Origin of the sequence: Myxococcus sp. CA005, assembly GCF_006518205.1 — a bacterium.
Classification (GTDB): Bacteria; Myxococcota; Myxococcia; order Myxococcales; family Myxococcaceae; genus Myxococcus; species Myxococcus xanthus.
In genome coordinates this window covers 1-81,156 of the sequence record NZ_SRLV01000034.1, presented here as the reverse complement: position 1 = coordinate 81,156, position 81,156 = coordinate 1, and the positions used below count along the sequence as shown (strand labels likewise).

At 68.1% G+C, this 81,156-nt stretch carries 59 protein-coding genes and 4 pseudogenes; 37 read left to right on the top strand and 26 right to left on the bottom strand.

What is annotated here, in order from left to right; genetic code table 11:
- Positions 1-187 precede the first annotated feature (187 nt).
- Positions 188-1,213 carry a serine protease gene (locus FMQ63_RS17295; RefSeq protein WP_011555395.1) on the bottom strand — a complete coding sequence of 342 codons (1,026 nt, stop codon included), beginning with the start codon at positions 1,211-1,213 and terminating at the stop codon, positions 188-190.
- 223 nt (positions 1,214-1,436) lie between these two features.
- On the opposite strand from FMQ63_RS17295, the pseudogene FMQ63_RS17290 reads away from it, so the two are divergent.
- From FMQ63_RS17290 to FMQ63_RS17255, 8 genes and pseudogenes are all read left to right on the top strand, one after another.
- Positions 1,437-1,949, top strand: a pseudogene (locus tag FMQ63_RS17290) (IS3 family transposase); the annotation flags it as partial.
- Between the two features lie 157 nt (positions 1,950-2,106).
- Positions 2,107-3,104 (top strand): annotated as a pseudogene (locus tag FMQ63_RS17285) (IS30 family transposase).
- Positions 3,088-3,321: a hypothetical protein gene (locus FMQ63_RS17280; RefSeq protein ID WP_020477827.1), complete on the top strand. Its 234-nt coding sequence runs from the start codon at positions 3,088-3,090 to the stop codon at positions 3,319-3,321. The pseudogene FMQ63_RS17285 and the gene FMQ63_RS17280 overlap by 17 nt, the downstream one beginning before the upstream one ends.
- Positions 3,322-3,631: 310 nt before the next feature.
- Positions 3,632-4,474 carry a Hint domain-containing protein gene (locus FMQ63_RS17275; protein ID WP_225909441.1) on the top strand — a complete coding sequence of 281 codons (843 nt, stop codon included), beginning with the start codon at positions 3,632-3,634 and terminating at the stop codon, positions 4,472-4,474.
- A gap of 148 nt (positions 4,475-4,622) precedes the next feature.
- Positions 4,623-6,323, top strand: coding sequence for a M1 family aminopeptidase (locus FMQ63_RS17270; RefSeq protein ID WP_228556443.1), 1,701 nt, complete (start codon positions 4,623-4,625; stop codon positions 6,321-6,323).
- 18 nt (positions 6,324-6,341) lie between these two features.
- Positions 6,342-7,181: a hypothetical protein gene (locus tag FMQ63_RS17265; RefSeq protein ID WP_011555399.1), complete on the top strand. Its 840-nt coding sequence runs from the start codon at positions 6,342-6,344 to the stop codon at positions 7,179-7,181.
- A gap of 169 nt (positions 7,182-7,350) precedes the next feature.
- Positions 7,351-8,904 (top strand): M4 family metallopeptidase, encoded by a 1,554-nt coding sequence (locus FMQ63_RS17260; RefSeq protein ID WP_100248067.1) that lies wholly within the window; start codon positions 7,351-7,353, stop codon positions 8,902-8,904.
- Between the two features lie 44 nt (positions 8,905-8,948).
- Positions 8,949-9,788, top strand: a complete 840-nt coding sequence (locus FMQ63_RS17255) for a hypothetical protein (protein WP_225909442.1) — start codon at positions 8,949-8,951, stop codon at positions 9,786-9,788.
- A 61-nt stretch (positions 9,789-9,849) separates the two neighbouring features.
- Here FMQ63_RS17255 and FMQ63_RS17250 read toward each other — a convergent pair whose 3' ends face one another.
- Together FMQ63_RS17250 and FMQ63_RS17245 are read right to left on the bottom strand one after the other, a co-directional pair.
- Positions 9,850-10,743 (bottom strand): hypothetical protein, encoded by an 894-nt coding sequence (locus FMQ63_RS17250; RefSeq protein WP_141276668.1) that lies wholly within the window; start codon positions 10,741-10,743, stop codon positions 9,850-9,852.
- 78 nt (positions 10,744-10,821) lie between these two features.
- Positions 10,822-11,106 (bottom strand): hypothetical protein, encoded by a 285-nt coding sequence (locus tag FMQ63_RS17245; RefSeq protein ID WP_225909443.1) that lies wholly within the window; start codon positions 11,104-11,106, stop codon positions 10,822-10,824.
- Between the two features lie 136 nt (positions 11,107-11,242).
- Here FMQ63_RS17245 and FMQ63_RS37460 point away from each other — a divergent pair, with 136 nt between their 5' ends.
- Positions 11,243-11,383 (top strand): hypothetical protein, encoded by a 141-nt coding sequence (locus tag FMQ63_RS37460; RefSeq protein WP_020477834.1) that lies wholly within the window; start codon positions 11,243-11,245, stop codon positions 11,381-11,383.
- A 3-nt stretch (positions 11,384-11,386) separates the two neighbouring features.
- Here FMQ63_RS37460 and FMQ63_RS17240 read toward each other — a convergent pair whose 3' ends face one another.
- Together FMQ63_RS17240 and FMQ63_RS37995 are read right to left on the bottom strand one after the other, a co-directional pair.
- Entirely contained in the window at positions 11,387-11,764 is a 378-nt protein-coding gene (locus tag FMQ63_RS17240; RefSeq protein WP_225909444.1) for a hypothetical protein, read from the bottom strand.
- A 741-nt stretch (positions 11,765-12,505) separates the two neighbouring features.
- Positions 12,506-12,634: pseudogene (locus tag FMQ63_RS37995) on the bottom strand (transposase); the annotation flags it as partial.
- Between the two features lie 137 nt (positions 12,635-12,771).
- On the opposite strand from FMQ63_RS37995, the gene FMQ63_RS17225 reads away from it, so the two are divergent.
- A complete protein-coding gene (locus tag FMQ63_RS17225; RefSeq protein ID WP_020477836.1) occupies positions 12,772-14,439 on the top strand; it encodes a hypothetical protein in 1,668 nt (555 codons plus the stop codon).
- A gap of 109 nt (positions 14,440-14,548) precedes the next feature.
- Here the strand turns inward: FMQ63_RS17225 and FMQ63_RS17220 are convergent, their stop codons facing one another.
- The 3 genes from FMQ63_RS17220 to FMQ63_RS17210 all read right to left on the bottom strand — a co-directional run bounded on the left by FMQ63_RS17220 (position 14,549) and on the right by FMQ63_RS17210 (position 17,659).
- Positions 14,549-15,298, bottom strand: a complete 750-nt coding sequence (locus FMQ63_RS17220) for a ferredoxin--NADP reductase (RefSeq protein ID WP_011555407.1) — start codon at positions 15,296-15,298, stop codon at positions 14,549-14,551.
- A gap of 257 nt (positions 15,299-15,555) precedes the next feature.
- Positions 15,556-16,746 (bottom strand): hypothetical protein, encoded by a 1,191-nt coding sequence (locus FMQ63_RS17215; protein WP_011555408.1) that lies wholly within the window; start codon positions 16,744-16,746, stop codon positions 15,556-15,558.
- Positions 16,747-17,167: 421 nt separating this feature from the next.
- On the bottom strand, positions 17,168-17,659 hold the full coding sequence (locus FMQ63_RS17210; RefSeq protein WP_141276666.1) for a hypothetical protein: 492 nt from the start codon (positions 17,657-17,659) through the stop codon (positions 17,168-17,170).
- 360 nt (positions 17,660-18,019) lie between these two features.
- On the opposite strand from FMQ63_RS17210, the gene FMQ63_RS17205 reads away from it, so the two are divergent.
- Positions 18,020-19,702, top strand: a complete 1,683-nt coding sequence (locus FMQ63_RS17205; RefSeq protein WP_020477838.1) for an MXAN_5453 family MXYO-CTERM-anchored protein — start codon at positions 18,020-18,022, stop codon at positions 19,700-19,702.
- A gap of 130 nt (positions 19,703-19,832) precedes the next feature.
- Complete coding sequence (locus tag FMQ63_RS17200; RefSeq protein WP_011555412.1) at positions 19,833-24,743, top strand: myxosortase-dependent M36 family metallopeptidase; 4,911 nt, start codon at positions 19,833-19,835, stop codon at positions 24,741-24,743.
- A 130-nt stretch (positions 24,744-24,873) separates the two neighbouring features.
- Here FMQ63_RS17200 and FMQ63_RS17195 read toward each other — a convergent pair whose 3' ends face one another.
- The 4 genes from FMQ63_RS17195 to FMQ63_RS17180 form a co-directional block, all read right to left on the bottom strand.
- The gene (locus FMQ63_RS17195; RefSeq protein ID WP_020477839.1) at positions 24,874-27,105 is read right to left on the bottom strand and encodes an Ig-like domain-containing protein; all 2,232 of its coding nucleotides are present in this window, start codon (positions 27,103-27,105) and stop codon (positions 24,874-24,876) included.
- A 458-nt stretch (positions 27,106-27,563) separates the two neighbouring features.
- Positions 27,564-32,576 carry a hypothetical protein gene (locus tag FMQ63_RS17190; RefSeq protein WP_011555414.1) on the bottom strand — a complete coding sequence of 1,671 codons (5,013 nt, stop codon included), beginning with the start codon at positions 32,574-32,576 and terminating at the stop codon, positions 27,564-27,566.
- Positions 32,577-32,594: 18 nt separating this feature from the next.
- Complete coding sequence (locus FMQ63_RS17185) at positions 32,595-33,572, bottom strand: peptidoglycan-binding protein (protein ID WP_011555415.1); 978 nt, start codon at positions 33,570-33,572, stop codon at positions 32,595-32,597.
- 24 nt (positions 33,573-33,596) lie between these two features.
- On the bottom strand, positions 33,597-33,983 hold the full coding sequence (locus FMQ63_RS17180) for a hypothetical protein (RefSeq protein WP_225888024.1): 387 nt from the start codon (positions 33,981-33,983) through the stop codon (positions 33,597-33,599).
- Between the two features lie 269 nt (positions 33,984-34,252).
- On the opposite strand from FMQ63_RS17180, the gene FMQ63_RS17175 reads away from it, so the two are divergent.
- The 5 genes from FMQ63_RS17175 to FMQ63_RS17155 all read left to right on the top strand — a co-directional run bounded on the left by FMQ63_RS17175 (position 34,253) and on the right by FMQ63_RS17155 (position 39,765).
- Positions 34,253-36,331 (top strand): prolyl oligopeptidase family protein, encoded by a 2,079-nt coding sequence (locus FMQ63_RS17175; RefSeq protein ID WP_011555418.1) that lies wholly within the window; start codon positions 34,253-34,255, stop codon positions 36,329-36,331.
- Between the two features lie 253 nt (positions 36,332-36,584).
- Entirely contained in the window at positions 36,585-37,598 is a 1,014-nt protein-coding gene (locus FMQ63_RS17170; RefSeq protein ID WP_228556442.1) for a fatty acid desaturase, read from the top strand.
- Between the two features lie 2 nt (positions 37,599-37,600).
- The gene (locus tag FMQ63_RS17165) at positions 37,601-38,323 is read left to right on the top strand and encodes a hypothetical protein (protein ID WP_011555420.1); all 723 of its coding nucleotides are present in this window, start codon (positions 37,601-37,603) and stop codon (positions 38,321-38,323) included.
- Positions 38,316-39,392, top strand: coding sequence for a YheT family hydrolase (locus tag FMQ63_RS17160; RefSeq protein ID WP_011555421.1), 1,077 nt, complete (start codon positions 38,316-38,318; stop codon positions 39,390-39,392). The genes FMQ63_RS17165 and FMQ63_RS17160 overlap by 8 nt, the downstream gene beginning before the upstream one ends.
- Positions 39,313-39,765, top strand: coding sequence for an acyl-CoA thioesterase (locus FMQ63_RS17155; RefSeq protein WP_225888026.1), 453 nt, complete (start codon positions 39,313-39,315; stop codon positions 39,763-39,765). The genes FMQ63_RS17160 and FMQ63_RS17155 overlap by 80 nt, the downstream gene beginning before the upstream one ends.
- A 51-nt stretch (positions 39,766-39,816) precedes the next feature.
- On the opposite strand, the gene FMQ63_RS17150 is transcribed toward FMQ63_RS17155, so the two are convergent.
- Complete coding sequence (locus tag FMQ63_RS17150; RefSeq protein ID WP_011555423.1) at positions 39,817-40,314, bottom strand: GNAT family N-acetyltransferase; 498 nt, start codon at positions 40,312-40,314, stop codon at positions 39,817-39,819.
- A gap of 434 nt (positions 40,315-40,748) precedes the next feature.
- On the opposite strand from FMQ63_RS17150, the gene FMQ63_RS17145 reads away from it, so the two are divergent.
- The 3 genes from FMQ63_RS17145 (at position 40,749) to FMQ63_RS17135 (ending at position 44,101) form a co-directional block, all read left to right on the top strand.
- Positions 40,749-42,275 carry a ricin-type beta-trefoil lectin domain protein gene (locus tag FMQ63_RS17145; protein WP_225909446.1) on the top strand — a complete coding sequence of 509 codons (1,527 nt, stop codon included), beginning with the start codon at positions 40,749-40,751 and terminating at the stop codon, positions 42,273-42,275.
- Positions 42,276-42,410: 135 nt separating this feature from the next.
- Positions 42,411-43,430, top strand: a complete 1,020-nt coding sequence (locus tag FMQ63_RS17140) for a metallophosphoesterase (protein WP_011555425.1) — start codon at positions 42,411-42,413, stop codon at positions 43,428-43,430.
- Positions 43,431-43,558: 128 nt separating this feature from the next.
- Positions 43,559-44,101: a hypothetical protein gene (locus tag FMQ63_RS17135; protein ID WP_020477844.1), complete on the top strand. Its 543-nt coding sequence runs from the start codon at positions 43,559-43,561 to the stop codon at positions 44,099-44,101.
- A gap of 3 nt (positions 44,102-44,104) precedes the next feature.
- Here FMQ63_RS17135 and FMQ63_RS17130 read toward each other — a convergent pair whose 3' ends face one another.
- Positions 44,105-45,001: an NAD-dependent epimerase/dehydratase family protein gene (locus FMQ63_RS17130; protein WP_011555427.1), complete on the bottom strand. Its 897-nt coding sequence runs from the start codon at positions 44,999-45,001 to the stop codon at positions 44,105-44,107.
- 289 nt (positions 45,002-45,290) lie between these two features.
- Between FMQ63_RS17130 and FMQ63_RS17125 the strand changes: the two genes are divergently transcribed.
- The 3 genes from FMQ63_RS17125 (at position 45,291) to FMQ63_RS17115 (ending at position 48,862) form a co-directional block, all read left to right on the top strand.
- On the top strand, positions 45,291-47,807 hold the full coding sequence (locus tag FMQ63_RS17125; RefSeq protein WP_011555428.1) for a carboxypeptidase-like regulatory domain-containing protein: 2,517 nt from the start codon (positions 45,291-45,293) through the stop codon (positions 47,805-47,807).
- A gap of 130 nt (positions 47,808-47,937) precedes the next feature.
- Positions 47,938-48,564 carry a glutathione S-transferase family protein gene (locus FMQ63_RS17120; RefSeq protein ID WP_011555429.1) on the top strand — a complete coding sequence of 209 codons (627 nt, stop codon included), beginning with the start codon at positions 47,938-47,940 and terminating at the stop codon, positions 48,562-48,564.
- A 94-nt stretch (positions 48,565-48,658) separates the two neighbouring features.
- Entirely contained in the window at positions 48,659-48,862 is a 204-nt protein-coding gene (locus FMQ63_RS17115) for a hypothetical protein (protein ID WP_011555430.1), read from the top strand.
- A 25-nt stretch (positions 48,863-48,887) separates the two neighbouring features.
- Here FMQ63_RS17115 and FMQ63_RS17110 read toward each other — a convergent pair whose 3' ends face one another.
- Positions 48,888-49,076: a hypothetical protein gene (locus FMQ63_RS17110; RefSeq protein WP_011555432.1), complete on the bottom strand. Its 189-nt coding sequence runs from the start codon at positions 49,074-49,076 to the stop codon at positions 48,888-48,890.
- Between the two features lie 60 nt (positions 49,077-49,136).
- On the opposite strand from FMQ63_RS17110, the gene FMQ63_RS17105 reads away from it, so the two are divergent.
- From FMQ63_RS17105 to FMQ63_RS37985, 3 genes and pseudogenes are all read left to right on the top strand, one after another.
- A complete protein-coding gene (locus FMQ63_RS17105; RefSeq protein WP_020477846.1) occupies positions 49,137-49,514 on the top strand; it encodes a hypothetical protein in 378 nt (125 codons plus the stop codon).
- 314 nt (positions 49,515-49,828) lie between these two features.
- A pseudogene (locus tag FMQ63_RS37990) lies at positions 49,829-50,338 on the top strand (cation transporter); the annotation flags it as partial.
- Between the two features lie 98 nt (positions 50,339-50,436).
- On the top strand, positions 50,437-50,643 hold the full coding sequence (locus tag FMQ63_RS37985) for a hypothetical protein (RefSeq protein ID WP_020477849.1): 207 nt from the start codon (positions 50,437-50,439) through the stop codon (positions 50,641-50,643).
- 153 nt (positions 50,644-50,796) lie between these two features.
- On the opposite strand, the gene FMQ63_RS17095 is transcribed toward FMQ63_RS37985, so the two are convergent.
- Positions 50,797-53,547, bottom strand: a complete 2,751-nt coding sequence (locus FMQ63_RS17095; RefSeq protein WP_011555434.1) for a pitrilysin family protein — start codon at positions 53,545-53,547, stop codon at positions 50,797-50,799.
- A 272-nt stretch (positions 53,548-53,819) separates the two neighbouring features.
- Between FMQ63_RS17095 and FMQ63_RS17090 the strand changes: the two genes are divergently transcribed.
- Together FMQ63_RS17090 and FMQ63_RS17085 are read left to right on the top strand one after the other, a co-directional pair.
- On the top strand, positions 53,820-54,071 hold the full coding sequence (locus FMQ63_RS17090; RefSeq protein ID WP_011555435.1) for a hypothetical protein: 252 nt from the start codon (positions 53,820-53,822) through the stop codon (positions 54,069-54,071).
- A 223-nt stretch (positions 54,072-54,294) separates the two neighbouring features.
- Entirely contained in the window at positions 54,295-54,687 is a 393-nt protein-coding gene (locus tag FMQ63_RS17085) for a LysM peptidoglycan-binding domain-containing protein (RefSeq protein ID WP_020477851.1), read from the top strand.
- Between the two features lie 47 nt (positions 54,688-54,734).
- Here the strand turns inward: FMQ63_RS17085 and FMQ63_RS17080 are convergent, their stop codons facing one another.
- Positions 54,735-55,295, bottom strand: a complete 561-nt coding sequence (locus FMQ63_RS17080) for a sugar O-acetyltransferase (protein ID WP_011555437.1) — start codon at positions 55,293-55,295, stop codon at positions 54,735-54,737.
- Positions 55,296-55,493: 198 nt separating this feature from the next.
- Between FMQ63_RS17080 and FMQ63_RS17075 the strand changes: the two genes are divergently transcribed.
- The gene (locus tag FMQ63_RS17075; protein ID WP_011555438.1) at positions 55,494-56,429 is read left to right on the top strand and encodes a LysR family transcriptional regulator; all 936 of its coding nucleotides are present in this window, start codon (positions 55,494-55,496) and stop codon (positions 56,427-56,429) included.
- 46 nt (positions 56,430-56,475) lie between these two features.
- On the opposite strand, the gene FMQ63_RS17070 is transcribed toward FMQ63_RS17075, so the two are convergent.
- Positions 56,476-57,390 (bottom strand): spermidine synthase, encoded by a 915-nt coding sequence (locus FMQ63_RS17070; protein ID WP_011555439.1) that lies wholly within the window; start codon positions 57,388-57,390, stop codon positions 56,476-56,478.
- A gap of 92 nt (positions 57,391-57,482) precedes the next feature.
- Between FMQ63_RS17070 and FMQ63_RS17065 the strand changes: the two genes are divergently transcribed.
- On the top strand, positions 57,483-59,603 hold the full coding sequence (locus FMQ63_RS17065; RefSeq protein ID WP_011555440.1) for an ATP-binding domain-containing protein: 2,121 nt from the start codon (positions 57,483-57,485) through the stop codon (positions 59,601-59,603).
- Here the strand turns inward: FMQ63_RS17065 and FMQ63_RS17060 are convergent.
- On the bottom strand, positions 59,572-61,245 hold the full coding sequence (locus FMQ63_RS17060) for a PAS domain-containing sensor histidine kinase (protein WP_228556441.1): 1,674 nt from the start codon (positions 61,243-61,245) through the stop codon (positions 59,572-59,574). The two genes, FMQ63_RS17065 and FMQ63_RS17060, sit on opposite strands and share 32 nt — an antisense overlap.
- 209 nt (positions 61,246-61,454) lie before the next feature.
- Positions 61,455-62,084 carry a hypothetical protein gene (locus tag FMQ63_RS17055; RefSeq protein WP_228556440.1) on the bottom strand — a complete coding sequence of 210 codons (630 nt, stop codon included), beginning with the start codon at positions 62,082-62,084 and terminating at the stop codon, positions 61,455-61,457.
- A gap of 256 nt (positions 62,085-62,340) precedes the next feature.
- Between FMQ63_RS17055 and FMQ63_RS17050 the strand changes: the two genes are divergently transcribed.
- Both FMQ63_RS17050 and FMQ63_RS17045 read left to right on the top strand, forming a co-directional pair.
- The gene (locus tag FMQ63_RS17050; RefSeq protein WP_011555443.1) at positions 62,341-63,651 is read left to right on the top strand and encodes a pectin acetylesterase-family hydrolase; all 1,311 of its coding nucleotides are present in this window, start codon (positions 62,341-62,343) and stop codon (positions 63,649-63,651) included.
- A 156-nt stretch (positions 63,652-63,807) separates the two neighbouring features.
- The gene (locus tag FMQ63_RS17045; protein ID WP_011555444.1) at positions 63,808-64,818 is read left to right on the top strand and encodes a metal-dependent hydrolase; all 1,011 of its coding nucleotides are present in this window, start codon (positions 63,808-63,810) and stop codon (positions 64,816-64,818) included.
- Positions 64,819-64,887: 69 nt separating this feature from the next.
- Here FMQ63_RS17045 and FMQ63_RS17040 read toward each other — a convergent pair whose 3' ends face one another.
- The 5 genes from FMQ63_RS17040 to FMQ63_RS17020 form a co-directional block, all read right to left on the bottom strand.
- Positions 64,888-66,324 (bottom strand): DUF1552 domain-containing protein, encoded by a 1,437-nt coding sequence (locus FMQ63_RS17040; protein ID WP_011555445.1) that lies wholly within the window; start codon positions 66,322-66,324, stop codon positions 64,888-64,890.
- A 5-nt stretch (positions 66,325-66,329) separates the two neighbouring features.
- Positions 66,330-67,820, bottom strand: a complete 1,491-nt coding sequence (locus FMQ63_RS17035) for a DUF1592 domain-containing protein (RefSeq protein WP_228556439.1) — start codon at positions 67,818-67,820, stop codon at positions 66,330-66,332.
- A gap of 412 nt (positions 67,821-68,232) precedes the next feature.
- Positions 68,233-68,943: a ribose-5-phosphate isomerase RpiA gene (gene rpiA, locus FMQ63_RS17030; protein ID WP_011555447.1), complete on the bottom strand. Its 711-nt coding sequence runs from the start codon at positions 68,941-68,943 to the stop codon at positions 68,233-68,235.
- Positions 68,944-69,019: 76 nt separating this feature from the next.
- Positions 69,020-70,387 (bottom strand): SBBP repeat-containing protein, encoded by a 1,368-nt coding sequence (locus FMQ63_RS17025; RefSeq protein ID WP_225909450.1) that lies wholly within the window; start codon positions 70,385-70,387, stop codon positions 69,020-69,022.
- Positions 70,388-70,548: 161 nt separating this feature from the next.
- Positions 70,549-71,304, bottom strand: a complete 756-nt coding sequence (locus FMQ63_RS17020; RefSeq protein WP_011555449.1) for an outer membrane beta-barrel protein — start codon at positions 71,302-71,304, stop codon at positions 70,549-70,551.
- 182 nt (positions 71,305-71,486) lie between these two features.
- Here FMQ63_RS17020 and FMQ63_RS17015 point away from each other — a divergent pair, with 182 nt between their 5' ends.
- The 3 genes from FMQ63_RS17015 to FMQ63_RS17005 are packed head-to-tail and all read left to right on the top strand — an operon-like array spanning position 71,487 to position 78,217.
- Positions 71,487-72,374, top strand: coding sequence for a LysR family transcriptional regulator (locus tag FMQ63_RS17015; RefSeq protein WP_225909451.1), 888 nt, complete (start codon positions 71,487-71,489; stop codon positions 72,372-72,374).
- 48 nt (positions 72,375-72,422) lie between these two features.
- Positions 72,423-77,138, top strand: a complete 4,716-nt coding sequence (locus tag FMQ63_RS17010; protein ID WP_216609061.1) for a trypsin-like peptidase domain-containing protein — start codon at positions 72,423-72,425, stop codon at positions 77,136-77,138.
- A 14-nt stretch (positions 77,139-77,152) separates the two neighbouring features.
- Positions 77,153-78,217 (top strand): serine protease, encoded by a 1,065-nt coding sequence (locus FMQ63_RS17005; protein ID WP_020477853.1) that lies wholly within the window; start codon positions 77,153-77,155, stop codon positions 78,215-78,217.
- A gap of 6 nt (positions 78,218-78,223) precedes the next feature.
- On the opposite strand, the gene FMQ63_RS17000 is transcribed toward FMQ63_RS17005, so the two are convergent.
- On the bottom strand, positions 78,224-79,540 hold the full coding sequence (locus FMQ63_RS17000) for a right-handed parallel beta-helix repeat-containing protein (protein ID WP_011555453.1): 1,317 nt from the start codon (positions 79,538-79,540) through the stop codon (positions 78,224-78,226).
- A 105-nt stretch (positions 79,541-79,645) separates the two neighbouring features.
- Between FMQ63_RS17000 and FMQ63_RS16995 the strand changes: the two genes are divergently transcribed.
- Entirely contained in the window at positions 79,646-80,014 is a 369-nt protein-coding gene (locus FMQ63_RS16995; protein ID WP_011555454.1) for an arsenate reductase family protein, read from the top strand.
- Between the two features lie 89 nt (positions 80,015-80,103).
- On the top strand, positions 80,104-80,964 hold the full coding sequence (locus FMQ63_RS16990) for a general secretion pathway protein GspE (RefSeq protein WP_216609060.1): 861 nt from the start codon (positions 80,104-80,106) through the stop codon (positions 80,962-80,964).
- Positions 80,965-81,156: the final 192 nt, after the last annotated feature.

Below are 81,156 nucleotides of genomic sequence, written 5' to 3'. Positions count from 1 at the left end.
GGGCCGCCCGAGTGATGCTCCAGGCCGGTGGACAGGCCGCGCAGGACCTGGACAGCCAGATGTTCCTGCACGACGGCCCGGAGAAGGAGCGGTTCCTCGCGGATCCGCTCATCACCCACGAGAAGCTGCCCGCGCGCTCCGCCAAGGCGTTCATCGCCCCCTTAAACCGCCCAACCCCAGCGCATCATCAGTACCGCGAGCGGCTGTTGTCTTTGACCTGCGTATTGATCCAGGAACGGAACTCAGAGACCCGGGCATAGACACCAGGGAAGCCCGGCCTCGCGCAGCCCACGCCGAAGCTCGTGATTCCGTAGAGCACGTATCGGCCACCGACCTGAGCGACCAACGGCCCTCCGCTGTCCCCCTGGCAGCTATCCTTCCCCCCTGACATGTACCCAGCCCCGAGCATTACATTGGGATCGATGGTGATGCCTTCTTTCTTGTACGCAGTCTTCAGGGTCTCAGAGTTCACGGTGGGAACCCACACCTGCATCAAGATGGAGGATGTATCGTATCCCCCCTCCCTGATAAGACCCCATCCTGCGGTCACCATCATCGTACCATCCGGGACATCCGCACCCACCGACGAGAGCCCCACAGGGCTGAGCGACGTTTCAGCCAACGGGGACTTCGCGACCAGGTTGGGGCGCATGACAACACTGCTCTTGCCGCACGAAGCACCGCTCACCGAGAACGAATCCTCCGGGAGACACACAGGCTGTACCGTGGAGGTGAACTTGATGGGCTTGTCGAGCACGACAACCGCGACATCGTTCGCCGTCGTATCCGGGTTGTACTCTGGATGGTAGACAGTCTTTCTCGCGACGACAGCCTGCTGCGAGGACGACGGGCGATTGAAATCATGAGCCCCAGCGACGACAGTCAATCCGGATGTTCCGTCGTAGACGCAATGGGCAGCCGTGACCACGATATCGCTCTCCTCCTTGTTGCCAACCCTGATGAGAGAACCACCGCAGAAGTGATCGTTGTATTGCTGCAGGCTGACAATCCACGGATGACTCCCAGGACGTGCCTCGACCCCTCCCACAATCGCCTGGTCCATGCGACCCGTCGCTTCGACGTCCTGCCTCTCCAGCTCCGGACCACCACATCCCAACAGACTGACCGCGACAATCACTCCACTCACGAAGCGCAATGCGCCCTCCTTGCTCATGAGACACATGCCAACAGCAAGCCACATGCCATGCCTCAACCAAAGGAATCCCTAGCGCATTCGACTCACGGCGCGCCGTTGACACGTCAGCGAGCTCTCGCAGAGATGGGATGACGCGTCAGCCGTCCCCCTCTCTGCCAACGTGAGTGAGACAGTTCGTACCCAGCAGTTTAGTGCGCAGGGCGACCCAGGCAGGAACGATGAGCCTGCCCCGGCTCCGTGGACACCCGAGATGTGGTGGAAAGGGTGTCCGATGTCGGCAAGTGACGCGAGCTACTACGCGTGGGCCAGCCGGCCGGAGTCCGCGCGCGAGGCGAAAGACGATTCGTTGACGAAGGTCGTCGCCACCGTCCACGAGGCGAGTCGACGCCGCTACGGCAGCCCGCGCGTGTTCCAGGAGTTGAAGGCCCGAGGCTCCCGCCTCAGCAGGAAGCGGGTGGCCCGTCTGATGCGGCAGAAGCGGCTGCGCGCCCGGCCTCGACGCCGCTTCGTGAAAACGACGGACTCGGCTCATCCGCACCCCATCGCCCCCAACGTGCTTGCGCGCGACTTCTTCGCCGACAAGCCCAACAGCAAATGGGTGGGCGATATCACCTATGTCTGGACGGCAGAGGGATGGCTGTACCTGGCCGTCGTGCTGGACCTCTTCAGCCGCAAGGTGGTGGGCTGGGCGATGAGCGACCCCATCGACCGTCAGCTCGTGCTGGCCGCACTGAGCATGGCACTGCTCAACCGCCCCGCGCAGGACCTCCACCACTCGGACCGAGGCAGCCAGGGTGGATTCAACGGGTCGTCGCAACACTCGACGTTGAGGAGTTGCGATGGGGAACAACAAGAGTCGACGGGCTGACCGTGCTGGACGCCCGCCTATGTCGTCGCCTGGGCGTCCGCCGGTGGGACGGCGTGAGCACCGACAATGATTCTGGGAAGCAATCGCCCGCGGACTTTCGAGCGAAGATGCTGGAAGGGTGGCCGGCGTATCTCCAGTGGTGGGATGCAGGTGGTTCCGAGAGAGTGGAGGCATGCCGTCACGAAGTCTGGCCCCGTTGTCGGGGCGGTACCTGTCGTTTGCCGAGCGAGAAGAAGTCGCGATTTTGCACGCCCAGCACGTTGGGATTCGCGCGATAGCTCGCCGGCTCCGTCGTTCACCCTCGACCATCTCGAGGGAGTTGCGTCGTAATGCGGCAACTCGTGGCGGTGCCCTGGAGTATCGCGCTACGACCGCCCAGTGGCACGCGGACCGACGTGCACAACGCCCAAAGGTCGCGAAGCTGGCCGCGAACGGCGCGCTGCGAAGGTACGTGCAGGAGCGACTGGCCGGAGTACTTACCGCTACTGACGGGACGGCAGTGCCCGGCCCAGAAGTGCGATGGAAGGGGCGGCGCCACGGGCCACGAAAAGACCGACGTTGGGCGACCGCCTGGAGTCCAGAGCAGATTGCCAACAGGCTTCGAGTGGACTTCCCCGTGGATGCGTCGATGAGGGTCTCCCACGAGGCCATCTACCAGGCTCTCTACGTACAAAACCGCGGCGCACTGCGACGGCAGGACATGGTTCCGAAGCGGTCCGAGGTGCCATCACCTCCTCGCTCACAACGTTGCCGGAGCGGATGCGCCGGACACTCACGTGGGACCAAGGGGCCGAGATGGCTCAGCATGCCCTCCTGCGCGCCGACACGGGCTTGGCCATCTACTTCTGTGACCCGCACAGTCCATGGCAGCGAGGCACGAACGAGAACACCAACGGACTGCTCCGTCAGTACTTCCCGAAAGGGACGGACCTGTCCCGCTACTCTCGTGCGGAGTTGGCCACTGTCGCCCTTGCCCTCAACAGCCGGCCACGCAAGACGCTTGGCTGGAAAACACCTGCCGAGGCTCTCAGTTCTTATCTATACTTACTTCAACCAAACGGCGTTGCGACGACCGCTTGAATCCGAGCAGTACGCGAGCGATGACTACCGCGAGCTGCTGAAGCAGCAGGGCATTACGTGCAGCATGTCAAGGAAGGAGTGGCCCAAGACCCTGCGCCCCCGTGTCCCGCCCATTCTGTTCGCCCCGTGGCGGCTGGGCGTGAAGTGGGCCCTGAACTTCCCCAAGCTGCGCAAGGTGCTCGAAGAGGACGTGTACCCGCACTTCCCGCGCAGGTGAGGCGGGTGTGAGCGCCCCGCCTCACCTCGCTTCGCGCGCAACGCCTCGACGAGGGGCTGAGAAGGCACCACAGCGTTGCCGCCCGCGGCACGACGGCCAGCCAGCCATTGGACCAGGCCATCCAAACAAAGACAGCCGATCTAAGTACCATCCCTGATGGGCTTTTCTGAAAATTTCCAAACAAACAACATACAACAACACCAGCGCATGAGCGGACACTCCCAGGCACAATTCCTATTTACTCCCAGTGAAGTTCGGGATTATAGGATGTGCCGGTGCTTCGGCACCTAAACAAAGGGGTGATGCTCACGTGAGAATCAAATTCGCGCATCTGGTGTTCGTCGCTCTCCTATCAGCGTCTTCGTCCGCTCTCGCGCAAGTCGAGACCCGATGCTTCAACGACGACCAGATCATCAATCCAGTCGACGCCCAGGGCCGCAACGCCTGGGCGCGAAAGTGCGGCTATATCGATACCCGGCGTGAAGCGGGCTACAACTCATTTGGCGACTACGTCATCTTTGCCAATGGTTGCCACATGTACCCCAATCACCCGACCGGGACTGCATGTACCTTCCGCGTCCCTCTCACCGAGTCGGCGCCTTGCCTCACCTTCACGCCAGCGCTCCTCGGAACCTGCGTGGTGGGATGCTATACCGCCCGCGAAGAGCTTCGGTTCGACGATAGGTATTGGCCCATTGAGGATGCACCCCAAGGGGGCGTCACGTCCGTTACGGCCCTCACCCAGAATGCAACCCTATTGCGGCCGGAGTTCGCCGAGCAGCCCATCCAATCCTATGTGGCGGGCGACACCGTGGAAGACATCTTCGTCCTCCAGACGGCGGATGGCCACAAGGTGGAGGTAACGTCCGAACACCCCATGGTGAACGGCGATGGCGTCATGGTCCGCGCCAACACGCTCAAGGTGGGCGACACCCTGCTCCGGGTCGACGGCCGCAAGGTCGATCTGACCCAGGTGTCTGTCTTCCGCTACACGGGCAAGGTCTGGAACGTCAAGCCCCAGAGCAAGGTCAAGATGGAGAACGTTCTGGACGTGGAGGGGCTGATGACCGGCTCCGTCCGTTTCCAGAATGAGTGGGCCAATGACTACTTCCGGTTGACGGTTCGCGAAGCGCTCGACGTCGACGGACTCTGACCCATTCCCTTCTCATCGCATGCTGTCCGCCGTCAGCGCCGCCTGACGGCGAGACGGTTGCATGCATGCGTTCCGCGCCGGCGTGGCGCACGCCACCCGGCGCATTTCCTGGAGTACACCTGTGCCTCAGACGCTCTTCCCTTCCTGCATGACTCGCGGATTGCGTGTCACCCTGGTGGTAGCCCCGCTCTTCATGAATGTGGTGGGCTGCGATAGCGATAGGAACGCCCTCGTCCCGATCCAGGATTCAGGGGGCAGCATCGTCCTGCCTGGCGACATTCCAACGGACGTTCAGGAGTACCACTACGCCTTCAACCTCGGCACGCGCGAGGCGCACTCCAAGCTCAATCTCAACGTCGCGCCCCCGGGCGGGGATTGCGTCACCCTGCATGCCCCCACGGGAATCAGCGACCTCCGCTGGAACGGGGCAGCGCCCGTCGATGCCGAGCAGGATGGCGGCTCGCTCCGCATCTGTGGCCCCTCGCTTTATGCGGGACAAATCATTCTCGAAGGCCGATTCCTCGTCCCGGAGCAAACCTACGACTTCACACCGGTAGGCTTCACCCGGACGCAAGCTCGCGACAACACGGTGTTCTCGTACCTGCTGGGCTGGGTCGAGCAGTGTGATCGTTTCGGGTTGTGCGACGACTCCCCCGCGAGCCAGGCGAGATTCGTGCTCGACGTGACCCACGCCCGCGGCGAGCTCACGCTGTGCCCGGGACAACGGACGCAGGTGAGCCAAACCCATACGCGGTGTGAGCTCTTACAGACGCCGGCGCCCACCTACTCGGCCTTCGCCATCGCCTCGAACCCTGGTTGGAACCGCACCGAGTGGCTCAATGTCGATGGAACGAAGCTCATCTTCTTCGAAACCCAGAGTGGGCGGCTCGCCCGGTCACTCTCCAAGCCGGAAATGACCGACTTTCTGAGGTGGGCCAAGAATCTCCTGGGACCGCTTCCGTATGGCCAGGAGCTGCGCATCGCAGGCGCGCCGACGCATTGGCTGGGAATGGAACACCCCGCCAACATCATTCTGCGTGACACCCTGCCCGACCTCCCCAACAGGGAGTACGCAAACATGACGCGTCACGTCCTCATGCATGAGATCATCCATCAGTGGGCGGGCAACCGCATCACCATGGCGCATGCCACGGACTTCTCCTGGAAGGAAGGCATCGCCGAGTACCTCACCTACGTCTACGAGCTGTCGAAGTGGCCTGCGGATGCCGCCAAGACACGCGCGCACTGGGATCGCCTGGCGCGCACCGCGATGTACTACCCGGGGACGTCTGACAATCCGGTGCCGTTCCTGACGTTCGCGGGAGAGACGTATGGCACCGGCTCCATGATCTTCTTCGTTCAGCTCGAGGACCTGCTGCCAGGCGGTCAGGAGACCATCGTCCGCGCCATCACGGACTTCTTGTCCGGGCCCCCCCGTGCACGCAGCGTGGCAGAGCTGCAAGGCGCGCTGGAGCAGGCCTCCGGAGAAGACCTGGGCGACTACTTCCAGGCCTGGGTCTACGGAACGGGAGACGCCGATTGGCCCACCTTCCAGACGGATGCAGTTCGAGCCAACGGAGAGCTGAGCCTGACCGTGACGCAGTCCGCCCTGCAACCTGGGAAGCTCTACCCGGCGAAGGTGGTGATCCGGCTGAAGGGCGACACCCAGGAGCTGGACGTGCCCATCGACTTTGGTCTGCACCCCACGACGGGCACCATCACCGTGTCCGTGCCGTTCGAGGAAGACGTCAAATCGATTGGCGTCGACCCTGAGAACCGGGTCGTGAGCTGGAACGCCAATGCCAGCCTGTCTCCCCTTGAAGCCCCCCCTCAACACTGGATCTTCTAGGCCATCCGAGGAGCCTTCATGCAAAGCAATGCTCAGCCCCACCGCAAGGCGTTTGCTGGCCGATGGGCGGCGCCCGCCGTGGCTCTCGTCATCCTTTCCGCGGCAGCGCTCTACACCGCGCTGATGCGAGGACGGCCAGGAACACCGCCTCCCGATGATGGCATGCCGCCGCGCCCCGGCGCCTCCAGCGGCGCCCTGGCCGGGGAGCCGGCTCGAATCACCGCCAAGGCCACGGTGCCCACCAGCGCGCCGCCAGGCCGCGAGCTGCGTCCCCTCACGCGACCGCTTCCAGGTGAGGCGGCGCCACCACCTGCGCCCGATACCGGTATCGAGGAGACGCGCCGGGATGCCATCCAGAAGGCCGCGCGCAGCTATCGGGAGGGCCGCTTCAACGTCTTCTTCCGAGAGGAAGCCTTCATCCAGGAGCTGGCGAATCACGGGGTGGAAAATGTCGCGGCGCTACAGGACGCGCTCGCCGACACCCGCAGCCTCTCCGCGCTTCCTGATGACACCCGTTTCACCGAGCAACGTCCGGAGACAGTGCTGGATCGCATGGCCATGATCGATCTGCTCCACACGCTCGCACCGGAGGACGACTCGGCCCGTGCGGCAATGCTTGCCCTCGCGACCTCGCCCATCGACCCTTCCTTGTCGGACGTCGCCAAGAAGGGGCTCGTGGGTGAGAAGTACGACCTCTTCTTCAAACTGGCCCAGATCGACCGGCAGGCCGCGGTCGACGCCTTCGGGCGGCTGGACAACCCGAAGCTTCGAAGCCTGCTACGCGAAGCGCTGCTCGCGGGGCTTCATGAGTCGGGCGCTTCGTATGAAGAGGTCCAGCGACTGACGCGGCACCTCTGAGCAGGACCGGTTACGAGCGTTGTCCGCTCGCGCAGCAGCCGCCCGTTGTGTCCGGGCGGCATCCCCACTCAGGCCAGGTGGTGTCTTCCGTCTCGGACGGCACGCCCTTCGTGTGTCCTGGCCTCGAGCCGTAGCAGAGCAGTCCCCACCTGAAGCAAGGGAGAACATCGTGACGACAAACTGGACTCGCAGTCTGGCGGGAGTGTGCCTCGTTGCCCTCGGTTCCGCGTGCGGTGAGTTGCCCGACGCGGGGAGCCCGGGCTCCGCGGATGTGTCGGAAATGGGGCAGGCGAACATGGAGCTGGGCAATGGCTCCGCCATCATCCGGGGACGGCTCGGGGCCATCTCCGCACCGCAGTCCCTCTCCGGGCTGCGCGGCCAGGACCTCACCCTCGCCGCGGACCAGGCGCTCAAGCCCGTGCTCGGAGGCGTTGCCTCGCGGTTCGGACTGAGCCCCAAGGAGCTACGCGTCCGCTCCGCTCGCGTGGATGAGGTGGGGCTGACTCACGTCAGGTATGACCAGGTGCGCGAGGGACTGCGCGTGGTGGGTGGAGAGCTCATCGTCCACGTCGACACGTCCGGCCAGATCTTCGCGGTGAACGGCTCCGCCAGGGGCGCCCAGGCTCCGAGCTCGCTTTCGCGCGTCTCTCCCGACGCGGCGATGGCGGCGGCCGTCAATGGATTGCCTGACATGAAGTCGATGGGAACCACCCAGTTGGTGTACTTCCTGGATGCCCAGGGCTCACTCTTCCTGGCCTACGAGCTCGTCCGCGAGGGCGAGCGTGACGACGCCCCCGCGCGCGACACCGTCTATGTGGACGCCGCAACGGGGAGCGTCCTGGACGTTCATCCGCAGTACCACGCCGCGCAGAACCGGCGGATCCACTCGGCGGGCAACGGCAGCAACCTCCCCGGTACGCTGCGACGCCAGGAGGGCGGCGCCGCCACCGGTGATGGCCACATCGACGACAACTACGACCACGTCGGCACCACGTACCGCTGCTACTCGACCATCTTCGGGCGGGATTCCTTCGATGACGCTGGCGCGACCATCACCAGCACCGTCCACTACGGCAGCCGCTACGTCAACGCCTTCTGGGATGGCCGGCAGATCGTCTTCGGCGACGGGGACAACTTCAACTCGGGCGAGCTGGGGCGCGATCTGGACGTCGTCTCCCACGAGTTCACGCACGCGGTCACGCAGTACGACTCCGGGCTCGTGTACCGCAATGAGTCCGGCGCCCTCAACGAGAGCCTGTCCGACATCGCCGCGGCCATCTGCGAGAGCTGGGCGCGCGGCACCGTGGACGCGGACGTCTGGAAGATTGGCGAGGACATCTGGACCCCGGGCACGTCGGGCGACGCCCTCCGCTACATGGACAACCCCACCCGGGATGGCTCCTCCCGGGACTTCTACCCAGAGCGCTACGTCGGGACTGCCGACAACGGCGGCGTGCACTGGAACTCCGGCATCCCCAATCTCGCGTTCAAGCTGCTCGTGACGGGCGGCACGCACCCTCGGAGCAAGACGTCCATCAACGTGTCAGGCGTGGGGATGAACCGCGCAGCGCAGACCTTCTACTACGCGAACCAGTTCTACTTCACGGCCAACACCACCATGGCCCAGGCCCGAGCCCTGACCATCCAGGCCGCCGCGGACCGCTACCCCACTGACACGGTCAACGCCGTGCGCGATGCCTGGAGCGCCGTGGGCGTGCAGTGAGCGCCGCGCCCCATCATTCCCAGAGGCCGAACAAAGGACCGACCATGAAAAAGAACCTTCTGATTGCGATTGCAGTCACCGCCGCAGCCTTGTCCAGCACCGCCTTCGCACAGCTCGAAACCCGCTGCTTCCAGGACGACCAGCTCCTCACGCGGGAACTGGCAGCCGGGCGCAACGCGTGGGCTCGCAAGTGCGGCCTCATCACCGCCGAGCGAGAGGTCTACCTGAACGAGTACGCCGAGTATCAGGTGTTCACCAACGGCTGCTACTCGTACCCGGCCGTCCCGGCGGGCTCGTCGTGCAGGTTCCACGTCCCCGCCAACGAATCCGCCAACTGCATCGCCGGGCTGACGCGACTGGGGACGTGCGTGGCGGGGTGCTTCACGCCCTCGCAGCGCGTGGACTTCGGTGGCCGGCAACTCCCGGTGCCCGACGCCTACGCCGCGGGCACGACGCACGTGACGGCGCTTACCGCGGACGCGCAGCTCGGCGCGCTGACCTTCGGGGACCAGGCCATCCGCTCGTTCGTGGCGGGAGACACGCAGGAGGACATCTTCCTGTTGCAGTCCTCGGACGGCCGCAACCTCGAAGTGACGTCCGAGCACCCGATGCTCCTCGCCGACGGCACCATGGTGAAGGCCCATACCCTCCAGGAGGGAGACATGCTCCTGGGCTCGAACGGCCTCACCCTCTTCCTGTCTCGCGTTACCGTCTTCAACTTCAAGGGCCAGGTGTGGAACGTGCGGCCCGCGAGCCTCAACAAGACCGAGAACGTGATGAGCGCGGAAGGCTTCCTGACGGGGTCCGTGCGCTTCCAGAATGAGTGGGCGGCGGACGCCTATCGTCTGTCCATCCGCGAGGACGTGGACGTCAGCGGTCTATAGGCCGAGTGTCCCGGCCGGCCCACGCAACGCATCCGTGGGCCGGCCGGGACGTGTCCTCAGCCTACAGCGGAATCTCCGGCACTGGACAGATCTTCCCAACGCAAGGCCGCCCACAATCGCTCGGGCAACTCCAGCGGTCTTCGCCCAAGCCACAGATGCCATCGCCACAGAAGCTTCCGCAGTCCAGGTAGCATGTATAGGCGTCCTCACCGCCATTGCAGACGCCATCTCCGCAGAGGGTGCCGCAGTCGGCGGGACAGGTAGAGGGGGTCTCGTTGTTGTTGCAGACGCCATTTCCACACTGCGCGGGACAGCCACAATCCATCGGGCAGCGGTCAACGCTCTCGTCGCCGCTGCAGATGCCGTCTCCGCACTGGCAGTCCGCCGGACACGTTGCTTCATTCTCCCAGAGGCCACACCAACCATTCCCGCAGTACTCCGCAACTCCACAATCCTCGGGACACGTGAGGAAGTCTTCCCCCACGCCGCAGATGAAGTCCCCGCAGACGCCCAGCTCAACAGGCCATTTCACGAGGCCCGGCCCCTGAGCCGTCTCGCCGGCGGCTTGCGCGTGAGGGTCCGGCGGACCGCAGGCCTGCCCAGCCTCAGCTCGCGCTAGCGTCAGCGCCTCCGCGTAGCAGGTCCCGATCTTGATGAGGCCAGCGACACAGGGAGAGAACGCCGAAGCCGGGACGAAGTTCGCGCAGTTTGAATTGCGGCCCGCGCAAGGATATTTGAAGCACCCGTTGCTGAAGATTTGATAGGAGCTCATGGAGTTCAGCATCGATTCGCGCGCGGCGTCGATGTATCCGCATTTGCGAGCCCATGCATTCCTGCCAACCACCTGATCCGGCAGAAGCTTGTCATCGTCTCCACAGCGTGTGGCGACCTGCGCATCGGTCCTGATGGGTATGAAGATCAGGATGCCCATCAACACCCATATCGTTCTCTTCATCGTCTCCTCCTCGAGGCACGTCGAAGCGGATTCACGATGGGCGAACACAACCATCACTTCAAGAAAACGATTGCATTCTCAGGCGTCGCCGAAGGCTTGCTGAATGACTGCGTCGACGATCTTGGCGGAGCACAGCACCGCGGGCAGTCCTGCTCCGAGGTGCGTCCCCGCCCCGACCAGGTAGAGGTGGTCGACGTCTTCGCTCCGCGCTTGCGCCCGGAGGAACGTGGTCTGCATCAACGTGGGCGCGAAGCTGAAAGCCGCCCCTCTGAACGAGCGCAGCTCGTCGCGGAAGTACTCGGGCGTCACCATCCGGGATGTCGCCAACTGCGCGCGCAAGCCCGGCAGCACGGTCCGACGCATAAGAGAGATGGGGGCCCTGTTGAGGGGGAGGGAGGGTGCAGAGGGGCCAACCTCGCACATCCCGTGGGCATGCCCAGGTGCTCCAGAATTGCCCGCACCCCGGGGGCCCCCTTCACGTACGCCAAGACCCTTAAGCATGCCTCCACACCTCACGCAGGCGAACACCTCGAAGTCGAACGTCCTCCTGAGCAACTCTGCCCGCCAGGACATCCAGGCCACGCCCGCCATCTCCCTGCGGCCCAGGCCTGGCGTCTGGGTCACGGCCACCCGGCGCTGAGGCTCAATCGTTGCAGCAGACACGGTAGGCGCCCTGATAGGGCGGCCCGTCCGTCGCCATGCAGTCATCGCCAATGGACTTCACGCCGCCACGCTCCGCACAGAACCGCGGCGCCTGCTGACGCGACATCGCACAGGCCTCCTCCCGCGAGTTGTACGTCCCCCGAGCCTCGACGTAGGGGCATGGCTTCGCCGGCGGCTGTGCCGGAACCTGCTCCGATGGCTGTTCAGACGCCGACGGCTGTGCCAGAGCCTGCTCAGGCGGCTGCGCAGACACCGGCGCCGACGTCGGCTCGGGCTTGACCTCGGGGGCGACGCTTCCGCACGCCATCATCAGCAGTCCCACGGCCACGCCCCCGAATACCCTGATGCCCAGCTTCATGTGCCAGCCCTCCCTGTGCTCACGGTGGTGGAAACGTCGGAGCATACACGGGATTCATCGCCGGTCCTGTGCTCCTGGAAACGCTGGTGCCCAGTATCCGTGCGCATGAGTGCGGCTTGGCAGCCCCGTCCGCCCGAATGCAAGACAAGCAGGCCCGGTGTGCTTCGCGCCATTCGAGTTGCATCCCCCTACCCTGTCCGGAACATCGCTCGCGGGGTAAGCGAAGACACCGTGGAACCTCGTGAGGTTTGCCCGAGGCGAGGCGGAGGCACCAGGGACGCCAAGCGACGCAGCAACTCCAACCCGGTGAAGAGCAGGTGCGTGGTGCCGTCCGGCTGCGAGTGCTTCATCCGCTAGGCGATGCGGCCGTCCTCCACTCGTCCGTGAGCGGGCAGGGGCACAGACCGGCCAGGCCGCTGCACTGCGCTCTCCCGCTGCCACTTCCCAGCACCCTGCCGGTCCGTAACGAGCCCGGCCTCCATCATCCACCGCCCACAGCAACACCAAGAGGCCTGCATGTGGTGGCCCCGCAGGTGCGGGGTGCTCCTGCTGTCGATACTGCCGATGACGAGAGCGGCCACGGAACCGCCCGTCCCCGAGGCCCCCCCCTGGCGGCCTCATGCAGCGGAAGTGACGGGGGCTGATTTCAGCAGAGACATGTCGAGATGCACGGTGCAGCGCTGCAACCACGCCTCCGACAGGGCATGGAGGGCGGCGCCAACAGTCCCTCCTTCCCGTCGGGCGACGCGTGTAGCGGCCCAGCACTCCCCCCGCGCTGCCACTGCGCCTCGTGCGTGGAACCACCACGTCCACAGCCCCCGCTGTCGTCACCAACGTGCGCAGGTAGTTGCCATTGCGCACGCCCACGCGCCCCACCATCGGCTGGTCGGATTGCACCGCTTCGTGCGCGGGGGGACTCACTTATCGGGACCCGATCGCGCCACGAGGCTGGCCTCGCGAGTAGGTTGTGTGCGTTGGTACTCCTAGACCCAAGCTCCGAGACAGACATGCACCGAAGTCCTGGCTCCATCCTCCCGTCCCGGGGGGCCTCTCCGCGTCCTTTCCTCCCCGTCAACGTCCTGCTGGTGTCCGTACTGCTGGCCCTTGGCTCCGGCTGTGGCGACTCCGAACCCGACAAGACGAACGACTGTCCGAACCCGTCCGTCGGCTGCGGCCAGCAAGACTCCGGGACGCCCGACGCGGGCGCCCCCGACGCCGGCAATCCGGACGCGGGCATCCCCGACGCGGGCGACCCCGACGCCGGCAATCCGGACGCGGGGCATCCCGACGCTTGCAACCCCGACGCGGGCAATCCTGATGGCGGAGGCCCCCTGCCCACCGTCCCCACCCTCATCGAAAGCTCGCAGTCCGCCCACCAGGTATCGGCCGGGCAGACGGTCACCTTCCACGTCACCGGAAGGGATGACCTGGCGTGCCCGCTTCAGTTCTCCTGGGACGCCAGCTCGGGCACCCTGGGGAGTCCGGAGACCTCCGCCGCGACGAGTGATGTGACGTGGACAGCTCCGCACTGCGTGCTCTGGAGCTCCGAGGTCACCATCACCCTGACCGTCACGAACAACGCCCGGCTCTCCACCTCCAAGTCCTTCACGGTGTCCGCCCCGCGATGCCCGGGCCCCGTGGTCTCGGGTGGTGTCTCACACTCGCTGGCCATTCGTGGCAATGGCACCCTATGGAGCTGGGGGCACAACTCCTTCGGCCAGCTCGGCGATGAGACGAACGCCACGCGCCACGCCCCTGTGCAGGTGCCGGGGTTGACCGACGCTACGGCCGTGGCAGGGGGCCACGCCCACTCGCTGGCCTCACGCGCCGACGGCACCGTCTGGGCCTGGGGGCTCAACGGCGGCGCGCTCGGTGATGGGACGACCTCCACCCAGTACGCCCCTGTGCAGGTATCCGGGTTGACCGGCGCCATCTCCGTTGCCGCGGGCTCCAGCTTCTCGCTGGCCCTGGACGCCGACGGCACCGTCTGGGCCTGGGGGATGAACGGGAGCGGCGAGCTCGGCGACGGGACGACCACCGATCGCCTGACCCCGGTGCGGGTGTCTGGCTTGAGCAACATCACCGCGCTCGCCGCGGGCACCGGCCATTCACTGGCCCTCGGCGCCGACGGCACCGTCTGGGCCTGGGGACTCAACTTCCATGGCGAGCTCGGCGACGGAACGACCGTCAGCCGCCCCCTCCCCGTGCAGGTGCCCGGGCTGACCGGCGTCATCGCCGTGGCCGCGGGCATGTACCATTCGGTGGCCTTGCGCAACGACGGCACCGTCTGGGCCTGGGGGTGGAACCTGAAAGGTGAGCTCGGTGATGGGACGACCACCCAGCGAGAGAGCCCCGTGCAGGTGCCCGGAGTCACAGGTGCCATCGCCGTGGCCGCGGGTGGCTACCATTCGCTGGCCCTGCTGAGCGACAACACCCTCCGGGCCTGGGGCAAGAACGAAGATCGCCAACTCGGCGACGGGACGAATACCGACCGACATACCGCCGTGCAGGTCTCCGGGCTGACCGGCGTCACGTCCGTCTTCGCGGGCGGCGGCCATTCACTCATCCTGCGTAACGACCAGGCAGTGTGGGCCTTTGGCTCCGATGTTTCCGGCCAGCTCGGAGACGGGAACACGCCGTCCGGCCACGGTCCCGTCCAGGTCTCCCTACCGTGACACCGTGAGGGAAGCCGGTGCCCGGCGGTGGAACCGCGAGTCCGCCGCCGGTGCCCCTCCGGCGCGAGGTGGCGCACCGCATCGTCATTCGATGAGGCGTGGCGGGGGCTCAACGACTGGCGAAGGCCTTCTCGATGAGGAAGTCGCCGCGCTCGTGTGAGTCGCCTTCCTCGAAGCCGAAGCCTTCGAGAATGGTCGCGGTCTCCTTGATCATCTCGTGGCTGCCGCAGATGACGACGCGATCGTGCTCGGGTGAGAGCGGCTTCGCGCGAAGCAGGTCGGTGATACGGCCCTGATTGCGGAACGGCTCACGCGTGACCGTCGGAAAGTACGTCAGCCTCTCGCGCACGAGATCACCCAGGTACGGGTCGTTCGGCAGTACCTCTTCGAAGAACTTCGAGTACGAGAGGTCGCTCACGTGGCGACAGCCGTGCACCACGGTGACGCGCTCGAAGCGCTCCCAGGTCTCGGGGTCTTTCACCATGCTCAGGAACGGCGCGAGGCCGGTGCCGGTGGCGAGCATCCACAGGTGACGACCCGGCCTGAGGTTCGCGACGGTGAGCGTGCCCACCGCCTTCGTGCCCACGAGCACTTGATCGCCCGGAGCGACCTTCTGCAATCGCGAGGTGAGCGGGCCGTCCTGGAGCTTGATGGAGTAGAACTCGAGCGTGTCGTCGTAGTTCGCGCTCGCCATCGAGTACGCGCGCATGAGCGGGCGACCTTCGACCTCGAGGCCCATCATCACGAACTGACCGTTCTGGAATCGGAAGCCGCTGTCGCGCGTGCAGACGATGGAGAAGAGACGGTCAGACCAGTGTTGCACCGAGAGCACACGCTCGGTCGTAAAACCAGTGGCCATGGTTCAGCCTAGCTCCTTGTGAGTGGTGTCCCCATTGCCACGTGCCCGCCAGACTGTCGTCCTTTTTGCCAATGCATTGGCACAAGGCCAACAAGATGGCACACGGGTCATTCGCGGCGCCGTGACTCCGCGGAAGTCAGCCCGCGTCCCAGCTCGACTGCCTCCAGCAACAGTGTGGCCAGATTCCCCCTCATGGCGCCGCCCTGGAAGGCACCACTGCCCGGCCCACGTGAGGGACCGGGCAATGGCGGAGAAGGCTAGAGGCCGTCGTGGTAGCAGAAGCCGTGGCCGCGGTCGAAGCCGCCACCGGAGAGCGCGTAGTTCATGTAACCCAGCTCATCGCCCGGGCCACACTCGGAGCGGGCGCGGTGGTAGGGGTAGCACTCGCCCTTGCCGTCGCGGTTCAGGTCGGCACACACACCACGCGCGCCCTCGGTGCCACAGTAATGCGCGAATTCCAGGCTGCAGATCTCACCAGTCAGCGCGGGGTCGAACGTGAAGCCGTTCTGCTCGAGGACGGACTGCTCGGTGCACAGGCCGTACACGCCGCACATGGTGCCGGAGGGGCAGCCGGGGTTGGGCGCCATGAAGTCACACGTCTTGAGGCACTGGGCGTTCTCCGACAGCAGGTCGGTGCAGGCGAAGCCCTGCTCGCAATCCGTCGAGGCCAGTTCGGACTCGCTCGCCGCCGCGGTCTTCGTGCAGGCCTCTCCCTGGACCTGGGTCCCCAGCGCGCGCTCCAGCGTGCCGTCGGAGGCGACGTAGTCATTCGGGACGCAGGTGGTGTCCGGCAGGTTCGCCGTCAGCGAGCCCTGGCGAGGGTCGCACCCGTCCTGGCGCACCGTGTTCCACGTCGCGAAGCGAATCCACCGGCACTCGCCGCCCGGAACCACCGCGCTGCCCCAGTACGGCGCGTTGAGGGGCGGGGCATCCACCGACTCACGCAGCGTCACGTTCGTCAGCGCGCCAAGGGTCTGCTGCGGCGACACCTTCACGGCGAGCAGGAGCGTGCCCGCGTCGGCGACGAAGAACTTCTCCGCGGGCGAGCCCTCATCCTGGTAGCCGAAGACGCAGCGATCACAGGTGAAGGTGTTGCCTCCACCCACGGACAGGTCATACACGCCGGGCGCCGTGTTCACGTCCAGGCGGATGCGCGCCGGGTCCGGGAACGCCGGGTCGCCAAAGTTGTTGAAGTTGCCGCGGTACGTCGGCTGCGGTGAGTACATCGTCGGCGTCAGCCCGATGCCGTTGGCCAGTTCCCCCATCGTGATTTCGGTGCAGCCCGCGGGAGGTTGGAGCTGCTGCGCCTGCGCCTTCACGGCCTCGATGGCTTCCTGTTCGGGCGCCGGCTTCCGCGCCTCCTGTCCACAGCCAACCAGACCGGCCAGCAGCACCGCGCTCCACCCCATTCCCTTCACGTTCGCTGCCTTGACAACAGGGAACGACATATCGTGTCTCCGATTCCCCTCAGACGATGTCTGAGTTTCTCTGCCCGGACGCGCCGGGACCTGGTGAACGCCAATTCACGTGATGTAGGTGAAGCAGCGCTTTGGCCGTCAACGGGCGAGATGGACGTTCGAAAAGCAGGGATGCCGGCCTGGGCAATAGATTAGCGAACCCCCTTCACAAGTCGAAAACCATACGAAGCGCAAGGAGGCGGACTGTTGCAACGGGATTAAAAAAGACCACTGAAGGATGACATGCGGGCTGTGCGCCGGGCCGGACGCCTCTTCGCCTCCGCCGCGGTGGGAGCGGCGGTGGGGGCGTTGCCGAGCTCGCATACGTCCGTTGTCAGCAACGCCCGTACGTCCGTGCGCAGAACGTTGCGCCCGCGCTTGAGCCGCGAGGCGTCCTTCACCAGCAGCTCCTTCAGCCTGCGCTCACCATCCGCGACTTGGCGACCTGGTCATGGGCGAGGAGGCGTTCGGGAGCATCCGGCAGCGTGATTCGCAGCGCCAGCATGCGGCCCACTGGCGGCGCGCGGTGCGGATGGGAATGTCGCTCCCTGTTCCAGGAGGATGTCTCGGAGCAAGTCGAGGCGCCGTTGCTGCTCGGCACTCGGGGCCTGAAGCCGCTGCGCCCCACGAGGGCGGTGTACGCCTTGGGGGTGCGTGCGCCCGCCGTACCCAGGAGCCGACCACGCTGGAGAACGGCCACGTTCTCGTCCTCCCAATGCCATTTCAAGACATAGCGGATCTTTAGAGCTAGCCGCCCATGTCCACGCTTCCACGATTCAATCAAGAACCACGCCTGAACGTTGAATACACGACGCAGCGCGCCGCCCCTGATGCGGCGGAGGCGGGACACGTCGCGCAGGCGCCAGACACCTCGAAGCAGCCACATGTGCAACTGGCGATACATTTGCAACGCGCATTCGCCACACAAACAGTGCGGGCCATCCGTCGGAGCAGCAGTTCCGGTTTCTCACCGCTCCGTGGCGTGTATCGGCCCGGATTCCCGTTGAAATGCCCGTTCCAGCACGAGTCAGACACCTCGGGCCCGCTGCCGCGCCGCACGCTGCGAGTGAATCAGTTTGTAATCAACGACGCTCCTGCTAATCGTGTGTAGCAACTTTGCGAACAGGCCGTGACGAATGCGGCCCTCGTGACGGGCGCGGCGCGCCCGGAGCGACGGTCCCATGGGGGGACGGGGTCCTGCGCGGGAAACCGGCAGTACAGCCCTCCATGGTGGTGGGCTACCTGCCTTGGAAAGGTGGCACGCATGATTCGTGGTGCATCGCTGAAGAGCAGTCGTCGGACCGTCGCCCCCACTCACGACCGGAAGCGTGGCGTGATGCTGGGTGCGTTCCTGCTGGCGGGAGCAGCCTCGGCCGAGCTACCGGACTACACGTTCCAGTTGCAAGCGCGCACCAACCTGGCCGTCAACACGGAGGAGGGCTCCTACAACGTCGAATTGGGCAGCCTCACCTCCGCCGGCAGCTTCTTCATTCCCGTCACCGCGGACCGGCAGGTGGCCTTCCAGCTCGCCATCACGCGGGAGGGACGTCCGGGCGTCTGGTACGGCCAGAACGGCCAGGGCGGCCGCATCTACCTGCTCCCTGACGGCCTGGGAGCGGATGCACGCCTTGGCGAGGTCAGCCTCAACTCGCACCGGCAGTTGGTCTTCGCCGTCACCGGGACGAATGACGCGTCGAAGAACGGCATCTACGTGCTGAACGCGGACGAACCAGACGCGCCGCCGCAGATCGTCCGCTCGCCGCTGGGCTCCTCCAGTTGGTCCAGCCTGGTCATGAACGAGGCGGGGCAGATGGCCGCCCGAGTCACGCTGAGCACGGGCTACGCCTACGTGCTGTACACGCCCAATACGACGGGTGGCTTCGACGCGAAGGTTCTCGCTGCGGAGAAGTACGTCGACCCGGGCTACCCCTACACGTTCCTCTACTCCCCGGGCGCGAACGACCTGGGGCAGATCGCCGCGGCGGTGGACCTGCAAGCGCCCACCTCCAGCGCCTGGTACCAGGAGCTGCGCATCTTCAACCCGGATGGGACGTCGCAGGTCATCGCGGACACGCGCGGGCACAACCCGGACTCCAACATCTTCCGCTTCGCCGCCGTGCAGCCCGCCATCAACAACCTGGGCCAGGTGGCCATCCAGGCCACGCTGCTGGAGGCGGCTGGGCGGCAGAGCACCGCCATCCTCCTGTGGGATGGCAACGAGCTGAAGGTGGTCGCGCAGAACGGAATGGACGTGCCGGGCGAGCCCGGCGAAGCCATCGGGACGGTGGAGGTATTCCCGCCCGACATCAACGACCGCGGACACGTGGTCTTCCGGGCCACGCGCAAGTCGGACGGGTTCCGCGCGGTGTGGGTGAGTGACGGCGAGAACTTGAAGCGCGTGGTCACCGAGCACGACATCCTCCCCTCGGACAAGGGTGACGCCCGGGTGGATCAGGAGACCCCCTCCAACCCGGTGTTCTCCGGCATGCCGAGCATCAACCGCCACAGCGACATCAGCTTCGGCGTGGGCCTGGCCCCGCCGGAGACGGACCAGGTGGAATGGGGCACCGCCCTCTACATCGCCCAGTCCTCGCTCTGGACGCCGGACGCCCCGGACGCGGGCACCGACCCCGAGCCCGACGCGGGCACCGAGCCCGACGCGGGCACCGAGCCCGATGCGGGCACCGACCCCGAGCCCGACGCGGGCACCGACCCCGAGCCCGACGCGGGCACCGAGCCCGATGCGGGCACCACGCCCGATGCGGGCACCACCCCGCCGGACGCGGGCCCGGGCACCCCCGAGCCGCAGCCCAACCCGGAGTCGGACAGCGGCTGCGGCTGCCAGTCCACCTCGGCCGCCGGCCTCTGGCCCTTCGCGCTCGCGGGCCTGGCGGGCCTGACGCGCCGCCGCTCGCTGAAGCGCCGCGAGCAGCCCCCGCGCGACTGACGCCCTCTCCCTCCCTTTCGCAGGGGCGCGCCCGAAGGCGGCGCGACCCCGCAACCGCTTCGCAACGTCGGGGGCGCGGCCTGTCTGGGTCGCGCCCCCCGTTGTCTCTCCCCTCCTCTCCGGAAGAACGATGCATCTCAGGAAGCAGTGGCTTACCCATGTCCTGCTGGCGTCATGTCTTGGCACCAGCGCTTCGGCCGCTCCACGGTCGAACTTCGACGCATTCCTCGCGCGGCCTGGCAGCACGCCACTCGCCGTGGCCGATGAGCAGGCCCATGCCCGCGGCCTGCGAGTCGAGCACACGGAGACACGGCTCGGCGTCCCCTCCGTCCTCTGGTCCATGCAGTCCGGCCCGGGCCTGCAGACCGCGGCCCGCGCTGGCACCCGTCCCGAGGACGCGGCGCGCGCCTACCTGGGCCAGGTCGCGGACCTCTACCGGCTGAAGCGAGAAGACGTCTCCGCCGCGCCGTTGCAGTCCGTACACCAGACGGGCAAGGGCGCCGTCATCGTGACCTTCCGCCAGGCGGTGGAAGGCGTGGAGGTGTTCCGCAGCGAGGTGAAGGTGGTGATGACGCAGGCGCTCTCGCCCGTGGCCGTCACTGGCTACCTGGCGCCGAGCGAGCTCACCCTCGCGGCCCGGCAGCGCACCGGCGCGAACGCCTTCCAGCGCTCCGCGGCGGACGCCGTGGCGGCGGCGTACTCGGACCAGAGCGGCACCCCGCTGGGGCCGCACGCATTCATCGCCGTGGACTCCCGCGGCGGCTACACGCTGTTCGACTTCGAGCCCGGCGTGCGCACCGTGATGCCCGGCCAGCTCGTCGTTCCCGCGCGCGCGAAGAAGGTCTTCTTCACCCTGCCCGACGGCCTGCGGCCCGCCTGGTACGTGGAGGTCAACGCGGGCCCCAAGAGCAGCAAGGACTCAGACTACACCTCCTACGTCATCTCGGCCGTGGACGGCGCGGTCCTCTTCCGCAATGACCTGCGTGCCCACGCCGCGGAGCAGACGTACCGGTACACTGTATGGGCGGAGACGGCCGCGCCGTACCGCCCGTTCGACGGCCCCCAGGGGTCCGCCGGCTCGCCCTTCCCCCGGCAGGAGCTGGACGGCTACGACGCCCCGCTGGACGTTCCGCCCAACGTCGTGGAGCTGCAGAACAGCCCCTTCTCGCGGAACGACCCGTGGCTGCCCGCCAACGCCACGCAGACCGTGGGCAACAACGTGGACGCCTACGTGGACCTGGTGGCGCCGGACGGCTACCAGCCAGGCGCGGACCTGCGCGCGGACATCACCGGTGAGCGCGCCTTCGACTACGTCTACGACCCCCACCGCGCCCCGGGCTCCAGCATCGAGCAGATGAAGGCCTCGGTGGTGAACCTCTTCTTCATCAATAACTTCCTGCACGACTGGTACTACGACGCGGGCTTCGACGAGGCCTCCGGCAACGCGCAGATGCAGAACTTCGGCCGTGGCGGCATCGAGGGTGACCCGCTGCGCGTCGAGGGGCAGGACTACAACGGCCGCAACAACGCCAACATGGCCACGCCGGCGGACGGCATCTCGCCCCGCATGCAGATGTATGTCTTCGACGGCATGCCCCTCCTCCAGGTGACGGCCCCCGCATCGCTGGCCCGCGCCTACGTGAACGGGGATAGCCGCTTCGGGGCCCAGGAGTACACGCTGGACGGTCCGGTGCAGGTGCTCGCGCCCACGGGACGGACACTCGGCTGCACGCCCTTCGAGGCGGGCACGTTCGCCGGCCACGTGGCGCTGCTCGACCGCGGCGCCTGCGACTTCGTCACCAAGGCGCTGAACGCGCAGGACGCCGGCGCCATCGCGGTCCTCGTGGCCAACACCAATGCCGGTGAGGGCCCTCTCTCCATGAGCGGAGACGACGCACGCGTCACGGTGCCCGTGGCCTCCATCTCCCGGGAGACGGCGGACCTCTGGAAGGCGGAGGTGGCCGCCAACGCGAGCACCGTCCAGGTGCGCCTGCACCGCTCCAAGGACCTGGACCGTGACGGCACGCTCGACAACACCATCATCGCCCACGAGTGGGGCCACTACATCAGCAACCGCCTCATCGGTAACGCCAGCGGCCTCACCAACAACCAGGGCCGCTCCATGGGCGAAGGCTGGGCGGACGTGCACGCGCTGCTGATGGTGGTGCGTGAAGGGGACGACTACGCGCGCGGAGCCTACGCCGTCGGCGGCTACGTTTCGGGCGGTGGCGGCGGCGACGGCTACTACTACGGCGTGCGCCGCGCGCCTTACGCCACCGCACCGACGCTGGCGTCGAGCCGCAACGCGCTGACCTTCCGGCACATCGAGAACGGCAATCCCCTTCCGACGAGCCACCCGCTCGCCTACGGTCAGGCGGGCCTCGGCAACTCCGCCGTGCACAGCAGCGGCGAGGTGTGGGCCTCCATGCTCTGGGAGTGCTACGTGTCGCTCCTCCAGGCCCACCCCTTCCAGGAGGCCCAGGACCGCATGAAGCACTACCTGGTCGCCGGGTACAAGGCCACGCCCGTCTCCCCCACCTTCCTCGAGGCGCGCGACGCGCTGCTCGCGGTCACCGCCGCGAGCGACCCGGCCGACTACCAGCGCTTCCTCCAGGCCTTCGCCAAGCGCGGTGCCGGCATGGGCGCGAAGGCGCCGGACCGTGACTCCATGGACCACGTGGGCGTGGTGGAGAGCTTCGCGGCGGGCAACTTCATCGAGGTCACCTCCCTGCGGCTCGATGACGCCCTGGAGGGCTGCGACAAGGACGGCGTGCTCGACGTGGGCGAGACGGGCCTGCTGCGCGTGAGCGTGCGCAACGTGGGCAGCGGTTCGCTGGGCGCCTTCTCCGGCACCGTCTCCACCACCAGCAGCACGGCCACGCTGGAGTTCCCCTCGGGCAACACCCTGACCTTCAGCTCGATGGGCCGCGGCGGCACGGCCACCGCCACCCTCCCGGTGAGGTTGGCCGCCGCGCAGCCGAACGCACACGCCGGCCTGCGCATCACCTTCGACGAGCCCTCGCTCCCCGCCAGCGCGAGCAGCACGACGTTTGACCCTCGGGTGAACTACGACGAAGTGCCCGGCGCGGCGGCGGAGGACGACTTCGAGGGCGCCCTGTCGTCATGGACCTCGTCCACGTGGCTCAACCCCTACGGCGAGGCGGACTGGAAGGTCCAGGGTCCGGAGGGCGGGCGCTACATGCACGCGCCCAACCCGGCAGTACAGGCGGACCTCTTCCTCATCTCCCCCTGGATGAAGGTGAATGAGACCGGCGCCTTCTCGTTCAGCTTCCGCTACCGCCACTCGTTCGAGTCCGACATCTACCCCGGCGGCTCCATCTTCCCGTACTACGACGGCGCCGTCCTCGAGTTCACCCACGACGGCCTGCAGTGGTACGACATCGCCGCGATGGGCGTGGCCTCCATCTACTCCATCGACCCGACGGACGGCTCCCCGGGCTACATCGAGCAGGGGCCCAACCCGCTGATGTACCGCAACGCGTGGGTGGGCCAGAACGTCACGCAGGAGAACGGCAAGACGGTGCGCTTCCCGGAGTGGTCCACCGCCGAGCTGCGGCTGGCGGACATGTTCGCCGGCAAGAACGTCCAGTTCCGCTTCCGCATTGGTACCGACACCGCGGTGGGCGCGTACGGCTTCGACCTGGACGACGTGCGCTTCACCAACGTGGAGCGCATGCCCTTCAGCGGCCGGGTGGACGAGCAGGGCGACGGCGCCACCTGCAACCAGCGGCCGGTGGCCAACGCCGGGCGCGACGTCGGCAGCCCCAGCGCCCCGGTGTATGAGCGCGTGAGGAACCCCGAGACGGGGGCACTGGAGCTCGTGCGCCACACGCTGGACGGCACCGCCAGCTATGACCCGGAGGGCCAGCCCCTCACCTACCACTGGACGCAGGTGAGCGGGCCGGCGGTCACCCTGGTGAACGCGGACACGGCCACCCCGTCGTTCACGGCGGATGTGCCCGACGACTCCATCCTGACGTTCCAGCTCGTGGTGCGCGATGGCCTGGAGACCAGCGCGGCACACCAGGTCCGGGCCTGGGTCCTCAACGTCAACCGCGCCCCCACGGCGGTGGTGACCGCGCCGGCGGAGGTGGCGGAGTTCTCCTCGGAGCCCGTGACGCTGGACGCCCGCGCCTCGAGCGACCCGGACGGGGAGCTCATCTCCTACAAGTGGGCGCAGACGTCCGGTCCCGCCGTCGCGCTCAAGGCGGGCTCCAGCGCCACGCCGAGCTTCAAGGTGCCCGAGGTGGCCGCCGATACTCAGCTCACCTTCACGCTGGTGGTGAACGACGGCAGGGCCCAGAGCAAGACGGCCACCGTGACGGTGATGGTGCGCAACGTCGACCGGGCGCCCGTGGCGGATGCGGGCTCGGAGCAGGTGGTGGACCCGCTGGCCACCGCGAGCCTCAGCGCGACGGCGGTGGACCCGGACGGGGATGCCCTCACCTGGACGTGGCGTCAGGTGGAGGGCCCCGCGGTGGAGCTGCAGGGAGCCGACACGGCCACCCCGTCGTTCACCGCCCCCGAGGTGCGGGCGGAGACGGTGCTGCGCTTCGAGGCCATCGCCAGCGCGAACGGGCTGTCCAGCGCCCCGATGACGGCGACGGTGACGGTGCGGCACGCCAACAAGGCGCCCCAGGCCCTTCCGCGGCTGGTGGGTGACGCTCGGTCGGGGGCGCAGGTGACGCTCGACGCGTCCGCGTCCAGCGACCCGGATGGCGACGCCCTCACCTTCGGGTGGAAGCAGGTGGCGGGACCGTCCGTCACCCTCTCCGCGTCCGAGGGTGCGCAGGTGACGTTCCGCGCGCCCGAGGTGAAGCAGGCCGTGACGCTGCACTTCGAGCTCACCGCGACGGACGCCCGCGGCGGCGCCAGCACGGCGGTGCTCGGGGTGACGGTGCAGCCGTCCTCTAGCGGCTCCTCGGGTGGCTGCTCCAGCACGGGCGGCTCATCGCCTGGGCTGCTGCTCTCCCTGTTCGGGCTGCTCGTGGGAGCCGTTCGCACCCGGCGACGCGCGTAGCGGCATCCGTCCCCCTGTCGCGGTGGAGGGATTCGCTCCTCCGCACAGGGTGCACCGATGAAAAAAGAGGGCCGCGCCCCCTGCACGGGAGCGCGGCCCTCGCTACTTCAGGGGAGCGTCGCCAGCCGGACTACGGCCGGGCCGGGTTCTCCTCGCCGAAGCTGGACGTCTCCGAGAAGGCCCAGTCCACCATCGAGTGGGTGTCGGCCCCCTGATAGCGGGACACGCTCTGGGTGTTCTCCTCCACCACGCCCCAGTCCACCGAGACGTCGAGCGCCGTCAGCGGAGCGCTGTCGTAGGCGCACGGCACCGGGGTGGCCGTCTCACCGCGGCAGTCCACCGGACTCCAGTGGCCCTCCTCCTGGGCGGCCCGGAGGACGACGGGGTAGTTGGGCGGACGGGCGGCGGTCATGCTCTTGTGGGAGAAGGCCACCACGTCCTGCGTGTCGCCCTGCGGATTCGCGAGGCGCAGCAGGCGGTCATTGAAGGTCGGATGGCTGCTGGTCCCCGTCACGACGTCCCACGCCCCCGGGTAGAACGTCTCGTACGTCTTCTCGTCCTTGGACAGGGTGTCATTGCCCGCAGCGAGCTCGGCCGAGTTCGGACGGAAGTGGATGACGATGAGGTCCCCCGCGGCCACCGTCACGTCCGGCAGGGTCGCCAGCCGGGACACGCTGGTGGCCTCCTCGGTGAGCGTGATGCCCTCGATGGCCCCTGCCGTCACGGCCTTGAGCTCGATGAGGTCGCGGTTGTTCGTCGCGGAGACGCCCGTGGTGATGTTCGGGTTCACCTCGTTGATGACGAGCAGCGCCGGCACCCGGTAGCCCTTGAAGGTGGCCGTCCCACTCACGCTGACGCCGGTGTAGCTCTTCACCGACGGGTCCACCGACAGCGTGTACTGCGTGCCGGGCTCCTGCGCGGTCGTGGTGAGCACCAGGGTCTTCTCGTCGAGGGTGTAGGCCGAGGCGGTCAGCCCGCTGTCACCGAAGGTGAACTGGGTCGCCACGTCCGCGAGGGTGCCCGGGTCGATGCCGGGCTCGAAGGTCACCCGCAACTGCGTGGGCGACAGCGGGACCACGGTCTGCACCTTCAGGGTGATCGCCGTTCCCGAGCAATCCACCGAGAAATCCGACAGCGAGAAGGCCGTCACCAGGGGCATGGGGTAGTACGGCGTCTGGGGATTGGGGGTGTTGGTCGCATCGTCGTAGCGCCACATCACGCCCGCCTCGACGGAGACCCGGCAGTTCAGCCCGACGCCGACGAGGTCGGCCAGCCCGGTGGGCATGCGCAGCCGCGGCCCCAACCCGCCCGTGAGCGGGGTCCCGTCCATCGCGAACTGCGCGATCTTATAGCCGGTACCCGCCTGCTTGCCGGCGCCCGCCGTGGTGGTCACCCTGCCGGTCACCCGGACGAGCCGGCTCTCGTAGGTGTCGAGGTTCACCACCGCGTCGTCGGTGACGTGCGTCACCAGGCCGCCGTCCGCCGCGAGCTTCCGCACGGGGTGGCCCGAGCTCAGCTTCTGGAAGTCGGAGATGACGCTCGCGGTGTCCAGCTTGTAATCCGCCGCGGCGTTGCCGGACTGGAGGATCTTCGTGACCACCTTGAAGGAGACCCGGTCCCCCACGGCCACCTGCACCGCGTCGGAGTGGCTGACGAACAATGCGGGGCCTTCCGCCGTGGCCTGCACGAAGAAGCCGCGGGGCTCAGCGGTATCCGGAGTGATGGCGGTGACGAAGGCGCCCTGGAGGGACAGCGGCTCGGGCAGGTCGCCCGTGGGGGCCGCGTGGAAGGCGGCAATCTGCGCGTTCGCCTCGTCGAGCCCCGTCAACGTCTCGCACCTTCCAGCTGCGTTGCAGCTCTGCCGCGCGGTGCACTGGCCGTTGTCGATACACTCCACGCACTCGCCCTGCCCGTTGTCCCGAGCGGTGTCGCACAGTGGCGTCTCACCACCGCACTGCGCGCTCTCGGTGCAGCCGCACACGTTGTTGTCGCTGCACACCGGCTGGGCGCCGTTGGCGCAGTGGCTGTTCTCCAGGCACTCCACGCACACGCCCGGGGTCCCGGGCTTGCACTGCGGCGTGCCCTCGGCACACTCGGCGTTGCTGCCGCAGCCCTCGCACACGCCGAGACCGCCGTTGCCGCCAGCGTTGCAGACCTGTCCCGTCAGACAGCCCTGGGCGCTGCCATCGGCGCCCTCGAGACACGTCTTGCAGCTCTTGCTGGTGATGTCACAGACAGGCGTATCACCGCCGCACTGCGCGTCGCTCAGGCACTGGACGCACACGCCACGTCCGTTGTCCGCCGCTTCGTCGCACACCGTGCCGCTGCCACATCCTGCCGCGCAGGGCGAGTCGTCGGGCACGCATTTCTCCTCGACGCACACGTACGGGGTCGCCCCCGTCGACGCACAGTCCGATGAGGTCTCGCACTCGGGCGAGCAACCCGTCACCCCGAGGGCAACGGCCAGCACGCCGAGTGCAGCCAAGACACTTCGTTGTCTGCTCATGTTGGGTATCTCCAGGTTGGCTGCGCAATTCTCATACGCGCCGCCGCAGCAAGCGTCCATGCACTTGGCCTCCAACGCGGGCCAGTGGACGTGTCACGCGCCGGAGTCACACCGCTTGTGCATCAGGAACCGTCGGCGAGTGCTGATGGCATGCGTGGCTTTGGCAGCCCACGCAGCGGATGTCCCCGCCACTGGATGTGTTTAGATAGAGAGTGGCGCCAGACTTGCGACTCATGGAAGGCCGGAGAGCCTCCAGCACGCCCTGCGTCACGGCCTGACGCGCCGCCTCCAAATGACTGCCCCATGCCGAGGCCCTACCCAGTCGGCCCCTTCTTCTGCTTCTTGGGGTCCGCCTCATCCCCCTCCTCCCAGACGGGAGGCGGTGGCGGCACGTCATCGCCATTCATGAGCTGCACCTCTTCGTTCTCTTCGGCGCTCGCAGGCGGCCCCAGGAACTTGCGCTTCTTATGGTTCGACGGCGCAACCTGTCCCGAGCCCGAGAAGGACTGCGACGACGGGGCGCCTCCACTGAAGCCCGAGTTCGAGAACGCCGAAGTCCCCCAGGCCGCTGGGTCCATCGCCTGGGTGACGTCGTCGTCATCCCAGCCCTCGACGACGACGCCTGGCTTCTTGCGCTTGATTCCCTCGGAGGAAGTACGGCCATCGCCGGCGGACAGGAAGTCCAGGTACTGCGACTCCTCGACGACCTGCCCCTTCCACGTCGCGCTCTTGACGTGGACCTCTGTACAGCGCCTGCACAACGCCTCCAGGCGCTCGCGCAGATAATCCAGCGTCCGAGGCGCGTGTTTGTCGAGCTTCCCCAATTCCGTGCCAAGAACGATGCGCCCCTCATCGTCTCGTTCGAGCACGAGCCTGCGGTACTGGCCGCTCTCCACCTTCTGGGTGAGCACGTCCAGGTCCTCGTCGAACATCGCCTTGTTCTTCTCGTAGTCCTTGTCCGACAGCAGCCCCGTCTCAGGGGAAGTCGCGCCGGAGAAGAGCAGCGTTCTCAACGAGACCACGTTCGGCTGCCACAAGACGCTCGTGCTGGAGTCATCGCCCATGGAGGCAGACTGGCTCATCACGTCCGAGACCTCTTGCACGTGGAGGTCCGACGCCTGCTGCCGCACCACGGCAGGCACGAGCACGTTCACCTGCGGGACGACCAGCACCGTACCCAGGTGCTGGTTTGCCCAGCCGATGAGTTCGTCGATCTTCTTCGTCAGGTACGCCCACGTCTTGGGCGCATTGCCCGGCAACCTGGCGACGCCCGTCCCGATGTCCACATGGCCGCGCGAGTGGTTCCACGGCACCACCAGTGTGGTGTACTTGCCGCTCTTCAGGAGCTGGACGGCCTCGGCACAGTCCTCATCGATGGCCTGCTGGTTCTTCGCGAGGTCCGCGTCCTCCATCCCCTTGCCCGGCACCCAGCACGTGCGAATCCCGAGCGCGTTCGAGTTCATCCGGATGACGGCCTGGGTGTCCGGCTGGGGGTATCTGGCCTTCTTCGCGACGGCGTTCTCCCCGAAGAGGAAGAGTGCGTGCGGGTGGTGGGTGGGTGTGTCGAACTGGAAGTAGCACGTGTGAGGCCACTTGCAGACCGGGCCCACCGTGGGCGGAGCCGACGTGGCGGTGGCGCTCTTCGTCGACGTCGCCGCTGAGCGCGGAGACTCGACGGTCTTCGAACCAGGCGGAGGTGTCGGCCCCTCATCGCGGCGGCGGCGCTCGCTGAGCGCCGCCAGTTCGGCGGGGAATGCCGCGGCCGCGGGAAGCGGCGCATCCGTGGGCCCCACCGCCTCGTAGTGTGCGTTGCCCAGGTTCGCCAGCCGGAGCAGGGGCCGCGCCGCGTGTCCCTCGGTGCGCGGCACGAAGTCCACCAGGTCCGTCCAGTACGAAGTCGCCCCCGTCCGGGCGAACATCTCGAAGCGCACCTGGAACAGGTGGGACGCCGCCGCCAGCACCACGTGGTCGCCCCAAACCCTGTCCCGGCTCATGGCCCGCAGGTACTGGCGCCAGGGGTCCATGCCCGCCACGCGGCGATAGGCGGGCTCGTGAGGCCAGGCCTCACGGTGCCAGTCGAGCAGCAGCCCCATGTCCTGCCGGAACGTCGCCGCCGTCGCGGGCCCCACCATTCCCCCGTCGTCCAGCGACTGCCCGGCGAGCAGGTCCTCCAGGTGATTGACCACCGCCTGGCGCACCTCGCGGTGGTGCGCCTCGGTGCCGAAGAACAACTGGGACAGCGAGCGGAACAGACAGTCCCCCCCGCCCGCGTTGTGGACCCGCCCCTGGTGGATGGAGCCCAGGTAGCTGTCCAGCGAGATGCCCTGGCCGCCCCCCTGGTCCGTCCCCATCTCCGACTCCAGCGCGGGCCGATGGTCCCAGTACGCCTCCCGGTCGAAGCCCGCGCTCCGCAGCGCGGCGAACGTCTCCCTCCACTGCATGGCCTCCGCCACGAGCGCGTTGGAACGGGCATGGTCCGAAGCGGGGACCTTCTCCGCGGCGTCCAGAATCGCGCCGAGCGCCTCCGTGGCTTCGTCATCCGTGGCCTGGGACTTCTGATAGGCGGCACACAGCGCTGCCAAGTGGCCCAGCTCGGAGGACCCAGTCTCGGTGGTGACCTCCACCTCCTCTACGACCAGCGCCTCCTCGCCGCTGTAGATGAGCCGCAGGTCGGAGACGAGCGGCATGTGGTCGCTCAGCTTCTTCGCGGCGGCCATGACTTCTTCCCAGCGCGCGTCCTCCGAGCCCGTGAGCTTCACGCCCGGGGCACGCAGGTGGTCGAAGAGCCGCTTGTCCTCGGGCAGCTTCGCGTCCTCCAGTTGGATGAGCCGCCAGAATGGCTGGAGGTGCCTGGGCAGCAGGTCGCCGTGGATGAAAAAGAGCCCCTTCTCCTTCTCGTCCGCGAGCGCCATGGGAAACGGGATGACGTAGACCGACGACTGCTCCAGCATCCAGCCATCGGTCCGCCGTGAGTACACGAGAATCTTGTCGTAGCCGCTCGCCCCGTAGCGCTGCTGCGGAGGCGTGATGAACGACTCGATGTGGGCCAGCACGTCCTCCGCGGACGAGAACATTGGCCGCAACTCGTGGCCCGTCGACATCTTGAAGGGGGCGAACATCTCCGGCTTCACGCGGCTGTTGACGAAGCTTCGGAGCGTCTTGAGCGAGCCGTCCCCGAACGCCTTCTCGCTGTCCACGGCCCAACTGCCGAACTTGCTCTTGGCGATGGTCGAGAGCTGGGGCGCCATGGCGTACAGATGGCTCGCATCCGCCCCCGGCCCCAGCAGCGTCTGGAAGAACTGGTGGAACGACAGGCGCTCCACACAGGTGTCGATGTACGGCGTGCCATCCTTCGCGAGCTCGGCCTTGGGCCGCGCGGTGTCGATGTTCAGGTCCGAGAGCACCACACCGAGCACCTTCTCGCGGCGCTCGTCCTTGCAGTACTGGAGGAAGGCGCGGAAGTCCGTGCCGCGCGCGTTCTTGTTGCGGTCTCCCGGCGCGGGGGGATGCCATGCCACCACGCTCACCTCGGGCGCGTTCCGTACCTGCGCCAGCCGCACCGGAATCCGGATGGGCTCACGCTTGCTGTAGAGACTCTTGACGGTCTGCGCCTGCTCTTCCTCCGCCTCGTCCCCCATCGTGGTGTCGATATCCATCGATGAGGATTCGCCACCCGGCGAGCGCTTCGCCACGTAAGCACTGAGGTACGAGATGGCCGATTCGTCCACGTCCAGCTTGGACTTGCGCCACAGGACGCCGTACGCCTCATCCTGGGTGTAGAGCCCCTTGACGGGCTTGTCGGGCACCTCCGCGGGCCACGACGCATAGACCTCCTCACCGCGCGCCTTGCACTGGTCGTTCAGCGCATCACGGATGCGAAGGAACTCGCGCAGCCCCGCGTGCGACTCCGGCGCGTCCTCCACCTCGCTCTTGCGCTCCAGGTACTCGGCGAGCTTCTTCTTGTAGACGCGCTGCAGATGCGCGTCGTTGGAGCGGTGCAGGATGTTCTCGAGGACCTGCTCCTGCCTGGCCGGGACATCCTCGGCGTCCAGGCCCGCGATGACCGCCAGGTAGCGGTGGAACAGGATGCCGCAGTGCTCGCGGAGGAGCGCGACGCCAAGCTTCGCCAGGTCGTCCCGCTTCGCCTTCTCCTTCGCCTCCGCGCCTCCCTTCTTCGAGTCCTTCTCCGTAGACGAGTAGCGGTTCTCGTGGGGCTGGAGCCAGTCGTAGTAGCCCTCCTCCACGAGCAGCCGCACGCAGAGCAGGCAGTAGGCATCCAGCTTCGCCTTCTTCTTCCCGTGCACGTCGATCGACGTCGCGACGAGCGCCTCGGGTGGTTCCTCGTCTTCTTCGCCGTCCTCGCCCTTCGCCTTCTTCACCGGAGGCCTGCCGAAGCGATTCACGAGGTCTGGCTCACATGCCGCCCAGGCCGCATCGAGCCGGCCCTCGATGATGCCCAGCTTGTCGGCTCCCAGCGCCTGCGAGGTCTCGCTCCACTCGATATGGGAGGGGTCCCACGCCTCGGCGCCCGTGTCCTGCTCGTCTCGTGGCCAGATGGTCCGCCGCACGTGCTCCGCGAAGTACTTCGCCAGGTCGTTGAGGAGCCCCGCCTCCTGCTCCGCAATCTGACCGACCAGCGTGTCGGGGGCAGTCTTGACCTGGTAGCCATTGGGCTCGACGAACGCCGACGCCATTCGCATCAACACCGGAAGCTTCGTCCCGCTGCCTCCGCGGCCCGTGTGTTGCTTCATCTGGACCGGAGGCTTGGGCTCCACCAGACGGATGCCACCCTTCTTCTTCAGCTCCAGGATGGTGACGATGTCGGCGTTCGCCGTGCGGATGACATGGGCCAGGGCGGCAATGGTCCACGGCTTGCGCACCGGGAGCGTTCCACTCGGGCCTCCGCCCAGGTCCGCGATGTTCCACAGGAGCGTCCGCAACGGGAAGCTCGGCGGAACGACGGGCTTGTCGGAGACGGTGGTCTCCGAGCCCAGCGGAACACAGCGCTCCTCGGCGACGTCGTCGCCCATCGTGTTGGACGGTGGCGACTCCGGGGGCGAGATGTCGTCGGTGACCAGCGAGGCCCGGAGCGTCTCATCACGCATCTCGTTGCTGGAGAGTCGGTACGGCTCCTCGTCGTCCAGGAAGTCGTCCAGGACGTCGTCGTAGTCGCCGCTCTCCAGCCGCTCGACCTCGGTCTCAATCGAGCCGTGGAAGGGGGGAGTGATGGGAGGCGCCGGGACCAGCACCGCGCCGCATTCCAAGCAGCGCGGCGGCGTCACGGACAGGTCGCGCATCGTGCCGAGCGCGCAGTTGGGGCACTGCATGACGAAAGACCTCCGGTGCTACGAGCGGTGCAACAGGCCCAGCGCGGCGCAGGTCGCCTCGTCGGCCTCTCCGCTCAGAGGCAGCCCGAGCGCGTACTGGAACCACTCCACGGCCAGGCGCGTCTTCGGGCCGAACTGGCCACGCTCGCCGCCACAGGAGAACCCCAGGTTCTCCAGCCGCTCCTGCAAGCCCTCCGGAGCGCTCGTCGCGCGCAGCGCCGCGAAGCGCAGCGTCACCTTGCGCTCGTCGTCGCGGCCGGGCGACACCGTCACCTCGCCCCGCGCCGCGCGTGCGGGCAGAACCTGCGCCATGCGGCCCTCCGCGTCCGTCATGCCCTCGCGCGCGGGCAATTCCTCCTCGTCGTCCAGCCACACCTTCAACAGGTAGGGCTGGTGCGCTCGGGGGTGGTGCGTGCCGTCGCGCAGCACCACCACCAGGGACAGGGGAAGCCCGATGCGGTGAACCACATGCCGGAAGCCGGTCTCCACCGTCGTCCACTCATGGGAGAAGGGCAGCACCTCCACACGCGTTCCCGGAGCGGGAGCCACCTCCGGGGTGAGCGGCTGCCCCGTGCTCGCATCGATGAGTCGCGAGGGACGCACACCCAACTTCGCCGCCAGCACCGCGAGCGACTCCGTCCCTTCGCACGTCCAGGACAGCGGCTTCGGCCGCGAGACGGAACCCCAGCGAGGCGCTGCGCCCGCGGCGCGCGGAGGCAGGGGAAGCCGGCCGAGCACCCGCCACAGCCCAGGCTCCACGTCGAGCAACCGGAAGCGGTAGCGCCCCTCCTCGAGCCCCTCGAACAGCGCGACGCCGTGCTCGTCGGTGCGCGTGCGCAGCGCCTCGTCTGCTGTCCCCTGCGCCAGCTCCACCGCCACGCCGGACAGCGGCGTCTCGCGGTCATCGACGACGACCACCTCCACCTGCCCCTTGCCCGCCTGTAATGGGCATGGAGCAACCGCCGGGTCCTGCCGTGAAGTCGAGGAAGGGGGCATGAGGCATTCCTGGGAGTGGAAAAGTCAGCGGCCCTCGCCGGGCGGGGCGTGGCGGAGGCGGAAGGCCGCTTCCTTCCGCTGGTTCTGCGCCGCCACGTCCTCGCGGCGGCGGCGCTCGCGCACCACGCGGTGCAGACGCGCGACAGGGTCCGAAACGGAGGCGTCATCCAGCCACGAGCGCATCCACGCGTGGCGACGCTGTGACTCGAAGTCATCCCCCAGCGACTCGGCGAGCTGCACGTACACGCGCACGTCGTCGAGCGAGAAGATGCCCCGGTCCACCACCCTGCGCACCACCGGCTCGAGCCGCTCGCGGGTCCATCCAGGCTCCGCCGCCGAAGGCTCCGCGAGGAGCGCCGTGACGAGCTGCGCGACGCGGCTGTCCATCGCGGCGCTGCGCAACGAACTCATCTGCGACTCGCGAATCCGCAACAACGTTGAAACCGTCCCGATGGAGTGACGTGGGATTATTTCTATTTCACGCGAATCAAACAAGGTGCCGCGACGCGCTCCACGCCGAGCACCAGGGCCTCCTCGAATTCATCGGATTCACGCGCGTAATACCGGAGTTCGACACCGCGCCGCGCGAAGGTGGCCCCCGCGCGGTTGGGCTACAACCTCGCCGCGCCTTCCTGCATGAACGTCCGCGCCAGGACCGACGCCCCGTGGAGGAACATCCGATGACGCCCGTGGACCGGACCTGCAAGTCCCCCTCCGCACGCAGAGACGCGCGGAGCGGCTACACGCTGCACGGACAGCGCTTCGACGACCCCTACGCGTGGATGGAGCAGCTCGATGCGCCGGAGACGCAGGCGTGGATTTCCGAGCAGGAGGCCCTCACGCAATCGGTGCTCCACGCCCTCCCTGGACGCGAGGCACTGCGCGAAGCGGTCACCCGCTCCGCGCGGCACGCACGCAGGTCCCCGCCCATTGCCGCCGGTCCGGGGGGGCGTGAGTTCCTCTGGCAGGCAGAGGCGCGCGACGACAAGCTCAAGCTCCTGCTCCGGCGCCACGAAGGGGCGCCGTTGGAGACGTTGCTCGACCCCAACACGTGGGCGAGCAACGAGGTGCTCGTCTTCGCGGTCCCCTCCCCGGATGGCGCATTCGTCGCGTTCGGCAAGGCCGTGGGAAGCGCCCACGGCGCATTGATTCACGTCCTCGAGGTCTCGACGGGGAGGCTGCTGCCGGACCGCCCCCGAGGCACCAGCCACGCCTCGGTGGCCTGGCGGCCCGATGCATCCGGGTTCTTCTACGCCGCGAACCCCGACCCCGGCGAGGTGCCCACGGGCGAAGAGGCTCACTGGAACGCCGTCTACGAGCACCGGCTGGGCTCGGGCGCCCCCGCGCGGCGCGTCTTCGGTGATGACCACGAAAAGGAGTACTGGTGCACCGTCAAGGTGAGCGAGTGCGGCCGCTTCGCCGTGCTCGCGAAGTGGGACTACGTCCACGCCAACGTCATCACCCTGCTGCGCCTCGCGGATGATGCGCGCATCCCTGTGGCAACAGCCATGACCTCCCTCAATCAGGTGCAGGTCATCGGGGAGTCCCTGCTCATCCATACCGACCTCGACGCACCACGAGGCAGGCTCTGCACCGCGCCGCTGACGGCGCCCACCCAGTGGCGGACGCTCATCCCGGAAAGCGAGCACACCCTTCAGACTGTCGCAGGCGTCGGCGGCCGGCTCTACGCCGTCTATTCACGCGCGGCGTCGCACCACGTGCGCATCCACGCCGAGGACGGCACCTGGCTGCGCGACCTGAAGCTCCCAGCCCTGGGCGCCGTAAATCGCAACGAAGGAGAGGGAATCGTCAGCGGCGTCAGTGGCCCATGGCGGGGCGACGAGGTGTGGGTGAACTTCATGTCGTACGTGCAGGCCCCCTCTGTCTATCGCTACGACTACGACGCAGACCTGCTGACGCCGTACCACGTCCCTGACGTCGGGCTCGATGCGTCCGAGTACGTGACGGAGCAGGTCTGGTATCCGTCGCTCGACGGCACCCGGGTCTCCATGTTCCTCGTCCACCGGAAGGACCTGCCGCGCGACGGACAGTGGCCCGTGAGGCTGAGTGGCTACGGCGGCTTCAACATCTCCGTGGAGCCGCGCTTCACGTCGCTCCAAGCCGCCTGGCTGAAGTGGGGCGGCGTGCTGGCCTTCGCCAACGTCCGGGGCGGCGGAGAGTACGGCCGCGCCTGGCACGAGGCGGCCCTCAAGACACGCCGGCAGAACGCCTTCGACGACTTCATCGCGGCGGCGCGCTGGCTCGTCTCGGAGGGCTACACGGTGCCTGCCCGGCTGGCCTCGCGAGGAAACAGCAATGGTGGGCTGCTGGTCGCCGTCACCGCCATGCAGGCCCCCGCGTCCTTTGGTGCCGTCTTCTGCCGCGCGCCCACGCTCGACATGCTGCGCTTCCCGAGCTTCGGCTACCTGAGCTCGGCCACCGTCGAATACGGCTCACCCGAGGACCCGGTTGAGGGTGCCTACCTCGCGGGGTACTCGCCCTACCACAATGTCAGAGCCGGGCTCCGTTACCCCCGGATGGCCTTCGTCGCCGCGCTGAACGACCGGACCGCCCCACCCCACGACCCGCTGAAGATGGTCGCCAGACTTCAGGCAGAAGGCACGCAGGGCGGGCCCTTTCTCCTGCTCCCGCTTCGCGACTCCGGGCATGGGGGCGGCACCACCCTGACGGCGCTCATCGAGCAGGACGTCGACGAGCTCTGCTTCTACTGTGGGGCGCTCGGCGTCTCACCGGGCTGAGGCACCTGCGCCGCAGGGCCCGGCCCCCAGAGCCCCCGAGGCCGCTGGAGAATTCGGCGTCCGACGACGTCAAGCGCCCCACCACCCCGGGGCTTCTTGATTCAAGAATCAACGCGCGTTATGTCGGAAATCCCCAGATTGACAGCCCTCGGGGGAGGTCTGGGGATTCGGGGCAGCCATGCCATCTGACGCATCCACCGTTAGCGATTCTCGCGCCCAGTCCCGGGATTGGCGGGCGCGCACCCAACGGAGCGTGGTCCAGCTCGTGGGATGCGTGGGCGCCTATGTCCTGCTCGCGGGGGCCAGCTATGTCTTCTTCGCCCAAAGCCTGGTGGGCGGCGTGGCGCTGGCGGTGCTCGCGGGCGTCGTGCTCGTCCGGGTCTTCATCCTCCAGCACGACTGTGCCCACCGCTCGCTGTTCCAGCGTCCGGTGACGAATGACCGGGTGGGCGTGGTGCTGGGCATGCTGACGCTGGCGCCGCACGCGTACTGGCGGGCCATGCACCTGGTCCACCACAGCACCAGCGGAGACCTCGACCGGCGCGGCGTGGGCGACATCGTGACGATGACGGCCCAGGAGTACCTGGCGCTCAAACCCTCCCAGCGCCTTCGCTACCGGCTGTACCGGCACCCCGCGGTCCTCCTGGGCGTGGGGCCCATCTTCCAGTTCCTGCTGCGCTTCCGCATGCCGGGCATCGTCGCCAAGGAGCGCAGGCCCGAGCGCCGCTCCATCCTGGTGACGAACCTGGCGCTGGTGGCCGTCCACCTCGCGTTCCTGGCGCTGGGTGACTGGCCCCGGTGGCTGGTGGTGCACCTCATCATCACCCAGGTGGCCGCGGGCCTGGGCATCTGGCTCTTCTTCGTGCAGCACCAGGTGGAGCGGCCCTACTGGGTTCCGCGGGCGCAGTGGTCCCTCAAGGGCTCGGCGCTCCAGGGCAGCAGTCACCTGGTGCTTCCACGCGCCTTCGAGTGGCTCTTTGGCGCCATCAACCTGCACCACGTCCATCACCTGAAGCCCCAGATTCCCAACTACCTGCTGCGCGGCTACATGGAGCAGCACGGCCTGGCCGAAGAGGGCGTGAAGCTGGGTCTGCGCGACTCGGTGCGCGCCTTCCGCCTCAAGGTGTACGACGAGGCCACCGGCAGGATGACGGGCTTTCCCCCTGTCCACGCGGGCCAGGCCAGGACACCGCTGGCCTCCCCGCCCTCCATCGAGCCGACAGGTCAGCTGGGCCGAGTGCTGACCTTCTCCGGCGAGGAACGCTGAAAATGCCTGATTACGTCCATGTCCTCCTCGGACTCGTGCTGGGGTACGTCATCTCCTCGTACGTCGAGTCCTTCATGCACGAGTACGTGTCCGACGCGCGTCCGAAGGCGGTGCGCTTCTGGAACCGCGCGCCGCGGCTGTTCCGGCCGATGATCAACACGCACTTCTCCCACCACACCATCCACCACGTGAGGACTTTCCGGAGCAACCACGTGACGCAGTTCCGGAGCGAGGAGGAGAAGCAGAAGCTCACCGAGGAGCTGCTCCAGCGAGGCAAGCACGGCCGGACCATCATCAACGGTGCCTTTGCCACCCGGCTGCACGGAGAGGGCGCCTTCGTCTTCGTGGCCCCGCTGGTCATCTTCTTCCCGGTGTTCTACTTCACGCTCAAGCCCATCGCCTTCCTGGCCGGCTGCGTGACGCTGCTGCTGCCGCCCTTCATGAGCCACTTCGTCCACCCGTACCTGCACATGCCCTTCGAGGAAGGACAGCGCACGGCGCCCCGGTGGCTGGCGTGGCTGCTGCGGACCCGCTACATGCGCGCCGTCTATCGCAACCACTTCCTGCACCACCGCTATGGCGGCGTGTCCAACTTCAATCTGGTGCTGGGGGCGGACATCGTGCGGCGGCGCACCCGCGTGCTGACGGAGAAGGACCTGAGCGTCATGGCCGAGGTGGGCATGCCGCTGCCCGAAGAGGCCCCGACGCGGACCGTCCATGGCTGAGCATGCGAACGCCTTCCACGTCCCCTGGTGGCTGCGCTTCTCCCACGTGCAGACCGTGGTCCCCCACCTGGACCGGCGCCGCCACGACGTGCTCACCGAGCACATCCGTCACGAGCTGGCGGACGGTGACTTCGTGGACGTGTACTGGCTGAACCGGACGCGGCCAGGGCCCTTGCTCATCCTGCTGCCCGGCATGCAGGGCACGCAGGACTCCACCTACGTCCGCAGCCTGCTGTCGGAGCTGTCCCCGCGCGGCCTGCGCGCGGCGGTCTTGTGCCACCGGGGCGGCGCCGTGCCCAACCGGCGGGCCCCCTTCTATCACGCGGGATTCACCGACCACCTGGCCTGGCTGGTGCGCTTCGTCCGTGAGCAGGAGCCCCACACGCCACTCTATGGCGTGGGCTTCTCCCTGGGCGGCAGCATGCTGATTCGCTACCTGGCGGAGACAGGCCACGCCAGCCACCTGTCCGCCGCGGCGGCCGTGTCCCTGACGTTCTCCCTGGGCAGCACGGCCCGGCGGGCCTGCGAAGGCATCAACCAGCTCTACCAGCTCCGCGTGTTGAACTCGTACAAGCGCGTCGCGCGGCTCAAGGCCCACCTGCCGGAGTTCGCCTCACGCGTTGGGACGCTGAATGGGATGCGCAGCATCCAGGCCTTCGACGAGGTCTTCACCGCGCCCCTTCACGGCTTCAAGGACGCGGAGGACTACTACGAGCGGTGCAGCAGCCAGCAATTCCTGCCGGGCATCGAGGTGCCCTTCCTCGTCCTCAACGCCGAGGACGACCCGCTCGTCGCCCGGGACACGCTCCCCGACGCACGCGCGCTGCGGGAGCACGTGCGGCTGGAGCTGACGCCGCATGGCGGGCACCTGGGTTTCATGTATCAGCGTTCCTCCGGGCTGGGTTACTACCCGCCGGCCCGGCTCATCTCGTTCTTCCTGCAGGAGCCGTCCGAAGCACATGAATCTCTATCTCAGGATGTTGTGGGTCATGCTCTCCTCGCTCTGGAAGCCGGAGATGCGCGTGGACGCGCTGACGAGCACGCTGGAGCAGCGCGTCCTGCCCAATGACCTGGACCTGAACCTGCACATGAACAACGGGCGGTTCCTCACCGTCTGTGACTTGAGCCGGGTCGACCTGTTCATCCGGACGGGCCTGCTGGCGCTCATGCTCAAGCAGAAGTGGGCGCCCATCATCGTGCGCCACACCATGGACTACAAAAAGCCGCTTCGCCCGTTCCAGAAGTACACGGTGTCCATGTCGATTACCCGCTGGGACGAGAAGTACTTCTACGCCACCCACCAGTTCCTCTCGCGCGGGAAGGTGGTGGCGGAGGGCGAGTCCACCGCGGTGCTGCTCGGGCGCGAGGGCGTCGTCCCGCCGGAGAAGGTGATTGAGGCGGTCACCGCCCGGCAGAACCGGACGGCGGTGGAGAGCCACTGACTGAATGGCCCGGGCCTGGGCCCGCGTCACGCCCAGGCCTTCCGGATGACCTCAATCTGCCTTCCCTTTCGCGCCCTCTTCTCGATTTCGGACATAGACGTCCGGGTCATGGCGCTCCATGAAGGACGCGGGCGCGCCCAATGGCTGAAAGCCGCAACGCGCATAGAGTGAATGGGCATCTCGCGTGGCGAGCAAGAACCGCCGAAGCCCTTGCAGGTCGGGATGCTCGAGCAGCGCCTCCATCATCCACTGGCCCAGGCCCCGCCCCTGGTACGGCTCCAGGACGAAGACGTCACAAAGATAGGCGAAGCTCGCGCGGTCGGTGACGACGCGGGCGTAGCCCACCTGGCCTCCAGACGAATAGAGCCCGAAGACGAGCGAGTTCCGAGCGGCCCGCTCGACCGTCTCCCGGGGAATGCCCGCGGACCAGTATGAGCGGGACAGGTAGCCATGGACGACGTCCAGGTCGATGCGCGCGGGGTCGTCGGAGGCGACGAGCCCGTCATCGCGGTGGACTTCGTAGGGAATGGCCTCAGTGTGGGTGCGCATGGGCGTGACGCCATCCTACGTCCTCCCGGCGTGTCGCCCGCTGTGCTGCATCCAGGGAGCAGTACAGTTCGTCGCGCGCGCGTCAGGGACAGGCCACCACGACCTTGTCCACCTGGGTACGGCAGCGCGTCCGCGTGTGCCGCGCTGCCACACAGCAGCAGTCCCAACGTCAGCCAGCTCGATTTCGGCCTGACGCAGGGTGGTAACACCAGTCACCAGCCGAGGACGGCTGTCACCACCTGTCCGTCATAAAATTGCGAGTGGGGCATACGCCATCACCTCACTCGCCCTGGAAGTCCCTGCACCCGCATTGGCATGCCACATGCTCATGCGGACTCCACATCACGCCAGGGAATCCCTCTCACTCCCACGCGCAGGCGATGTCCCCTGCCCTGGCGTTCGCTCTGCAGTGGGAACACTCCCCATCTACTTCCATGAATCGAATGTCTGATTGGCTTTCTACCGCGGCGATGTTCGCTGGCCTTGCCACCCTGACGGGCCTGCCGATGGCCGCCGAGGCCTCGAGCGACGTGTCGCCAGAAATTGTCTCCGCGATGCGTCGGGACCTTGGGCTCACCGAGCAGCAGGTGCATCAGCGCCTGTCCTTCGAGGCGAAGGCGCCCGGGCTGGAGCAGACGATGCGTGAACAACTTGGCGACGCCTTCGGTGGCGCCTGGCTCGACGCGGAGGGCGGCCAGCTCATCGTTGGTGTCACCGACGAGGCCCGCCTCGCCAAGACCCGGGTCGCCGGCGTGCGGACCGTGCACGTGGCGCGGAGCCTGGCGCGGCTGGAGCAGGTGAAGGCGGAACTGGACCAGAACGTCCAGGCCCTCTCGCCCGCCATCCACTCCTGGTACGTCGACCTGCCGACGAACAGCGTCGTCGTCTACGTGGACGCCTCCAGCCAGACGAAGCTGCGCGCGGATGCCTTCATCGCGCAGAGCTCGGGCCTGAAAGACGGCAGCCTCCGCGTGGTGGCCTCCACCCACGCGCCCGAGCCCGCCTATGACCTGCGCGGCGGTGACCCCTACTACTTCAGCAACTACCGCTGTTCGGTGGGCTTCCCCGTCAACGGGGGCTTCGTCACCGCCGGCCACTGCGGCGGCGCCGGCACGCCCACCACGGGGCACAACGGCGTGGCCCTGGGCACCATCCGTGGCTCCGTCTGGCCCGGCTCCGACTACGGCTGGGTGGCCACCCATGGCTCGTGGACCCCGCAGCCGTGGGTCAACAACTACAGCGGCGGCAACGTCACCGTCGCGGGCTCCCAGGAGGCTCCGGTGAATGCCTCCATCTGCCGCTCCGGCTACACCACCGGCTGGCGGTGCGGCGTGCTCCAGGCGAAGAACATCACCGTCAACTACTCCGTCGGGCCCGTGTACGGCCTGCACAAGACGAACGCGTGCGCGGACGGCGGCGACTCCGGCGGCTCCGTCATCTCCGGCAACCAGGCCCAGGGCGTGACGTCCGGCGTGGCGGGCACGTGCGCCAACGGAAATCCGCCGCAGACGTTCTACCAACCCGTCAACCCCATCCTGGGCGCCTACGGCCTGACGCTCCGCACGACGGGCGGTGGCGGCAGTGGACGGTCCTTCGTGTCGCGCCTCAACGGCAAGTGCATCGACGTACCCAACTCCAACTTCTCCGACGGAGTGCAGCTCCAGATGTGGGACTGCAATGGCACGAACGCGCAGCGGTGGACCTTCATCAACGGCACCGTTCAGGCGGGCGGCAAGTGCATGGACGTGGCCTGGGCCTCCACGGCCAACGGCGCGGCCATCCAGTTGGCCAACTGCAGCGGCAACCCGGCACAGCAGTTCGTGCTGAGCGGCGCGGGTGACCTCGTCAGCGTGCTCGCCAACAAGTGCGTGGACATCGTGAACCACAACACGTCCAGCGGCGCCCGGCTCATCATCTACGAGTGCACGGGCAACCCGAACCAGAAGTGGGACTACCGCTGAACCCTCCGTCGCCTGACCGAGCGACCCGGGTGCCTGGAGGCGATTCAGGCACCGAGGGCCGCGCGGGCGTGACACGCTGAGGTCCTCCAGCGCGCCTGGGCCGGCCAGCCCAGGCGCGCCGTCTCACCAGAGGACATGCCCATGCCCCCCTCTTTGCTCCGCACGCGCCCCCTGCTCGTGCTCATCCCGCTGCTCCTGGCGGCGGCACCCGCACCCCATGCCCCGGCGCAGCCTCGGCTGGAGGACGCGGTCCCCGACACCTTCACCGGCGTGGAGCGCGTGGTGGCGGTGGGGGACGTGCACGGTGACGTGGACGCCCTGAAGGAGGTGCTACGGCTCGCCGGCCTCATTGACGCGAAGGACCGGTGGATTGGCGGCAAGACGCACCTGGTCCAGACGGGCGACGTGCCGGACCGGGGCGACCAGACGCGAGCGGCGTTCGACCTGCTCATGCGGCTGGAGCAGGAAGCGCTCGCCGCGGGCGGACGGGTCCACGCCCTGCTCGGCAACCATGAAGCCATGAACATGCTGGGCGACCTGCGATACGTGAACCCCGGGGAGATGGCCTCGTTCGCCGACCAGAGCCCCGAGCAGGACAGCGCCGGCTCCCCACCCGGCCTCAACGGGCACCGCGTCGCGTACAGCCTCCAGGGCCGCTACGGCCAGTGGCTGCGCAAGCACGCCGCCGTGGTGCGCATCAACGACACCCTCTTCGTGCACGGCGGCGTCGCGCCCGGCGTTCCCGGCGGAAACCTGGCCGAGCTCAACCGCTGGGTGCGCCAGGACTTCTTCCCCGACCATCCGCCCGGCGGCGCGCGGGACGCACAGGGCCCCTTGTGGTTCCGAGGCTACGCACTGGGCGAGCCACGGGACGCCGAACCCGCGCTGGACGCGGTGCTGAAGCGTTATGGCGCCAGGCGCATGGTCATGGGGCACACCACGAACCGCGACGGAAAGGTGAAGGTGCGGTTCAACGGCAAGGCGCTGCTCATCGACACCGGGCTGAGCACCGGGTACGGGCGGAACCTCGCGGCCCTGGAGCTTCGCGGCGGCAAGGTCAATGCCCTGTATCGCGAAGGCCCCGTCACGCTGGACTCCGTGGAGCCCTCCGCCGCGCCGGCTCGCCCCGCGGGGCCGAAGCCTCGGAAGAAATGAGCAGACGCGTCCCGTCCGTCCACGCGACTGCGCACGGGCGGTGACGCAACGTGCAGTCCCTTGCACATGCAAGAGGTGCCATCCCTTCGCGCGGAGACAGGGCCCGGTGGTTGCACCCAAGCGGCCGCATGCGCCTTCCCGTCCCGCTCCTGGCGGCGTCCGTGCTCTTCGCCCTGCCCGCGAGGGCGGACATCACGCTGTTCCCCGAAAGAGAGACCTGGCTGTCCGTGGGCCCCCTGTACAGCGCGGCATTCGGGGCGGACGCGCCCGGCACGGGCGTGGGCGGGGAGTTGACGCTCAATTGGTTCAAGGGCGTGGGCGCCCTGGGCCTCTTCGCGCAGGCACAGAAGATGGAGCGCGGCAGCGCGCGGCTCTGCGCCGGGCTTCAGGGCACCCTGCTCTTCGGGGGTGTGGAGCTGGGCGTCATGCATGAAACGGCGAGCCGGACGCGCGTGGCGACCACGGGCCTGCACGTCGCGCCCTACCTGGCCTTCGTGTTCGGCAGCCTGGGCGTGCGCTTCGGGATTCCGCTGGCCGGGGACCGGGACATCGGCCCCGGCGGCGTGGAGCGGACGCGGCATGCCCGCGAGGTGGGGCTGGTGTTGACGCTCAAGCTCCCCATCGCGCTGAGCTCGCACTCCGTCTGGGGTCCCCTCTTCCCCTGGAACTAGCACTCAACCGAGCGGCATCTCGTCGCGAATCCACGCCGTGACGGAGTCGTGCCGGGGCTTCCAGTCCAGTTCGCGGCGCGCGCGCTTGCCACGCACGCGGCTGTTCGAGCCGAAGGAGTAGCGCGCGTGGCCTTCACCCCATTCGCGGCTGGCTTCCTCCACCGACCAGGATTGCACGGGCCCCAGCCCGAGCCGCTGGGCGATGGCGGCACCAATCTCCGCGTAGGAGGCCTCGCCGTTCTCCACGAAGTAGAAGGCCCCGGCGGGCGCGCGCTCCAAGGCAAGCAGGTACAGCGCCACCACGTCGTCGATGTGCACGTTGGACCAGCGGTTGACGCCCTTGCCGACGATGCGCACCACGCCGCTCTTGCGCGCCTGCTTCACCAGCGGGGGAATCTGCACGCTGTCCGGGCTGAGCCCGGTGCCCGTGCCATAAATCATCGTGTTGCACAGGACGATGCCGCGCATTCCCTCGGCGGCGAGCACGCTGGTGTCGACCGCGTGACGGGCCCGCTTGTCGGGCTCGACGATGAAGGGGGTGTCCTCGTCGAACACCTTGTCGGAGAGCACCTCGCCTCGAACGTCGTCGCCAATCACGCTGGAACCACTGGTGTGGAGCAGCGGCTTGCCAGAGCCGCGCAGCCCCGCCAGGAGCGCCTCGACGGCCTCCGCGTGGTCACTGCTGGCCGCGTTGATGACCGCGTCCGCGCGCCGCGCCTCAGCTGTCAGCAGCGCGCGGTCCTCCAAGTCACCCAGCACGGGCTCGATGCCGAGCGCCGCCAGCCGCTCCGCCTTCACCTTGTCCCTGACCAGCCCTCGGATGGCGTGGCCGCGGGCCTTCAGCGAATGAGCAAGGGAGCCGCCGATGAAGCCGCTCGCGCCCGTCAGGAACAGTTGCATGGATGACCTCCAGGTTCAGTGATGCGTGCAGTCTGCGCATTCCTCCCAGGAAACGCCGCCCGCTTCAACGGACCGCCGTCAGCTTCGGTGACTTCTGGGCACGCTGACCCAGGTCGCTCTCTCCCCAGGCGCAGGGCCGGAACCACGTTGCGGAGGGATTCCCCCAGCTTGGTGAGGCTACGCGGGCTCCATGAGGCGTCCGACACGCGACGCTCATGCTGCGCGATTGCTGAGCCAATCATGACCATTCCGTGAGGATTGCCCCGCCGCGGCTCCCTACCGTCGGGGCATGACGAGTACGAGGGAGCGGCGCACGCGCAGCGGCGGGGCGTTCACGATTCTGGCCGTCGGGGTCCTCGGGATGCTCGCCTGGGACGCGCGCTCCACGTCAGAGGCCGTCGACCGAGGCGCAGGCGTCGCCGCATCGTCGCAAGGCGCGAACCGCATCGAAGGAACTGGCACCCCAGGCATGGCGGCACTGGGCCCGATTCCTCAACCCGAAAAGAGACGGCGCATTCGTGGCACCGTGGTGGATGCGCGAGGAGTCCCCCTCGCGGGCGTGCGCGTGTCCGCCCTGTCGCGGGCCGAGGAGCCCCTGGCAGAGCTGCCGTGCCCCGACTGGGCGCCTGGCACAGGGGGCTCCCGCCGCGAGGAGAAACCCCTCCGGCTCTTGCATGACTGCTGGCAGGCGGCCCAGGACATTCTGACGGAGTGGATGACCTCCCGCATGGGCGAAGCCATCCTCCAGGCAGAGACGGTCACCGACGGTGACGGCACCTACGTCTTGGATGGACTGGACGTCGGAATCCTGTCGGTCTGGGCCTTGAACGAGGACGGGGCGGCCGTGCAACAAGGCATCCTGGGGACGCACGACGGACTGCAGTTGGTGCTGGCTCCGGGATTACGGGTGGAGGGAACCGCCTTTGGTGAGGACGTACCGCTACCAGGCGCCCGCATCAGCCTGGTCTCCGTGGCAACGGACCGATACTTCGACGGCATCGCAGGTCCGGATGGCCGGTTCCACATCGGCCCGCTGCCGTATGGGCATTACGTCCTCCTGGCGAAGCAGGATGGCTGGCGACCGGAGCTCCTCCATCTCAATGAGGCCACCGCCCTTCCGTGGGGCAGCGTGCACCTCACACGGCCGCTGAACCATGCAGGCCGGGTCCTCTTCCAGGGAAGCCCCGTCGCGGGCGCCCGCGTCGAGCTCACCGCGGAGTTTCCACATGACTTCCCCTTTCAGTTCGCCACGTCCGACGCGAAAGGACGGTTTCATTTCTCCGGACTCCGCAATGGCTACGGCCTCAAAGTGTCGGCCTTCCATGAAGGGATGATTGCCAGCGAGGAAGTCACCCTGAAGGAGCGAAACGGGGTTGAGACGGTACTCGAACTGCGGCCTGCACCTTATTTCGAAGGAATCGTTCAAGACGAGGCGCGCCAGCCCATTCCAGGTGCCCGCGTCTCCGTCGTTCCGCAGCGCCTTGATATCGACTACCCGGTCACGACAACGAACCTGGATGGCCGCTTTCGTCTGGGCCCCTTCGGCCCCGACATGAACCAGGTCACGGTGTCAGCACCGGGCCATCTGGACGAAGTCGTCACCCTGAGTTCCCCAGAGGCCACGTCCCCTGCCACCATCACCCTGTTTCGCGCGGTGTCCATCACCGGCGTTGCAGTCGACGCACACGGGGCGCCCGCTCCGAACGTCACGCTCAGATTGGAGCGCCAATGCAACCCCACGGTGCCGCACCATAATCATGTGACGACCACGGACGACGCCGGCCATTTCGAGCTGAAAGCCTGCCGCGCAGGTAATTGGGGGCTCCAAGCCGATGACCCGCGCTTCCTTCCAGACGTCGCTTCGGTGCACGCGCCCAGCGGAGACCTCCGCATCTCGCTGAAGCAAGGCCCGATCTTGCCAGGCATCGTGTTGGATGAGCACGGTGTTCCCGTGCCCGATGCGGACGTCATCCTCGCCAGGCGCGAGGCGAAAGACACGCACAGCCAATATTCATCTTCAGATGCCCAGGGACACTTCCAGCTCGGGGCAGTTCCGCCAGGGCACTACACGGTGTGGGCACAAAAGGAGGTTCTGGGTGTCATCCGGCGGACCGTCGCCCAGGACATCGAGTTGCGAGAGGGACCTCCGCCGCAGGTGGAGTTGCGCTTTCCCGAAGGTGTGACGGTCTCCGGCATCGTGGTGACAACGAGCGGAAGACCCCTGGAGGGCGCGACTATCACGGCCTCTCGGCAGTCACCAGCTGACGCGACAGAGCCGCCGACCGTCAGCTTCAGATGCGGCGGACCTTTCGGCGTTCGCACAGGCGCGGATGGGCGATTCGTCCTGCGGCATCTGTCTTCCGGCCCGCACACGATATCGGCCTCGATAGATGGCCATACCTTCGTCCCAGCACAATCCTCGGGAGGGACCGAATACGAGACCTTCGCACTTCTTGTGAAGCCGGGGGAGGCCCCCCTCCGTATCGTCATGCAACGTGATTCACAAATCCGAGGCAGGCTCCTGGGTCCCGATGGGTCGCCCTTCTCAAATTTCGTCCTCAACAACCGCGAATTCTATGTCGACCCCCAGGACGGCGCTTTCAAATGGTCGACTCTGAAATCTGGGGTGCAGACGCTGAGATTCGATGCCCCCGGGATGGCATCACGAACCCTCACGGTCGATGTTCCCTTCGAAGGAGATGTGGAGTTGGGTGAAATCCACATGAGTCCGGGGCCTTCCATCCTGGGTTCACTGCTGGACGCTACGCCTCACGAACCTGCGGAGAGCGCGAACCTGTCGCCATAGGCTGGTGACGGCACCGCCGCCTCTATTTCCACCGGGAGGAGTTGACGATTCCGGCCTCCGGGGAAATCGTCCCCAGGTTGGTTCCCAACTGGCAGCCACTGCCCTCTTCTGGGGAATGACGGAACGGTCCATGAACGACTATGAGTTGATTGGCTCACCGGGATGTGGCTCGGCCATCGTGGAGATGGCGCTGAGCATCACCGGCATCCCGCACCGCTTGACGGAGCTGCCCTACCTGGAGCCTGGCCCCGGACGCGACCGGCTGCTGAAGCTCAATCCCCTGGGGCAGGTGCCCACCCTGATCCTCCCCGATGGCGCGGTGATGACAGAGAGCGCGGCTATCATCCTGCACCTGCACGACGTCTCGCCCCAGAGCGGCCTGGTGCCGGAGCCCACGGCGCCCGAGCGCGTGCGCTTCCTCAACCTCTTGTTCCGCCTCGTGGGCGCGGTGTACCCGACGTTCACCTACGCGGACGACCCGCCGAAGTGGACCCTGCCCGGTCCCGCCGCGGACCGGCTGCGCGACACCGTCATGGAGCGCCGCGCCAACCTCTGGCGCGAAATCGAGGCCCAGGTGGGCAAGCCTCACGTGCTCGGCAAGCGCTTCAGCGCGCTGGACCTCTACGTCACCGTGATGACGCACTGGCGCCCGAACAAGGCCTGGTTCATTCAGAACTGCCCCGCCCTGGCAGCGGCGGCCTCTCAAGCGGAGAAGAACCCGCACGTCGCTGCAGTGCTGGAGCGCCACTTCAGTTAGAGACAGCGTCGGCTCCCGCTGGGAGCGTCATCAAGGCACGTACCGCAGGGGCTCACGTCCAAGCCCCTGGCTCCTCCTGCTCTGCAACCCGCAGATGGGCCACTGCCACTTCCACCCGGCGGAGGGCCGAGACGAGGCCCGCCTGGTCTTCGACAATCCCTACCCGTGCCGCTTCGACATGGGACTCGTGAAGGGCATGGCCCGGCGCTTCGCGCCCGAGGCCACCCTCACCCACGACACTTCAGCAGGGTGCCGCCAGAAGGGCGCGAATTCCTGCACCTACCTCGTCCTCTGGTAGGTCAGCCCTCCCGGCGGCCTTGGGTTCAACCTTCTGCCCGCCCCGGGGTGTGGTCCGGGTCCGGGTAGGGGCGAACACGGTGCGGCGCGTCTTCGTCGTCGCCCTCCGCGCTCCCCGGCGTGTGGCCCGGCTCTTCCTCCATGTAGCGGCTCTGTCGCTCCTCCGCCTCGTCTGGCGGCTCGGACAGCGGCCGCGGCGCTTCCACATCTGGCATGGCGATGTCCTCCTCTTGGAGAACATAGGCAGTCGCCAGTCATGCGATGGTCGCGCCCATATGACGCTCCACCGATTCCTTGGCACCGCTCGGGGGCTGCTGCGGAATGCCGTCGGCATTCCCCTGACGCTGTACATGGCGCTCCGCCCCGGGAAGAAGGAGGCGGAACGCGCGCAACGCAACGCCGAGACGCTCATCGCGGCCTGCCGCGCCTACCAGGCCCGGCACGGACAGCTCCCCGACACCCTGGAGCAGCTCGTACCGGAGTTCCTCCCCCAGCTGCCACCCGCCAAGTTCAGCGGCCCTCACTTCGGCTTCACCTACGACGTGAGCGGCCCGGCGGACGCACGCCGTCACGTGCTGGGATGGACGGACAGGATTCCCTTCGGGCGCCCCTTCTTCGTCTTCGAGGAGGAGCGCTGGGGCTACCTGGATTGAGCGCGTCCCGGGCCCGCGAGCAGGCAGGCGGTCCCCTCTTCGCCATGGCCCCGAGGAGCGGTCGGGGCGCGTAGCGCCTCATCCGCCGCGTGCCTACGCCGGCGAGACACCCACGACCTCCGAAGAGGACCGGCGATGAGCTGGCGCCAACGACGGCAACACGCCGGACATGCGCGCGGCCCGGTGGACCCGGAAGATTTGCCTGACGACAAGCACCGCGTCCTCAAGCGCGCGCAGCGGCTGGAGGCCTGGTCACTGGCGTACCTGGGTCGGCCATCGTCGTCATCTACCTCACGCTGGGCGCGTCCCAGGCCATGAAGGCGGCGTGGCTGGAGGACCTGCTCAGCCTCATTCCGCCCATCTCCTTCCTGGTGGGCAGCCGGGTGGCGCACCGGAAGCCCTCCGCCGAGTACCCCTATGGCTACCACCGCGCCGTCACCGTGGCGTACCTGGTGGGCTCGGTGGCGCTGCTCTTCATGGGGACGTGGCTGTTCGTGAAGTCCGTGCTCAAGCTGGTGCGCGCCGAATACCCTTCCATCGGTACCACGCAGCTGTTCGGCCACACCGTGTGGATGGGCTGGCTGATGCTGGCGGCCCTGCTGTGGTCGGCGATTCCGTCCGTGTTGCTGGGATGGGCGAAGCTGCCACTGGCGGAGTCGCTCCACGACAAGGTGCTTCACGCCGACGCGCTGATGAACAAGGCGGACTGGCTCACCGCGGTCGCCGCCATGTTGGGCGTGCTGGGCATCGGCATGGGCTGGTGGTGGGCGGACGCGGTGGCGGCGGGGGTCATCGCGCTGGACATCGCCTGGGACGGACAGCGGCACCTGCGCACCGCGCTGGGTGACTTGATGGACCGCACGCCGCGCACGCTCGACTCGAAGCACGCCGAGCCGCTGCCGCGCCGCATTCACGAGGCCCTGTGCGGCCTGGACTGGGTGGAGGCCGCTCAGGTGCGCGTGCGCGAGGAACGGACACGTCTTCTGCGCGGACGTGCGCCTGGAGCCGAAGGAGCGGGGAGCGGGGACCGGAGCTCGTCACCCGGCTGGGCAACGCCGCCGAGAACCTCAAGCGCCTGGACTGGCGCCTGCGCGACGTGTTGCTGGTACCGGTGGACCGGCTCGGCTGACCCGGGCCCCACGGGCCACCGTCAGCGCGCTTCGACGCATGCGGCGCCCCCCTGGCTGGTCCCTGGCGGCCTCAAGATAAGCAGCCAGGGACACGGAGGTGGACGCCAGCCCCTGCCAGGCGGGACGGCCAGCAGGCAGGGGGCCGGGGTGGGCTACGGCTGGGACATGGCCTGGATGACGGGCCGCGCCTTGCCCTCATCCGCGGTGATGGAGACAACGGGCCGCTGGAAGCAGCCCTCGAACTCCTTCCGAAGGGACTCGGCCGTCACCGTCTGGAGCAGCGCGGGCCGGCGCGTCACCGTGTCCGGCTCGAAGCCTCGGACGCGCGCGGTCAGCAGCGCGTTCACCCAGGCTTCCGAGCTGATGAAGGAGACGGCCTGGGACGCCAGCATCCCCCTGCGAGCCCGCTCCAGCGCGTGCTCGGGCACTTCCTTCCCGAAGGACGCGAGGAGCTGGGTCACGGTGCTGATGCCTTCACCCATGCGCTGCGCATCCACCGCGCCCTCCAGCACCAGGTGGGCCGCGCCGCCGCGCCCCAGCCAGGGCCGCGCGGAGAAGCCGTACGTCGCCCCCCGGCGCGAGCGCATCTCCCCCGAGGCGTGATTGTGAATCAACTCAGCCATCAGCGCGTAGCGCGCCTCTGCTTCGGGCGTGGCCGTGGGCAGCCGGCAGGCCAGTTGCACCTGTGCCTGGCTCGCGCCAGGACGCGGCGAGAGCAGGACCGTCGCCTCCGAAGACGCCGCCGGCAGCTCCGGCGCGGCTGGCGTGGCGACGGGCGCCGCCTTCCCCCGGCTCCAACCGCCGAGGTACTTGCGCGCCAGCCCCTCCACTTCCTTCACGTCGAACTCGCCGGCGATGACGACCACCGTATTGGCCGGGCGATACACGTCCTTCAGCCACGCCTCGGCTTCCGTCCAGGACACCTGGGCCAGGTCCGCGCCGGTGGCCTCGCGCGCAAAGGGATGCGTGCCATACAGCGCCTTCTGGAGGTGACGCTCGGCCAGGAGCTCCGGATTCGAGTCCACCGCCTGGCGCCAGGGCAGCACCTGCTCGCGGTAGAAGCGCACCACGTCCTCGGAGGTCCGCGTGGAGTCGAGCTGCTCGGCCAGCATCGCCAGCATGTTGCCAACGTTGCCGGCCGTGCCGGAGATGCCGACGCGCAGGTGGTCGCGCTGGAACGACGAGGTCGAATGCAGGCCCCAGTCACTGGGGCGGCCCTCGAACCAGGACTCCCGGAAGGAGCCCCAGTTGGCCAGGTCCGCCACCCCCGACTTCGCGCCGTAGGACGAACCACCGCCCAGCGCCGCGCCGATGCGGACCACCGGGAGGCCCGGACGCGGAGCGAGCAGCACCTCCATGCCATTGTCCAGCTTGAGCACCTGCACGGGCGAATCGAGCGCCGCCGTCATGGACGGCGTCACCTGCTCGGCGGGCGTGGTCCAGGGCTCCTCGTCCGCGGACAGCGTGGCGGCCGCCGTCGCCGCGCCCGGCACCTCACCGGGACGGACGACAATCATTCGCACCCGGTCCCGCTGTAGCCACTGGTAGGAGAAGTCCGTCACCTTGCCACCGCCGAGCCCCATCAGCGCCACCTGCGAGCGGGTGTAGGAGCGCACGTCCTGCGTGAAGTGGGTGAGCAACGCCCGGCGCTCGGTGCGGGACATGAGGTCCTCTGACTCCAGCACCATGCCCGTCACCACCTGCCGGCGCGTCGCCTGGAAGTCGAACTCGCGGCCCAGCACGGAGCCGGGCTGAATCTCCTGGACCCACGCGTTCTGCACCTGGTCCAACACCTTCCCCGCCGAGCGCGTCGGGTCGTCGCCCCGGCTGAGCCGCACCCGCACCACCAGCAGCGAGGCGCGCGTCCCCGGAATCAGGTTGGTGGAGATGTCCGCGATGTCACCGTCGTTGCGCACCGCGCCCCAGAGGTTCTGGCCGAAGGTGGCGCGCACGAAGTCCTGGACCGCGCTGGACTCGTCGAAGCCGCGCGGCAGCACCCAGGACAGATACACCTCCGGCGTGGGCACGGCGGCAGTGAAGACAGGCACCGACTTCTGGGCGGGCGTGGTAGCCGGGGCCGCCGGCTGCGCGGGCAGACGTGCCTCCAGCGCCAGGGGTGCGCCTGTCCCCACCCAGGCCTCGGGCAGGTTTGCCCGAAGCGTGGCCTCCACGGCCGCCAGGTCCACGTCACCGGCGATGACCAGCGTGACGTTGTCTGGACGGTAGTGCGCCCGGGCGAAGCGCTGCGCGTCCGACAGGCTGAGCGCGGACAGCGACTCATGCGTCCCGGCGAGAGGACGCGCGTAGGGGTGTCCACCGGGGAAGGCCGCGGCGTTCAACCAACTGAAGACCTGTCCCACGTAGCCCGTCTCGTTGCGCTGGCGGAGCTCGTTGCGGACCACCTCGCGCTCTACCGCGAACACCTCCGGGCTCACGCCCGCGAGCGGCGCGGCCAGGCGCTGGCCTTCCAGTTTCAGGAGAACGGGCAAGGCCTCCTTGGGGCCCAGCGTCTCGTAGGACGTGTAATCCAAACTGGTGGAGGCGTTGTAGAAGCCCGCGCCCGACGCCTCCAGGCGCCGCCACACCGACGGACTACCCGCGTGGCGGGAACGGAACGCCAGGTGCTCCACGACGTGCGCCAGGCCCTCCTTGCCACCTGGGTCACTGGAGCCCCCTGCTCCCACCACGGCGACCACCGCCACCACGGGAGAGCGGGCATCCTGCTCCACCACCACGCGGAGCCCCGAGGGGAAGCGGAAGTCCCGCAACGGGAAGGCCACGTCACGCATGACGATCTGCCCACGCTGGGGCAGCGTGGCGCACGCGCTCAGCAGCAGCGTCAGGGCAACGACGGCGGCACGGGGCCGCCAGACGGAAGGGAGGGAGACACGCGGGCGAAACATCCAAGCTCCAAGGACGAACCCGGGAGCGGCGCGCTGGGGCACGCCCCACCGCCTCCCCCGAGCGGAAGTGAATCTCGACAGCGACGAGGCGAAGGCCGTGTACGAACCGCGCTGGCCCTGGACGCAAGGCCAGACGGACGCAATGCTCATACCATCCGCGGGAAGACAGGCCAAGGGCCGGGACTTCCAGGCGCGATTGCCACATCCAGGCACCTCCGCAATTCTGGCAATCCACAACGCGACAGGACCGTCTTCGCGACGGGGGAGGCATCATGCGAGCAACGTGGATGGGCGTGGCGCTGGCCACGGTCTTCATGGGGACGGGCTGTGGCGGCATGAACCCGGGACTGGACGACCCTGCCGGCACGGACGAGGCGCACGGATCCGAAGTCCAGGCACTGACCACCTGTGAAGACTGCCATACCACCTACACCGCCTGCATTCGCCAGGCCCTTGGGGACCCCGAGGAGACGCAGGTCTGCATCGACCAGCGGCACGAGTGCGCGCTGCAATACTGTCCGTGACCGCGCGCGCCGAACGTATGGCGCTGACGCGCGGGGTGGGAGGAGCGCCTCTCCCTCCGCCCGCCGTCAATCCGAGACAGGCGCGGGACGGGCTCTGTTGACCGCTCGTCATCGGCGCGCCCAGAGACACCGAGGCGCGACGGACACGTCGGGACAGGCGGCTACATTGCGCCCCGCCCAGCACCACGCCCGTTCCGGCGTGCGCAGGCGAAAGGGAGCAACCATGGCCTTGCAGAATGATTACCAGGACGTGCTCGACGTGGCGAAGAACGTGGGCGCCAAGGTCGAGTCGCGCGAGGAGAACGGCAAGCTCATCATCAAGGGGACGGTGGACTACGCCTGGGACCGAGACCGGATGTGGGACCAGATCAAGGCCAGACATTCGAACTGGCAGAACGAGGTCATGGTCATGCTCACCGTCACGCACGAGACGCCGTACGGCCTGTACACCGTCAAGTCGGGCGACACGCTGAGCAAGCTGGCCAAGGACATCTACGGAGACATGAAGCTGTACCCGAAGATTTTCGAGGCCAACAAGGACCAGCTCAAGGACCCGGACAAAATCAAGGTCGGGCAGGTGCTGAAGCTGCCGCCCAAGTCCATCGCCAACGCCTGACATTGAGCGAGGCCAGGGGGGCACCGAGACGTACCCCCTCTGGCTCCTCAAGTCAGGTGTCGCACCAGCTTGGCGGGAACGCCCGCCACGAAGCTGTTCGGCGCTACATCCTCGGTCACCACCGCTCCGGCGCCCACCACCGAGTTTTCGCCCACCGTCACGCCCGGCAAAATCGTGACGGCCGCCGCAATCCAGACATTCCGTTCGAGCACGATGGGCTTCGCGACCGCTGAAGCCCGCCGCCTGGCGGGCTCCAGGGGATGACTCGACGTGATGATGTTCACCTTCGGGCCAATCATGACGTCGTCAGCGATGTCGATTCCACCGATATCCATCAGCGTGCAGCACTGGTTGATGAACACATTCCGCCCGACGCGGATGTTGACGCCATGGTCGGTATAGAACGGCGGGATGAGCGAAAACGTGCTGTCGACATTCCGGCCGGTCAGCTCACTGAAGAGCGTCCTGATTTCCTCGGCATCATCGAAGGTGCGCTTGTTCAATTCCACGGTCAGGCGCATCGCTCGCCGGATGTTGCTGAACATGACCTCTGATTCGGGGGTGCCAATCAGCACCTCCCGGGGAAGGAACGGCTTCTCGCCATGCATGGAACGGCTCTCCTGAAATGACGGCAGCCATTGAAGACGTGCGTGCCGTTGAATAGGACCTTAGCCAGTGCATCGCCGAGACATCAAACAACTTGATATCGCCCGAGACACAACCGCGGGTTGTGCCGCTCCCTGGCACAGCCCAATCCCGTGCGGTACCCTCCCCTGACGACACTGGAGCAACGGAGGCGGCGCAGCGTGGATTTCGATGGGGTGAGGACCTTCATTGCAGTCGCCGACACGGGACAGTTCCAAGAGGCGGCATCAAGGCTGTCACTGACTCAGCAAGCCGTCTCCAAGCGCATCGCCGCGCTCGAGGCCAGCCTCGGGGCGCGGTTGTTCGTCCGGGCGCCGCGCGGCGTTCAGCTCACCATCGACGGACAGGTGTTCCTGCCTCACGCTCGAAGGCTCCTCGAAGCGGCGGAGCGGGCAGCCGATTCCGTGCGCCCCGGCCGCCGTCGGCTCCGTGTCGACGTGGTCAAGCCGAACCTCGGGAGCGCACGCATCCTTCGTGATTTCCACAGCGCACATCCCGAGATTGAAATCGACGTCGTCACACATCTCTTCGACGCGAAGACCGCGTTGGCCGCTGTGCGGACTGGGACGATCGACGCGACGTTTCGCGCCATCACCCGGCCCGCGCAGCAACTGACCGACGGCCTCGTGGCGACCCGAGTTCTCGACGACGCCGTGGAGTTCCTCACGAGCGATACGCACAGACTCGCGGCAGCGACTTCGCTGACGCCGGCCGAGCTCGCGAAGCACAAGGTCTGGATGCCCTTCATCGTCCCAGGAACAGAGTGGGCCGCCTATTACGACGAGCTCGCCGCGAGATTCGGGCTCACCATCGACACCCTCGGTCCCGACTTCGGCATCGATGCGCTCCTGGAGGTGATTGCCGGCTCCTCGAGCCTGGCCACACTCGTAGGTGAACACATCCGGCTGGTGTGGCCGGCCGAGTACAACCTCCGCCGCATTCCCATCCGCAACCCGATGCTCGTGTACCCACATTCCCTGGTCTGGCGTTGCGACAACGCGCACCCCGCGCTCGCGAAGCTCCGCGCCTACCTCGACGCCCGGAAGGACCGCTATCGGCATCCCAAGGCGTGGTCACCCCCATGGACGGACCGCTGAAGGCAGACGCGTCCATGTGAGGCAGGCCCGAGCCCCCTACAAACGCTCAGCGGACCTGCGCCGGCGTCGTTACAGACTCGGGCTTCGGCAGGTCCGCGTCCTTCAGCACCTTGCCTCGCAGCTGCCGCTCCGTCGCATCCGTGTAGCCCCGGTCCACCAGCCCGCTCAAGTCGAATGGCACGCCCCGGGTGCGCTCCAGCTTCTCCGCGCGCGCCTCCAGCGTCTTGGCGGCCACCTTCTCCTCGTACCCCACGCCCACCAGGATGCGATTCGAGCTCTGCGGCACGATGAACTCATACAGCTGCGTGAAGGCCACCTGCCACGTGTGCACCATGGCGTCGTAGTGACGGTTGGGCGGAAAGGCCCACACGTTGCCCACCACCGCGCCCTGGGGGCTCAGCTTCGCGCGCACCACCGCCAGGAACTCCTGCGTGGCCAGGTGCTCGGGGATGCTGTCCGGGCCATAGGCATCCAGGAAGATGAGGTCATACGCGGGCCGCTCGGCTTCGATGAAGCGCCGGCCGTCTCCGACGTGCGCGCGCAGGTGCGTATCCTCCCGGAAGCCGAAGTAGCGCCTTGCCACCGTCACCACATCCGGATCGATGTCCACCACGTCGATGTGCGCCCGCGGCACTACCTTGCGCAGGAACATGGGCATGGCCCCGCCCCCCAGCCCCACGATGAGGATGCGCTTGGGCGCGGGCACATAGGCCAGCCCCACCATGGAGACCTGCGTGTAGGGCAGCACCAGGTCCAGCGGCTTGCCCGGCCGGACCACGCTCTGCAGCGCCCCCGAGGCATCGAAGCCCAGGTACCGGCGCCCCTCTTCGTCCTCCGTCACCGAGATGAGGGTGTAGGGCGATTCCTTCTCGTACAAGACCTTGCGGGACGCGGAGGCCGTACATGCCAGGACCACCAGCCCCATCAGCAGCAGCCGCTGGGTCACACCGCGCATGTCCATCCCTTCCTGGTACAGAGTACCAAAAAGACAGCATTTCCTTCAGGAAAAACAACAGGTTGACGCATACGGCGCCGAGGTTCACCTTGCCGCGCATGAGCCACGTCGAGGCGTCGCTGCCGGACCATGCCCGCGCCATCATCGCCGAGGAAGAGGCCTTGCTGGCCCGTGTTCAGTCCACGCTGGAAGCCGCGCGGCGCAAGTCCGCACGCGGACAGGACGCCCAGGGACTTGTCGCCCAGTTGCAGGTGCTGCGGGACGACGCCTCCACCGCGGCCGTGGCCGACCTGCCGCACATCTTCGCGCAGATGAACCAGATGCGCTCCCTCCTGGAACGTCAGGAGGGAGTGAAGCTTCCCGACCCACAGGCCCCCTACTTCGCGCACCTGCGCCTCAATGGCGAAGGCGGCCCGCGCGACTACCTGCTGGGCCGCACCACGTTCGCGGACGTGGGCGCCGGTGTGCGCGTCATCGACTGGCGCTTCGCCCCCGTGGCCCGTGTCTTCTATTGCTACGAGGAAGGCGACGACTACGAGGAGTACTTCGGTGAGCGGCTCGCCGAGGGCAGCGTGGAGACGCGCCGGCTGGTCATCATCGAGCGCGGCGTGTTGACGCGCATCATCTCCGGCGCGCTGGTGCTGGAGCGCCTGGCGGACGGTACATGGCGCAGCGTGAGCCGCGACTTCGCCACGCTCCAGTCGGGCGGCGCGGGGACGGCGGCGCGGCCGGAGTTCCTGGGCACCGGCAAGGGCGCGCGGCGCATCGAGGATGCCTTTGGCGTCACCGCCATGCTGGACGCCGAGCAGTACGAGGCCCTCAGCACCGGCCCGGACCGGCCGCTGCTGGTGCTGGGCAGCGCGGGCAGTGGGAAGACGACCGTGGCGCTGCACCGGCTGGCGAAGCTGGCCTTCGACGACCCGAGGACGTTCCCCCAGGCCCGCATGAAGCTCATCGTCCCGGAAGAAGGGCTGGCGCGGCTGTCCCGCCGGCTGCTGGCGCCGCTGGGCCTGGGCAACGTGGCCGTGCAGACGCGGGATGCCTGGCTGCTCGCCACCGCGCGCTCCGCCTTCAACGTGCCCGGCATCAAGCTGTGGAATGACACGCCGCCGCTGGTGTCCCGCCTCAAGCGCCACCCCACCCTGCGGCGCGCGTTGGCCGCCCGGGTGGGCGTGCCAAAGACAGACGCGGGCACCACGCTGGAGCGGTTGCGCACGCGGATGGCGGACGCATACATGGACCGGCGCTTCTTGGAGAGCGTGGTCACCGCCGCCAAGGGCGAGATTCCTCGCACCGCCATCGACGAGACGCTGGAGCACACGCGCCTCCAGCTCGCCACGCCGCTGTCCAAGGTGCTCAAGGACATCACCGACGCGGAGCGGCTCATCACCGTGGATGGGCGCTCCATCGAGGACGACACGCCGGACGCCATGGCCGGCACCGTGGACCTGGACGACCTGCCCGTCCTGATGTTCCTCAAGGCCCAGCACACCTCGCTGGGCCTGGAGCGGCTGGCGCACGTGGTGCTCGACGAGGCCGAGGACTTCTCCCTCTTCGAGCTCTTCGCCGTCCGCCAACTGCTGGGCAAGGGCAAGAGCTGCACGCTGGCGGGCGACGAGATGCAGCAGACGGACGCGGGCTTCGCGGGCTGGCCCGCCGTCCTCAACGAGCTCAACATCCGTGACGCCGCCACCTGCCGGCTTCAGGTCTCCTACCGGTGCCCCCGGCCCGTGGTGGAGCTGGCGCGGCAGGTGCTGGGCGCGCAGGCCCCGGAGGCCGCCGCCACCGGCCGCGCGGGCGCTCCGGTGGGCTTCCACCACTTCCCCGACGAGGCCCAGGCCCAGCTCTTCATCGGCGAGGCGCTCCGGGACCTCGTCGCCCGCGAGCCCCACGCCTCCGTGGGCGTCATCGCCAGCAGCCCAGAGTCCGCGCAGGCCATCTACCGCGTCGTCGCCGACCAGCGCTGGGCGCGGCTGGTGAGCGACGGCGAGTTCACCTTCGAGCCCGGCGTGGACGTCACCGACGTGGGCAGCGTGAAGGGCCTGGAGTTCGACTACGTCATCCTCCCGGACGCGACGGCGCGGGCCTACCCGGTGGACGACGAGTCACGCCGCCGCCTGCACGTGGCGGTGACGCGCACCTCCCATCAGCTCTGGGTGGTGTCCTCCGGCGTCCGCTCGCACCTGGTCACGCAGGGTGGCGCGGCAGCTCCACGATGAAGGTGGAGCCCTGGCCGGGCACGCTCTCCACGAGGATGCGACCCTCCATGGCGTCCACAATCTGCTTCACGATCCACAGGCCCAGCCCCAGTCCGCCGTAGTGCCGCTCGCTGGCCAGCCGCTCGAAGCGCTGGAAGAGACGCGCGCGCCCCTCCGGCGGAATGCCCACGCCCTGGTCCTTCACCGACAGACAGGCGCGCGACGCATCCGCCCCCACCCGCACTTCAATGGGGCGGCCCCGGCCGTACTTGATGGCGTTGGAGAGCAGGTTCTGCAGCACCTGCTCCAGCCGCAGCCGGTCCCAATGGCCGGTGGCGGCGCCCCCCGCCTCCAAGTGCAGCGCGCAGCCCGCGCGTGCCAGGTCCTCGGTGAAGCGGGGCACCACCTCGCGGGTGAGCGCGGCCAGGTCCAGGTCCTCGCGCTCCAGCCGCAGCCGCCCCGCGGTGATGCGGGACACGTCCAGCAGCTCGCGCACCAGGCTCGACAGGCGGGAGACCTGCCGCTGCACCGCCACCACCTTCGTGGAGAGCGCCTCCGGTGACGCGGGGCCATTGCTGGCGCGCGGCTCCATGTCGCGCCGCAACGCCTGGATGTTGAGCATGAGCGAGGTCAGCGGCGTGTTGAGCTCGTGAGATGCCACGGACAGGAACGAGTCCCGGGCGCGCACGGCCTCCTGCGCCTCCGTGTAGAGCCGACCGTTGTCCAGCGAGGTGGCGGCGCGCCGGGCCAGGTCTTCCGCCAGCCGCACGTCCGCCTCCGTGTATCTGCGCCGGGACTCCGAATTGAGCAGCGTGAGCGCCCCCAGCACCCGGCCCCGGCTGATGAGCGGGACGATGATGTACGCGCTGATGCCCAGCGCCTCCACGTCCCGCCGGTACGCCGAGCTGCCCCCCTGGGCGGCGGCGAGCATGGCGGGAAAGTCCGGGGTGAACTCGGTGACGCCAGTACGCAGCACCTTGCCGATACCCGCCGCGTCCTCCAGGCGAATGGGATAGCGCGTCTGGAAGTCCTGCGCGGGCGCCACCATCTCCTGTCTGGAGAAGGCGGCGGCGGCGCGGCGCACCTGCCCATCCGGCATGGGGAGGTCCACCGAGCACGCGTCTCCCAGGATGGGAACGGCGAGGTGGGCCATGCGCTGCAGGATGAGGTCGTGCTCCAGGGACGACGCCAGCACCTCGCTGGCCTGCGCCAGGAAGGCCGCGTGCCGCTGCGCCCGGCGCATCTCGTCGTAGAGGGCCCGAAGCGTCGCCTCCTGCTTCTTCTCCGCGCTGATGTCCCGCGAGAACAGGACGACCCGCTCATGGACGCGAAACAGCCGTTTCACGAACCAGCGGTCCTGGGGCTCGGCGTGGCGTTCGAACTCGGCGGATTCGCCCGTCCGGACCACCTGGCGGAAGCGCTCCTGAAAGGAACGTTCCGTCCACTCCGGGTGCAGCTCCCAGAGCCTCCGGCCGAGCAGCTCCTGGCGCGGCCGGCCCAGGTGCCGCTCCAGGGAGGGATTCACATGGACACAGACTGCGTCCAGCGAGCAGACCACGACCGCTTCCGGCATCTGGTCCAGCAGGGCGGTATCCAGCCCGCTGGTGTCCGACCCGCCGTGGCTGGCGCCATCAGGGTCCTGTCCGGTCGAGAGTGAGTCCACGCGGTCGGTGTGAGAACGGGCCAAGGCGATGTACCTGCCGCTTAACATTTCCGCCGCGCCCACCGCACCGTCACGCGCCGGAAATCTGCAAGGCAGCCGACATTCTCGCCGCTCGGGGAAACGCCCTTTCCCACCCCGTGGCGTGCCGGGCGCGCCCGCGAAGGCACTGTCCGGAGGTGGACAGTCTCCTCGCCCGCCCGGGAGCGCGCTCAGGGCGACTGGAGGCCCTGGCGCCAGGCCTCGCGGCGGCGCTCCTGGGCTTCCCGCCGGTCCAGCGCGTCCTGCTCCTGCGCCGGCAGCTCCGCCAGCCGCGTGCGGTGCATGTTGATGCTCAGCTCGTAGAGCCCGCGGTCCCGCTCCGGCAGCACGTCACCGAACCGGGACAACACCTCGGTGGAGAAGGTGATGAAGTCCTCGGACACCTGACGGCGGTGGCCGTAGTACTCGCGAATCTGCTCCACCGTGGCATCGGCGGACAGCACCTTGCCGTAGAGCTCATTCCAGCGGCGGGACTCCGCTTCGCGGCGCTCCAGCTCCGCCGGGTCCTGCGTGGGCGCGCCCATCCGCCAGTAGAGGTTGTCGGGCAGCTTCGCGCGAATCACCTGCAGGTCCACCGGGTGCACCTTCGGCGCGTTTTCGTCCGGCACTTCCTCGGGCGGCCGCGTCAGGTCCAACGGCGGCGGCGTGGCCTGCGGAGGAGGCGGCGGCGTGCGCGCCACGGAAGCCGGCGCCAGGGGCGTGGCGGCCTGCTCGATGACGGCGGGCGACCCCGGCGTCACCGGCTCCGGGTCCTGGCGAAGCGCGTACACCAGCGCCGCCACCACGAGACCCGTCGCCACGACAAGGCCGGGCAGGCCCTTCCTCCATGCATTCACGGCCATGCAGCTCCGAATACCGCGCACGGAGTGGGCGCGGCAACCTCCCACCGCGAGATAGCGCAACGCACCACATCAGATGCCGCAATGCGTCGCATCCTTGGCGCAATGCAGCACCCGCGTCCCTCTCGTCGGAAACGTGAAACAACCACAATCCTCCTGACGCGGATGCAACGCCATTGTATACACGGATTTCCCAACTAAACCCGGAGGTCCCCGAATGAAGAACCTGGTCCTGGCTGGACTCACGGCCGCCGCGCTCGTGCCCGCAGCCGCACGCGCGGAGGTGGTGATGTCCTCCATCGTCGACGTGCTGGTGGACGGTGGTAACAACTACAACTGGCAGAAGGTGGAGCTGCCGGGAACCAAGTGTGGCAATGGCTCCCAGTTCAAGTTCTGGGTGCATCGCACGGGTTCGCCCAACCTGATGTTCCTGTTCGAAGGTGGCGGCGCGTGCTGGGATTACGACACGTGTAGCGGCCGCGCGGGCCTGCTGGGCGCCGCCAATCCGAACGGCATCGCCGACGACTACATCACCCAGTTCACGGCCAAGTATGTGTCGCCGCTCGTCAACGGTGCAGACCCGGGCCTGCCGGGGCGCAGCAAGACGGACCTGGTGACGAAGGGTTGGAACATCGTCTACGTGCCGTACTGCACCGGTGACGTGCACGTGGGCAACAACGTGGCCACCTACGTCGATTCGACGGGGCAGAACCCGCCGCTGACGTGGCACCACAGCGGCTACACCAACACGCTGGCGGTGGCGAACTACGCGAAGACGCAGTTCCCCAACGTCCAGAAGATGCTGATGACGGGCTACAGCGCGGGTGGCACGGCGACGGCGGCCGGCTACTACTTCCTGCGCAAGGCCATCAACCCGGCGCGTGGCTACCTGCTCAACGACTCCGGCCCCATCTTCCTGGCGCCCAATGCGAACTTCCGCTCGCGCGCGCTGCACGACAAGATTCGCCAGTCGTGGGACCTGAACTCCGTCTTCTCCCTGCTGCCGGGCACGTTCAGCCAGAGCGACTTCGGCACCATCAACCGCATGGTGGCGCAGGAGTTCCCCAACGACCAGCTGGCCTACACGGGCTACTCGCGCGACTACAACTACTCGCGCTTCTCGTATGACCGCTTCCACTCGCCCAACGACAAGGAGTCCGTGCTGGGCTACTGGAAGCAGGACCAGGACGCGCTGGTCACCGAGCTGAACAAGTACAACAACTTCAGCTATTTCATCCCGCACGAGCGCGCCATCAACTCCAGCCACTGCAGCACCATCATCACCTTCATCGGCGCGCACGCCTGCCAGCAGATGGAGAAGAAGCGCTACTGGTACGAGTACCTCGAGTTCCCGTGGAGCCAGACGTACAAGTGCTACAGCGAGTTCGTGGGCATGGACACGTTCCTGTCGCGGTGGATCAACGGCAACCAGCGCGTCCGCATCTACGAGCCCGCCAACGGCTACAACGCCGAGGACCCGGGCATGCAGATTGTGGCCCCGCTCATCAACGGCGCGCTGGGCGGGTAGTCAGCCTCTGACGCCGGGCCTGGCCCGGTGACGCCACACCTGGAGCGGGACGTCGGGGATTCCCGGCGTCCCGCTTCGCCGTTTCAGGCGCCGGGCGAATGGCGCCTCCCCTGCCGCTGGCCACGCGGCCCGTGGGGCGATAGACGAAGCCACGCCATGGACAACCTCACCCACGGACTGCTCGGGCTCGCCATTGGCGCCATGCGCAAGCCCGACGTGCGCCCCGGCGCCCCGGAGCGCGCCTCACCCACGGACCGCGCGGTGCTGGTGGCGTCGGTGCTCGCCGCGGAGCTGCCGGACCTGGACACCCTGCTGGCACGCGGCGACGCGGTGACGGTGGCGCTCCAGGCCCACCGGGGGCTGTCCCACGCGCTCGTCGCCGCGCCGCTGGTGGCGCTCACCGCCACGCTGGCCGCCCGCGCCCTGTTTCGCGGCGCGCGGCTGGCGCCCGTGTTCCTCACCAGCCTGGCCTCCGTCGTCTTCGCGCACCTCCTGCCCGACTTGTGGACGGGCTGGGGGACGCGGGTGCTGCTGCCCTTCTCCGACAGCCGCCTGAGCCTGGACTGGACGATGGTGGTGGACCCCTGGGTGACGCTGCCGCTGCTCGCCGGAGCCATCCTGGCCTGGCGCCGGCGCGCGGACTGGCGGCGGACGCTGCTGTGGAGCGCGGCCTGCTCCGTGGCGTACGTGGGCTTCCGCGTGGCCACCTGGGCGGTGCTGACGCAGCGGGTGGAGGCGGCCTACCCCGCCGCGCAGGCGGTGCGCGTCTTTCCCCTGCCCTTCTCCGTGAGCACGTGGCGTTACGTGGCCACGCTGCCCGGTGACGTGTTCGCCGCGGGAGAGGTCCCCCTGGCGGGTCCGCCCTCGGAGGCCCGGCGCGCGGAAGCCACCGGAAGCACGCTGCCGGAGCACGTACAGGCCGTGCCGACGGTGCGCGAGGCGCTCGCCTGGGCCCGCTTCCCACTCGTCCACATGGAGCCGCTGGCCGAAGGAGGCCAGAAGGTGCGCATCGCCGACCTGCGCTACCACCTGCGCGGCGAGCCGACGCTGGCCTTCGTCATCCACCTGGACGCGTCCAACGCGGTGACCCACGCGCAGTTGGAACGCGGCGGCAGCGCCAGCGAGCTGCTGCGCAAGTGGCGCAGCGCGGACACCGCGGCGCCCTGAAGAAACACGAAGGCCCCGGCGGAGGCGCGTAGCACCCACCGGGGCCCGGACTTCAAGCCCGAGCGCCGCTCAGGTGAGGCCCGGCAGCTCCCCCGTGTAGTCGGGGTGGCCGAACGTATTCACATTCACGCCGAAGGCCCGGGCAATGGAGACCAGCAGCTTGTTGTGCGCCACGGCGCCACTCAGCCGCGTGCCGGGGCCCGCCCAGCCGCCCAGCGGGTTGGAGCCCGCGGGGCGCACGCGCAGGAAGCGGCCCATGCGGAAGCGTCCCCCCGCCCCGCCCGCGAGCACGGTGGGGACGCGCACGTTCATGTGGCCGGACGCGTCGCCCAGCTCGTTGCCCCAGTAGATGAGCGTGTTGTCCAGCGCGGTGCCGCTGCCCTCCGGGATGGAGGCCAGCTGCGTCATCAGGTAGGCCAACTGCTCGGCGTACCAGCGCTGAACCTGCACCATCTTCCCGCGGATGGTGGTCCGGCGGGGCTCCTCCTGCACGTCGAGCAGGTGGGCGATGTCGTTGTGCGTGTCCTCGTGGATGCCCAGCCAGGGCATGGACGGCCCCGGAATCGTCATGGTGACGACGCGCGTCAGGTCACACGCAAAGGCGCGCGCGATGAGGTCCATGTGCAGCCGCGTCAGCGTCGGCATGTTGTTGAGGTTGCCCAGGCCGCCCAAACCGTAGGACGGCGGCGCGGCGCCACCACCGCAAGCGGCCTCGCCGGACTGCTGCTTGGGGAGCGGCGTCGGATCCACGGCCAGCGCCCCCAGACGCCGCTCGATGTCGCGCAGCGCCTCCAGGTGCGTCTCCAGCTTCTGGCGCTCGGCGCCCGCCAGGCGGTTGCGCAGGCGCGTGGCGTCCTTCATCAGGAAGTCCAGCAGGCTCTTGCGGCGCGCCCGGTTGCTCGCCACCTGCGCCGGGTCGGCGGTCGGCGAGGGCGCGTCACCGAAGAGGCGCTGGTACACGTTGGCCGGGTCGCGCTCGAAGGGGACGCGCGAGCCGTTCGCAGTGAAGCTGATGCTGTTGTAGACGTGCTGGCCGCCGAACTGCTCCCAGGCGTTGAGCTGCAGGGAGCGGAAGCGCGTGCCACCACCGATGTGGTTGCCCAGCACCTGGTCCAGCGAGGCGCTCTCCGGCAGGTGGTCCCCGCTGCCGGTGTTGACCTTGCTTCCGGTGAGGAACGTCACCGGGCCGCCTTCATGGCCCGTCAGGCCCTGCTCGTAGAGGACCTGATAATCCAGGCCGTCCAGCACCAGGAGCCTGTCCCGGTGCGGCTGGAGCGGCGCGAGCATGGAGTCGGGGAAGTCGAGCGTGAAGTTCGTCTCCGAGCCCTGGGGATTCCAGAGCTCCGGGAGGCAGCCGTGCGAGGTGAACAGGGCCACGAAGCGCAGCGGCGGCGCGGTGCCCTGGGCGTAGGCGTCGGTGGTGCCGAGCAGGTTGGCCAAGGGGAGCGCCGCCGTCGAGCCGGCCAGCGCCTGGAGCAGGGAGCGTCGGGAAAGTTCGCGGAGCATGGGGGCTACTCGGGGGAAGAGGTACGCCGGTGGACGAAATACGGGGAGCGCACGAGGCCAACGAGCGCCTCACCCATGCGCCACTCCGGGTTGGCCCGGAACATGGACCGCATGTCGGCCAGCATGTGCTCGTCGACGGGGGATTCGTCACGTCCCATGGCGAAGCGGAAGAGCTGGAGCGGCACGCAGTCCCCCACGTCGTCGCTGGTCGCCAGCACGCGCGCCAGCGCCGCGGCGCCCGTGAAGGGGATCGTCCCCGTGGAGAGTTCCACGGCTCCGGAGGCATCCACCGTCAGGCCGTTCTCCACCGTGCGGTGCTTGCCCAGGCCGTCGAAGTCCTCGAAGCCGAAGCCGATTGGGTCCAGGGTCCGGTGGCAGCCCGCGCACGTCGGGTTGTTGGTGTGGGCGGCGAAGCGGTCGCGCGTGGTGCGGTCCAGCACCGGCTCCGGCGGGATGATGGAGATGGTCGCCGGCGGCGGCGGCACCTCGCGGCACAGCAGGCGGTGCATGATGAACTTGCCCCGGCGGATGGGCGAGCTGGAGTCGAAGAGCGCGTAGGTGGCCAGCACGCTGGCGTGGGTGAGGATGCCCGCGCGCTCGGCCGGCAGCGGCAACCGGCCCAGCGTGCCGTCCGGCATGGAGGGCTGGGTGCCGTAGAAGTACGCCATGCGCGCGTCGGCGTAGGTGTAGTCGGCGTTGAGCAACTCGCGGACGGAGCCGTTGCGCTCCTTCAGGATGTGGTTGATGAAGGCCTTCGTCTCCGCCTGGCTGGAGACCTTGAAGGCCGCGCTGAAGACCGGGAACACCTGGTTGTTCTTGGTGAGGTTGGCCTGGCCGGTGATGCCCAGCCACTCCTCGACGAAGCGGTACAGGTGCCGCTGCGCCGCGGGCGTGGCCAGCAGCCGGCGGGCGTGCTTCTCACGCTCGTCCGGAGAGTCGAGTTGGCCCGCCTCGGCCGCGGCCATCAGCTCCGCGTCGGCGGGGCCGGCGGTGATGGCGAAGGCCAGCGCGGTGGCGACTTCATTCGGCGTCATCCGCACCACCTGATTGGCGCCGGCACCCTCCGCGCCCAGCTCGGTGCGGTACAGGAAGGACGCCGAGGAGAAGATGCCCTGGAGCACCATGCGGGCCCCGGTGCCTGGGTCCGTCCCCCTGCTCGATTCCTGCCACAGCACCAGGAAGTCGGCGACCTCTTCGTCGGTGACGGGCCGGCGGTAGGCGTGCGAGGCGATGCCGCGGATGAACTTCTCCGCGCACTCCGAATCCGGAACGCCCGCCGCGCATGTCCAGTCCGCGCGCAGTTGGACCTTGCCGTACTCCGCGAGGTTGTTCGCGGCCACGTCAATCTGGTCCGCCAGCAAGGACGTGACCTGCAGCCGGTCATGGGTGGAGAACCCGAGGATGGTGTCCTCCGGCGCGAAGGCGTACGTCATCACCAGCGGCACCGTCGTGGGGAAGATGGCATTGACGCTGTTGTCGTACTCCGCACGCGTCATGCGCCGCACACGCGTCGCCGAAGCCTCGTCGACTTCAGGAGGCGCCCCCCCTGGCGGGGTTTTGTCGGAAGAGCACGACGCTGCTGACAGCAGCAAGGCCGCGGAAACAGAGAAACGGAAGAGTCGCATACGCAAGGCACCCTCGGACCAGCCACCCCCAGATTGGCCCCCTCTGAAGTGCTGGCTGGCGGACGATTCTAACCGCTTCACCAACACGGTCCGTCACGATTCTAGCGCGGCGCTTCAGCGCCCCTGAGCGTCCAGGCGAACTGCGGGATTGCGCTGGGATTGGCTTCAAACGCCAGTGAATGCAAGGATTGCAGAATAAACTGGCCATACAATCGCCTACGTTGCCACTGTTTGCCTTCTGGGTGAGAGAGGACTCTGGGTGCGCGCTCACACCGCGTTGACATCAGCGCGCGCGGTGCTCCACGCCCTCCGGCCCCGCCACCACCAGGTCCGTGGCGAGGTTCAGGAACAAGCCGTGGCCCATGATTCCCGCGCGCGCGCCCAGGCTCGCGGCCAGCGCCGCGGGCGCGTCGATGGGGCCGAAGGCGCAGTCGAGCACGAGGTTGCCCTGGTCCGTGAGGAAGGGCTCGCCGCCAGCGCCCTGCCGGACGGTGACGCGCGCGCCAAGCGATTCGAGGAACCGCGCCTGGGAGCGCCAACCGAAGGACATCACCTCCACCGGCACCGGCCAGTGCGTGCCCAGCACGGGGGAGAGCTTTCCCGCGTCCACCACGATGACGACGCGCCGGCTTGCTTGCGCGACGATCTTCTCGCGCAGCAGCGCGCCACCTCCGCCCTTGATGAGCGACAGGTCCGGCGCCACTTCGTCCGCGCCGTCGAGGGTGACGTCCAGCACGGGGTGCGCGTCCAACGTCGACACGGGCACGCCCAGCGAGCGAGCCAGCGCCTCCGTGGCGCGCGAGGTGGGCACGCCCACGATGTCCAGAAGCCGTCCCTGCGCGCGCAGCGCGGCCAGCCGCTGGACGGCGAAGGCCGCGGTGCTGCCCGTGCCCAGGCCCACCACCATGCCCGGCTGGAGGAAGCCGTCCACCGCCCATTCGGCGGCCGCTTGTTTGTAGCGGGCCGTCGCCGCGCCGTCGCCCTGCTGGCTCATGGCGGAAGCGTAGCGCGGCGGCGCGCGGTGGCTGATGTCCCCGCGCGACGATGTCCCGTGCTGGACGGCGAATGGCTCAGAGGCCCTTGGAGTCCCCTCGGGGCCCCCATGGACCCGGCTCATCCGGCAACGCGGCGCCATCCAGGAAGCGGTACAGCACCGCGTCGTAGCCCCCCGCGCTGGGGAAGCTGGACGTCTGCCCCAAGGTGTAGCCCACCAGATAGACGGAGCCGTCCTCCGCGGTGGCCACGCCCTGGCCACGGTCCGCCGACGTGGAGCCCACCTGCCGGAAATCCAGCCACGTGCCGCGGCTGTCGTAGGTGGCCAGGAACATGTCGGTGCTCCCGAGCAACGGTTCGCCGCCCATGGCGCCGGAGGTGAATCCCGCCAGGTAGACACGGCCCTCCTTGCCCACCGCCACGGACTGCGCGTAGTCGGTGGTCGCCGTGCCAATCTGCCGCGTCCAATGCCAGTTGCCTTGGGTGTCGTACTTCACCAGCACGGCGTCATAGGAGCCCAGGCGGGTGCTCCCCTCCAGCGCGCCCGACGTGTAGCCCGACACGTAGACGCCGCCGTCGTCCGCCACCGCGACGCCGGTGCCGAACTCGTCATGCGAGGAGCCGAGCTGGCGAATCCACTGCGGCTCGCCCAGGACGCTGTACTTCGCCAGGAACAGGTCCACCGTGTTGCCCGGGTTCGTCACGCCGTCGAAGCTGCCGTAGGTGTAGCCCGTGACATAGACGTCCTCGTTGGGGCTCACGGCCACGCCCAGCGCCACGTCACTGCGCGCGGAGCCGAACTGGCGCAGCCAGTAGGGATTGCCGCCCGTGTCGAACTTGGCCACCACCACGTCGTAGTTGCCTTGCGGCGCCGAGCCATCGAAGCGCCCCAGTGAGTAGCCACTGACGAAGACCACGTCATGCGACGCCAGCCGCGTGGCGGCGATGCCCGTGGCGTAGTCATCCGTGGCGGTGCCGAACTGCCGGACCCACTGGAAGGCCCCCTTCGCGTCGTACTTCGCCACGAACAAGTCCGTGCCGCCGGCGTTCTCGTAGAAGCTGAAGCTGCCCCACGTGTAGCCCGCGACGTAGACGTTGCCGGATTCATCCGCGGACACCGCGAGCGCACGGTCATTCGCGGATGTTCCCAGTTGCCGCGTCCACAGCAGCGCGCCCGAGGCGTCGTACTTCGAAACGTAGGCGTCCTGTCCCCCCGCCGAGGGCTCCGCGCCGAGCTGCCCACTGGTGTAGCCCGCCGTATAGACGGCGTCGCCGGAGGTGGTGACGGCCTGTGCCAGTTCGTCCTGCGGGCCGCCGGACTGGTGCACCCAACTGGTGACCTGCTGCAACGGAGGCGCCTTCGCGATTGAGGCCCCGGGAAGACTCAGCAGCGCCCATCCACCCAGGACTCCGCACGCGCTCCACCGCTGCCAACGACGAACCATGGGCGACTCCTCGGGATGAAAATCTCTGCCCGCACTCTACGCAGCCAGCAGGCGTTGAGAATCCCGAACGACGACGTCCCTGGTAGGGAAACATGTGACGCGGCGTGTTGGCACCGCGTCACTTGAGACTGCGCGTGAAACACAAACCCGGCTACTCCGGATTAGAGGTTCCAGGTCCCACGAACCCCGAGCATGAGCAAGCCATAGGGGCCATCACCCACCTGCTCCAGCGGCGTCTCCTGCGTGAGATTGACGGCGGGGATGTTCACCGTCGAGGTGCCGCTGCGCGTGGTGTAGCGGGCATACGTGCCCGTCAGGTACGGGCCGAACGACAGCGAATCCGACAGCCGCCACTTGCCGCCGAGGGTCAGGTTCACGAATTCAGGGCCGCGCGACTGGCTGTCAATCTCCACCGTTCCGGGCGCGGGCTGGGTGATGGGACCGGAGACCTTGTTGTTGAGCAGGACCATGCCCACGCCCAGCCCCACGAAGGGGTCGAACGAGGCGTCCGGCGCGAAGTGATACTGCACGTGAGGACCGAAGCGGATTTGCGACGTGGAGCAGTCGTAGCCTTCCGGGCACGTGTACGGGTTCGTCTTCGTCAGCACGTGCGAGTACTGGCCGAACGCGCCCACGTACCAGCGCGAGTTGACGCGGTAGCCCGCCTCCAGCAGGAAGGCGATGCCACCATTGGCCGCGTCGCTGAGCTTCAGGTCGCGGACCTGCCGGTCCAGCCCCGCACCCTCCCGGTAGACGTAGCCGGCGCCCACCTGGAAGCCGACACCCACGGTGAGCTCCAGGCCCCTGCGCTCATCCCGCGCGGAGGACTCCAGCGCCTGCGCCTCCTCCTGCGCGCTCGCGCTCGTGGAGGCCAGCAGTGACACCACAGCCAGGGCCCTAGACAGCTTTCCCGTCATATTCCCCTCCGTCGAGGTGGGTGCGCTCGGAGCACCTCACTGTGAGGGACTGTAGGGCGGCTCTCACACCCGGCATAAGGCGCGCTGCGTCATGCGTCATGAAGCAGCCAGCCCAGCGCAGAGGACGCGGCACGAGCACAGAGAACTGCCTGCATCTGTCTGAAGATTGCACAATGTCGGGCATGAACGTCACGTTGGAGCATGCCCGCGCCCTGGACGCCCTCGCCCGCCATGGCACCTTCACTGCCGCGGCGGAGGCCCTGCGAAAGGGACACACGGCGGTGATGTACGCGCTGCGCACGCTCGAGGCGCAGACGGAGCTGACGCTGCTCGACCGGCGCGGCTACCGCACCCGGCTGACGCCCGCCGGGGAACGGATTCTGGAGCACTGCCGCAAGCTGCTGGCCGCCGAGCGCGAGTTGGAGGCCGCGTGCGCGGAGATTCGCGCTGGCTGGGAGCCCGCGCTGCGCATCGTCTTCGACGGCATCTTCCCCGCCGAGCCCCTGCTGCGCGTGCTGAAGGAATTGCGCGCCGAGGGCGCCAGCACCCGCTTCCACGTCTCCGCGGAGTTCCTCTCCGGCGTGGAGGCGGCCTTCGTGCGCGAGGAGGCGAACCTGATGGTGACGCTGCTGCCGCCCACCGTGCCGGGCCTGCGCACGTACCGCCTGCCGGAGCTCAAGGCCATCCTGGTGGCCCACCGGGGCCATCCCCTGGCCCGGCGGCGGGGACCGTTGAAGGACGAGGATCTGGCCGAGCACCTGGTGCTCACGGTGCGCGGCTCGGACCCTCGGCTCCAGCTCAGCACCGGCGAGCTGGAGGCACGCTCCACGGTGCATCTCAATGACTTCGCGGCGAAGAAGGCGGCCATCCTGGAGGGGCTGGGCTTCGGGTGGCTGCCCGAATACATGGCCACCCGCGAGCTGCGCCGGGGCGAGCTGAAGGCCCTGAAGCTGGCGGGTGACGCCACCCACGCATTCCGCCCCCAGCTCCACCACCACTCGGGCATCCCCCTGGGGCGGGCCGCCCGCCGAATCGTGCAAGCGCTCACGGAGACGGAATCCACCTCTTGAGTGCGCCTGGAATCAGCGCCGGGTGCGCGTGCTAGCTTCGCGCACATCATGAAAGGCAGTGACCTCCGGGAAGGCGTCGTTCGCGTGTTGAGCCGGGATCGGCAGCGCGTCCTCGGGACAGGGTTCCTCGTCACGGAGCGCCTGGTGGTGACGTGCTGGCACGTGCTCGACACGCTCAGCGACAGCGAGCGCGACGCCATCTGCCTGGAGGTGCTGCAAAGCCACGAGAAGGCCACGGCGCGGCTGCGGCTCGATGCATCGAGCCCCACGGAGGTGGCGGACCTCGCGGTGCTGACGCTGACGCGCCCGCTCCGAGGGCCGTCCACGCCGCTGCCCCTGGGCAGTGCGGAGCGGAGCGCGGACCACCGCTTCGCCACGTTCGGATTTCCACGGGGCTTCGATGACACGGGCACGTGGGCCCGCGGCACCATCGGCTACGCGACGGGGGACGGCGACTTTCGCAAGCTGCTGCTGCACGGCTCGGATATCCGGGAGGGCTTCAGCGGCGCGCCCCTCTTCGATGAGCAGACGCGGCGCGTGGTGGGGGTGGTGCGCTTCAAGGCCGTGGCCTCGGAGGCGCGGGAGGCGTACGCGACGCCCACGGAGCAGCTGCTCGCGCGCTGTCCGGAGCTGCGTGCTTCGGAGGACTGCCCCTACCGGGACCTGGCGTCGTTCCGTGAATCGGACGCGCGGTTCTGGAAGGGACGCGGGCGGGTGCTGGACGAACAATTGCTGCCGCTGCTCGCGAGGCTGCCCCGATTCGTGGAGGTCTCTGGCCCTTCGGGCAGTGGCAAGTCGTCGCTGCTCCACGCGGGGCTGATTCCCGCGCTGCGGGACGGAACGTTCATTCCGGGCAGCCAGCACTGGGACGTCCGGGCCCTGCGCCCGGGGCTGGAGCCATTCGCCGCGCTGGATGGCGCGGGCCTGCCCGCTGGAGAGGGGTTGGTCGCGCGCGTCCAGGCGTGGCGGGCCGCGAATCCGGAGCCAGGGAAGCGGCTGGTGCTGGTCATCGACTCGTTGGAGGACGTGCTCCTTCGCGGAAGCAGCGCGGAGCTGGCGCAACAGCAACGATTCCTCCAGCAGCTCTCCGCGCTCGCGGATGAGTCTCTGCCAGTGACGTGCGTGGTGGCGCTGCGCGAGGGCTTCGACGCGGTGCTGTCCGAGCGCGCGCCGAGGCTGCGCACCTTGCTCGGTGAGCACCGGGTGCAGGTGCCATCGGTGCTGACGCCCTCGGAGCTGCGGGACATCATCGCCGGCCCGGCCCGGGAGGTGGGCCTGCGCTTCGACCCACCCGAGGTGGTGGACTCCATCGCCCTCGCCGCGCAGGAGGAGTTCCGCGCGGAGTCCGGCGCGGGCGCTCGCGTCACCGTGCTTCCGTTGCTGGAGGTCGCGCTGACGCAGTTGTGGCAGGCGTCGCGGGATGGCGCGATGACCTTGGAGGCATTCAACGCCAGCGCGGGGCTGCTCGGTTCGCTGGCACGCTGGGCGGACAGTGTCTACGAACCGCTGAAGCCCTCGGAACGCCTGCTGGCGAACCGGCTGCTGCTGGAGCTGGTGCAGTTGGGTGAGGCGGACAGCGGACTGGAGGACAAGGGGCGCCGAGTACCGCTGGAGGTGCTGCGCGGGCGCCTGGGTGAGCAGGCCGAGGTGGACGCGGTGCTCCAGGTGCTCGTCAACGGACGGCTCCTGGTGACGGCCCAGGACGGGCACCGGCAACGGGAGACGGTGGAGCTGATTCACGACGCGCTCCTCACGCACTGGCAGCGCTTCGTGAAGCTGCGCACCGAGGACCGGGCCTTCCGCCGCTGGCACGAAGCCGTGCAGGCCGACGCGGAGCGCTGGTGGGAAGCGGAGCGCGCTCAGCAGCGCCAGGAGGCCGAGCACCGTCTGCTGCGAGGCGAGGCGCTCACCCGCGCGCAGGCGATGGTCACGCTCCATCCGTACCAAACGAGCGCGCTGGCCCAACGGTACGTCCTACGGGGCCAAGAAGCGGAGCGGAGCCGGTACGGGCGGGCACGGCGAAACCTGTGGCTCGCCCTGGGTGCATCCGTCAGCGCGCTGGTGGGCGTGAGCGGGTTCTACCTCCGGGCGGTGGATTCCGAGAAGCAGGCCGTGGCCGCGAAGAATGCGGCGGAAATTGCCGTGACCGCCGAGGCCGCGACCTCGAAACAGCTCTCCCTGCAGTTGCGCATCTCCCAAGCCGATTCCGTGGTGAGCCTGTCGCGCAGCCCTGGCCGCGAGGTGGAGGCACTCACGCAGGCCATCCAACTCGCGGGAAGCCCGCCGACAGGCGCGGACGCAGCCCAGGACGAAGTGACCCAAGCGCTGACCGAGGCCATCGCCGCGTTCCTCTACTCGGCCCCCCTGTCCACGGAGCTCGAGGCGCGCACCGTCGGCGCGTTCTCTCCAGACTCACGTCATCTCCTCACACGAGGCGTCGTGCTGACTCCGTCCATGCGGTTCGTCAGCCGGCTCTGGGACGTCCGCACCGCCAGCCTGCTGCGCGAGTTCGAGTCCGTCGACCTGTGCCCGAAAGGCGCGCTCGTGGAATGCACGGACGCGCTGTACGCCGACATTTCAGGGGAGGACACCCACGCCTTTGGCTTCTCGCCTGGAGATGGAACGCTTTGGCTGGGAGGGCGCCGAGGCACCCTGTTCAGGTGGAGCCACCAGGGCGCTGTGCCCTCCATTCCGGATGCCCACCAGGACAGGATTACAGCCATTTCGTTCTCGGACAGCGGCGACCGCGTGCTGTCCGCCAGTCGCGACCGCACGGTGAAGCTCTGGGATGCGAACACCGGACGGACATTGCGCGAGCTGACCTTCCAGGAGCCCTGCACCCAGGCAGTGCTGTCGGGCGACTCGCGTTACGCATGGGTGGGCGGTGAAGAACTGACGTGCCTCTACGACCTGACCTCCGATGCGCGCCTCATCCGGTGCATCACGACGCATGACCCGGGCCCCTCGGTCGCCTTCTCCCCTTCGAGCAGGCTTGCCGTGCTCGGCGACCGGCGCGGCGAGGTCAGCCTCCGTCTGCTGGAGCTGCCCTCTGGCCAGGACCTTCATCGCCCGCTCACGAAACTCGAAGGGCACGCGCTCATGCCGTCCTTCGAAGACGAATGCAGCCTCTCGGCCTTCGACGACACCTTCTCCTCGGCGCTCACCGTGCGCTTCTGTGACAGTGGGCCTGGCAACGCCACCGGAAGCGCGGCATCCCCGCGGATGCGAACACGCTGGAGGCCCATTCCCCTCCATGGACGCCTCTTCGAGAACGGGCGGCGCGCCGTCGATTTCGCCGAAAATCCCGTGGGCGCCCATCCCTTCATCCGGGTTCCCCAGGCAACCCTGCGCTGGATGTTTCGCCAGGGGCCTTTGGAGTCCCGGGCGGAGCGGGCCCTGGTCGCGCCGGATGGACGCACGCTCCTCGCCCAGGCCGAACCCGGCCTCACGCGGAAGACCATCGATATCTCCACCTGGAACGAGTACGTGCCGGGCGGCTTCGCCGTGTCCAAGGACCTGCGTTGGATGGTGGTGAGGGAGCCGCAAAGCGGCCAGCTCTCACTCGTCGACAGGGAGAGCTCGAGCCAGACAGCACTGGGCGCGTGTGACGTCGAAGGCGTGTATCCGCCCCTGGAGGGCGCCTTCTCTCACGACGGCCAGTTCCTCGCCGTCCGCTGCGGCGTGAACGTCCGGTTCTGGGACGTGGCGCAGGCGAATCGTGGACCGCGCACACAGCCGCCGCCCATCGAAGCAGGAATCAACCTGACCTCCCTCCCCGCGCACTGGCGATGGCGGCACGTCACCCCCACGGAGGACCACGCCACCGAGAGCTTCCTGGCGTCGCCTCGCACCCGTGCGCACCTCCAGCGGACCGAGGTGCCTGGCGATGGCGCATGTCAGACGCAGAGGACGTTCTCCCAGAGCGCCCTCGTCGAGTTCGCCCCCAGCGGCAGATACTTCGCGATTGGGGACGAACGCTCCGTCTACCTGGGCTCCGCCCGAGACTGCCGGCTGACGCGGGAAGCACCTCTGGCCGCCTCTGCGATAACATCCCAGGGCGCCTCGTTTTCACCGGACGGCGAGCGTTTCGTCACCATCTCCAACGTGCCCGAGTCCTCCGCGATCTGGGAAAGCGCCACGGGGACGAAGCTGGCGCCACTGCCCACGAGCCTGGGAGCCGTCGTCATGGCGTTCTCACCGGACTCCAAGTACTTCGCGGTCGCCAACCATCCCGACGTCTACTGGATGGGACAGGCCTACCTCCTCGACGCCACCAACGGCGAGAAGAAGCCCCTGGCGGCCATCGACGGGAAGGTCAAGGCGCTCTCCTTCTCTCCTGATACGTCGCGGCTCGTCGCGGTGACAGACGATGCCATCCACCTCTTCGACCCGAACTCAGGCGCGCTCGTGCGCAGAATCGACGTGAGCACGGATATCCACGTGAAGGTCCGCCATGCACAAGCGCGCTTCGGTGTCTCGGACACGTCGGGCAAGCTCCACTTCTGGCGAACCTCCGATGGCCGGCACGTGGCCGAGCTGCACCAGGGCTACCGCTCCGGCCTGGAGATGGAGCCCGATGAGGAGGGCACGCGCATCGCCACCTTCGACTCGGACGGAGCCTATGTCTTCTCGCTCCGGCCGGACGACCTGCTGCGACAGGCCTGCGCGCTCATGCGCGGACGGCGCGAGTACGCACCGGTCCAGTCCATCTGCGACACCTTCCTTCTCCCAGCGGTCCCCCTGGCGGACCTGCAGACGCCGTGAGGCACAACGTCTCCATGAGCGCCACCCAGCAAGGCCGTGAGCCGTTGCACCGGGCACTCCGCACCCTCCGCGACCTGTCGAAGGTCCGCGAGGCGCTGCACCCTGAGGGCGTGGAGGCGCTCGTCGCCACGCACTTTCCCCCCTCCTGGCGCGTGCCCACCTCCGTCGTCGGCAAGGTGACTGCCGACGCCCTGCGCGACGAACTCCGTGACTTGCTGGCGACGGGCGCGCAGGTCCTCGCGCGGCTGGAGCATTCGAGGGAGGACACGCCCCTCTCCGAAACCGAGCAGACGGCGCTGGAAACAGTCGTCGCCTTCTTCGGACGCCCTGCCCTCGCCATCCGGAACGGCAGCTTCGGTGCGCCGCCCGTGGGGTGGGAGATGTTGGAGCAACACCGCGAGCACATCGAGCGAACCATCGACGCCACCGGGCGCATCGAGCTGGCCGGAAGCGGCATGCTCGGCACGGGCTTCCTGGTGACCGATGAGCTGGTGATGACCAACCGTCACGTCGCGCAGCACTTCTGCCGGCGGGCGACGGACAAGTGGGTGCTGCGGCTCGGCGTGGTGCCTCGGGTGGACTGGCTGGGGGAGCATCAGCGCGATGCCCAGGCCACCTTCCCCATCCAAGGCGTCGCGGCGGTTCACGCCGTGCATGACCTGGCGCTGCTGCGACTGGGGGCTCCCAAGGGGGCGGTGCTGCGTCCCGCCCCGCTGCGGCTCGCCACCCAAGCACCGGACGCGACAGACTCCCGCGCCTTGTACTGCGTGGGCTACCCGATGAAGGACCACAGCCGGACGCCGCCCGAGGTGCTGCTGCGCATCTTCGAGGACGCCTTCGGCGTGAAGCGACTCCAGCCAGGAGAGCTGCTCTCGCTCGACCCGGCCCGGCAGCAGCTCTCCCATGACTGCTCCACGTTGGGAGGCAGCTCCGGCTCGCCCATCGTCGAGTTGGAGACGCACGCAGTGCTCGGCCTGCACTTCGGTGGCACCCGGCAGGAGAACCACGCCGTCGCGCTGTGGCAACTGGCGGACGACCCGCTGCTGAGCCGCGCGGGCGTCCGCTTCACCACGCCGTGAGGGCCGTTACTGGGTCACCACGCCGCAGTCGCCCGTCATGTTCGTGGCCGGCTGTCCATTCACCGTGTTGCCAGTGAAGACGTTGTCGCGGGTGATGACCAGTTCGCCCGTATTCGACCCACGGTTGCAGGTGATGACACCTCCGGCCCCGCCCCGGTTGTTCACGAAGCGGTTGCCTCGCATGACGACGGTTCGCGACCCGCCGATGTCCTCCAACTGGACGGCCGCGCCGGGGCCCAGCGGGATGAAGTTGCCGTCGAACACGTTGCCCTCCAGCAGGTCATTGTCCGGCTGGAAGTAGTGGATGGCGGCACCACCGCCCAGGTCAAAGATGCCCTGGGGGTTGGGCCACGTGAGGATGGGCCGGTCCCAGAGGTCGCTCGTCAGCGAGCCTCCGAAGGCCTGCACGAAGTTGCCCCGGAACGTGTTGCCGCGCAGCACCGTGTTGCGACCGTGGGTGATGCACACCGCTCCACCGCCGGCCATCGAATAGGTGCCCGGCTGTGCGAAGCGGTCGATTTCACGGATGCGGTTGTTCTCGAAGATGGTTTTTTCCACCCGCGAGCCGTCGGTGAACATCAGGTCCAACGCGCCGCAGTTGGCGGAGGACTCGTTGTCACGGAACACCGAGCCCGTAATCGTCACCGCCCCCGGGTAGTAGACCCACAGCGCGGCACGCGTCCAATCGCGGTCGCTGTTGTATTGGTTCTTGCGCACCTTCTCGAAAATCGTGTGCTCGAACACCGGGTCGCCCGAGCCCACGGAGTTGGCACCGTAGAAGTTCATCCCCCACCAGCCATGGGGGTTGGTGGACGTCAGCAGCACGGGCGCATCCGCCGTGCCCCGGATCTGGATGGCGCCGTACACGCGGACCTCCACGCGGCCCGCCTGGTGGTTCATCACATTGTCGGGGGCGTCCGAATCCACGTCCCGCTCCGACACCTCCGGCCGACCACGGAAGTCCAGGATGACGCCCGGCCCCACCGTCAGCACCTGCCCGTGGGGAATGGTGACGACCCCGTTTGAATCCCCCTCCACCCGGTACGGCGAGCCCTCCACCGTGAGCCGTCCCGTCAACGTCCCCCTGACAATCGTGCCGCCATCCTCGGGGACCTCGATGTCCGGACCCGCGTCCGGCGTGCCCGCGTCGCCGTCACTGCCCGCATCCGTGCCGCTGTCCGGCGTGCCTGCATCCGCGCCGCCGTCCAGCACGCCCGCGTCCTCTCCGGGAGCGGGCCTGTCATCCGGCCCCGACGAACAGGCAGCAAGCACCAGGACCACGGGGAGCGCGAACAGCGAGCGCGGGAAGCGGGAGGCTTTCATGTCCCGTCGCGCTAACACGCGCTGCTGGCGGCTCGCAAACCGGGTCCGGACGACCCGGGGACTCATCGCTGGGAGGGACGCGGGTGCCCTGTTACAAGCGCGCGCATGGCGAAAGACGTCCTCGTACTCTCTTACTCGGGCTGCGGCACCTGCAAGAAGGCACTGAAGTGGTTGCAGGAGCAAGGTATTGCCCACCAGGTGCGCCCCATCGTCGAGATGCCGCCCACCGTGGCGGAGCTGAAGCAATGGATTGCGCGCAGCGGTGTCTCTGTCCGCAAGTGGCTCAACACCAGCGGCCAGAGCTACCGCGCGCTCGGCAAGGCGAAGGTGGATGCCGCCAGCGACGCGGAGTTGGTCGAGTGGCTGGCCGCGGATGGGAAGCTGGTGAAGCGCCCCGTGCTCGTCACCGGTGACACCGTCCTCGTGGGCTTCAAGCCCGAGGCCTACGAGCAGCACTTCGCTTCGCGCGGCTGAGCCCCGCCAGCAAGGCAGGCAACCTGGCGAGCCCACGGCGGGCCGCCTCTCGCCGACCGGGGCGTCGAGTGCAGACTTCATGTCTTCTCATGGAGACTGGCTCACGACGCCCGCTCGGCGAGATTCTCCTGGAACAGGGAGTGCTCAACCGCGCCCAGCTCCGGGTGGGACTGGTGCATCACCATGAGGTGCATGTCCCGCTCGGGCGGGCGCTGGTGCGAGAGGGCCTCTGCTCCGGAGCCGACGTGCTTCGCGGACTCGCCGAGCAGTTCGGCGTGGACGCGGTGGACCTGGAACGGACCCCGCCAGACTCCAGGCGGCTGAACCACATCCCCGCTCGCGTGGCGCGCCAGTATCGGGTCGTCCCGCTGCGCATCGATAAGGTGCTGCTGGACCAGGGCGAGCGAGAGGTACTCCACATCGCGCTGCCCGCCCCCGTGTCGTTGGATGCGGTGGACGCCGTCCGCGCCGTGTCCGGAATGCCACGCGTCGAAGCGCACATCGCCTCGGACGCGGCGCTGGCCCGTGCGCTGGCGGACCTCTATGGCATCGAGACGCCCGCCGAGCCGCCCATGCCCCCCTCACTCGCGCCCGGGGGCCCCCTGCTGCTCTATGGCTGGTCGCCCGTCACGGCAGTGCTCATCACCCGGCTGCTGGCGAGGAACGGCCTCCAGGCCCGCACCGCCACCCCCTTGGAGGTGCTGCACACCGGGCCGGAGGACGTCGTGCTCGCGCCCCTCCAGGCCATGGAGGGCCTGCTGGCCGGGGAGGTCCACATCAAGGGCGCCCTCATCGTCCACGGCAGCGATGACGAGAGCTTCGACCGGGTCCGCGAGCTCGGCGCACGCGGCTTCCTGGCCAGCCCCCGGGACGAGGAGCTCCTGCTGCGCGCCGTCCGCCGGCTGAGGCCCCACCCGGGCTCGCCCGACTCGGCCCCACCCTCGCACTGAATCCCACCTGGACGCCCATGGGGCTCTATTCGCGCGCGGAGTGGGACGAAGACTCACCCAGTTCGAGAAAAATCCGGGCCTCGATTCTCAAAAAATGAAGGGACGAGGCAACTGGGGAATCGGTTCACGGACAATGGGGACAGATGGCGTCCTTCCGGGCGCCCCCGAATCTCGCTGGAGCCCCCATGTCCC

Coding starts and splice junctions, on each gene's coding strand:
- FMQ63_RS17270 (WP_228556443.1), top strand. CDS start 4,623: ATGACTCGCGGATTGCGTGTCACCCTGGTGGTAGCCCCGCTCTTCATG.
- FMQ63_RS17265 (WP_011555399.1), top strand. CDS start 6,342: ATGCAAAGCAATGCTCAGCCCCACCGCAAGGCGTTTGCTGGCCGATGG.
- FMQ63_RS17255 (WP_225909442.1), top strand. CDS start 8,949: ATGAAAAAGAACCTTCTGATTGCGATTGCAGTCACCGCCGCAGCCTTG.
- FMQ63_RS17250 (WP_141276668.1), bottom strand. CDS start 10,743: ATGAAGAGAACGATATGGGTGTTGATGGGCATCCTGATCTTCATACCC.
- FMQ63_RS17245 (WP_225909443.1), bottom strand. CDS start 11,106: ATGCGTCGGACCGTGCTGCCGGGCTTGCGCGCGCAGTTGGCGACATCC.
- FMQ63_RS37460 (WP_020477834.1), top strand. CDS start 11,243: ATGCCTCCACACCTCACGCAGGCGAACACCTCGAAGTCGAACGTCCTC.
- FMQ63_RS17240 (WP_225909444.1), bottom strand. CDS start 11,764: ATGAAGCTGGGCATCAGGGTATTCGGGGGCGTGGCCGTGGGACTGCTG.
- FMQ63_RS17225 (WP_020477836.1), top strand. CDS start 12,772: ATGCACCGAAGTCCTGGCTCCATCCTCCCGTCCCGGGGGGCCTCTCCG.
- FMQ63_RS17220 (WP_011555407.1), bottom strand. CDS start 15,298: ATGGCCACTGGTTTTACGACCGAGCGTGTGCTCTCGGTGCAACACTGG.
- FMQ63_RS17215 (WP_011555408.1), bottom strand. CDS start 16,746: ATGTCGTTCCCTGTTGTCAAGGCAGCGAACGTGAAGGGAATGGGGTGG.
- FMQ63_RS17210 (WP_141276666.1), bottom strand. CDS start 17,659: ATGTATCGCCAGTTGCACATGTGGCTGCTTCGAGGTGTCTGGCGCCTG.
- FMQ63_RS17205 (WP_020477838.1), top strand. CDS start 18,020: ATGATTCGTGGTGCATCGCTGAAGAGCAGTCGTCGGACCGTCGCCCCC.
- FMQ63_RS17200 (WP_011555412.1), top strand. CDS start 19,833: ATGCATCTCAGGAAGCAGTGGCTTACCCATGTCCTGCTGGCGTCATGT.
- FMQ63_RS17190 (WP_011555414.1), bottom strand. CDS start 32,576: ATGCAGTGCCCCAACTGCGCGCTCGGCACGATGCGCGACCTGTCCGTG.
- FMQ63_RS17185 (WP_011555415.1), bottom strand. CDS start 33,572: ATGCCCCCTTCCTCGACTTCACGGCAGGACCCGGCGGTTGCTCCATGC.
- FMQ63_RS17180 (WP_225888024.1), bottom strand. CDS start 33,983: ATGAGTTCGTTGCGCAGCGCCGCGATGGACAGCCGCGTCGCGCAGCTC.
- FMQ63_RS17175 (WP_011555418.1), top strand. CDS start 34,253: ATGACGCCCGTGGACCGGACCTGCAAGTCCCCCTCCGCACGCAGAGAC.
- FMQ63_RS17165 (WP_011555420.1), top strand. CDS start 37,601: ATGCCTGATTACGTCCATGTCCTCCTCGGACTCGTGCTGGGGTACGTC.
- FMQ63_RS17160 (WP_011555421.1), top strand. CDS start 38,316: ATGGCTGAGCATGCGAACGCCTTCCACGTCCCCTGGTGGCTGCGCTTC.
- FMQ63_RS17155 (WP_225888026.1), top strand. CDS start 39,313: ATGCTCTCCTCGCTCTGGAAGCCGGAGATGCGCGTGGACGCGCTGACG.
- FMQ63_RS17150 (WP_011555423.1), bottom strand. CDS start 40,314: ATGCGCACCCACACTGAGGCCATTCCCTACGAAGTCCACCGCGATGAC.
- FMQ63_RS17145 (WP_225909446.1), top strand. CDS start 40,749: ATGAATCGAATGTCTGATTGGCTTTCTACCGCGGCGATGTTCGCTGGC.
- FMQ63_RS17140 (WP_011555425.1), top strand. CDS start 42,411: ATGCCCATGCCCCCCTCTTTGCTCCGCACGCGCCCCCTGCTCGTGCTC.
- FMQ63_RS17135 (WP_020477844.1), top strand. CDS start 43,559: ATGCGCCTTCCCGTCCCGCTCCTGGCGGCGTCCGTGCTCTTCGCCCTG.
- FMQ63_RS17130 (WP_011555427.1), bottom strand. CDS start 45,001: ATGCAACTGTTCCTGACGGGCGCGAGCGGCTTCATCGGCGGCTCCCTT.
- FMQ63_RS17125 (WP_011555428.1), top strand. CDS start 45,291: ATGACGAGTACGAGGGAGCGGCGCACGCGCAGCGGCGGGGCGTTCACG.
- FMQ63_RS17120 (WP_011555429.1), top strand. CDS start 47,938: ATGAACGACTATGAGTTGATTGGCTCACCGGGATGTGGCTCGGCCATC.
- FMQ63_RS17115 (WP_011555430.1), top strand. CDS start 48,659: ATGGGCCACTGCCACTTCCACCCGGCGGAGGGCCGAGACGAGGCCCGC.
- FMQ63_RS17110 (WP_011555432.1), bottom strand. CDS start 49,076: ATGCCAGATGTGGAAGCGCCGCGGCCGCTGTCCGAGCCGCCAGACGAG.
- FMQ63_RS17105 (WP_020477846.1), top strand. CDS start 49,137: ATGACGCTCCACCGATTCCTTGGCACCGCTCGGGGGCTGCTGCGGAAT.
- FMQ63_RS17095 (WP_011555434.1), bottom strand. CDS start 53,547: ATGTTTCGCCCGCGTGTCTCCCTCCCTTCCGTCTGGCGGCCCCGTGCC.
- FMQ63_RS17090 (WP_011555435.1), top strand. CDS start 53,820: ATGCGAGCAACGTGGATGGGCGTGGCGCTGGCCACGGTCTTCATGGGG.
- FMQ63_RS17085 (WP_020477851.1), top strand. CDS start 54,295: ATGGCCTTGCAGAATGATTACCAGGACGTGCTCGACGTGGCGAAGAAC.
- FMQ63_RS17080 (WP_011555437.1), bottom strand. CDS start 55,295: ATGCATGGCGAGAAGCCGTTCCTTCCCCGGGAGGTGCTGATTGGCACC.
- FMQ63_RS17070 (WP_011555439.1), bottom strand. CDS start 57,390: ATGGACATGCGCGGTGTGACCCAGCGGCTGCTGCTGATGGGGCTGGTG.
- FMQ63_RS17065 (WP_011555440.1), top strand. CDS start 57,483: ATGAGCCACGTCGAGGCGTCGCTGCCGGACCATGCCCGCGCCATCATC.
- FMQ63_RS17050 (WP_011555443.1), top strand. CDS start 62,341: ATGAAGAACCTGGTCCTGGCTGGACTCACGGCCGCCGCGCTCGTGCCC.
- FMQ63_RS17045 (WP_011555444.1), top strand. CDS start 63,808: ATGGACAACCTCACCCACGGACTGCTCGGGCTCGCCATTGGCGCCATG.
- FMQ63_RS17040 (WP_011555445.1), bottom strand. CDS start 66,324: ATGCTCCGCGAACTTTCCCGACGCTCCCTGCTCCAGGCGCTGGCCGGC.
- FMQ63_RS17035 (WP_228556439.1), bottom strand. CDS start 67,820: ATGACGCGTGCGGAGTACGACAACAGCGTCAATGCCATCTTCCCCACG.
- rpiA (WP_011555447.1), bottom strand. CDS start 68,943: ATGAGCCAGCAGGGCGACGGCGCGGCGACGGCCCGCTACAAACAAGCG.
- FMQ63_RS17025 (WP_225909450.1), bottom strand. CDS start 70,387: ATGGTTCGTCGTTGGCAGCGGTGGAGCGCGTGCGGAGTCCTGGGTGGA.
- FMQ63_RS17020 (WP_011555449.1), bottom strand. CDS start 71,304: ATGACGGGAAAGCTGTCTAGGGCCCTGGCTGTGGTGTCACTGCTGGCC.
- FMQ63_RS17015 (WP_225909451.1), top strand. CDS start 71,487: ATGAACGTCACGTTGGAGCATGCCCGCGCCCTGGACGCCCTCGCCCGC.
- FMQ63_RS17010 (WP_216609061.1), top strand. CDS start 72,423: ATGAAAGGCAGTGACCTCCGGGAAGGCGTCGTTCGCGTGTTGAGCCGG.
- FMQ63_RS17005 (WP_020477853.1), top strand. CDS start 77,153: ATGAGCGCCACCCAGCAAGGCCGTGAGCCGTTGCACCGGGCACTCCGC.
- FMQ63_RS17000 (WP_011555453.1), bottom strand. CDS start 79,540: ATGAAAGCCTCCCGCTTCCCGCGCTCGCTGTTCGCGCTCCCCGTGGTC.
- FMQ63_RS16995 (WP_011555454.1), top strand. CDS start 79,646: ATGGCGAAAGACGTCCTCGTACTCTCTTACTCGGGCTGCGGCACCTGC.
- FMQ63_RS16990 (WP_216609060.1), top strand. CDS start 80,104: ATGGAGACTGGCTCACGACGCCCGCTCGGCGAGATTCTCCTGGAACAG.